Raw genomic sequence first — 115,343 nt, forward strand, 5'->3', positions numbered from 1 at the left:
TCGCCCGGCAGCCAGGCACGGTGGGCGGCGCCGGCGCGCTGCAGCATGTCGAGGCAATGGGCGCGCTGCGGACCGTCGCCCACGATCAGCAAGCGCATGCGCTGGTGGGCCGGGTGGGGCGAGGCGATCAGGCGCAGGAAGGCTTCGACCAGGGTTGGATAATCCTTCACTTCATCCATGCGGCCCACGCTGCCGATGACAAAGGCGTTGTCGTGCATGAAGCCGGCCGGCCCCACCGCCGCCGGCGGGCCCAGGCGCGGATGGAACTGCACGCTGTCCACGCCATTCGAAATATGCGACACGCGGCCCGGCTCGGCCCCCACGCTGTCGATCAGCCATTCTTCCAGATCGCTGCTGACGGCAATGAAGTGGCCGATCAGGGGGCGCAGCAGGCGGCGCAACAGGCGGTACTTGAGGCGCTTGCCGTGCAGGTCGCTCATGTCGCGCCCATGCTCGCCGTGCACGCGGCATTTGATGCCGGCCAGGGCCGCCACCAGCTGGCCTTCGATGCCATTGAGGTTGCGCGTGTGGATCAGGTCCGGCTGCAGTGCCCGCAGGGTGCGGAACATGCGCAGGTAGTGGCCGAAATCCTTGCCTTCACGCTTGTTCAGGCTGATGATTTCCACGCCGCGCGACTTGATGTGGGCGTGGTAGGTGGTGTAGTCCTTCAGGCACACGATGGCATGCCGGTACCGGTCAGCCGGCATGTGCCGGATCAGGTTGACAAGCCCATTTTCCATGCCGCCAACGTCGAGCTGCTGCACCAGGTGTACGACCAGGCGCGGCTGATCAAGTGAAACTGTCATGATGGTCACTCCGAGTGTAAACGGCGCCGCCCCGCGGCCGCGCCGGCAAAACCTGGTGTCAGCTTTTCTTGCCAGTGCCGGGCGCCGGCGCGAACGGCGGCAGCATGGCACTGGCGGCGGCGCGCTGGCGCGCGTGGTGCGCACCGCTCATGCCCGGCTGGGGCGGCGCATGGATACTGCCGGTGGTGGCGACGATGTGCGCGCGGCGCTGGCAGGGGCGGCGCAGGCAAGCGGCTGCGGCGACCAGCCGTGCCCGCGCTACTGCATGCCAGCGAGTGGGCCGGATACTGCGCGCGTGCATCGGCATCCGGCTGAACAAATACTCCATAGCGCGCTGGTCTCCGAGAGGTGGCAGGCGGCCTGCAAGGCCATTGATGAAATGATTATAGGACCCCGGAAACAATGAAATCCGGCTACTCACGGTCCCGTTGACGCCTGTCAAAAGCACCATGGCGGGGCCGGCGCCGTCCACGAACAATTTTCCCAAACCATTCTTTTTTGTTCCTGCGCAAGTTTCCGCCCGCTGCGGCTGGAACTTCGCTACTGATGGCCTTGTCTGACTTGCACGACAACCGATCATGCCGCTGCGGCATGACGCCAACCTGAAGGAAGACACCATGCTCAAGGAAGATCTGCCGATTGCTAGCTTTGCCTTGCCAGTTGGACTGCGTGATTTGTGTATCGGCGACCAGGGCATCGTGCCCGGTCCGGAACACGCGCTTGACGTCCAGGTATTCCACATCCGCCTGGCCAACTCGGCCGGCAGGCGCGAGGCGGCCAGCCTCCTGATCCGCAAGATGTATGGCTGGCGTGGCTATGCGGTGGACATCAACGACGTGCATGAGGCCAACAAGATCACCCTGTACGCGGAAACCAATGGCAAGGTGGTCGGCACCTTGAGCTTGTGCCTGGACAGCCCGGCCCACCTGCCGGCCGACGACAATTTCGGCGCGGAGCTCGATGCCTTGCGCGAGGGCGGAGCGCGCTTGTGCGAGCCGTCGCGCCTGGCCATCGACAAGGGCGTCACCAAGCGCGTGTTCGCCTCGCTCATTCACATCTCCTACATCTATGCCCACAACATCCATGGCTTCACTGATTACGTGATCGAAGTCAATCCGCGCCACGTCATGTTCTATAAGCGCATGCTCGGGTTCGACGATTTCGGTGCCGAACGCACCTGTACCCGCGTGGACGCACCCGCCGTCCTCTTGCGCCTGCCCCTGTCGGAGATGGGCAAACAGATCCGCAAGTGGGGCGGACTCATGGAGCAGCACGGCGAGGAGCGCTCCTTCTATCCGTATTTCTTTCCTGTCTGGGACGAGCCGGGCATCACGGCCCGCCTGAAGTCCGGCTATCTCGGCAAACACTAGGAGCGGCCATGCTCGATATCGTCGATGATGAATTGGAACAGTGCGCCGCACGCCGCTTGGCACTCCTGGCCGCCGTGCGCGCTGCGGTGGGCGCCGACCACGTGCAGACCGACGGCATGACGCTGGAACGCTATGGACGCAGTACGGCCGCGCGCAGCATGCGCCCGCTGGCCGTGGCACGGCCCGCCTCGCACGAGGAAGTGGTGGCACTGGTGACGGTGGCGGCCGCCCATGGCTGCCCCGTGTACCCGGTCAGTAGCGGCAAGAACTGGGGCTATGGCGATGCCTGCGCCGTGGGACCGGGGCAGCTGCTGATCGACCTGTCGCGCATGAACCGGATCGTGCATGTCGATGCCGAGCTGGCCTATGCCGTGATCGAACCGGGGGTGACACAGCAGCAGCTGTCGGCGCATCTGCGCGAGCGCGGGCTGGCCCTGTGGATGGACTGTACCGGGGCCGGCCCCGACACCAGCCTGATGGGCAATATCCTGGAGCGCGGCTTCGGCCATTCGCCCTATGGCAACCGGCTGCAGCACGTGTCGGGCATGCGGGTGGTGCTGGCCAACGGCGAGACGCTCCATACGGGCTTCGGGCACTACCAGGGCGCCCGCGCCACCCACCTGTTCCCGTATGGCGTGGGGCCGTTCCTGGATGGCTTGTTCACCCAGTCGAACCTGGGCATCGTGACCGAACTTGGCATGTGGCTGATGCCGGCGGCCGCCTGCGTCCAGCATTTCCTGTGCAGCGTGGAGGCGCCCGATGGCATCGGCGCCGTGGTCGATGCGCTGCGGCCGCTGCGCATGGATGGCACCCTGCGCAGCATCGTGCATATCGGTAACGACTTGCGGGTGATTTCAGGCGGCAGAGTGTTCCCGCGCGCGCTGGCCGGCGGCATGTCGCGCCTGCCCGAGGCCTTGCGCACGCAAATGCGCGAGGCCGCCGGCGCCGGCGCCTGGACCGTGTCCGGCGCCCTGTATGGCAGTGCTGCCCAGGTGGCGGCGGCGCGCGCGGCCGTGCGCCAGGCCCTGCGTCCCACGCGCGCGCGGGTACGCTTCCTGGACGAGCGCAAGCTGGCCCTGGCGGCGCTGGCCGGCCGCTTGCTGGGTGACTGCGGCCCGGGCCGCCGGCTGCGCGCCCAGGTGGCGCTGGGGGAAGCGCTGCTGGGGATGAACTGCGGGGTGCCCAATGGCCGCTTTCTGGCGGGGGCCTACTGGCGCCGCCGGGGCGCTCTGCCGCCCTCATTTCCTGACGGCGCCGATCCGGCGCGCGACCAGTGCGGCATGCTGTGGATCTCGCCCATCCTGCCCATGCGCGGCGCCGACGTGCTGGCCTTGCATGCACTGGCCGAGCCCCTGTTTCGCGAGCATGGCTTTGACCTGTTCGTCACCTTCAGCATGATCAACGAGCGCGCCCTGGGGGCGGTGCTGACCATCACCTTCGACAAGCAGGACGACGAGGAAACCCGGCGCGCCCAGGCCTGCTACCGCGCCGTGTTTGACGCCGTCATGGCCGCCGGCTACCTGCCTTACCGGGTGGGCAACCAGTCGATGGCGGCCCTCGATCCGCAGCAAGACAGTTACTGGAAGACGGTGGCGCGGATCCGCGGCGCCCTCGATCCGGCCGGCATCATCGCACCGGGGCGCTATGAACCGGCCGTGGCGCAGAACCTTTCGCTGCAGCTGCAGTCCAACGCTTTCGTGACAGGAACACGGTGACGAAACGGCGACTACAAGGTAACAAGCAGCTGTTGTGCCTCGGCACGCCGGTCGAACGGAGGCGGTGAGGCAAGCGCTTTCTCCAGGGCGCGGCGGGCGCCCTCGCGGTCGCCGCTCTGGATCAGCAGCGTGCCAAGGTGAAAATGCACTTCGCCAACGTGGGGGGCCAGGGTACAGGCTTTGAGCAGCAGGGGCAGGGCGCGCGCAAGTTCGCCTTGCTCCATCAGGATGCAGCCCAGCGTATCCATCACGGCCGGGTTGTCCGGGGCCAGGGCATGGGCGCGCTGGGCCAGGTGCAGGGCTTGCGGGTCGCCCAGGCGCTGGCAAGTCCAGGCCAGGTCGTTCAGTGCCGTCAGGTTGTCGGGGGCGTGGCGCAGCACGGCTGACAGTTCGGCCGCCGCTGCGCTCAGGTCGTGCCGGGCCAGGTGGCAGCAGGCCAGGTGCTGGCGCGCGTCCACGTCGCCGGGGTGGGACCCCAGCCAGGCCGCCATCACGGCATTGGCCTGTTCGTCCTTGCCCTGGTGGGACAGACTGCCATGGAGCTGCACCAGCAACTGGCTCGTGGGCGCGAGGGCGAAGGCTTGCTGGTACGCCAGGCAGGCCAGGTCATGCCGGGACTGGGCACTGTGGACATCGCCTTCGAGCTGGTGGGGCGCGGCGGCCTCAGGCTGGCGGCGCTGGGCGGACACGGCCGCGGCAAGGGCTTCATGATAGCGGCCATGGCGAATGAACAGGGCCACCAGATCGGCGCGGGCGGCAAACAGGTCTGGCTCAATGGCCAGGGCCGACTTCAGGGCGTGCAGGGCAGCGGCATCCTGGCCTTGGGCGATGTGGGCGGCGGCCAGGTGCCAGTGCGGCAGGCCGCTTGCCGGCGTCATTGCGGCCAGCCTGGTAAAGGCGGCGCAGGCAGCCCGGTAATCGCGCCGGGCCAGGCTGATCCTGCCCAGCAGGCAGGCGACGTCGCTGTTTGCGGGATGGCTGGCATCGAGCGCCTGGGCGAGCCGGTACGCTTCATCGTGCTGGCCAAGCTGGAGGTACAGGGCGCAGGCGCGCAGCGACAGCGGCAGCGCGTCCGGGCTGTGGGCGCAGGCACGCTCCATCCACGAGATGGCCTCTGCCGGATGCTGACGCGACAGGGCAAGCGAGGCCAGCGCTTCCATGGCGGCGCTGTTGCCCGGCGAGGCGGCCAGGGCAGCGAGGTAGCGGTTGCGCGTGTTTTCAAGCGGCCTGTGCTCGATCAAGTCGAGCTGTTGCAGTTTCTCCAGGGCAGGCAGAAATGCCGGATCGTGGCGCAGCGCCCTGGCAAAGCCCTGGCGGGCGCCGCGCAGGTCGTCCTGTTGCAGGGCGATGTCGCCCTTGAGCTGCTGTATCAGGGGGTTGTCGTCCTCCCGTTCCAGCGCGCACGCAAGCGCGAACGCTTCGGCATGCTGGCCGCCGCGCAGGCGCGACATGGCGTGCAGCAACGCGTGAGCCAGCGGTGCGGATGGCAGCGCCATGCTGCGTTCGAGCATGGCGACCTGGCGCAGGTAGTCACCGGTGCCCAGGCGGCTGTGCGCCAGGCCCTGCCACGGGCGGGTCAAGTCCTGGTCCATGTCGGCAGCCTGCGCAAACAAGGTGGCGGCCATGCTGAACTGGCGCGCGCGCAGATTGGCGGTCGCAGCCTGTATGAGCAGCCGGCAGTCACTACCATCCTTGGCCAGCAGAGGCGAGAGCAGCGCCAGTGCCGCCTGAGGATGCTGGGTCTCCAGGTGCAGCGCCACCATGAGCTGGCTGGCATGTACATGGCCCGGGTGGATGCGCAGGAAGCGCTGCAGCAATTGCTCAGCATGGCGATGGGCGCCCGCGGCCAGCGCCAAGGCCCCGGCCAGCAGCAGCGCGGGCGTGTGGGCCGGTGCGGCGCGCAGGATGCGGCCGGCCAGTTCGGCGGCCTGAGCGTCGTTGCCCTGCCGGTGTTGCAGCACGGCCTCGGCAAAGAGCACGGCCGGGACCGAACCGGCAACCTTGCGCGCCTGGCCAATGGCATGCTGGGCCCGGGAATACTGCGCGGCGTCCGTGCTCAGCTGGGCTACATCCAGCAGCGCCTGGGCATTACAGGGATGGCGTTCCAGGATGGCGCCATGGATTGCCAGGGCCTGCGTGAGCTGGCCGTCCGCATGCAGCATGTCGGCCTGCAAGCGCAGGCAGTCGAGGTCGGCGGGGCTCGCGGCCAGCGCGCGTTTCAGGCAGCTGCGCGCCTGCGCCCAGTGCTGGCGGTACAGCGCCATGCGTGCAAGGGCCAGCAGGGCTTGCGGTGCCTCGGTATGCAGGTGAAGCGAAGCGTGGGCCATGGCATCTGCCTGGGCCAGGTTGAGCAGGGCAAACAAGGCCTGGCTGTGCAAGCCCATGGCGGCGGCGCGCTGCGCCGGGCCGCCCACGGTGGCGATGGCGGCCAGCACCTGCTCGTGCTTGCCCTGCAGCAGCAGCACCCGTCCCAGCTGGGCCGAGCCAAGTGCATCCCCATGCAGCATGGCGCGCCGGAATGCATCGGCGGCCTCGTCCAGGTCGCCCTGGTCGACATACAGCTCGCCCAGCAGGAGATGGGCGGCGCCAAATCCGTCATGGGTGTCGATGAGTTGCCTGGCATGGGCGATGGCGGCCCGCAGGTCACCCTTGTCCCAGAATTCGCGCGCTTCAGCCAGCATCTGGTCGGGATCGCCGCTGCCGCAACCGCATACCTCTACCCCCATCGACAGGGCCAGGGCGGCGGCGACCGAGCGCGACCAGAGCGGCTGCTTGTGTGGGGTCATGGCGTTCTCCTGCAAGGCTTGATCCATCTCATTGACAGCTTAGGCATTGGCGCCGGCCGGCCTTTGATCTTGAACAATGATTGCTGACTCGCACTTGCGTCCGCAATCCGTGTACGGTTGCTCGATATCAAATGCCAGCGCATGCCGGTCCGTAAAATTTCATCAAGCCGTAGCTTGCGGCAACCTGGAGGTAGCGATGACGCAAAATTGTCCAGCCAGAGCGTGCCGGCGGTGCATGGCGAAGGGGCGCTGATGGCCGTAAATTCGCTGCCGGATGCTTACCGGCACCTGCTTGACGAGATCGGGGAGCGGCCTCGGCGCTGGCTCATTACCGGGGTGGCCGGCTTCGTCGGCTCCAATCTGCTGGAGACCTTGCTGCGCCACGGCCAGCATGTCACCGGACTCGATAACTTCATGACCGGATACCGGCACAACCTGGACGACGTGCAAGCCCGGCTGCCGGCGCAGGCATGGGATCGGTTTCGTTTTGTGGAAGGCGACATCCGCTGCCTGGCCACCTGCAAGCAGGTATGCGAAGGGGTGGAACTGGTCCTGCACCAGGCGGCGCTGGGGTCGGTCGGGCGTTCCATCGAAGACCCCATCCTGACCAGCGATATCAATATGATCGGTTTCTTGAACGTGCTGGTGGCCGCGCGCGACGCCGGGGTCAGCCGGCTCGTGTACGCCGCTTCCAGCGCCACTTACGGCGACCATCCGGACTTGCCCAAGGTGGAAGAACATATCGGCAAACCCTTGTCACCCTACGCCCTGACCAAGCATGTCAACGAGGTCTATGCCGAGATGTTCGCCCGCTGCTACCAGACGCAGGCTATAGGACTGCGCTACTTCAATGTGTTCGGTCCGCGCCAGGATCCCGACGGGCCTTACGCCGCAGTGATCCCCCAATGGTTCAGTGCGATGATCAACAACGAGCCGCTGCGTATCCATGGCGACGGCGACAGCAGCCGCGATTTCTGCTTTATCGACAATGTGGTGCAGGCCAACCTGCTCGCCAGCCTGACGAGCGGCGCCGCCGCCGTCAATCAGGTCTACAACGTGGCGGTCAATGCGCGCACGAGCTTGAACGAACTGTATACGCTCATGCATGAGATGCTGGCCGAACGGTTTCCCCATCTCCGGCAGTACAGGCCGCAATACTCGGAATTTCGCGTCGGCGACGTTCGCCATTCCCAGGCGGACATCTCCAAGGCTGCGCGGCTGCTTGGCTACACGCCCACACACAGGCTGGAAGAGGGTTTGCGCGCTTCGCTGGACTGGTATGTGTCCCGTCTGACGGCGCCATCCTAGGCGCAATCTCAGGTGCGATATTGGCGCTGGCTCGGCGCTGGCTCGGCGCGTCTCGGCGCGTCTCGGCGCAGGCGCGGCACAGGCGCGGCACAGGTGCGGCACAGGCGCGGCTCAGGTAAGGTTCGGCAAGGATCAGGAAAGGTTCGGCAAGGATCAGGAAAGGTTCGGCTAGGATCAGGAAAGGTTCGGCAAGGATCAGGCAAGGTTCAGGCAGGGCGCAGGCATAGAGCCGGCATGGAGCCGACATGGCGCGGGCGGCCCAGGCACGGTGCAGCCACGTGCAGGTACGGTGCAGGTGCGGTGCAGGTGCGGTGCAGGCGCGGGCCAGGCATGGCGCAAATACCGGCCGCGCAGCGTCGGGCGCTGCCAGTATGCAGGGGCGGCGCTGCCTCAGGCGTGTGCGAGCCTGCGCCCCCGCTGTCGTCACGCACGGCTGCAAGCCGCGTGCACCGGCCCCGCTGACCTGCCTACATCACGAATGCCGATCTGCTGGTCACCGAGCTTGGCGTGAGGTTGCCGGTGGTGGCAACTTGGTTCTTGATCCGGAACGCCAAGCCGGACTGACTCATCGGTCCTGGCGATTCACACCTGCTGTTTCACACTGGCGGCTTGCGCGACGGCAGCACACGTACGACGCCCCGAAAGTCCACCGTATGCAGGGACACCGGACGGCGCCACACCCGGGCGACATATTCCATGACCTGTTCGGCCTGTTCCAATGCCAGGCCGCGTCCGTCGTGCAGATAGTCGTGCTGGAGTTCGAGCGAGCCGTCCACGCCGAGCCGGGTAACACTGATGGCCGGCGCCCCATAATTGAAGCGGGGTGCCAGGATTGCTTCACGAATGGCGTGGATATCACGGTTGACGATTCTGGTTTCGCCGTCCCTGCGCGCCTCGTACACGAACAGGTCGAGCTTGTCGGCCAGTTCCTGGTCCAGGTAATTGCGTATAAAGCCAAAGTCATCTTCTTCCCTGCACACCTGGCGCGCCCGCGCCATGCCGAATTTGTCGATGATGTGCTCCCACATGGAAAACCCGAGGTGATAGGGATTGACCGACAGCGACAAGGCCTGGCCGCTGCCAAAAGGCCGCACCACGTCCGAGTGCGATTTGATGGCGTCGAGGTAGAGATCATGCGGCAGGAAGGTGGCTTCGCGCAGCAGGCGGGCATGCCAGTAGGATGCCCAGCCTTCATTCATGATCTGGCACGAGAACACCGGATGGAAGTAGAACGCTTCTTCGCGCACTGCAAGGAAGATGTCGCGCTCCCAATCCTCCAGCTCGGGCGCGTACTGGGCAATAAACCACAGCAGGTCCAGCTCGGGCCGGGGGGGAAGGGCGGCGCGCTGGGGCAGGGCAGCGCCTGCTGGCGGCGCGGCTTCCCCCGGCAGGCGCGCGAAACGGTCCTGGAACGGATCGCTGGCCGGCGCGGCACTTGGTGCGGTCGGGGTGGCATACCGCGGGCGGTCCAGGGGCAAGTTGGGGTCGATATGCGTTTCCAGTGCCAGTGCCGCGTCCAGGACTGCCTCCACCCGCGCCTGGCCGTGGGCTTGCAGGGCGTGTTCCAAACGCAGGGCGCGCGCTGCGCTTTGTTCCAGGATGTGGCCGCCCGCCATGGCGATAAAGCGTGTGAACAGCTGATTGTTCTTGGCAAAGTCCGCATGGCCAAGGACATGGGCCGTGACCAGCGTATTTTCTGCCAGCGAATTGTGCTCCTGCATGAAGGCGTGGCAGGGATCGCCCGGGAACATGACCTCGAAAATGTGCGAATGGCCCATGTGCTGGCGCACCAGCTGGTGAATGTAGCGCACACCGAAGGACCAGTGGCGCATGCGCACCGGCAGGCCGTACACGGCAATCTCCACCATGAAGCTGGCAGGGACCAGGTCGAAGCTGACCGGATAAAAATCCATGCCCAGTCGCAGCGCCAGCTCTTCGAACTGCGCCGTGTAGGCGGCCAGCCTGGCCTGGACTTCGCTCATGGCCGCCCCTCGGCCGTGTTGGCGTCGTGTTCCTTGCTGAAGAACTGGCGCAGGGCGCGCCAGACGTCGTCGGGCGAGGACAGCAGGCTGCTGCTGACGGGCAGGCCGCGCCGTTCCATGTCGTTGCACAGCCTGCGCATTTCCGTTTCCAGTGCCCGCGGCGAGCCTGGCAGCGTTTCGATGTAGCCAATATGGTTGAGTACTCCGGCCAGTTCGCCAAGCAACTGGGTGGCAGCGGCGCGGTCTTCGGTGAAATTTTCGCCATCGGAAGCGTAAAACATGTAGATATTGTCGCGGGCCGGATCGAGTTCCCGGTGCACGAGCTCGCGTACCAGGCGAAAGGCGCTGGAGGCAATGGTGCCACCCATGCCCGACACCTGGAAAAATTCTTGTTCGCTGAACTCCCACGCGTGCGTGGTATGCGCAATGAAGCGCGTGGCCACCTGGCGGTACTGACGCCGAATGCCATGCAGGGCAAAGAAAAAGAAGGACTTGGCCAGCTTGCGTTCCTGCTCGGTCATGCTGGCCGATACGTCGATGACGAACAGCACGGTCGCGCCCGTGCTCGGTATTATCCGTGTCGCCAGCTGGCGAAAGCGCAGATCCTCATTGGTAAATGGTGCCGCACCCGGCTGCACGGCGCGGCGTTTGATGGCTTCCTTGATGGTGCGGCGCCGGTCAAGACGGGAGCGGGCCCCGCGCTTGTCCCAGCCGGTACGCACGAGTTGGGCTTCGTCAATGCGTGCGCCCGGGCGCGGCTGCAGGTCGGGCAGCTTGAACGTTTCCCAGGCCCAGTCAATGACTTCGTCAATGGAAAACTCCAGCAGCAGCCGTACTTCGCCGGTGTCGTGGCCGGCACTGTCCTCCGGCCCCTGGCCGGCGGTCGCCTCCGGCTGGCCCGCCTGGAGCAGGTCGCCCGGTGCGCCTTCCCCCTGTCCGGCGCCGCTCTGGGTGCGTCCTTCGGCCAGCTTGAAGCGGGCATGCTCGAGCATGCGCACGGGCACCTGCACGCGGCGCTCCTGGGAACCGGTGATGAGGTCGGGGCCGGCGATAAGGTCTGGCAAATGCCCCTGGACAGCCTCGCGCACCTTGTCGTGATGGCGCAGCCAGTCCTGCGCCCCGCGCGAGAACAGCTCATACCATCCGGTGCTGATTGTTGCCGCCACATCGCCCCCGCTGTTGTCTGCCCGCCTGCCGATGTACCCCACTGCCCGGCCCTGCAAGTTGCCGCCAGCTATTCCTGCGCCAGCAGCGTCGTCACGTAATTGAGCGCCTCGCGCGCACTGTGGCTGTCATAGCCGTATTCGTCCACCAGCCGTTTCTCGACGGCCGAGATCTTGGTGCGAATGTCGTCGTCCGGGCGCTTGGAAGAGCTGACCAGGCGCAGCACGTCGCGCCGCTGCTCGAACAGGTATTGCTGCACGGCGTCGTTGAGCTGCAGATGGCTGTCCAGGCCAAACTTGATACCCCGCTTGTAGGCCCCCATGGCCTTGCGCACCACCTCCTGGCGAAACGATTGCTTGCCCGATTCCGATATATGGATTTTTTCTTCCACTGCGCGCAAGAAGCGCTCGTCGGGCCGCCGTTCTTCGCTCGTGATGGGGTCCTTGATGAGCCGGTTGTCGAGCATGGCTTCGACTTCGTCCAGATATTTGTTGAGCAAGTCCTGCGCTTCCTGTTCAAACGACACGAACAGCGCCTTGTGCACGTCTTCCTTGACCCAGCGGTTGTAGAAGTCCTTGCGGGTAAGCACGAGATAGTCGACCCAGCGCCGCTTCTTCTTGGGATCGATCCTGGCGTCGCTGTCGATGCCATCCTTTAAGGCCAGCAGCACATCCATGGTGGACAGGCTCTGGCGATTGGACTGGATGATGGCATTGGACAGGGCATTGATGACAAACCGTGGCGACACGCCGGCCAGCCCTTCGTCCGGCGCCTTGTCCTTTTCCTTGATGCGGCGTACATCGGCCCGGTTGACGCCGTCGACCTCTTCGTCCGCATGGATGCGGATTTTCTTGACCAGCTCCACATCCTTGTCGTCGCCCTCATGAATGCGGCTGAGAATGGCAAACACGGCGGCTGCATGCAGGGCGTGCGGGTCGAGATGAACGTCCCGAAACGCCGGCGCCGCCGACGAGATGAGCTTGTTGTAGATGCGCGCTTCTTCCTTGTAGCTGAGGGTGTAAGGCACCTGGATGATGACCATGCGGTCGAGCAGGGCTTCGTTTTCGCTCTCCTGCAGAAAACGGCGGAATTCGGCCAGATTGGTATGCGCGAGAATGGTTTCATCAAGATAGATCAGGGGAAAGCGCGACACCTTGACGTTCCGTTCCTGGGTCAGCGTGAGCAGCAGGTAGAGAAATTCCCGTTTGACCTTGAGAATTTCGATCATTTCAAGCACGCCACGGCTGGCCGCGTACACCGCACCCGACCACGACCACGCGCGCGGATCGCCCTCGTCGCCGTACTGCGCGACCTTGGACAGGTCGACCGAACCGACCAGGTCGGCCAGGTCGGCGGTGGTCGGGTCGTGCGGCGCATAAGTGCCAATGCCGCAGCGCCCGGACTCGGAGATGAAAAAGCGCTCCACCGGCATTTGCATGAAGTCGCCCGCATACTGGTCTTCCAGACGGGCGCGGCAGTGCGGGCAGAGCTCACCCGTGATATCGATGCCATACGTATTGCGGCAGCTGGCGCGCATGGTGTGCGGCACCAGGTGCAGGGGCGACTCGCGCACGGGACAGCCGGCAATGCCGTACATGGCGCCCTGGTCCGTATAGCTGTATTCCTCCAGCGCACGCTTGAGCAGGATGACCATGGTTGACTTGCCGCCCGAAGGCGGGCCGAGCAGCAACAGCAGCCGGCGCCCCACCTCCGAGCCGGCCGCGGCGGCCTTGAAATAGTCGATGACGCGTTCCAGCGCGTCGTCAATGCCGAACAGCTCGTCTTCAAACAGCCGGCAGCGCAGGCGGCCATCGTCAGTCTGCATGCAGGTGGCGCGGATCATGTCCCACAGATACTGGTGCGAGGTGCGCGCCACCAGATGCGGGGCGCGCGGCAGCACTTGCTGCATGAATTGCGCAAACGTGCCCGACCAGTGCCCGGCACGGTGCTGCTGGGTGAATTCGGTCAGGCTGTGCAGGAACTGGGCACGCTGGTGCGCCTCGGGCACCGCACTGCCATTGTCATTGCCGCTGATCGTCACATCGCCGCTGATCGTCACATTGCCTCCGATTATCGTGCGGGAATGCGTGATCGGCACCACCCGCCGCATCAGTATCAGCGCGTGCCGCTAGCGGCCAATGATTGGCCTCAATGTGCGCCGTTGAACCTTTTCGCTGGAAGCTGCTCGGCGCGCCCAGGCGGCGCCGCAAAGCAAAACGGCGTCCCGCAGGACGCCGTCAGCTGGTGCACGCCGATCGTTGATGCCAGGCGCCTGGACGCTTAGAACTTGGCGTTGAGGGTCACTCGCAGCGCGCGCGGCGAGCCAGGGGTGATGTTGTTGTTGCTGTGGGCCGAAGCGTAGTAGCGCTTGTTGAGCAGGTTCTCGATATTGGCCTGCAGCTGGTACTGGTTGTTGAACTTGTAGAACAGCGCAGTGTCTACACGGGTGTAACCAGGCAGCACGACCGGCCCGGTAATGCCCGCGTTGACAGCGCCGCGGTAGCTCAGGCCCAGGCCGGCGCCCCAGTTGGCGTCCAGATCGTAGCGGTTCCACAGCGACGCCATGTGCTTGGGCACGTGGGGCAGGTCGGCGCCATTGAGTACCGCGCTGTTGCCAACCTTGCTCAGCTGGGCGCTCTGGTAGGCGTAGCCGCCGAACACGCTCCAGGCCGGGGTGATTTTGCCGGCCACGCCAAGTTCCACGCCCTTGCTGGTCTGGGCGTCGCCCTCGATCAGGGTGCTTTCAAGCGGGGGCGGGAATGCGCTCAGCACCACGTTGCTGCGATCGAGCTGGTAGATGGCGGCCGTCAGCGACAGGTCGGGACGCACATCCCACTTGGCGCCGATTTCCATGTTGGTGAACTGTTCCGGTTCAAAGCTGGCCACGTTGGCATTGAGCGAGGCGAGCTGTTCGCCGGCGCGCGGCACGAAGGTTTCACTGTAGCTGCCGTACAGCGACAGTGCCTCGAACGGCTTGTACACCAGGCCCAGGCGCGGCGACAGCGGCGTATCCTTCACTTCAAAGCGCTCGTTGGTGGCGCGGTTGGTGAAGTCCACCGTGAAACGGTCGGCACGCAGGCCGGCCACGATTTGCCACTGCTCTGTCAGTTCAATCTGGTCCTGGATATAGACCGACAGCACATCGGCCGTGCCTTCATTGGTCGTCGATGGCGTGAATGTGATGGCGCCGCGATACACCGGATCGGCCAGGCGCACGCGGTTGGCCGGGATGGTGCCCGGCACGACCGGGAACACGCCGTTCTGGCGCAGGTTCTCGGTCTCCTGGCGGCCCAGTTCGAGTCCGGTGACGATCTTGTGCTGGATGCTGCCCGTGTTGAAATTGAAAAACAGGTCAGTCTGGTTGAAGATGTTCTTGCGCTGGGTATCATTGCTGTAGGCGCCCAGGTCCACATAACCATCCGGACGGGCGGCGCTGGACGGATAGATGTTCTGGTAAAACTTGTCATAGTCCGCTACGCGGGTGCGGTTGCGCAGGGTAAAACCATTGCCGAAATCGTGATCGAGCACGGCGCTAAAGGCGTGCGCCCGCGCTTCGGTCGGGCTCAGCGCCTGGTTGCCGAAAAAGGTCGAGTCATCGGTGTTGTACGGACGATTGCCCTGCGAGGTGATGCCCCGGTCGGCCACGCGCTCGTCATGGAAGTATTCGTAGCCGAGCACGGCGTTCGTGTGCTGGCCAAGGCGCACTGCCAAGGTCGGGTTGATGCCTTCGCGCTTGACGAACACGCCATCGCGGTAGCTGTCCGAGCGTTCGGTCATGGCATTGACGCGGAAGGCGGCATGGCTGCTCACTGCCTGGCCCACATCCACGGTGGCGCGGCGCAGGTTGAATTCGCCCAGGGTGAAGGAGGCCTGGCGTACCGGGGTCCAGCCTGGCTGCTTGGTGACGCGGTTGATGACGCCCCCCGAGCCGCCGCGGCCAAAGATCATGGCATTGGCACCCTTGACGGCTTCCACGCTGTCGATATTGTAGAAGTCGCGGAAGTACTGGACATCGTCACGGATGCCGTCGATAAAGAAGTCGCTGGTCGAGCTGTTGCCGCGGAACACGGCGGTATCGCGGTTGCCTTCGCCCTGGGCAATTTGCACGCCCGGCACGTAGCGCACCACGTCGCTCAGGTTTTGCATGCTGACGTCGCGCATCAATTCCTTGGTGACGACGGTAATTGCCTGTGGCGTGTCGCGCAGCAGCGTGTCGGTCTTGGTTGCGGTCGAGCTGGTCTTGACATCATATTGGGCCTCGCTGGCGCCAATGACGGTCACTTCCTTGAGCGTTGCGGTGGTGCTCTGCGCCATGGCAGCGCTGCCGGCGGCGGCAAAGACAGTGGCGGCAAAGACATGTACGGCGGCGGCAATCGGGGTCAGGCGGGTGAAAGATGAATGGCTGGACATGGATGTTTGGCTAGAATGAAAATGAGAATGACTCGCATTATGATTTAAGCTGGCCACTTTTGCAATGCACAATTGCTTTTCCGTAAGTTCGCCTGCGCACAGAGAAAATGCGGACTTGGCTCTAGCATGAAAGCCTTCGCAAACGCTCACAAGAAGGAAATCCATGTCTGCCTACGACCATTCCAGTCAGGTTGCCGAACTCAAATCGAAGATCAAATCCATTCGTTTCGCCATGTTCACGACCATTGACGAGCACGGCCACCTCATCAGCCGGCCGATGACCAATCAGGAAACGGATGCACAAGGCAATCTGTGGTTTTACACCTCCACCGAAACTGACCTGTGGGAAAACATCGTCGCCCATCCCGAGGTCAACCTGAGTTTTTCCGAGCCCGCCGACCATGTCTATGTGTCCATCAGCGGGCGGGCCGAGCGCGTGGTGGAGCGCGACAAAATCAAGGCCATGTGGAATTCCGCGGTGCAGGCATGGTATCCGCATGGTCCCGACGACCCTCACGTTGTGCTCATCAAGGTCGTGTCCGATACGGCCGAATACTGGGACTCCAACGCCAGCAGCATGGTGCAGTTGTTCAAGATGGCCAAGGCTGTACTGACCGGCACCACGCCCGATGAAGGCGAGCACGCCAGGATCAATCTGTAAGGAGCAGGGCGCTGAAGCCACTCGCACCGTCGCGCCAGGAAGCCGAGCAGCTGGCCCGGCTCTCACGCATGCGCGCCATTGCCACCGGGCTGCTGGTGCTCATGGCCGTGGTGTTCGTGTGCGCGCGCCTGCTGCGCGAACGCTATCCCTTCATGGCGTTCGTGGGCGCCTTTGCCGAGGCGGCCATGGTGGGCGCTATTGCCGACTGGTTTGCCGTCACGGCCCTGTTCCGCCATCCGCTGGGGCTGCGTATTCCCCATACCGCCATTATTCCCAGCAATAAGGAACGCATTGGCGACAATCTGGGCAACTTCCTCGAACACAATTTCATGAGTTACGAGGTGATCCATGGCGAATTGGCCCGGGTCGACTTTGCCGGCTCGGCCGCGCGCTGGCTGGACCAGCCGGACAATGCACGCGCAGTGGCGGCCCAGATCACGAGCGCCATCCCGGCCCTGCTGCGCATGGTCGAGGACAAGGATGCGGCCGCCTTCCTGCGCGACGCTCTGGCAGGTTCGCTCAAGGATGTGCGCCTGGCCCCTTTGCTCTCGCGCCTGCTGTCAGTACTGGTGGCGGGACGCCAGCACCATGCGCTGCTTGAAAAACTGCTGGAACTGATTGCCGGCGCGCTGGAACAGCACCGGCCCTACATTCGCCAGAAGGTCCACGATCACAGTCCGCGCTGGCTGCCCAAGGCGATCGATGAAAAGTTTTACGAGCGCCTCATGGCGGGCGTCCACAGTACCCTGGACGACATCAAGGGCGATGACAGCGAATGGCGCGAACGCTTTCAGCTGGCCACGGAAGAACTGATCGCCAACCTGGCCACCTCGCCCGAGTACGAAGCGAAGCTGCGCGCGCTGCTCGACAGCAGCCTGGGCCATCCCCTGTTTCGCAATTATGTGGGCCAGGTGTGGGACGATGTGCGTGCGCGCCTGCTGGCCGACACCAGCGCGCCCGACTCCAAAATTGCCGCCCATGTCGAGCAGGCCCTGCAGTCGTTCAGCAGCGCGCTCGGCCGCAACGAGACGGTGCAGCTCAAGCTCAATGACTGGCTGCGCACCTTTGCCGCCGAAACCATCGTGGCCAAGCGCGAAGTGATCGTCGACCTGGTGCGGCGCGTGATCCGCAGCTGGGACGCCGAGACCCTTTCCCGCAAGTTCGAGCTGCACGTCGGCCGCGACCTGCAGTACATCCGCATCAATGGCACCATCGTGGGCGGCCTGGTGGGCCTGCTGCTGCATTCGGTCGGGCTGCTGTTCTAGCGCTGGCCGCAGCCCGCCCGGCTGTGCTACAGGTCGAACTTGAGTTCGGCCACCAGCGTGCGCCGCGGGTAGGGATGGAATGCCCAATAGCGCTCGTTGTTGAGGTTGTCCACGCCCAGGGCCGCGCTCCAGTTGGCATTGAACCGGTAACGCATGCGGGCATCGAGCACCAGAAAGGTGCTAAACCCCATGTAGGTATCGGCATGGGTGTCGCTGTTGTCCAGCTGGCCAAACTGCCTGCCGCTGTAGCGGGCGCCCAGCGTATAGCTGAGCCGTTCCTGCGGCTGGTAAGACGCTACCAGAGCGGCGCGCCAGCGTGGCACGCGCGGCTGCCACTTGCCCACGCTGGCGGGATTGGCACGGTTGGCCGTGATGAGCGAGTGGGTGAAGGTCATGTGCGCGGCCAGCTCCAGGCCTGCAATACCCAGGTCCTGTGACTGCCATGCCAGCTCGGCACCGCGGGTGCGGATGGCATCCACGTTCTGCACCGCCGATACGGCCGGCGCCTGGGGCAGCGGCTGGGAATACAGTGCGTCGGCGGTGGACTCGGCGAACACGGTGGCGCGCAGTGTGCCGTCGTGGGCAGCGCGTTCGGCACTCAGTTCGCCCGTCCATGAACGTTCCGGCCGCAACAGTGGATTGCTGTTGACGATCTGGTCGCCCACGATACCGCCCTGGAACAATTCGGCAACGGTCGGCATGCGCACGCTGCGCCCGGCGGAGGCCTTGAGCACCCACGCCGGGCTCAGCTGCCTGAACAGTGCCAGCTTGGGCGACCAGTGGCGCTCGCTCCTGTCCACGTCGAAGGGCAGCACCTGCTCTGCATTGCCAAGTTCGCCATCAAAGGCGCGCCAGCGCTCGTGGCGCAGGCCTGCCATGGCTTTCCATGCATCGCTGATGGTCCAGGTATCCTGCACATAAACGCTATGCAGCGCCGTGTCGCCATTGAAGGCGGAAAAGCGCGCGGCGGGCGCCCCGCGGATCCAGTCTGCACCGCTGCCAACCACAGTGCGCAGGCGATAGTCATCGGTTTGCATGCCAAACTCCACCACATGGCTCCCGGCCCCGCGCCGCTGTCCAGCCGGGCGCCAGATCGCGCGCAGGTGCGCATTGCGCCAGCCGGTCCCGTCCATGTCGGTGATGCGCCCGGCGCCGCCGCCCGTGGCCAGAGGTAGTGCGGCGGTAGGCACGCGCAGCCGATCCTTGCGGTAGTCAAAGGTGCTCAGCGCCAGTTCCCAGTCGAACACCCCGCGCGTGCTGGATTTGAACGACAGGCCTTGCATAAGCTGGTCTTGCGCCTGCACGCTGGGCACAAACGCCGGCGCAGGGCGGTCCAGGCTGAACTGGCGCCCCTCGATGACCGCATGGCCGGAAAAGACCGCGCTGCCCGCCGCATCGCGCAGGTAGCTCGCTGCGTCGCCCGTGGTGGCATTTTGCCACCAGCCCAGGGTGTAATGGGCATGCAGGGTTGGACTCAGCTCATAGGCCAGCTTGAGCTTCGCATGCTCCTGCACGGTATGGTAGCGGGTGGCGTTGCCGATTACCCACCACGGCTGGCCTTTGGCATTTGCGCCGGGCACGGCGCCGCTGACGGGTACGCCGGCGGAGGTGACGCTCTGGCCATCGGCGGCCAGGCGCGTGGCAAACACCTGCGGCTGGCTCACACTGTCGAGGCGGTTGAGCGCCAGCCACCAGGCAAAACGGCCATGCCGATTGCCGCCGGCCAGGCTGGCCTGGCGCCCAATGGCGCTGGCGGCAGTGTCGCCCGCCTGGTAGCGATGACGCGCATAGCCATATTTGGCGTGCAGGCGCAGCTGGCGCGGCATGCGTGTGACATAGTCGACCACGGCGCCGGCTGAATTGCCAGGGTAGGCAGCGGAAAAGGGGCCGTACAGGACATCGACCCGTTCAATTTCTTCAGGCGCCACCAGCGCCCAGCGCGGGGCGAATGCGGCGCCATTGCCGAGCAGGTTGGACAGCAAGATGCCATCTGCGTACACCAGCGAGCGCGCGCTGTTGCCGGTGCCGGAGGCGCGGGTGGACAGCACTGCATGGTTGAAGTCGCCGATGAAGCGCTTGCGCACCAGCAGGCTGGGCAGATACTTGAGTGCATCCTCGCTGTCGGTGGCGTTGATGGCCTGTTCGATGCGGCGGGCATCGATGCCTTCGATCGTGGCCGGCAAGTGGAGCGGCAGCGAACTGGGACGCCGGCCGTTGATGGTAACGGTGTTGGCCACAGCATTGGCAACAGCGTTGGCAACTGCGCTGGCATCAGCGCTGACATCGGCGACGGGTGGCGCTGCGCCCTGCGCAGCAGCGGATAGCGAGCAGGCGGCCGCCAGGGTCACCGGCAGCCGGGGGGATAGGTACTTCATGAAATTGTCCTGAATGACTATAACGAAACAGGCCAGCACCCCTAGTGGGCGTGGCAGGAATGCCGCCCGCATCCATCCACGCGGCGGCGAAATACGTTACGTGTTCAGAACGGAGGCGCGCGCGACTGCCTGCAAGCCCACACTGCAAGCGGGCTGGGAGATTGATAGAAGAGCGTGGGGCGCGTGATGCCGCCCGCCGCACCGCCAGTCAACCGGTACTGCTCGGCACCTGTCGCGTCCAGGCCATGGGTGCAGAAGACACACTCGTTGCCATGGGCACCCTTGACGGTGACGCCTCCTGATCCGCCGGCCGGATCATCGGCAATCTGCACCACCATGATCCCGGCGGCGCTGCAGATTTCGGCCCAGGTGCCGGACGGGGAAGCGGCCACGGCGCGGGCGGCCGATGGCGCGAGCGTGGCGAACAGCATCGCGATACAGGCGATCCATGCAGCCAGGCGTCTTGTCGATTGATACATTCCCATAGGCACGAATTGTATCAGCGTACAAGCCTGCGTGCTGCATCCATGCTGCCTGCAAGAGGCCAACCGGGCCGCTGGCTGGCGCGACCGTCCGGGCTTTGCGCTACTTCAGGTTGCTGTAAGGATCGCTACTCTTGCGCATGACGTACTCGCGGTAGGCAGTGCTGCGCAAGTAGCTTTCACCCTTGGCAAACACGCGCGACTGGACAATGGGCTCGGACTTGTCCAGATCCACGACAGCCTTCGCCGCCGGTGGCGCTTCAGCCTTCTCGGCGGGCGCATCCGGCGGCAGCAGCACCAGCCACTCCGACTTCTTGCTGCTGCCGGAAGTTTTCACAACCGGGGCAGGCGCCGGCTTGCTGACGCGCTCCGTCACCGCGGGCACCGCGGCAATGCGCGCCGCAGCAGGCGGGGCAGCCGGCGGGGCAGCCGGTTTGGTGGCCACTGCGGGCTTTGCCGGGGCCACTGCCAGGCGCGGCGGCGCCACCGGCCTGGCGGCGCTCGCCGCGGGCTTGGCCCTTGCCTTGGCCAGCACAGGCGACGATGCCTCTGGCAAAGGGCGCACCTTGGCAGCGTTGCTTGCGCCCGGTTTGTCCGCCGCGCGCCGCGCCGGCTCAATCCGCGCAATCACGCGCGGGGGCTGTGCAGCACCCGCCTTGGGTCCCATCGGCACCGGCCGGAGGCGCGCCGCCAGCTCGTGCCGCGGGACAGCCTTGACGCTGGCCAGCGCCTTGGGCGCGGCAGAAGGCGCAGTTCTGGCGTCGGCTGCAACCTTGAACGTGCCAGGTGACGCGATCCTGCGGCGCGCAGAAGCCTTGGCCGCCGCAGCCACGGCGACCCGGTTCTTTGACGCAAGCTTCAGGGCTGACGGCTTGGTCGTGACCTTTGCCGGCGCGGCAGCCTTGGGCGCTGCCGGCTTCGCCACGGCTAGTGCGGCAAGCTTGGGCGCGGGCACTTGCGGCGCCGCTTTAACCCGGGCAATGACCTTGGGTTCAGGCTGCGCCACCACACGAACCTGTTTTGGCGGTAATGGCTCCCCGGCGAGCGCGCGGGCAGGCGTTGCGGCCTTCAGCGGTGCCCGGGCAGGGCGCGCCACGGCCGGAAGATCGGCCACGGGCACGTCTTGCGCGATGATGCGCGCCGGCAGCGGTGCGGGGACGGGCCTGGCGAACACGCGCGGCGCGGCCACCACGGGGCGCTCGTCATACGCCGGTTCGGGCGCCACCTCATCGAAGCGCCTTCCACGGTGCCCATCGGCGGGATAGTCAGGTAGTTCGCCATGCCCGGCATAGCGCGGGGCGCGGCGGCGCGGCCGGTCGGCATCTCCATAGCGGGGCGCGTAGCGCTCATCATCGTCAGCCCGTGCCGCACGCGCGTGGGCGGCGCCATCGCCACGGCAGCGGCGCCGCTCGATCAGTTCGCCTTCACTGCTGATGCGCTGCGTGACCTGGCAGTGGCCATCCCAGTAAATCCGCGGCGCACGCTCGTAGCGGTCGCCGCCGTCGTCGGTCCACTGCTGGGCCTGGGCCGCCAGCGGGGAGGCAAGGATGGCTGCGCGCAACAACAGAAGTGTGAGACGGGGCATGGTGATCTCCTTCCAGGTGAGATATTGAATGTACCGCCAATTCGCGCCGCGCGACATCCCGGCGCTGTATCACACGTAACGAATGGTTTCAGAACAGGGGGCTTTGTGTTTACCTGAACGCTTGACAGCGGCCATGTGCGGCTATCATGGACACTGCGAATACCGGGAGGTCTCCATGAAGATGGCAGTTTTCAGCGCGCAAGCGTACGACAAACGTTTCCTTGAGGAAGCGAATCGACAGCAACCGCTGGCAGGCGGCGTGGCGCTTCAATTCCATGTGGAAGCGCTGTCCCTGCAATCGGTCATGCTGGCCAAGGATTGCGATGCAGTGTGTGTGTTTGTTAATGACCAGCTTGGGGCCGAGGTGCTCGGCCAGCTACGGGAATTGGGTGTGCGCGCCGTCCTGCTGCGCTGCGCCGGGTTCAACCAGCTTGATGTGGCGGCAGCGGCGCGCCTGGGCCTGTTCGTGGCCCGGGTGCCTGCCTATTCGCCCGAAGCGGTGGCCGAGCATGCACTGGCCCTGGTGCTGACATTGAACCGCCATACGCACCGTGCCTATGCCCGGGTGCGGGAAGGCAATTTTGCGCTCGATGGATTGTTGGGCAGCAACCTGCACGGCAAGACGGTCGGCATTGTCGGGCTGGGCAAGATCGGCATGGCGGCGGTCCGCATCTTCGCCGGTTTCGGCTGCACCATCTTAGGGACCGATCCCTCGGTGCCGGCCGAGTTCGCCGCTGTCGGCCAGGCAGTGCCCTTGCCGGAGCTGCTCGCCGCCTCCGACATCGTGTCGCTGCACTGCCCCCTGCTGGAGCAGACCTATCACATGATCGACCGCGCGGCGCTGGCCGCCATGAAGCCCGGGGCCATGCTGGTCAATACCTCGCGCGGCGCCCTGATCGACACCTGCGCCATCATCGACGCTCTCAAAGCGCGCCAGCTCGGCGCGCTGGCCATTGATGTCTACGAGCAGGAGAGCGAGCTGTTTTTTCACGACCACTCGGCCGATATCATCAACGACGATGTGTTCCAGCGCCTGCTGACCTTTCCCAACGTACTGGTCACCGGGCACCAGGGCTTTTTCACCATCGAAGCCATGCGCGAAATTGCCCGCACCACCATGGACAACCTGGCCTGCCATGCGGCAGGGCGCAGTTGCCCGAATGCGGTGCCCGGAACCGGCGCGCGCGGCAACACGATTGAATGACAAGACGACACGCTGGCAGCGATCGCGCTACTATCAGTCTTCGGACACGACTGGCGCTCGATCATGGTGAATCTTGATAAAAATGGCAGCAATGGCACGGACAGCCGGCCGCCGCGGTTCCTGCTTGGCAGCCGCTTCTATGGCAAATCGCGCACCCGCGCGGCAGATTACATCCGCAGCAGGGACAAACTCACGGGGCTGATCGACACTGCCAGCGTCAAGGCCCACGGCAAAAAGAGCGGCCTGCGCAATGTCTGGACCTCGACCCTGGCGTTTTTCCGGCTGATCCGCGCCTACGTCAATGGCAGCTACCGTCAGGTGTCGCCGCAAGCCTTGCTGACCATTGTCGCGGCCATTGTGTATTTCGTCAGCCCCATCGACCTGATCCCCGATTTCATCATTGGCCTGGGCCTGATCGATGACGCCACCATCCTGGCCTGGACCATCAAGGCATGCGCCTCTGACCTGGCCTCTTTCATCGACTGGGAACGCAGCCAGGGGACAAGCAAGCAGTAGATGGCATGTGCAACAGCGCCTGTTGGCCGCGCATGCTATCCGAGGCGGTCGTCGGCGATGTGATAATGGGGATCTTCGAATTCGTTCGATTCCATCATCGCTTTTGCCTTGCCGAGCAGTTCCAGGCAGTCTGGACTGAGGTGCCGCAAGTGCAGGATCTTGTTGGCCTGCTGGTAACGGGTGGCCAGGGCGTCGATGGCTTCGATGCCCGAATGGTCAACCACCTTGGCTTTCCCGAATTCCACCACGACATGCTGGGGGTCGTCGGCCGGCGTGAACAGGTCGGCAAAGTTGGCGGCCGAGGCAAAGAACAGGCTGCCTTCGAGCTCGTAAATTTTCCACCCCTTGTCGTCAGTGCGGGTGCGCACCGTCATCTGGCGCGCGTGCTGCCATGCAAACACCAGCGCGGCAAACACGACCCCGCACAGCACCGCCACTGCCAGGTCGGTCAGTACGGTAATGACGGTGACGCCAATGACGATGATGGCGTCCTGGCGTGGAATGCGGCGCAGGGCTTGTACGCTGCTCCAGGCGAAGGTTTTCTGGCTGACCACGAACATCAGGCCAATGAGCGCTGCCACGGGAATCATCTCGATCCAGCGCGACAGGAAAAGAATAAAACCCAGTAAAAACAGTGCCGCGACAATGCCCGACAGGCGCAGGCGCGCGCCGTTGTTAATGTTGATCATGCTCTGGCCGATCATGGCGCAGCCACCCATGGTGGCAAAGAAGCCGGCGACCACGTTGGCCGCGCCCTGCGCCAGCGATTCCCTGTTGGGCTGGCCCCGGGTGCCGGTGATTTCATCGACCAGATTGAGCGTGAGCAATGATTCGATCAGGCCAATGGCCGCCAGCACCAGCGAATAGGGCAAGATAATGTACAGGGTTTCCAGCGTGAAGGGCACAGCCGGCACGTGGAACACCGGCCAGCCGCCCGCGATGGAGCCCATGTCGCCCACGGTTTTGGTATCGATGCCGGTCAGCCAGACCAGCGCGGCCACGATCAGGATGGCCGCCAGGGCGGAGGGAATGGCGGTGGTGAGCCGGGGCAGCAGGTAGATGATGGCCATGGTCAGGGCAATCAAGGCGCCCATGACCGTCCATTGCTGGCCCGTCATCCATTGCCCGTCCGTCTTGAAGTGGCCAAATTGGGCAATGAAGATGACGATTGCCAGCCCGTTGACAAAGCCCAGCATGACGGGAAAGGGCACCATGCGGATGAACTTGCCCAGCCTGAGGGCGCCGAACAGGAGCTGGAGCAGGCCCATCAGGATAACGCTGGCGAACAGGTATTCGGGGCCATGCTGCACAACAAGGCTGACCATGACCACGGCCAGGGCGCCCGTGGCGCCGGAGATCATGCCTGGCCGGCCGCCAAACACGGCGGTGATCAGGCAGATAAAGAAGGCAGCGTACAGACCTGTCAGGGGACTGACGTGGGCGATCAGCGCAAAGGCAATCGCTTCCGGCACCAGGGCCAGGGCGACGGTAAGGCCACTGAAAAAATCTGTCTTGAGGGCGGCGGCGTTGACGGGGTGTTGCAAGGGCGATTCTCCGGTAGGGGCCGTCATGGCCGGCAGGGGCAGTATTGTCGTACAGAATGCCTGTTTTGTCAGCAATTGGACGCTCTTCAGTTGTCGGCGACGAAAAAAAAAGGTTTCGTCCGGTGAAGGACGAAACCCAAAAAAGCCCATGAAGGCTCTGCTGAAAACTTGAAACGTGAAAAAGGCGGCAGCCCTTACAGGAAAAACAGCGCGGCCATGGCCACGGCGGTCGGTGCCAGGGCACCGAGCAGCAAGCCGCCCAGGCCAATGGACTCGTCAGCGAAACCATCGCGCAGCAGGGCCACGCCGGCCGGATTGGGCGCGTTGGCGATCACGGTCAGGCCGCCGCCGGCCACGGCACCGGCCACCAGCATGTACTTGGCCTGGTCGCTCATCCCGGCAATCAGGGAACCGAGGTAGGTGAGGGCGGCATTGTCGGTAATGGCGGTCAGGGCGGTGGCGCCAAAGAACAGGGCGGTCGGCTCCAGGCCCGAGACGATGGGCTGCAGCCACCACTGCTGCATGCCGCCCAGTACCACCAGGCCGGCCAGGAAGAAACCCACCAGCAAGCCTTCCTTGAGGATCAGCGGATTCTGGTATTCCTCGTAGGCCTTGGTAAAGCCGAGGAAGAACATGAAAAGACCCATGAAAATGACGGGATGGTGCGCAAAGCCCACCACCGAAGCGAGAAAGGCCATGTGGATCAGGCTGACCCACCAGGGAATGGCCTTGGTGACGGGCGCCCCGGCAGTGTCGTTACGGATGTAGCGGTTCATGACTGCGCAGACGACGGTGGCATTGATGAGCACGGCGATTGCCGCTTTCCAGCCAAAGTTGGCGGCCATGAAGGCGCTGTCCCAGTTCCAGGTGGCGGCCACCATCAGGACCGGGGGAGCGGCAAAGGAAGTCAGGGTGCCGCCAATGGAGACATTGACGAACAGCACGCCGAGGGCGCCATACTTGAGCCACTCCGGCATCCCCTGGTCCTGGCGGAAGATCTGGGGGCCGAGCATGAGCGCGGCCAGCGTCATGGCTGCCGGCTCGGTAATGAAGGAGCCAATCAGGGGCACCAGGGCCAGGCACAGCCATACCCGCACCAGGGCGGTCCGCCCGGGAATCACGCGCGCCAGCATGGCGATGCAGCCGCGGATCGATTCCAGCACGGGCTTGGAGGCGGCAACGACCATGATCACAAACACGAACAGCGGTTCTGTATAGGTCCGGGTTTCGGCGTAGCGGATGGCCTCGGCGCCGCCGGACACCATTGCCATGGCCACGATGAGCACGAGGGCCCACAGGCCAAAGACGACTTCCACTTCGCCAAAGAAATGAAACAGGCCGGCGTGGGCAGGGTAGCGGTCAGCCAGCTTTTCAAACGTCTTGGTGGCGAAGGTATGAATCAGTGCAAGTCCGAACAGGATTGCGGCTATCAGGTTTATATCAGTCATGAGGTAGGCGTCAGTTTAAAAATTCATGGGTCTGGCAGTGGGCGGCTTGGGTGAGGATGCGGACCACGCCGGAGGTGCCGTCCACTTCCACCAGCTGGCCATCGGTAAAGCGCGACAGCACATCGGCCACGCCGGCCACGCAGGGCTTGCCAAATTCACGTGCCACCACGGCTCCGTGCTGCAGGAGGCCCCCGACTTCCAGCACGATGCCGGCGGCATTGATGAACAGCGGCGTCCAGCCCGGATCGGTGGTGTAGGCCACCAGGATGTCGCCCCGTTCCACGGTCTTGTCGTGGGCGCTGCGCAGCACCTTGACCGGGCCCCTGGCCACGCCCGGCGACACGGCCATCGCGCGCTGCTCGCCGGGCCGTCCGGGACGCGGTGGCGGGCGCAGGATGCGGCCGCGCGAATCGATCACGGCGGGAAAGGTGCGCACGTGGCGCCGCAGGCGGGCACCAAAGGCGGTGCGCTGGGCACCGATTCTGCGCAAATCGCAGGCCGGGTCGCCTGCCGCCGCGCCGATGTCGGCAAGGGTCAGGTTCATGATCTGGTCGGCCCGGTCCAGCCGGCCCGCGGCGGCCAGGGCGCTGCCTTCGGCCAGCAGGCGGGCGCGCACGGCGTGCTGGTACATCAGCATGTGCTGCTTGGGCGTGTCGCGCGTGCCGCCAAAGCAATCGACCAGCGTGCAGGCACGCCTGAGCAGCGCACGCCGCCACCAGCCAAAGCGCCGGGACAGCTCCACGTAAGCGCGCTGCCGCTGGCCGGCCAGTTCGGCCTGCACGGCCGCCGGGTCGAATGCGGCGCCACTGCCCGCGGTAGCCGCCATCTGGCGCAGCACGATCATGGGGTCGTCAGCATAGTGCGCATTGGCCAGGTCCATCTCGCCCGGGCCACGGCAGCCATAGCGCGCCATGAAGTCATCCCAGGCCGCGAGGAAGGGCGGCGGCAGCTGCCGCTGCACGAGCCGGTCGCACAGCGCGGCCATGTCATCGAACGCGCCGGCCTCGAGCAGCTTGCTTATCTGATAGATGCGTACGCCCATGTCGACCACCAGGTTGCCGCCGATGCCCCGTCCAAGCTGCTCTGCCAGGGCCTGTTGTTCAGCATCGCCCTTGCGCACCAGGCGCTGCACCAGGGCCTGTGCCAGCACGCCCACGCCCAGGGCGGGCATGTCGACGTCGATGATATGGGCAAAGGCGGGCGCGCCGTAGCGCTGGCGAAATGCTGCCAAAGGCAGCGTATTGTCAAAGCCAGCCCGGTAGCGGCGCTCGAAGGCAGCGCTCTGGCGCTGGTACAGCCGGTGCGTGGACACGGGCGCGAGCACCGACCGCAAGGCGCGCCACACCGGGCGGCGCAGCTGCCACAGGACGGCGGGCAGCACGCGCAGGGCCGGCCAGATCCAGCGCGGCCGCTCTGACGCGCGATAGCCGGCCGCATCGATGCCGGCCAGGGTATCGGCCATGCGCTGGTCGGTTGGGGCATTGCTCCTGGCAAGCTGCGCGGGGCTGACAAACCACAGCAGGTTCGACAGGTTCATGTACATGCGTCCGCCGCCGAGGTAGATCAGACCCGCAGGCGAAGCCGTGTCCAGCCCCGCAGCGCCGGCGCCTTGGGCCAGCATGCGCATGTCGCCTGCCAGCCAGTCGAGGGCGATCGGCGAAATGGGGTCGTTGGTGGTCATGCCCTTGGACAGGGCGATATCCATGTACAGGGTGCGGCGGGCACCGGGCGCGCTTTGCATGGCCTCCGGGAGCGGCACCCAGGCCGTGACGGGACGCGCCTGGAGCAGGTACAGGCTGCCATCAAAAAACGCCCACTCCACGTCCACCGGATGGCCGAGGTGCGCTTCCATGGTGCAGATGGCGCTGCACAGCTGGCGTAACCGGCCGTCATCGAGACAGTATGCGTCGGGCCGCGACGGCGCAGCGGTGGCGGTGCCGCCGCCTTCGGCCAGCGTTACATAGAGCTGCTTGGCGCCGCGCTCGCGCGTGAGCACCGCGCCGCTGGTCTTGTCGACCGTATAGTGGTCGGGCGAAGCCATGCCGGCGACCACCGACTCCCCCAGGCCCCAGTTGGCCGCCATGGCGGCCGTGTCGAAGTCATTGCTGTGCGGGTCGATGGAAAAGCCGACACCGGCCACCTCGCTGTCGAGCTGGAGCTGCACGATCAGGGCCAGGCCCCCGGGCGCCATCGCATGCGCCTCCCGGTAGGCGGCCACACGGGGATCCAGGCTGGCGGCAAAACAGCGCCGTATGGCCGGCTCCAGCGCGTCGGCGCAAATGCCAAGCTCGGTGTGATAGACGCCGGCAAAGGACGCGCCCATGCCGTCTTCTTCGGGCGCCGACGAGCGCACCGCGTAGCGCTGGGCGGGGCCGGCAGCTGCCAGTTGCGCGAAAAGGTCGTCCAGTGCCAGGCGCTGGCGGGCGTCGAGCGGCAGTTCAGATGGCTGGGAAGGGGGCTGTGCGCCCCGGGCGACGGCGTCGAACCAGGGCTGGAAGAAATCGGTGGTGAGCACCCATGCAGGCGGCACGGGCAAGCCGGCGGCGCGAATCTCCTGCAGGGAACAGGCTTTGCCGCCGATCAGGTGGCGCGGATGGAATTCGCCGTGCTGGAGCGATACCAGCGCGGCCTTGCAGGGCAGATGCATAGGGGCGTCAGACTACCGCGTGGCGGCCCGACCGACGCTATCCCTGCTAAACACAATTGTATTCGCACCCGGCGTAATTATAACGCAACAGCAGGCAAGTTGCCAGGCCGGTCCCATTTTCACGGTGGCACCGGCCTGGCACCTGTCTTAGCCACCCGTCAAGAGGCGCAGCAGCTGGCCGGCGATCCAGCCGCCGTAAGTGCCCAGGGCATAGCCCAGCACCGCGAGCAGCACGCCCACCGGCGCCAGCGCGGGGTGGAAGGCGCTGGCCACCACCGGTGCGCTGGCGGCGCCGCCCACGTTGGCCTGGCTGCCCACGGCCATGTAGAACACGGGCGCCTTGATCAGCCAGGCCACGCCCAGCATCAGCGCGCCGTGGAAACTGATCCAGATGAGGCCCAGTGCAAACAATTCCGGGTCGGAGAAAATGGCGGCCAGGTTCATCTGCATGCCGATGGTCGCCACCAGAATGTAGATGGCCACCGAGCCCACCTTGGAGGCGCCCGCACCTTCGAGCTTCTTGGCACGGGTAAATGAAAGGATCAGGCCAAAGGTGGTGGCCAGCACGGTGACCCAGAAGAAGTTGGCCGTCAGGCTGTAGCGCTCCAGGTAGGGCGCATTTTCCTTAATGAAGGGCACGATGAAGCCGGTCAGCCAGTGCGCCAGGGCAGTCGCGCCCAGGCCGTAGGCGAGGATCATCTGCATATCGTAGGAACTGGCAATGCGGGCGCTGTCGAGCTGGACCTTTTCTACCCGGACGCGCAGCTCGTCCAGCGCGGTGGTGTCGGCGCCGCGCCAGGCGTCAATGCGCGCACTGCGCGCGGCCAGAAACAGCAGGAAGGCCATCCAGATGTTGGCGCAGATGACGTCAACGGCGACAAACTTGCCGAAGACGTCCGGGCCCACGGCATACACTTCCTTCATCGCCGCCTGGTTGGCGCCACCGCCAATCCAGGAGCCGGCCGTGGTGGTCATGCCGCGCCAGATGGCGTTCGGGCCGTCCGGATTCAGGACGGCCGGATCGAAGTAGCCCACGATGGCCAGGGCCAACGGCGCGCCCAGGACCACGCCCACGGTACCGGTCAGGAACAGGATGATGGCCTTCGGTCCGAGGCGCATGATGGCGCCCAGGTCGCACGCCAGCGTCAGCAGCACCAGCGCCATCGGCAGCAGGTAGTCGCGCGCCATCGGATACAGGCCCGAGGCCGCACCATCGATGACGCCGAACGTGTTGAGCAGGCCCGGGATGAAATAGCACAGCAGCAGGGCCGGAACGATGGAATAGAAGCGGCGCCAGAAAGGGTGGGCAGAGCGTTCACTGCTCAATACCAAAGCCAGGATGACGATCAGGATTCCCAGTATCACTGGGTCGGAGGTAATGAGAGCCGTGGAGGTATTCGCGGCCGGGCTGGGAGCTGCCATGGGTGTCGGGAGTAAAAGGAAAACGTGGATGTTACCCGATTAGCTCATCAGTGAGGATGAAACATGGAAGCGGGTATTGACAGGCCGCGCGGGAGGCGGTCCGCGTCCGCGGGCCCGGCAGCGCGGCCTTTTTAGCCCTTCACCACGCTGACGCGGGCAAAGCGCAGGTTCTCGACAACCTTGATGCGCCCCTTCAGCGGCCACCACCCGATGCGCGCCGCTTGCGCCAGTGGCAGCTGGCATGCCTGTGTGCCCGGCGATGGGCTGCCATTTGATGTACATCATGGACTGCCCCGTTCCCATGATCGTAACCTGTCCTTGCCGATCAAACGGGCCTGCCGAGGCGCTGTGGCAAGGCAGGGCATCGCCGGGGGGCCGGCGCTTTCACAGGAGACAAGCATGCTCGATTCATTGCAGGGCAAACGCGGCGTCGTGGTCGGCATCGCCAACGAGCACAGTATTGCGTGGGGCTGCGCCCGCCAGTTTCATCGCGCCGGCGCAGAGCTGGCCATCACCTGGCTCAACGACAAGGCGCGCGGCCATGTGGAGCCGCTGGCACGCCAGCTCGGCGCGCCCCTCATGCAGGCCCTCGATGTGGAACAGCCGGGCCAGCTCGAGGCGCTCTTCGATGCCATCGGCGAGCGCTGGGGCCGCCTTGATTTCGTCCTCCATTCCATTGCCTTCGCGCCCAAGAGCGATTTGCATGGGCGGGTGGTGGACTGTTCGCGCGAGGGGTTTGCCCGCGCCATGGATATTTCCTGCCATTCGTTCGCGCGCATGGCGCGCCTGGCTGAACCGTTAATGAAAGATGGCGGCAGCCTCATGACCATGAGCTATGTCGGCGCCGAGGAAGTGGTGCCCGATTACGGCGTGATGGGGCCGGTGAAAGCGGCGCTGGAAGCCTGCGTGCGCTATCTGGCAGCCGAACTCGGCCCGGCCGGGATCCGGGTCAATGCGGTCTCCCCGGGCCCCTTGGCCACGCGGGCCGCGTCGGGCATCCCCCATTTCGAGGCCCTGCTCGCGGCCGCTGCCCAGCGCGCGCCGTTGCGGCGCCTGGTGGGCATCGAGGAAGTCGGCGCCCTGTGTGCTTTCCTGGCCGGCGACGGCGCGCGCGCCATGACAGGCAACACCCTCTATGTCGATGCCGGCTATCACATCCTCGGCTGAGGCCAAGTGCCTGGCCGCCTGTGGCCGCGCACTGTCAGCGCCGCCTGGCCTGCCGTGGCCGGCACGCAGTCCGTTCACCAGCGAAAGGCTGACATGAATAAACGTATCTTGCTGATCCAGGGTCATCCCGACGCCGCCCACCAGCACTTGTGCGTTGCACTGGAGCAGGCCTACCGGGAAGGGGCACTGCAGCAGGGCCACCAGGTGCGGCGCATCCACATCGCCGCGCTGGACTTCCCGCTGCTCACAAGCCAGGAAGAATGGGAGCATGGCCCCTTGCCTGCCAGCCTGCACACGGCCCAGGACGATATCGTCTGGGCCGAGCACCTGGTGTTCTTTTTCCCGCTCTGGCTGGGCGACATGCCTGCCCTGGTCAAGGGCTTCCTCGAGCAAATCGCCCGGCCCGGGTTTGCATTCGCGGCCGGGGAGGGGCAGATGGCCATGCGCAAGAAGGCATTGTCGGGCCGTTCGGCGCGCATCATCATCACCATGGGCATGCCGGGTTTTGTCTATCGCTGGTATTTTCTGGCACACAGCCTCAAGTCCATGAAGCGCAATATACTGGGCTTTGTGGGCATTGGCCCGGTGCGCGATACCATCGTCGGCCTGGCCGGCAAGCTGAGCGCCGACCAGGCGCAGCGCTGGCTGGCCCGCATGGCCGCCCTCGGCCGGGCTGCCGCGTAAGTCCTTGCCGCAGGCCCTAGACGGCCGGGCAGGGCGCCTGGCCGGTGGCGCGCAGCCAGGCGAGTTCCACCGGCGCCTCGCTCACCAGCGGCAGCACAGTGCGCACGGTGATGGCCGGGACGGCGCCCATGCTGCGCTCGGCGCACAGGGCCAGCAGATAGCCGGGCGCAGGCTGCGCCTGCCAGAAGCACCAGCGCTGCGGTTCGCCATCGTCGCAGCCCTGGTCAAAGAAAGGCTGCACGGCACCTGGCCGCGACAGGTCAAAACCGAACCGGTCCAGCGGCAGCGACAGTCCCATGCCGCGGGCCTTGATGTAGGCTTCCTTGAAGGTCCAGTACTCAAAAAAGCGCGACTGCTGCTGCGCGGCCGGCAAGGCGGCCAGGGCGGCCACTTCGCGGGGCGAAAAAAAATGCTCTGCAATGCCGGCCGCGACGCTGCGGGCGGCCAGGTATTCCACGTCCACGCCCAGCTCGCGCCCGGTCGACACGGCCAGGACGATCAGGCCGCGGGTATGGGAAATATTAAAGCGCAGGGCGGCGGCGCCATGATGCGCGGCCAATTCCGGCCGTCCATAGGCATTGGCAACGAACTCCCATGCCGCGGGGGCGACCGCGGCATAGCGTGACAGCACCGTGCGCACCATGGCCCGCGTGACCAGGTAGCGCAGGCGGTCGTCGGCAAAGTGAAAGCGCACTTCTTGCGCACGTTCTGCCTCGTTGAGCAACAGCCGCATGGCTGCCTGCAACGAAGGTGAGTGGGCGTCGTCATACCAGGTCAGCCAGAGATCAATCCCGCGCGCGCCGCACGCGAGCATGGACGGGCCGGTGCCGCGCACACTCATCGCGCGCGGCGCCTGGACTGCATGAACTGCATGAACTGCATGGGCGGTATGGACTGCATGGCAGTACGCTCCTGGTTCGTCTGATTTTGAAGCGCAATTCTATCCCACTGTGCCCATGCAGGTAATGCCGGCCATGCGTGGCCCAAGCCCGCCTGTGGGGACGCTGGCGCCGCACCCGGGCCGGTTCGCTGCCCGTCCTTGCCGCAGCAACAGCCACGCATGCACCGCTTGTCAAGCGGCCGGGTGGCGCGCACAATAAGCAGCGTTGATTTGGGGTCGAAGCCAACATGCCAGGATTGAATCAGGCGCCTGCATCCGCGCAGGATGCAGCGCAGCCCACCATCGATGTACTTGGTGACGCGCTGGCACTCATCGACGAGTCCGGTGTCATCATGCAGGTCAACCGTGCATGGCGCGAGTTTCCCGTGAGCCAAGGCGCTCCAGCAATCCCGTCACTGCCCGGCACCAGTTATCTGGAAGCATGCGACCGTGCGGGCAGCCAGGGCGCAGTCCATGCCGGCCAGGTGGCAGCGATGGCCAGGTCTGTCCTCAGTGGCCAGAACCCGCGCGCCGAGATGCATTATGCGTGCGAGCGCTTGGGCCTGACCCAGTGGTACAAGCTGCGCATCGCGCCCGCGATGCTGGCAGGTGCGCCGCGCTGGCTCGTGGTGCAGGAGGCGGTGGCCGAACCGTTGGCGGCCGAGCGCCAGCTGCGCCTGCACGAACGGATGCTGGCGTCGGTGGAACAGGCCGTCATCGTCACCGATCTGTCGGGCGCCATCCTGTTCTGGAACCAGGCAGCCGAGCGCCAGTACGGATGGGCCGCCAGCGAGGTGCTGGGGCGCGACATCGTCAGCGTGGTGCCGGCCACCACCTCGCAGGCCCAGGCGACCCAAATCATGGAGCGGCTGCAGCAGGGCGAGAGCTGGTCCGGCGAGTTCCTGGTTCGGCACCGCAGCGGCCGCCAAATGCCGGTGCATGTCACCGACGCCCCCATGCGCGACGAGCGGGGCAGGCTGATGGGCGTGATCGGCATTTCCACCGATATGACCGAGCAGAAAAAGACTGAAAAGGCCCTGCAGCTGTCCAACATGGTCTATCAGGCCATTGGCGAGGCCATCATGGTGCTCGATATGGCAGGCCTCGTGGTCGCCATCAATCCGGCGTTTACTGCGTTGACCGGGTTTTCCGAGGCGGAGCTGCTGGGAGTGTCGGCCGATGTGCTGGTCAGTGCGGCCAATGGCCACTTCATCGGCCCCGACGCCGAGCCGGTACTGTCGCGCACCGGCCACTGGTCCGGGTCGGTGCGCACGCGCAGCAAGAGCGGCGACGATTGCCACCTGTGGCTGACGATCGACACCATCTTTGATGCAAATGATCGGGGTAAGCTGCGCATCTGCATGTTTTCCGCCATCACGGACCAAAAGCGGGCCAAGGAAACCATCTGGCTGCAGGCCAATTACGATGTACTGACCGGCCTGCCCAATCGCAGCATGTTCCGTGACCGGCTCGAACACGAGATCGGCAAGGCCGGACGCAGCCGCCAGCAACTGGCGCTGCTGTTCATCGACCTGGATCAGTTCAAGGAGGTCAACGATACGCTCGGCCACCACGTTGGCGACGAGTTGCTCAAGGAGGTGGCGGGCCGCCTGGTGTCGTGCGTGCGCGAAGTCGATACGGTGGCGCGCATCGGCGGCGACGAATTTACCGTCATCATTGGCGAACTGGCCGACCGCGCCAGCGTGGAACGGATCGCTGGCTGCATCGTGCATGCCATGGCGCAGCCGTTTCACGTCGGCGGCAATCGTCTCCACGTGTCGGCCAGCGTGGGTATCACCCTGTATCCGGCCGATGCGCGCGACGCGGCGACCCTGATCAAGAATGCGGACCAGGCCATGTACGCCGCCAAAAACCATGGGCGCAACCAGTTCCATTACTTTACCGAGCGCATGCAGCTTGAAGCGCAGCGCCGCATGCACTTGACCAATGACCTGCGCGGCGCATTGGGCAGGCAGGAACTGGAGCTCGCCTACCAGCCCATTATCGCCCTCGCCACTGGCGCGCTGCACAAGGCAGAAGCCTTGCTGCGCTGGCGCCATCCAGGGCGCGGCCTGGTCAGCCCGGCGCAATTCATTCCCGTGGCCGAGCAAAGCGGGATAATCACCAGCATAGGCGAATGGGTGTATCAACGTGCCACCGATCAGGCGCGCCTGTGGCGAGAACAGCGCGATCCCCTGTTCCAGGTCAGCATCAACCTGTCGCCGGCCCAGCTGCGCCACCGCGGCGGCAGCGCAGCGGCGTTTGTGCGCCACGCCGCCCAGCTGGCGGACCTGGCGGGCACGCGCGGTGGCTGTGCCATCGTCGAGATTACCGAAGGCTTGCTGCTCGAATCAAACCAGGCCCTGCTCAAGGAGCTGCAAGCCTTGCGCGACGCCGGCATCCAGCTGGCCATTGACGACTTTGGCACCGGCTACTCGGCGCTGTCATATCTGCGCACTTTTCGCGTCGACTTCCTCAAGATCGACCAGACCTTTGTCACCAATCTCCACCGCGGCTCCGCCGACCTGGCCATGTGCGAGGCCATCATTGCCCTGGCCCACAGGCTCGGTATCAAGGTCATTGCCGAAGGCATCGAACGACAGGAACAATGTGATTTGCTGACCCTGGCCGGCTGCGACTATGGCCAGGGCTACCTGTTTGCGCGGCCCCTCACGGCCACGGCCATGGGGGAAATGCTCGACAGCGCAGCAGACATCGCTGGCCAGGCCTGATCCGGTCCGCTGCCCGGGCGCCTGCGCGCCGCGTATCTGATCCGGGTGGCATCGCGCGCACGAGCGGCGTATGCTGTTGCCTGAAGGGCTGGCGCTGTGCGCCGATGCGGCCCTGGCCATGCGTCAGTGCGCCTGGCACCGACTGCTAATGAGGAGCTGATTATGAGACACCATGTTGACTCTGCCGCCCCAGCGGGCTGGCCGGACGTGCGCCAATGGGTTGCAGCGGCCGCCTTCCTGCTGCTGGCGGCCTACCTGTGGTTCGCGCACGAAGCTTACCTGTTTGCCTTGCTGCCGCTGGCACTGGGGCTGGTCTGTCCGCTGGTCCATTTGTTTCATCGCGGCCACGGCAGCCGCGAGGGCGGTAGACAGCCGTAGCAGCGCCCGTGCGCAGGGATGGGCGCGGGTCAGGACCGCCAGCTGGCCGCAGCGGAGCAGGCCGCCAGCCGCGCGCAAGATGGGGGCACAGGTGCCAGGAGCTAGTGTGCCATCCAGAGCGCCACCGGCGCCCGTTTGAGCGCCGTGCGGGTAACACCGCCGAGCACCCATTCGCGCAGCCGGGAGCGCCCAAAGGCGCCCATGACGATGAGGTCGGACTGGGTGCGTGTGGCGTACGACAGCAGCTCGGCACCATTGTCGGTGGTGCCACGGCGCGCCTCGAGGTCGACCTTGACGCCGTGGCGTGCCAGGTACAGTGCCATGTCGCCACCGGGCTGCTCGCCGTGGGTGGCGCCGTTATCGTCATTGACCAGCACCAGCAGGTGCACGCGCACGGCGCGCCGCAGCAGCGCAATGGCAGACGTGATGGCGCGCACCGCCTGCGCACTGCCGTTCCAGGCCACCGTCACCGTCCGGCCCACCTCGCCGGTGGCGGCCGGGGGCAGCACCAGCACCGGCCGGGCGCTGTTCAGGACGAGGTAGGGGACGTCACGCGCATCCTGACCAACGACCAGCAGGTCGGCATAGCGGGCTTGCAGGCACAGCCCGGTTTCAGTGTCGTCATCGAGGCGGCGCCGCTCGTACGAGGCCAGGCCAAGCGCGCGCACCCACTCTTCAAAGCGGTCGAGCGCGCGGTCGGCATGGGCATGCAGCTCTTCAGTGGGAACCACGACCGGCGGCGCCCCCGCATCCATGGGGGAAAGCGGCAAGTGGTAGGCTGCCAGGCCAGTCAGGGCGCTGCCCACCAAGTGGGCCTCTTGCGCCAGCGCCAGGCGGGCCGCCACTTCCACCCGGTTTTGGGCGTGGGCACTGCCGTCCACATGGACGAGAATGGTTTTGTACATGGTCCGCTCCTGGTGGGTGGTCAATGCTGCTACTGTACGCCTCAACCATATTGAAAAAGTTTGATTTGCATCAAAATCACCGAATTTTGCCACGCGGCGCCCCGTACCGTACGGCCGGATTGCCTGCGCAATTTCGCGCAATTCTTTTCGGTGTCACCGGGCCGTCTGGCGGCAGCGGCGCTGCAACACCCAGGCGCTTGCCCGCGCTGCGACGCTGACCGCCGTGCAGCGCTTGTTGGCCTGTCGGCCGTCCCGGCGATGTCAGGGCGTTGGCGAGGCTCGGCACCTGCGCGCGATTGATGCACCGCATAAGTGGTGACAGTCACGCGCCTAAGATCGTCGGCTAGAGGGCCGGCCGCGGGGCGGCAGGCGCCATTGTTGCAACCTTCCATCAGGAGACCCATCATGGCAGGCAGCTTACAGCGGTTTGATCCGCAGGGAAATGTTTCACACTTTGACCCAATGCGGGGTCTTGGCAGCATGTTCGACCTTTTCGATTTCATGCGTCCCGGTCGCATGTCCGGCATGGACCAGCTACGCATTGATGTCAACGAAACCGACGAAGCTTATCTGGTCAAGGCAGAGATGCCCGGTTTTAAGAAGGAGGACATTAAGGTTGCCATCAATGGCGACCAGGTGTCCATCAGCGGCGAGCGCAGTACCGACCAGGAGCGCAAGGAAGGCAATGTGGTGTGCCGCGAGCGCTACCAGGGCAGCCAGTACCGTAGTTTTACTTTGCCGCAGCTTGTTGACGAGGAGAAGGCCAGTGCCACCTGCACCGACGGCGTGCTCGAACTCACCCTGCCCAAGAAGGCCGGTAGCGGTGCGAGGCAACTGCCCGTGCAGTAGGTGCCACAGCACGGAAAAGGCGGCTGCCTGCTTATGGCGGCCGTCCACCGGCCAGGCCATATCTGCTTACAAAGCGCCTCCAGCCGGGCCGCGCACCGCTACCCGGCGGGATAGATCAAACTGTCGACTGGCGATGATGCGACCCCTTCTATATAAGGTTGAAGTTACCCCTTGGACTGGTGGCGCACCCATGTTCCCCACACGGGCCCGGATCGTGCAGCATTTTGCGCGCCCTCAATTCTTCTCTGGGTCGCGGCATGCGCAAATGCTGCAGCGAGCTCTCCTTTCCTGACCTGGAGCGCAGCGTAGCACCCATCGACGTTGATGCCGCACTGAACAGGGTAGGCAGCGTGCTCCTAGAGTGTGCTGGTAGGGCCGGCTTTTCGCCGGTTCCACTTTTGCACATCGGATGAAGGAGCAAAAATGAATACCAACAATAAAAAGCGCGCGCGCCAAGCCTTGACCGGGCGCAGCGTGCTCGCCTGCATGGGCTGCATGCTCGCCGCCTGCGGCGGCGGGTCCGGTGTGCCCGCCGCTGACGGCCCGGCGGGAAAGGCGCCGCTTGCGGCGGCAGCGGCCCCTGCCAGCGTTCCTGGCTGGCCTGATGGCACCGCGGTCACCGACATCGGTTTTGCCGCCTCGCACCAGCCCCGGCCAGCAGTGGCCGCCGTTGTTGCCGGCTCCGCCGTGCAAGCCATGCATGCGGCCGGCGCGCCAAGGTATGCCATCATCAACCTCGGGCCCGGTCTGTACGCCGGCTTGACCGATATTAATAACAAGGACCAGGTGGTGATGTCGCTCGAAAATGCAGCCGGCTATCGCTCCTATTTTTTCAATGGCCAGACGGTACGCGATATCGGGACCCTGGGCGGACCCTACGCATTCGCCTCCTCACTCAATGACGCCGGCCAGGTGACGGGCTCGGCTTCGTATGCCGGTGCCGAATTTTCCCGCGCCTTCCTGTGGAGCGAAACGGCCGGCATGCGCGACCTGGGGGTGATCGGGGGTAGCTCCTCCTACGGCAGCGACATCAACGAATACGGCCTGGTGGCGGGTTACTCCACTACCCAAGCCGGTGACCAGTTCACGCGCCACGCATTCGGCTGGCGCGCCGCCGGCGGCATGCGCGACCTGGGCGTGCTGCCCGGTGCCGCCACCTCCACCGGTCTGGCCGTCAACGACAGCGGCATGGTGGTGGGTTACTCCGACAGCACCGCCTTTGCCTGGACCAGCGCCACCGGCATGCAGGCCATCGGGCCCGATGCCGAGGCCACGCTGGTCAACGACCAGGGCCAGGTGGCCGGTGCAATGGCCCTGTCTCAGACGACCGGCCGGCGTGCCTTTGTCTGGAACCGCGACACGGGCCTGCTGGATATCGGCACCCTCGGTGGCGCCCAGACCGAGGTGGCGGCAATGAACGCCGGCGGCCAGGTAGTGGGGTTCTCGTTCACGGGCGATCCCGGCGGCGGCGCCATTCACGCCATGTCCTGGACCAGGTCCGGCGGCATGCGCGACCTGGGCACGCTGGGGGGCGGCTTTTCGACGGCCCAGGCCGTCAACGACAACGGCATCGTGGTGGGGCAGTCGCTCTACCGCAACGACATCGAGCAGGAGCACGCCTTTGTCTGGAGCCCGGCCGCTGGCATGCTGGACCTGAACCGGCACCTGGTGCGCGCCCCCGCCGGCCTCGAACTGTACGGCGCGCTGGCCATCTCCAACCTGGGCGCCATTGTCGCCAATTCCAACGCCGGCCTGGTGCTGCTCAAGCCCGGTCTGGTCGGCACCAGCGCCCCAGTCATCGGCCCGATCACCAGCAGCGAGCCGGTGCGGCCTGGCCGCGCGGTGACTTTCGCCGCCAGCTTCACCGACCACAATACCAGCGAGCACCACCGCGCTACCTGGTACTGGGGCGGCGGCTGCAGGTCCGGACCGGGCACGATCACGCAAGCGAACGGCAGCGGCCGGGTAACCGGCGTCCATGTCTGGTGCCGGGCCGGTACCTACTGGGTGACCCTGACCGTCACCGACAGCGGCGGGCGCCGCAGTACGGTGGCACGCAAGGTGACGGTGGGCGCCGCGGCCAAGGTGCGGCACCATTGACCCGGGCGAGGTGGCGGCCAATGGTCCATCATCAAGTCGCTAGCACTGCCTATTCTTCGCCGTTTTGATTTGCGCCGGTTCATTGATATTGCCGATACACACTGTGCAGAAGGCCTGCGATCAAACTGCAGTTTCTTGGCGCGACGGGCACCGTGACAGGATCGAAGTGCCTGTTGGCGCAGGCGCACTTCCAACGCGCGCAGGGGCGCACCTTCATCACCCTTGGCGCGCCGGCCGCGGCCGCGGCGCTGCGGCGCCGTATCGCCGCAGAGCCCGGCTGGGCATGCGAGGTATCGGACTGTCTCGACGAGGTGCAGTGGGCCGGCCACGCTGCGCATGCGGCGCCTGGGCATTGATACTTGCCGGGAACCGGTGGCCTATCTGCGCGCCGACAGCGAAGTGTGCCGCTCGGAAGGCTTTGGCGCCCGCGCCCGCATTGCCCTGAACCGCGGTAGGCGCCAGGTTGTCGCCACCGTCAATGTGGTGGCCGCGCCGCTCCTGGAGGAGCATGAGATCGGTTTGTCCGAGGCGGCCTGGCACGCGCTGGAAGGCGAGCCGGGCGCTGCCGTACTGGTGGCCCATCCTGCACCCTTGCAATCGTTTGCCGCCGTGCGCGCCAAGATTTACGGCCGTCCCTTTTCCGCCGCCGCGCTGGGGCGCGATTTTGATGTGGATCAAGGATCAGCGCCCGCGCGCAGTCCTATCATGGCCCATGAGCGGACCCTGCGCCGCGCGCTTGCCCAGCAAAGGACAGCCATGCCCATGCTTCAATCCCATCAGCTCCTGGTCATCAATGCCGGGTCCTCGAGCATCAAGTTTGCCCTGTACGCGGCGCCGCAGGGGGCGCGGCCACTGTGGCGCGGCGCCATTACCGACATTGGCGGCAGCGCCAGCACGCTGGCGGTGGAAGGCCCGCCGGGCTTGTCCTGCAGCCGCCGCTTTCCCATTCCCGAATCCGTCACGGCCGCCCAGGTACTGCGCGACTGGCTGCTCGACCACCTGGCGCCGCCGGCGCTGCAGGCAATTGCCTACCGCGTCGTCTACGGCGGCCCGGCCTGCTGCGCCGTGCGCGCCATCGACAGCGCGCTGCTGGCAGAGCTGTACCAGGGCGCCTCGTGCCAGCCCGAGCACCTGCCGCAGGAACTGCACCTGATTGAAATGCTCCGGCGCGACTTTCCGGCGGCGGCGCACCTGGCCTGCTTCGACAGCAGCTTTCATGCCACCATGCCGCTGCGCGCGGCCATGCTGCCGATCCCGCGCCACTACCATGCGCGCGGAGTGCGCCGCTACGGCTTCCATGGCCTCTCGTGCGCCTGGCTGATGCGCGAACTGGCGCGCGTGGCTGGGCCGCAGGCGGCCAGCGGCAAGACCGTGATCGCCCACCTGGGCGGCGGCGCCAGCGTCACGGCGGTGCAAGACGGGCGCAGCTGCGATACCACCATGGGCCTCACGCCCGCCGGGGGCATCATGAGCGGCACCCGTTCCGGCGACCTCGACCCGGGCCTGGGCTGGTACCTGTCCAGGCGCGAGCAGATGACCGTGGCCGGGTTCCAGCGCATGGTCAACCAGGAGTCCGGCCTGCTCGGCATTTCCGGCACCAGCGGCAACCTGCGTACGCTGCTCGCGCTGCAAGAGAGCGACAGCCGCGCGGACGAGGCGGTGGACATGTTCTGCTACCAGGTGCGCAAGGCGATCTGGGCCATGGCCGGGGCCATGGATGGCATCGATACCCTGATTTTTTCCGGCGGCATCGGCGCCCACGCCGGCCCCGTGCGCGAGCGCATCTGCGCCGGCCTGGGCAGCTTGGGCGTGACCCTGGCGGCGCCAGGGCAGCCCGGCGGCGAGCTGGTGTCGGCGGCCACCAGCGCCGTGGCCGTGTGGGTCATGGAAAGCAACGAAGAAGCCATCATCGCCGAACAGGCACACGCGTGGCTGGGCCTGCCAGCGGCGCAAGGGGAGCCATCACATGCGTGAGCCATCGCCCGCCGGCGCCCACGAGCTGGCCGCGCTGCACGCCTGGTGGCGCGCTGCCAATTACCTGTCGGTGGGCCAGATCTACCTGCTCGACAACCCGCTGCTGCGCCGGCCACTGACGCTGGCCGACATCAAGCCGCGCCTGCTGGGGCACTGGGGCACCACGCCGGGCCTCACTTTCATCTATGCCCACCTGAACCGCGCCATCCTGGCCCACGGCGTGTCGGTGCTGTACGTGGCCGGGCCGGGCCACGGCGGGCCGGGCATGGTGGCCGGCGCCTATCTCGACGGCACCTACAGCGAGGTGTATCCGGACATCGGCCAGGATGAGGACGGTCTGCGCCGGCTGTTCCGCCAGTTTTCCTTTCCCGGCGGCATCCCCAGCCATGTGGCACCGGAAACACCGGGTTCCATCCATGAAGGTGGCGAGCTTGGCTATTCGCTGGCGCATGCCTTTGGCGCCGCGTTTGACAATCCGGACCTGGTGGTGGCGTGCGTGGTGGGCGATGGTGAAGCCGAAACCGGGCCCCTGGCGACCAGCTGGCATTCCAACAAGTTTCTCAATCCCGTGCATGACGGCGCCGTGCTGCCCATCTTGCACTTGAACGGCTACAAGATTGCCGGACCCACAGTACTGGCGCGCCTGCCGCGCGCCGAGCTGGCCGCGCTCATGACCGGCTACGGCTACGAGCCGCTGTTCGTCGAAGGTGACGACCCGCAAGCCATGCACCGCCTGATGGCGGACACGCTCGACCGGGCGCTGGCGCGCATTGGCGCCATCTGGCGCGAGGCGCGCAGCCACGGTTTTTCCAGCCGCCCGCGCTGGCCCATGATCGTGCTCAAGACACCCAAGGGCTGGACCGGCCCGGCCGAAGTGGACGGCAAGGTGGTGGAAGGCAGCTGGCGCGCGCACCAGGTGCCGCTGGCCAATCTCGCGCGCGAAGACCACCTTGCCCTGCTCGAACACTGGCTGCGCAGCTATTGTCCCGACGAGCTGTTCGATGGGGCCGGGCGCCTGCGCCCGCAGCTGCAGGCGCTGGCGCCGCGCGGCGAGCATCGCATGAGCGCCAATCCCAGCGCCAATGGCGGCGCCGTGCTGCGCGAGCTGGTGCTGCCCGATCCCGCCGCCTTTGCCCTGGCCTTACCGGCCCCGGGCGCCGTGCGGGCCGAATCGACCCGGGTGCAGGGCCAGTACCTGCGCGACGTCATGCGCGCCAATATGCACAACTTCCGCCTGTTCAGTCCCGATGAAACCACCTCCAACCGCTGGGATGCCGTGCTCGAGGTGACCGACCGCTGCTCGGTGGCGCTCATTGACGACGGCGACGAGCACGTGGCGCCGGACGGGCGTGTCATGGAAATGCTGAGCGAACACCAGTGCCAGGGCTGGCTCGAAGGCTACCTGCTCAGTGGGCGGCATGGCATGTTCTCGTGCTACGAAGCCTTTATCCATATTGTCGACTCCATGTTCAACCAGCATGCCAAGTGGCTCAAGTCGGCGCGCCAGATTGCCTGGCGCGCACCGATTGCCTCGCTCAACTACCTGCTGTCCTCGCACGTGTGGCGCCAGGACCACAATGGATCGAGCCACCAGGATCCCGGCTTCATCGACCATGTGCTCAACAAGAAGGCCGACATCGTGCGCGTCTACCTGCCGCCCGACGCCAATACCCTGCTGGCGGTGACGGATCGCTGCCTGCGCAGCCGCAACCTGGTCAATGTCATCGTGGCCGGCAAGCAGCCGGCCGAGCAGTGGCTGGACATGGCGCAGGCTGCGGCGCATTGCCGGCGCGGCCTGGGCGTATGGGACTGGGCCAGCAGCGCCGGCGACAATGACGACGATGTCGATGCCGTGCTGGCCTGCGCCGGCGACGTGCCCACGCTCGAGGCGCTGGCGGCGGCCCAGCTGCTGTACCAGTATGCGCCCGCGCTCAGGCTGCGCTTTATCAATGTCGTCGACCTGATGGCCCTGCAGCCGCCGCACGCCCATCCGCATGGCCTGTCCGATCCCGCCTTCGATGCCTTGTTTACCGCTTCCCGGCCGGTGGTGTTTGCCTACCATGGCTACCCGACCCTGATCCACCGCCTGACTTACCGCCGCACCAATCACGACAATCTGCATGTGCATGGATTTCGCGAGGAGGGCACCACCACCACCCCCTTCGACATGGTGGTGCTCAATCAGCTTGACCGCTTCAGCCTGTTCAATGCGGTGGTGCAGCGGGTACCGGCCCTGGCCGGCATGCGAGAACAGGCGCACGCCTTCGTCGCCGCCAGGCTGGCGGCGCACCGGCGCTACATCGAAGAGCACGGCATTGACCTGCCCGAGATCATCGACTGGCGCTGGGCCGGCGTGCCGGGGCGCGCCAACGCATGACGGCCCCTCCCGCCATGGCGCCGCCGGCCGCGCCAGCGTGGCACGCGCTGGCGGCTGATCAGGCTTTGGCGCAGCTGGGGGCCACGGCGGCAGGCCTCACATCGGACGAGGTGGCGGCACGGGCGCGCATCCATGGCGACAACTGCCTGCCGCCGCCGCCGCGGCCACACCCGCTGGCCGCCTTCCTGCGCCAGTTCCACAATGCCCTCATCTACGTCTTGCTGGCCTGCGTCCTGATTACCGCGCTGCTGGGCCATTTTCTCGACAGTGGCGTGATCCTGGCCGTGGTGCTGGTCAACGCCCTGATCGGCTTCATCCAGGAAGGCAAGACGGAAAAGGCCATGGAGGCGATCCGGCGCATGCTCGCGCCCACGGCCACGGTCTTGCGCGATGGGCGCCGCATGACCGTGCCGGGCGCGGCGCTGGTGCCCGGTGACATCGTGCTGCTCGAAGCTGGCGACAAGGTGCCGGCCGATGTGCGCCTGCTGTCGGCGCACGCGGTATCGGCCCAGGAAGCGGTGCTGACGGGCGAATCGGCGACGGTTGGCAAGCAGGTGGCCGCGGTGGCGGCCGGCGCCGCCCTGGGCGACCAGAGCTGCATGCTGTTTTCCGGCACCATTGTCGCCACCGGCCAGGGCCACGGCGTGGTGGTTGCCACGGGCAGCGCCACCCGCTTCGGGCAGATCAGCGCCATGATGGTCACGGTCGAGGCGACCAGCACCCCGCTGGTGGAGCAGATGGCAGTGCTGTCGCGCTGGCTGACGGTACTGATCCTGCTCATTGCCGTCTTGCTGCTGGCGTACGGCTATTTCGTGGGCCACCAGCCCTTCGGCACCATCTTCATGGCCGTGGTGGGACTGTCGGTGGCGGCCATTCCGGAGGCGCTGCCGGCCGTGCTGACCGTGACCCTGGCCATTGGCGTGCAAGCCATGGCGCGCCGCAATGCCATTGTGCGGCGCCTGCCTGCCATTGAAACGATCGGCTCGGTATCGGTGATCTGCACCGACAAGACCGGCACCCTGACGCGCAACGAGATGGTGGTGGCGTCAGTGCTGACCGCCGCCCATGCCTTCACGCTCGACGGGGACGGTTACGGACCGCAAGGGGTGGTGCGGCTGGACCGGGCCGTGGTCGCCCGCGGCGAACATGCGGTGCTCGACGAGCTGGCCCTGGCAGCGGCCCTGTGCAATGATGCCGAGCTGCAGCTGCGCGAGGGGTGCTGGACGGTGGAGGGCGATCCGATGGAAGGGGCGCTGCTGGCCCTGGCCGGCAAACTCGGGATCGACGCCGCCACCGCGCGCCGCGCCTGGAGCCGCAGCGACGCCATTGCCTTCGATGCGCGCCACCGCTTCATGGCGACCCTGCACCACGACCATGAGCACCACGCGGTGGTGTACGTCAAGGGAGCGCCGGAACAGCTGCTGCTCATGTGCCGTGACCAGCGCAGCGGCGATGGCGGCCAGGCCGCCCTCGATCGCTCAGCGTGGGAGCGCCGGGCAGAAGAGCTGGCCGACTGTGGCCAGCGCCTGCTGGCCTTTGCCATGCTCAACATCGACGATGGGCGAACGGTGCTCGAACACAGCGACCTGGCCGGCTCGCTCACGCTGCTGGGCATGGCCGGCATGATCGATCCGCCGCGCGCCGAAGCCATTGCCGCCATTGCCGAATGCCGCGGGGCCGGCATTGGCGTCAAGATGATTACCGGCGACCATGCGCGCACGGCGGCCGCCATCGCGCACCAGGTGGGGCTGGTGCACCAGAAGGTGCTCACCGGCGCCGCGCTCGAGGCCATGGATGATGCCGCCCTGCGCTGTGCCGTGCGCGACTGCGATGTGTTCGCCCGCACCAGCCCCGAACACAAGCTGCGCCTGGTCATGGCCCTGCAGGCCCAGGGCATGACGGTGGCCATGACGGGCGACGGGGTCAACGATGCCCCCGCCCTCAAGCGGGCCGATGTCGGCATCGCCATGGGCCGCAAGGGCAGCGAGGCGGCCAAGGAAGCGGCCAGGATGGTGCTGGCGGACGACAATTTCGCGTCGATCGTGGAAGCGGTGCGCCAGGGCCGTACGGTGTACGACAATATCAAGAAGGTCATCAGCTGGACCCTGCCCACCAACGCCGGCGAAGCGGCCACCATCGTCGCCGCGCTCCTGTTCGGCATGGCTTTGCCGATTACACCCATCCAGATCCTGTGGGTCAACCTCGTCACTGCCTCCACCCTGGGCTTTGCCCTCGCGTTCGAGCCTACCGAGGCCAGCACCATGCGGCGCGCGCCGCGCCAGCGCAGCGAAGCGCTGATCGGCCCCTTGCTGGGCTGGCACATTGGCCTGGTGGCGCTGCTGATCCTGGCCGGGGTGTTTGGCATCTATAGCTACGCCAGCGGGCGCGGCTATCCGCCGGAGCTGGCGCGTACCATGGCCGTCAATACACTCGTGGTGATGGAAGTCTTCCATCTGTTTTTTATCCGGAATATTTACGGCACCTCGCTGACCTGGCAGGCCGTGCGCGGCACCCCGGCCGTGTGGGCGGCCGTGGCCGCCGTCAGCGCCGCCCAGCTCAGCCTGACGTATCTGCCGCCGTTGCAGGCGCTGTTTGGCACCCGCGCCGTGGGCTTCGGCGACGGCCTGCTGATCATCGGCGTTGGCGTGGCCCTGTTCGCCTTGCTGGAAACGGAGAAACAGATCCGCCTGCGCCTGGCGCGGCCAGCGCTCCCGCCGCAGGCCTTACCATTGTGATGGCCGGCTTAAGGAGAAGGGGGCGCTGCGGCCGCCGGCACGGCCTGCAAGGCCTCGCTGATGGCGCGATGCGGGCCCCGTGCGGCCAGCGAGCGCAGCAGCGCGGCGTCGCGCCGGTAGATATCCTCGGCAAACAGGGCGCGGCCCTGGCGGTCGGTGGCGGCGGTGGCATAAAACAGCACCACTGGAATGACATCGTCCAGCGTCACGCGCCGCATGGGGCCTGGGGCCATGGCTGCCGCGATGCTTGCAGCGTCCCATGGCGCCTGGCCGTCCAGCACGAACTGCGCCAGCTCGGCCGGGCGCTCGAGCCGGATGCAGCCATGGCTGAGGTCGCGCCGCGTCTTGCCGAACAATTCGCGCGCCGACGTGGAATGGAGATAGATATTCATGGGGTTCGGCATGGCAAATTTGACCGCGCCCAGCACATTGTGGGCACCGGGGCGCTGGCGCACGCGCAGCGTGCCCGCGCGCAGGGCGGCGGCGGCGCCGGGGCCGGCGCTGCGCTGCACCTGGCCTGAGGCGCTCACCAGTTCCATCTGCTGGCGAACCAGATAGCCCGGGTCGCGTGCCAGTTTGGGCGCAATTTCTGCCCGGGCAATGCTCGGTGGCACATTCCAGTAAGGATTAAATTCCAGGTAGCGCATCTGGCCAATGAATAAGGGGGTCTGGGTGCGCGCGGCCTTGCCCACGATGACCTTCATCTCCAGTGGCGCGGCGGCCGGCGCGGTGGTATTGAAGGCCCACAGGCGGTAGGCGGCGACGTTGACGACGATGATGCGGCCCGGCCGCAGCGGCGGCATCCAGCGCAGCCGCTCCAGTGTGAGCGCGAGCTGGCGCACCCGGTGGCCGAGCGGGACTGCGAGCGCGCCCAGGGTGTCGCGGTCGAGCCGGCCATTTTCAGCCAGGCCGTGGCGGGCCTGGAAGCGCGCCAGCGCCGCTGCCAGCTCGTTGGGAGAGGCCGCTTCAGGGTCCAGGTCGCCCAGCAGCACCAGGCGCTCGCGCAGCGCTGCCAGGGCAGCCGGCGGGCTGGCGGTCAGCGCCCCGCCCGGCGCCAGGCCGGCCGGCGTGGGCCAGGGCGGTGCATCCCGGGCCAGCGTGCGGTAATGGCGCAGGCTGGCGCGCACGCGCTGGTACAGGGGATTGCGCGGTGCCGCGGCCTCTACCGCCGCGCCGGGATCCTGGCGCTGCATTGCCATGAGCAGCTGCCCGGCCGGGTCGAAGCGCGCCACGGCGCCATCACGGGCGGGCAGGCGCAGGTCGGGCGCCACCCGGCCTTCGTGCAAGTCAGACAGCAAATGCAGAATGGCCAGGCTCAATGCGCGGTCAACGCCGTAGTCGCCCTGCGACAGCGCGAAGCGCGCAGCGAGCTCGTCGGCCGCGTAGTCGCCGGGATCGAGGCCATGCTCGGCCGCCTGGCCCAGCAGGGCCAGCGCCGCGGCGGCCGTACCCGGCTCGTGCCACAGCAAGGCTGGTGCGCCGGGCGGGTAGAGGCGCTGCATCATCTCGGCAGTGGCGGCCGGGTCGGGCGCGGCAGCGGCTGCGGGCGCGTTCGCCAGCGCGGCGGCCAGCATCAGGGCGGAAAGGCATCGGGCAATCATGGGCAGGGAGAGTCAAGCGCTTGGGCGCGTAAAAAAAGTGGCGGAAAGCCATGCTAGGGGGCGCGGCGTCAAAAAAGATTGATGCACATCAAAACAGCCCAGGTTCGTCCCGGCCAATCCACATGTAGCCGCCGTGGTGGGCAAGGCGCTGTCCTGTCCTTAGTGGCGCCGCGCCACACTGCGCACCTTGACCCTGGCGCCGTCGTGCACCCCGGATGCCGGATAGACGATCACTTGCTGGCCCGGCGCCAGCCCATCGAGCACCCACGCCTCCATGTCGTTGCGCCCGCCAAGCCGGACCGGCGTCAGGCTGGCCCGGCCATCGCGCACCCGGTATACCGCCATGGCGCCGTCGGCGTCCGCTCGGCCCGGCAGCGGAAACAGGGCCGCTACCGGCACCTTGACCACCTGCTCGCGGCGCTCGGTCATGATGCGCACAGTGACGCGGTAGCCCACGCCCATGGCCGTGGCGGCGCCGTCCGGGTCATCGAGCGTGATCACGACCCGTACCCGCTGCTCTTCCACGCCGAGGGCGGAAATCTTGGTGAAGGCGGCCGGCTCGATCCGGCGCACGCGCCCGCCCAGCGGCGGGCCGCCCCAGCGCGCAATGCGTACCGCCGCGCCGGGCCGGGCCAGTACGGCGTCAGTGGTCAAGAGCTCGGCCACCACTTCCAGCCGGCCCGGGTCGCCCAGTTCCAGCAGCGGGGCCCCCGGCGCCACCGCCACTTCGCTTGGCGCGAGCACGCGCAGCACGCGCCCGGCGACCGGCGCGCGTACCGGAAACATGGCGCTGGCCTGGCCCAGGCTGCTGCTGGCGGCCAGGGCGGCGCGTGCCTGCTCGGCTTCGTGCCGGGCAATCTGGCGCTGCGCCCGTGCGGCGTCGAGCTCGCGTTCGGCCGCTGCCAGTGCCAGCTGCTCGCCTTCGACGCGGCTGGCGGCGACAAAGCCGGCGTCGCCCAGGCGAGCGCTGCGCTGATAGTCATGGCGGGCGCGCTCCTGCAGCACAGCGGCGCGCGCCACGCCTGCCTCGGCGGCGCGAACCTGGGCCAGGGCCGCGTCCAGGCGCGCCTGCTGCTGGCGCACGGTGCGCGCGTCAAGCAGCGGGGGCTGCGTCGGGCGCAGCTGCGCGACCACGGCGCCCGCGGCCACGGCATCGCCTTCGCGCAGGCCAATGCGTGCCAGCTGACCGGCCAGCGGCGCCGCCACCACATACTGGTCCACCAGGCGCGTCTTGCCGTCATCTTCAATGGCGCTCTCGAACGTGCCGCTGGTCACCGTGGCCACTTCCACTTCCAGCGGGCGCGGCGCAAAGGCCCAGGCCAGCGCTGCGGCCAGCGACAGCGCCGCGCCTCCCCAATACAGGTATCGGCGTGTGTTCATATCACTCCCGTGTCTTGAGCACTTCGACCAGGTTCAGACGGTCGATGTGGCGCCGCACCACCAGGGCGCTGGCCAGCCCGGCGCCGAGCACGGCCAGCGCGGCCCATGCGTAGGTGGGAGCCCGGATCACGACTGGAAAGTGCAGCTGGTCTGACTTCATGAGTTCGGCAATCAGGCCCACCAGGGCCCGTCCCATCAGCATGCCGGCCGGCAGCGCCACGGCAAGCACGATGGCCATCTCGCCCAGGAGCATGGCCGACACTTCGGCCCGGGTAAAGCCCAGCACGCGCAGGCTGGCCAGTTCCCAGGCCCGCTCGGACAGGGCAATGCGGGCATTGTTGTACACGACGCCAACGGCAATCACGGCGGCAAAAGTAGTGAGGATGGCACTCATGATGCGCACGTTGCGGGCCGTGATGTCTTCCATGTTGCGCAGCATGGTGTGCTTGCTCCAGGCGCCGGCCACGCGCGGCATGGCCTTGCTTGCTGCGAGCACGCGCGCCTCGGTTCCCGGTTCGACCGACAGCACGAAGCCGGTGCTCAGATCGCCATCGGCCAGCAGCCGGTTCAGGGCCGTGCGCTCCATGTAGGCATTCAGGCCAAACATTTCATCGACCGTCGCCCGCAGCGGCACCATGAGGGTGCGCTGGCGGCCTTCCAGCACCTCGATGCGCACCAGCTCGCCGATTTCCAGGCCCAGCTTGTCGGCCAGGCGGTCCGTCAGCACCAGGCCGCGCCCGTCAAGCAAGGTTTCGCGCTGGGCCATGTCGATCACCCGGTACAGTTCCGGGCGGCCCGCATAGCCGCGCAAGATGGTGCGCTCCTGGCGCTGGGCATGGCCTACATTGACAGTGACAAAGCGCAGCGACTCCACATGGCGTACCCCGGGCAGGCGCCGCAATTCGTGGCGCACGCTGTCATTGACCGGATCGGTGGTCCACATGCTGATGTCGCCGCGCAGGCCCAGGGTGAACTGATTGTCGACCACGACATCAATGGCATCGCGGAAGAAATTTCCCATGATGACAATGGCCACTGCGGCCGCGACCCCGGCGATGGCCAGGCTGGTGCGCGCCGGGCGCCGCTCCATGTTGCGCACCGTCATGCGCAGGGCCGGGCCGGCTGCCTGGATGCCCAGCCGCTCGAGCAGGGTGGGGCCAAAGCGGGGCGGGGCCGGTGGGCGCATGGCTTCGGCCGGTGCCAGGCGCGCGCTGGCCGCAATCGCGTGCACGGTCCCGGCGATGGCTGTGCCGGCCGTGATGGCGGCCCCGATAAGCAGCAGGGCAGGGCTGATGCGGTGCTCGAACGTGGGAAAATGAAACGTTTCGGCGTACAGGCGCGTGAGCAGATAGCCCAGTTCCTTGCCCAGTCCGACCCCCAGCACCAGACCGGCGCCGACAATGAGCAGCACGAATTGCAGGTAGTGGGCGCCAATGGCGGCGTTGGCGTAGCCAAGCGCCTTGAGCGTGGCGATCTGCTCGCGCTGGGTGGACACCATGCGCGCCACCACCACATTGAGCAGGAATGCGGCCACGCCCAGGAAAATGGCAGGCAAGATGGTTCCCATCACGCGCTGCTGCCTGACCTCGTTGTCGAGCATGGCGTGCGATACCTGCTGGCTGCGGTCAAACACTTCGCGCCCGCCATAGGCCTTGACCATGGCCGCGATGGCGGCGATCGCCGGTTCCACGCGCGCTCCCGGCGCCAGTTTGAAGGCGGCGCGGTTGAAGGCGCCTTCCATATTGTAGGCTGCGGCCAGCACCTCGCGGTCGATCCAGAAGATGCCGAAGCCGCGCGCGTCGGGCATGCCCCACAGCCCGGCGAAAATGAATTCAGGACTGAGCGCCACCCCGACCACGAGCAAGGTGCGCTGCTTGCCGTTGATCAGGGCCCGCAGGCGCGAGCCCGGTCCCAGGCCGCGCGCCCGGGCAAAGGCTTGCGAGACCAGCGTCTCGATATCATGGTCGGCGCGCGCCGGTCCCCCGCGCAGGCCGCGCCCGGCCGCCACCGTGACCAGGTTCATGCGGTGCGGATGCAACTGGTCGATGCCGATCAGCTGCCCGATGACCGGCTCGGGCACGCCGGGAATCTCCACCCGCACCACCTGCTCGAGCGTGGTCTGGACGTCGGCCACGCCCGGTGCTTCGCGCAGGCGCGACGCCAGCGACAGCGGCGCGTTCTTGACCCCGGCGAACAGGTCGGCAAAGCGGCCGCTGGCGTAAAAGCCGTCGCGTGCACCTTCGAGCGACTCGACCGCCGACAGGCTGGTCAAAAAGCCACCGACGCCGCACGCCACCACCAGGGCAATGGTCAGCGCCTGGCTCCACATGCGGCGCAGGTCGCGCCACAGCTTGCGCGTGAGGGTCCGCATTGGCCTACCGTGACTGGCCTACCATGACAGCTCTGCCGGCGACAGCTTGTGCTCATTGGCCTGTTCGCTCTGGATGCGCCCGTCGCCCAGGCGGATGACCCGGTCGGCCATGCCGGCAATGGCCGCGTTGTGGGTGATGACGATGGCCGTCGTGCCCAGGGTGCTGTTAATGCGGGCAATGACGTCGAGCACCAGCTTGCCCGTGGCATAGTCGAGGGCACCCGTTGGCTCGTCGCACAGCAGTACGTCGGGGCGCTTGACGATGGCGCGCGCAATGGCCACGCGCTGCTGTTCGCCGCCGGAGAGCTGGGCCGGGAAATGGTGGCTGCGCGCGGCCAGCCCCACCAGGGCGACGGCCTCGTCCACCGGCATGGGGTCGGCAGCAATGTCCGTCACCAGCGCCACGTTTTCGTGCACGGTCAGGCTGGGAATGAGATTGTAGAACTGGAACACGAAGCCGACATGGCGGCGCCGGTAGGCGGTCAGGTCGGCCTCGCCGGCGGCGGACAGATCGCGCCCGCGAAACAGCACCTGGCCGCTGCTGCCGGTATCGAGGCCGCCCAGGATGTTGAGCAGGGTTGATTTGCCACTGCCAGACGGCCCCAGCAGCACCACGAACTGGCCCCGTCCGATGTCAAGGTTGACGTCGCGCAGGGCGTGCACGGCCACTTCGCCGGCGCCATAGGTCTTGCTCAGGTGGCGGATGCGAAATACCGGTGCCGGCGCCGGGGCGGTGCCGGCCGCTAATGAGCCATCCATAGGGGAATGGGGGAATGGGCCAGCAGATGACGCGTCATGCCGCCCAATAAAAGCTCGCGGAAGCGGGTGTGGCCGTAGGCGCCCATGACGATCAGGTCGGCCTGTTTTTCGCGCGCGAAGTCCAGCAGGGCCTGCCCATCGTCGTGGCCGCCGGCGCGCACGCTGACCTCGGTCGGCACGCCATGGCGGGCCAGGTACAGCGCCATGTCGGCACCGGCCTGCTCGCCGTGCGTGCCCGGACGCGCCTCTGGCTCCAGCACCACCACGTCCACTGCCGCCGCGCGCTGCAACAGGGGCAGCGCGCTGGCAATGGCGTGCACGGCCTCCGGGCTGCCATTCCAGGCCACCGTGACGCGCTTGCCCAGCGCGGGGCCGGCCCCGCCCACGGGCAGCACCAGCACCGGGCGCGGAGCGTTAAGCACCACGTAGTCAGGAAAGTCGGAGCGCAGGCGCGGGCGGAATTCGTCAGGCGCGCTCTGGCTCACAATGACCAGGTCGCTGTAGCGTGCCTGCATGCTGATGCCGATGCCCGCTTCATCATCGATGCAGCGTTGTTCCAGCGAGAGCACGCCGGCGCGGGACGCGGCAGCCTCGAAGCCGGCCAGCGCTTGGCGCGCGTCGGTGCGCAGATTGTCGATGGGCAGCGCCGCCATCCCGAGGCCCACGCCGTAAGCGCTCACCGGCAACAACTCGGTCTGCAGTCCGGTCATGGCCGCGCCGACCAGATGCGCCTCGTAGTCCAATGCCAGTGCGATGCCGGCAGCGGTACGGTGGGCCGAGCGGGCGCTTTCATCAACGTGGACCAGGATGGTTTTGTACATGGCGGTTGTCCGTAGTGGGAGGGCGGACTGTCAATGTACGCCGACCGCCCCGGCGCCGTATTTGACCTGCATCAAAAATTGATCGCTAATGCCGGGAAGCTGGGAGCAGGGTTCGGCTTTGCCGGGAGACGGTTATGCCTCTTCGCAGCCACGCCATACCGACGCGCGGCTACAGCTGGGAGCTGATCAGCCCGGCGCCGGCATCGAGCAGCTTGTCGAGCGCGCCGCGCGATTCCCATTCCGCAAGCGTGACCCGGCGCGAGCGGCGCAGGTCTTGTTCGAAAATGGCGTGTTGGTCGGCCGCGAACTGACGGTCATAAATGTTAAGGTTTGCTTCATCGTTGATGGCAAACGAACGCGCATCGAAGTTGGTGGAGCCAACCGATACCCACAAGTCATCGACAATCATTACCTTGGCATGGTACATGCTCGGCACGTACTCGTGGATCTCGACGCCGGCGCGCAGCAGCGGCCCCCAGGTCGCGCGCGAGGCACGGCGCACGATTTCCCAGTCCAGATGTTCGCCAGGGAGAATGATCTGGACCTTGACCCCGCGCCGCACGGCCGCCACCAGGGCATTCACGGCCACGGTGTCCGGCACGAAGTACGCGGCCGACATGCGAATCACCTTGGCGGCACTGGTGATCGACAGCAGATACATGAGCTGCATGCTTTCCGCACCGCCGCCCGGTGAACTGGTGAACACCTGAGCCTTCTGGCTGCCAGCAGCTTGCAGCGGCGGCAGGTAAGCGTCGCCGTGAAGGACTTCTCCCGTTGCCTGCAGCCAGTTGTCGATGAAGGCGGCCTGCATGTGGCCCACCACCGGTCCCTGGACCTGGAAATGGGTATCGCGCCACTGCGTCGGATGCTGCCCATTGCCGCGCCACAGGTCGGCAATGCCCACACCGCCGGTAAAGCCAATCTGCCCGTCCACCACGAGCAGCTTGCGGTGGGTACGGTTATTGAGCAGGTGCAGGTTATACCAGTGCGGCGTGTTATAGCGGCGCACATGGACCCCATTGTTTTGCAGGTGCCTGAGCTGCGCGTCATCGAGTTGCCCGCCGATCCAGTCGAGCAGGACATGGACGCGTACCCCGGCACGCGCGCGCTCGGTCAGCGCGTCGACAAATTCCTGGCCGATCCTGCCTGACCAGAAGATATAGGTTTCAAACGTGATGCTGTGGCGCGCGCTGCGGATGGCGCCCAGCATGGCCGGGAAAATCTGTTCGCCATTGAGCAGTGGCTGAACCTTGTTTCCCGGCGCCAGATCGGGACCGAGAATGACGCCCATGGTCCGTTCAAACTGCGGATCGGCAATGGTGTAAATGCGTTGGAAGCGCTGGTCGATCTGCTTATCGCCAATGCTCAGGTTCAGCACCAGCAGCGCCGCCACGATAGTTGCTGCGACGGCCAGTGCGACAGGGCGCAGGCGCTTAGTCCGCATGGTTTTGCATTGGTGAGGGAAAACAGTGTTTATATGGCACCATCATAGCGGAGTGGGCGGATCGGTGGCGCGCAGCTGGAACTGGCGGCGCGATCGACAGTCAAACAAGCCATGCCGGCTGCTTTCTGGCTGGCCCTACGCCTTGACGGAGAAAACCATGGACCGTGCCAATTCTTTTAAAGCGCTATGTGTTGCCCTGCTGGTTCTGGCAGGGTGTGCTACCGATGGAAGCGATCGCAGGATCGGCGTGGCGATCAGCGATACGGCCATCAGCGCCCGGGTCAAGGCAGCACTGGCTGCCGATCCTGACGTCAAGGCCCGGGACGTGCAAGTGGAAACTTTTCGCGGCACTGTCCAGCTCAGTGGCTTTGTCGATTCGCCCGACAACATCCGCCGCGCGCTCGATGTGGCGCGCGGGGTAGACGGGGTGCGCGAAGTTCGGAATGCCCTGATCGTCAAATAAGCGGCCGAACTCGGGCAAGCCCGCGCCGGCCATGTGATCTGCCCGGGGTTGGCCGCATGTCATGGACAGTGGAACCGGGGCAGCCAAGCCAGATGCTGGCCGAGGGGCGAGGCTCCGGCCTGCAATGGCGGGATCGCTGCGCGCCTCTCACGGGTACTTGCCCGACGATGCGTGGGACACCGTGGTTTCCCGCGACGGCGGCCAGCCTTCACGCTGGCGGGCACGGTCGCCGTCGGTGTCTTCGGTCTGGTCATGAAGCAGGATCTGGTGGGTCGGATAGGGCAGGTCGATGCCATTGCGCGTCAATTCGGCCTTGACGGCGCTTAGCACCTGATCGCGAATGTCGAGCGCATCAGCGCGTCGCGGCGGCTTGATCCACCAGCGAATGCGGATGGTGACGCCGGAATCGGCATATTCAATCACGAGGGCGTCTGGGGCCGGCTCTGCCTCGATGCCGGGCAGCCGATCAAGGACGCCCAGCATGATGTCCTTGGCCTTGAGGATATCGTCGCCATTGCCAATGGTCACGTCGTATTCCAGCCGGCGCGTGGGAAAGGCTGTATTCACAATGAATGAACCCTTGAACAACTCCGCATTGGGAATGACGACCAGGCGCCCGTCATAGGTGCGGATCATCGTGGCGCGCGTTTCAATGGTCTCCACAGTACCTTCGAAGGCGCCAAAAATGATCTGGTCGTCGATGCGAAACGGCTCGGTTATCAGGATCAGAATACCCGCCAGGAAATTCTCGAAAATATCCTTGAATGCAAATCCAATCGCAATACCCGTGATGCCCAGGGCGCTGATCAGATTGGCCGGCGTGAAGGAAGGAAACGCAATGGTGATGGCCAATAGCAGGCCGACGAGAATAATGCCCCACTGCGCCATGCGGCCGAGCACCGTCACGAGGTTATGGTGAAAGCGCCGCTCGTTGACATGCTGCACCAGCCGTCGCGTCCAGCGGGCCACAAACAGGAACAGGATGAAAATGACGATGGCAATGCCAATGCCGGGCAGAAGGCGCAGCGCTTCGTGGCCTAGTTGTTCCAGACGCTCATATGCGATAGATAGTTGTATGTTCATTGTCAGGGTGGAGCGGCGCTTTTCCTGCGGCAAGACGGCGGGAATTGCCCCGATTGCACAAGCTGTTCAGGCGAACGATAAACGAAAACAGGCAGGGCATGGCGCCCAATTCGTCCGCGATGCGGGCCGGGACGCCGTCGTGACTGCCATGGTGAAGCAGACGAACGCTGCGCCCAGGCTATCCGGTGCCAGCAAACCTTGAGCAAGATTCGGTCAGGACGGCCCTGGCGAGCCCTTACAGGTTCGGGTCTTCCGGATCGCGGTGGCGAATCGATTCACTACGTTTTTCCGCTGCATCGCTTTTGCCCATGGCAGACTTGATGGCGCGGTGCAGTTGACCCGCTGCAGAGCTGACGGCCTGGTCGATTGTCGGCGCGCGGCTTTCGACGGCCAGCGGTTGCGATCCCTTGATGCGCGCTTCCAGCATGCAGCGCTTGTCGTCGTCACCACCCTTGGCGCCATTGACATCGTTCAGATGGACCTCGACCCGGGTGATCACGTTGGCCACGTGCTTGAGTTCCTGTTCCAGGTCTGCCTGCACCCGTGCCAATAGTTCCGGCGTGCCGACAATACGGTTATCGCTGTTGAGTTGGATCTGCATGGTATGCCCTCTGTATCGATTGAAGAAACATCAGTCTAGCAGTGATGGCTTTTTGATGACGCCGGGGTGGCGCCAGCGAACCGCATGTGCGCCAGCGCGCTGCTGCGCAATCAGTGCGTCATGCGCGCCGATGCCGGGCCAAGCGCGCGGTCGCTGATCGCTGGCAGGGACGGCATGGCGGCGCGGCACGCCTGCGGCTCTTTCCACCAGATCAGCACACCTGTCACGCTCAGCAGCGCCACGGCCAGCCCGGACAGGGTGATCACGATGCGAAACGGTATGCCCCAGATCGACGCCATATGCAGCGTGGTGATCCAGCTGGTGATGGTGTCGCCCGCTGCCTGTCCCGTCGGCAGCCGGTAGCCGAGCAAGCGGCCCGTCCGGGCATCGATATAGATGGAACTGTGGCCGTACCGGTCATTGATATCACGGTCGGTGCGCACGGCCAGGCGAAAGGTTCCCTGTCTGGGGTCGAACATCAGGCGGTCTTCATTGATCACCTGCAAATTCTCGCGCGTGGCGACAGCGGCCAGCGCGCGCCGCGCCGCCGCCAGCGAAGCGGGCCAGCCCAGCTGCGGCTGGGCCATGGGCGCTTCGCGCTGCGGCTCCCGACCAGGCGCGCGACACACTTCCTGGCAGCTCGTGGTCCAGGGCGACGCGCGTACGGGCACGCTCAGCCATTTGTGCTGTCGACGAAAGTATTCCAATTGTCACTGTACTTTCATGGTTCGATGATTATAGAATCATGGAACTATTATTTGATCCGAGGTCTTCCCATGAACGTCCTGTTTCTCTGCACCGGTAACTCCTGCCGCTCCATACTCGGTGAGGCCACCTTCAATCACCTGGCTCCTGAAGGGTGGACGGCCATGAGTGCCGGCAGCAGGCCGGCTGGCTATGTCCATCCGCGGTCGCTTGCACTCCTGGCGCGCGAAGGGATTTCCACTGCAGGTTATGTCAGCAAATCATGGGATGCACTGCCGGCCACGCCGGACATCGTGATCACGGTGTGCGCCAGCGCTGCCGGTGAGACCTGCCCGGCTTACCTGGGACCCGTGCTGCGCACGCACTGGGGCGTGGAAGATCCAGCCCATGCCACAGGCTCGGAAGAAGAGATCGATGCTGCCTTCATGACCGCCTATCGCATCCTGCGCGCCCGCATCGAGGCATTCCTGGCGCTTCCGCTGGACGCAATGCAGGCGGACCGGGCGCGCATGAAGTCTGAGCTTGACCGCATTGGCACCGTGCTTGCCTGAGCCGGCGGGGGGGCGGGCAGGCTTCGCGGACCGGCGCACGTGGCACTGGGAGGCATGCGCAGCCTCCGGTGCCACGCGTGTGAAGGGCTATGCCGAACGCGGCATATGCGGCATCAGCTTGTCGAGCGTGACGGGATACTCGCGCACCCGCACGCCGGTGGCGTTGTAGACCGCGTTGGAAATGGCCGCTGCGACACCGCAGATGCCCAGTTCGGCAATGCCCTTCGCTTTCATGGGTGAGGACATCGGATCGGTCTCGTCAAGGAAAATGACCTCCTGGTGCGGAATATCCGCGTGCACCGGGATTTCGTACGATGCCAGGTCGTGATTGACGAAATACCCGAGCCGCTTGTCTACAGCCAGCTCTTCCATGAGCGCGGCGCCCACGCCCATCGTCATGGCCCCGATGACCTGGCTGCGCGCCGTCTTGGGATTGAGGATGCGCCCGGCGGCGCATACCGCCAGCATGCGCCGTACCCGCACCTCGCAGGTGACGGCATGAACGCCGACCTCCACGAAATGGGCGCCAAAGGTTGATTGCTGGAAGCGGTCCTTGATGTCGCCGTACTCAATGAAGTCTTCTGCCACCAGTTCGCGTTCCGTCACGGCCTGGCCCAGCGGCACGCTGCGTTCGCCGGCGGCGACCATGCCGGCAGCAAAGATGGCGCGCTGCGGGTCCAGCCCGGCGCCCTTGGCCACCATGTCGCGCAGCTTCATGCAGGCCGCGTACACGCCGGCCGTGGAATTGTTGCCACCCCATTGCCCGCCCGAACCGCACGAGGCGGGAAAGCTTGAATCACCCAGGCGCACCTTGATCCGCTCCAGCGCAATGCCCATCACTTCGCTGGCCGTCTGCGCGATGATGGTATAGCTGCCGGTGCCGATATCGGTCATGTCCGTTTCCACCGTCAGATAGCCGCGCCGGTCCAGGCGCACGCGGGCGGCCGACTTGGTCAGCATATTGTCGCGGAAGGCCGAAGCCATGCCCATGCCGACCAGCCACTGGCCGTCGCGCACCTGGCCTGGCTTGGCCGAGCGCCTGGCCCAGCCAAAATGCCTGGCGCCCGTTTCCAGGCACTGCACGAACTGGCGCTTTGAAAAGGGGGGATGGGGATTGTAGGGCGCCTTTTCCTCCGGCTTCTTGGACTGGGGATCGGTCGAACTGTCCTTGCGCGGATTGTCGGGCACCACCTGGGTGTCGTTGAGGATGCGAAATTGCACCGGGTCGATGCCCAGTTTTTCGGCCATTTCGTCCATGGCAACTTCCAGTACGGCCATGCCGGGCGCTTCGCCTGGCGCGCGCATGGCGTTCGCTTCCGGCAAATCCATGACGGCAACACGGTTGGCCGTCATGCGGTGTTCGCCCGCGTACAGCGAGCGCGTCTGCGTGGCGCCGTTTTCCGGGCTGCCATCCGGCAAGTTGCCCGAGGCACTGTCGTGGGCAATGGCGGTGATCTTGCCATCGCGCGTGGCACCAATCCTGACGCGCTGCAGGGTGGCCGAGCGGTGCGTCGTGTTATTCGGTATCAGGGCCCGCTGCAGCGTCACCCGGACCGGGCGTCGCGCCGCCTTCGCGCCCAGCGCGGCGAGCACGGCGTCCGCGCGCAGAAACAGCTTGGCGCCAAAACCGCCGCCAATATAGGGCGACATGACATGGACCTTGGCCTTGGGAATGCCCAGCGTTTTGGCCAGGTCGCCCACGCTCCAGGCAATCATCTGGTTCGATGTCCACAAGGTCAGCTCGTCGCCATCCCACGCGGCGATGCTGGCATGCGGCTCCATCATCGAGTGACTTTCGTGGGCCGTGGCGTACTCGCCATCATGGCGCACCGGTGCCGAGGCGAACGCACCGGCGAAGTTGCCAACCTTGGTTTCGGCGGTACTGTCCTTTTTGGGCGCCGCCGCCTTGCTGCGCACGGCGTGCAGGTCGAATGTGCCGGGCTCGCGCTCATACCTGATGCGCACCAGGTGGGCTGCGGCGCGCGCCTGCTCGAACGTTTCCGCCACGACCAGCGCAACGGCCTGGTGATAGTGCTCAATGCGCGGACCGCCCAGCAGCATGGCCGTATTGAAGTTGCCCTTGTTGAGTTTGCCGGCATTTTGCGCGTTGACGATGGCAATCACGCCCGGGGCGGCCTTGGCAGCGGACAAATCCATCGACACAATTCGCCCCTTTGGGATGGCCGAACCGATGATGTAACCGTGCGCCTGGCCCGGCACCACATCATGCCGGTCCATGGCATACGGCGCCGTGCCGGTGGTCTTGAGGGGGCCGTCGACGCGGTCGACGGGCTGGCCGACCACCTTCAGCTGGTCAATCGGGTTGGTCGTTGCGGGTTCATTGAATTTCATGGCTTACCCTTTAGCGTCAGCAATGATGGCGGCCAGCGTGCGTTCCACCAGCGGCACCTTGAAGGCATTGTCGTCGGTGGTGCGGGCGCCGGCCAGGAGGGCGGTGGCCACGGCCCGGGCGCCTTGCGGTGCTGCGCGTTCGGCCGCCTCCACCCGCCAAGGCTTGTGCGCCACGCCGCCCAGGGCAAAGCGGCCACTGCCATCCTTTTGCATGATGGCCGCCACCGAGACCAGCGCAAAAGCATAGGACGCGCGGTCGCGTACCTTTTGATAGGTGTGCATCCCGCCTGCGGGGGAGGGAAGCGTGACGGCCGTGATCAGTTCGCCCGGCGCCAGGCTGTGGTCGATATGGGGCGTGCTGCCAGGGAGCCGATGCAAGTCGGCGATGGGAATGACGCGCGTACTGCCGCTCGGTGCGATGGTCTCCACCTGCGCATCAAGCACCCGCATTGCCACGGCCATGTCGCTGGGATGGGTCGCAATGCAAGCTTCGCTGGTGCCGACGATGGCGTGCAAACGGCTGAAGCCGCCGATAGCGCTGCAGCCGCTGCCGGGCCGGCGCTTGTTGCACGGCTGGTTGGTATCGTAAAAATAAGGGCAGCGCGTGCGCTGGAGCAAGTTGCCGGCGGTGGTGGCCTGGTTGCGCAGCTGGCCCGATGCGCCGGCGACAAGCGCGCGCGTCAAGACAGCGTAATCGCGGCGCACCCGGGCATCGGCCGCCAGGTCGCTGTTGCGTACCAGGGCGCCGATGCGCAGCCCGCCGCTGGCGGTGGTGTCGATGCGGTCCAGCGCCAGGTCGTTGACGTCGATGAGGTGGGCCGGCGTTTCAATTTGCAGCTTCATGAGGTCGAGCAGGTTGGTTCCCCCGGCGATGAAGCGCGCATTGGGAATGCGGGCCGCGGCGGCAGCGGCCTCGGCAGGCGTCCTGGCCCGTTCGTAGGTGAAGGATCTCATCGTTTCACTCCCGCCACTTCGGCAATGGCTTCCTGGATATTCGAGTAGGCACCGCAGCGGCACAGGTTGCCGCTCATGCGCTCGCGAAATTCGAGGGGACTGGCCTGCACGGCGGCATTGAGGTCGCCCGTGACGTGGCTGGGCGCGCCCTCGCGCAGCTCTTGCAGCATGCCAACGGCCGAGCAGATCTGGCCCGGCGTGCAAAAGCCGCACTGGAAACCGTCGTGCTTGACGAATGCTGCCTGCAGAGGATGCAGGCTGGTTGGCGTGCCCAGCCCTTCAATGGTCGTGATGTCATGGCCTTCCTGCATGACCGCCAGCGTCAGGCAGGAAGTCACGCGGCGGCCGTCAATAAGCACGGTACAGGCGCCGCACTGGCCCTGGTCGCAGCCCTTCTTGCTGCCAGTTAAGTGCAGCCGGTCGCGCAGCGCGTCAAGCAGGGTAGTGCGTGGGTCGACCATGAGCTGGTGCTCCGCGCCATTGACGCGTAGCAGAATGCTCATCAGTACCGGCGTGGCCGGAATCGCAGGCTGGGCCACCGCGGCAGCTTCGGCAGTTTGCATCAGCCCGGCGGCGGCCGCCACGCCCCCGACGGCAACGGTGGATGCCTTGAGCAATTGCCGGCGGTTTGGGTCAAAGTCGGACATGAAAATCCTTTCCTGATAAAGGGCGTGGCACTGGTGTTGGTGGTGGCGTGGCAGGTCGGGCCGTGGGAGGTTTCTGTATGGCTCCGATGCCGCGCTGCGATCGATACGAGAAAGATAACGTGATTACGGTTTTCCCGGCGTTCACTATGCCGGATCCATGTCTGGTGCGACGCCCAAGCACGGCTCATACTACGCAGCCCCGGGCCGTGGTACGGGTCTTGTCACCCGGTCCCTGTGGGATCACACTTGCTCGCAATCCTACTGAATTACAATAGCGAGCAAGAGCGAGTCGCCTGTACGCGACTCAGGAACGGGCCGGGCCCGTCATATACGCCAGGAAGGATCAACGTGAAAATACTGCCCCGGGCTGCCGCAGCCCTTGTAGTGCTGACGAGTATTGCCCTGGGACTTAGCGGCTGCAAGCGAAGCGGGGATGCCCCAGCCGATGCGGTCGCCCCGCAACCGGCCGCTTCCGTCTCACAGGTTCCTGGCGCCCCGGCCAGCCCGCCAGTGCCGGCACCGGCTTCCGAACCGACTGCTGCCGCAGAAGCAAACAGCGGTCAGCCACCTCCCACGGTTGCCCAAACGCGTGGCCAGGCAACTGTGACAGCCGGCAGGCCGAAGGTGTTGCGCGCGGTGCGCACTGGCGCGCAGCCCGGCGCGGATCGTATCGTGTTCCAGTTCGATGGCCCGGGTGTTCCCGCATGGCAGATCGGGTATGTCGAGCGGCCCGTGCGCGATTGCGGAAGCGGCGACGAAATGCCCGTTGCAGGTGAGGCATTGCTGCAGATCCGCTTCACTGGCGCGCAGGCTCACACCGACACGGGCGTGGCGACCACCGGCCCGCGCCGCCGTCCGCTTGCATTGGCCAACTTTAAGGAGCTGGTGCGCACTTGCGATTTTGAAGGGGAAGTCAGCTGGGCAATCGGCGTGGCCAGTCCCAAAGCCTACACGTCGCGTATCCTGTCGTCGCCGTCGCGCCTGGTGATTGATGTGGCGCATTGACCGGCTGCTAGCCCCGGGCCCGTGTCTTAACGTTTGGCGGCCACCGCCAGCCCGAAATCGGCGCGGCATTTCACGCCGGGAGGTAAAGATTTACTTCACCGACTCATGAAGTAAGTCTGTAACTCGTCGGAAGGTTTGTTTGCAGCGATCGAGTGTCGGTGGTACGACATTGCTTGCCTGTGGCCAATGGTCAGGCACATAGCCATGAGCCGAGGCAATGGTGCTCCATCGATCGCGATGCGCAATATTGCTGTAAATCTGTTCCAGCTGCCCTACGGCGAGCACACTCTCACGATCGACAAGCCACTCAGCTGCAGCTCAACATTATCTCCGTCCCATGAACGTAATTGCTTTTTGGGGGGCAGCCGCATGTGCCTGTGGTGCTGCGTGCGCGACGCCGGCAACCACCGGTGCGCCCGCCGCGCGGGCATACCGGGTGGCGAAGAAACCATAATCCAAAGAACAAGCTGCGATTGTGGCCGGCCCGAGCACAGCGCCCGACATGTTCGATATCTTGGCGGCGGCCGCAATCCGCTGGAAGTGGCCAAGACCAAGTATTCCGATGACCCTGGATATATTGCCTATTGCCGTACCGATCCGGGATGGAGCCACCTGGGGCCGCCAGCGGTGCCGTCGAGCGGTAGGCGGAGTGGCTTTTCGATGACGATGTCCGTCGGCTCCCGCTGAAACGCGCTTTTGCGCATGTGCGAGATATCGTGCGACAGGTCAAGCCGTCGATGCTTCCACCGGGTACACTCGATTTTTTTGGCTATGGGCTTCTTACCCCGACATGGGCGCCGACAATCCTCCCGACCAAACGGACGCACCGTCATCCGTCGCCGAAGTCATCGCGGAGGCATGGCATTCGAATTTTGCCCTGAGCCTGGGTAGAGAGGACGCTGCCTTTCTGGCCGGGATACACGCCTATCTGCTCGATGCGCCCGAACCGGGCCTGGGTGAGGAAACGCTGCGCCGCGTCTTTGCTCCCGTGTATGAACTGGCACAGTCAGGGGCTGACAGCGAAGCCCAGCGGGCGACGCTTACGATAGGGCGCTTGAGGGGGCAGGGGATCCTCTTGCGCACGGACTTTGGCGGCCTGGCCAGCGAGGGCGAATTTATCCTCTCGCCGCTCGGTCTTGCACTGGCCAAGTCGATGGAGAAGGAGCGAGAGCTCACCAAGCGCAACCTGTCCTTCTTGTTGATGCATATGCGAACGGTCCTGGCCGACGTTCTTCGTGCAGCTCCAAACGCGGACTCGACACAGGAATGGGAAAGCCAGGTTGTATGGCCGTTGCGCGACATCGTCGTCGAGCTGATCCGGATGGTCGACCAACGTCAGCGTGGCCTAGACGCAGCGCACAAAGTCCTTCGCAAGGAAATCACCGAACTCGTCGACAGCGAATGGGCCGATGCGATCGACAGTTGCATTGCAATGATACGGCGCGTCGACAGGACACTGCGCGAGTTGAACGAGGTATTGAGCGAGCATGTCGAACATCTTGACCGTCAGCTGTTCGATCTGGCCCTGTATGGCGCCAAGCACCCAGAACTGCCAGTTCTGCTCGATCGCACTCGCAACCAGCTGTTACGGCTTCAATCCTGGGGTGCGCGACGTTACGAGGAATGGCATGGCTACTACCGGAATGTGCAGGTGTTTATCCGCGATGTTGTTCAGACCGACCCAAGCAACCTGTTGCGTAGTCGATTGACCGAGCAGATCCGCCAGTTCCACGCTAGGCCATATGGTCTGTTGGGAGTGTGCCCCGAGCCCTTCCTGCACTTGCGCGACGTAAGCCGTCCGGCGCCCTCGGCGCCGCTTATGGTGCCGGACGAGCTCCTCGTTCATGGCACGGTTACCGACTATGCAGAGCCGCCGCCGGACAAGATCGAACTTGCGGTCGTGGCCCTCGTGGCACGTCTCAAGGAAGAAGGGGAGATTGCCATCGTGGACGCCGTTCGGGACGTCGCCCCCGGTTTCTCCGATAGTGCGCTTTTCCGCTTGCTCATGCGCGCCACCCCCGTGTTGCTCAGGCACGGCATGACGACACAGTGGGTTTTTGAACAGACTTGGTCCAAGCTGTCCGAACGCCTGCATGCGCAGTCGCTAGACTTACTCGCACGCGATAGAGCCGGCGATCCGGCGGCAACGCAGCTTCCGGCGCCTTCTGATGAACGAGCACAGCAATGACCTATCAGTCCCTGGAGCAAGTAATTGCCGATCCGCTGTTTGTGCGCGCCGACCTCGATTTGCGGCGCGGCAGGCATATCGGCGCCGATTACGATCCCTTCCTGTTCGACTTCCTCACCGCCGCTAAGCCCTTCCTCGACAGCTTCTACGGACGCTACGAGGCCAGCCTCCTAGCGCGGGAGGAAGGCTATTTCTATCTGCTTCCGGACCGGTTGGCAATACCGCCACCGCTGGGTCAGCGCAAACTCACCGCCATGGACATGCTGGTCGGCCAATCCCTGGCACTGATGCGGATCGATCCGAAGTGGCTCGAAACGAACCTGCGCATACCGGATATGGCGGTAATCGGGCTGCTGGAACAGATTCTTGGGGAAGAGGGCCTGCTGCGCTTCATTCCACGCCGGCGCGGCAGGGACGTCGACCAGGATGCGCGAAAGCTGCGTGAAGCTTTCGCCGTCTCGGTGCGCTCACTCGAACGGCAGTGCTTCATCAAGCGTGAGGGGCGCGGCGAGACGGCCGTGATCCGGCCGCTTGCCGCCATCATGCGTTTCGCCGATCCCGTACGTACATCCGGCGAGCTTGACGTGGCGTTGCAAAGCTTGATTGCCGACGGGCAGATCGCGGAGGGAAGCGACGACCCGGATGCGGAATCCGACGCCTGAATGGAGCCCAGATGACACTGTTTCGCGCCTACGCAAAGCGCCTCGTGCTTGCCAATTGGAAGGGCATCATCTTCCACAGCTTCGACCTGGATCGTCATGTGACCGGTCTGGAAGGCCAGAACGGCTCCGGCAAGACGACGGTGATGGCTGCCTACGTCACCGCCATCCTGCCGAACCAGCGACTGCTTTCATTCAAGAACATCAACAGCGGCGCGCCTGCTGCGCGGGGCGATGGCGGCGTGTGGGGACGTCTCGGCGGCGAGGGCATCAGCTATACGCTGATCGAATGGATCACCCCGCGCGGCCAGAGCCTTTGGGCCGGCGTCGCGATGACGCGCGGGGCCATGCCTTCGATCGACATCAAGCCCATCACCATCCATGACCTGTCACCTGATGCCAGCCCGTATGACATCCTGTTGCTGCGGGAGAAGACGGGCGCCGTTGTGCCGACCTTGCCGCAGTTGCGCGAGCACATCGCCATGCACGGTGGTCGTTTGACCTTACACAAGTCCTTGGCCGACTACATGAAGTTGCTGTTCGAGCACGGCATCACGCCAATGCCGATGACCACTCATGAGGAGCAAGAGCGCTTCTACCGGGTCTTGTCCACGTCGATGGAAGGATCGGCGCTGGCGACGCTGATCAAGACCGGTCTGCGCGACTACCTCCTTTCGCAGGATGCGTCGCTTGAGCGGCGCGTGTCGCTAATGCGCGAGAGCCTGGAGCAATGCCGGCAGAGCAAACGCGAGCTGGAGCGCGCGCAGGCGGCACAGCTCGAGATCAGCGGGCTGTTCGACGCTGCGTGGAAGATGTCCTCGTATGCCTACTTTGGCGCACGGGGCCGTTACGAGCACGAGACCAGGCTTTGGAAGGACCAGGTTCTCGCAACCAAGCACATGAAAAGGCAACACCTTGCCGACCAGACCAAGGTGGCACAGCTTCTTCAGCGGACGGAGGAGCTGAAGCGGGAACTCAGTGCGGCCCAGGTCGCCGCAGATAACCGCAAGCTGGAACTCCAAAATGTCGAGAAAGCGCGGTTGTTGAAAACCGAGCTCGAGCGCGCACTAGAGGCGCATGGAACGATCCAGCAGTGCGCCGACGAGGCGTGCGGACGATGCGGCCGCGCCGAGGAAGCCGAACAGCACGCGGCACGGGCGCTACAGCACGCCCAGGACGAACACGCCCGCATCGCCGGAGAGCTCGCCGACACCCAGAAGGCAGTGGAGGGCCTGATCCGGCGCGTCACCGAGCTTCACGTTGCGCGCACGCTGCTGGCCGATGCGCAGGACGCGTTGAAACCGTCCCGGCTGGACCGAAACAATGCGGCAGCCATGAAGCTGCAGGTCGATCGGCAGTATGAGGAGAAAACGCACCGCCAGACAGAGGCGCAGGCGGAACTGGACGCGCTCACTTATCATATACGACGATTCGACGACCTGCTCGAGAAACTGCAATGTCTTGCGCGTTTGGAGAAATGCGAGCAACCAAGCGCTGCGAGCGCCTACGGGCAGGCGCTTGCGCTCGAGACGAAACTCCGAGAGCAAGGCATGCAAGCCGAGCGCATCGACAGTCTCCAGAGCGAACTGGCGCATGCAAGGGACGCGGCCAGGCAGCAGGCTGAAGCAAGGAGTCTGGCCGGGGAATTGGGGATTGACAGCAGCGCGGCGCTGTCCGAGAGCTTAGCCGCGGCGGATACCAGGCTCGGGCAGCTGGAGGGTGAACAGGCCGACGCAGAAAGAGAAATGTCCGAAGCCCAAGATGCGCTTGTCGAAGCCAAGGGGAGACTCCCATCGCTGGAGGATCTGGCGCGCCGCTACGGCGATGCGCACAAATGTCGTGAGGGACTCGCTGCGCTGTCACCGGAGTGGTCGGCCGCAATGGAGCTGGTCAGCCTGCTTGCAGCGGTCGAGGTGGGGCGGCAAGACCTGTCCAGTACTGAAGAACGACGCCGGATTGCCGAATTTACCTTACGCGAAACATCGGATCACATCACCAGCCTGGAGCACTACACAGGGTTGCTCGACGTGCGCCTCGGTACCGTAGCCGCGCACGTCGACGGTCAACTGTTGGCTTCCCGCTTTGACGACCTACCTGCAGAAGACGCCGCGCAGACCGAAGCGCGGCTGGGTATGTGGACTCAGGCGATCGTGGTGGCGGCGCCCGAGTATGCCGCCCGCCAGGCGTCCGAACTGTGCGATCGCCCCGATAACCTGCTTTTCGTATCGGAGCAGGCGATGGTTGCGATTGGGGAAGTGGCCAGCCTCGAGGACAGTGTCGTCGTTGCGGAAACGGTGCACGGAGTGCACGCCGCGCGCCTGACCCGCAAGCCGCAATATCCGGTTCTTGGACGACATGCACGCGAAAAGGAAATCGCACGTCTACGGACGGCCCGAGACTATCTCGAAAGCGAGCTCGGCGAGCTGCGTGAGAAATCGCGGATCCTGAGAGAGTCGCTGCGGCTGGCGGAAAGACTGCTCGCACTCGGCCCTGCGGCCTGGTTGCCGGATCCCCGTCCAGCGCTCCTCGCAGAACAGGTGAATGTACGTGGCTTGACGCAAGCGATCAGCGAATGTCAGACCCGGATCTCCGGGATGCGAGAGAGCACCGCTACCTTGCGCCGGCGTCGTCAACGCATGGCGTGCCTCGATTCACGGCGCAGCCTGCTGGACCCGCCGGGCCACGCGGAGCGCGTTGCGCAGGTTGAGCTACAGCTCGAGAACGCACGCGCCGCGCAGGCCTGGCTCGGGCGACACGCCGCGGGCGTGCGGCAGATTCTGGACGGCCTGCCGATCCTTGCCAAGGTCGTGGAAACAGAGCAACGAGAGCGACTGGAACAAGATCTAAACGACTACCGGCGCGCACGCGACCGCCTGGCATACCAGCGCGAGGCGCTGACCAGGCTGTTAAGTGTCATCGAACATCTCGATCGCGACGGAGAAGAGCGGACCTACTACGAAAAGAATAGCGTCATCACAGCGCTCCAGGAGAAGCTTGAGCCGGCCCGGGCGCGGATGAAAGCCGCCGAGGCCAAGCTGCATACACGGCGCGGCGAGTTTGACGCAGCGCGCACCGCCCATTCGCAGGCGTCGGCTGCGCTGATGCAGGCAAGCGAAAAATGCAAGGCGCTTGATAGCGAACTAGTCCTGACCGGTGTCCTCGGTACTGATGAAGAAGTCGCACTTGCCCGACAAGCGTATAGCGCCGCCAGTGCCAGCTCCTCGCGGCTCGCCGCCGAGTGCGAAGAAACCAATAACTCGTTCATTGAGCAACGCACTTGCTTGAAATCACTGGACGAAAAGTTACGGGAACAAACCCAAGCCGCCGCCCACCAACTCTCGGCCGTTCGCAACGAGCGCCGTGCGCAGCGGGAACTGGATCGGGTCGTTGAGCAGCTGGAGCTGGGCGGAAAGATCGATTCCGATCTCAACCGGCAGCAGCACTTCCCGACGGGCAGTCAGATCAATGCTTTCCAGTTGTCGCAGAGCCAGCAGGTGCGGCTACTCGATCGGCTGCGACCATGGCCTGAAGTATTACTGGACCTGAAGCGGATAGACGGTTTCGATGAACCATCCGGAGAACGGCGTGCGGTCCAGACGTTGCGCGCCTGGGACCGGATACGCCGCCATATCGAGCAACGTATTCCCCGCAATCTGGCCAGCGCGGACGATCCGCAAATAGCGCTGGCACAGATGTCCGAGAAGATGAGCGAGTTGCAGCGCACGCTTGCGGCCCAGGAGGAAGACATGCGTTCGCGCTCATCGGGTCTGGCGGACGGAATTGCCGCCCGCCAACGCTCGGCCAGGTCGCTGGTCATGCGTCTCAATCGGGAGCTGGAACAGGTGTATTTCGGGTCTATCCGAGGCTTGCAGATCACCCTGAGCTATCCGGACGACATGGCAAAGATGCTCGCATGTCTGAGGAAGGACAGCAGCCTGTCGTTGTTCGATTCCGGCCTACCGCTCGAGGAAACGCTGGCCCAGCTGTACCAACGCGAAACCAGTGGCACAATCCGCGGTGCGCTCCTGTTTGATTACCGAAACTATCTGCAGCTGCGGCTCGAAGTGAAACGCATCAACGGCAAATGGGAAGCCACCAGCGAGGTGTCGACCGGTGAAGCGATAGGCGCAGGGGCCGCGGTCCTGGTGATGATCCTGCGCGCCTGGAACGAAGAGGCCAACAGGATCTCCGGATCTGCCGGATATGCGATGCAGCAGATCTTGCTCGACGAAGCCAATCGGTTGGACGAGCAGGCGCTCGATACCCTGACCGAGTTTTGCCAACGTATGGACGTCCAGGCACTGGTAGCAGCTCCTGGGCTGGACAAGCCTCGCCGTTCGACCGTATTTCAGCTGAGTCGTGCTCTACGGGGCCAGGATGAGTTTGTAACTATACGCGGCACCAGGATCAGCGCGTGAACTGGGATAGCGATGAGTTGCGCGCGGCTGCCCTGAAACTCCTGTTGTTGGCAACGCTCCGTGAAACGAAAGTCGCGGCGCCATTGCTGGCGGAACTGGAAGAACTCGGTATGGTCGCGCCCGGCACGCGCAAGGGGGAGTTCCGTCTGCTGGCGCAGCAGGAGGACAAGTTCCGCCGGTACCTCAGTGTACGCTGGCCGGAATTTGCTGAAACGGAGCAGGCGTTTTCCGCGCGGCCGACACTGATTTCGGCTATTGCGCTGAGGGCGCTGCGACGGGCGCCGCTGAAGCTGCCGGCAGGCATAACGCAGCTCAACCGGAAGACGTGGTCCGCGTGGGCCGGGGCGCATTCGAAGTCGGGATGCGCTACGCCGCCGCCGGGCATTCTCTTGACCAGCGACGAAAATCTGAGACTGCGCCCCAATGCGGGCTTGCAGATCATTGGGGAACAGGGCGGGACGCTAGACGCCGACGTCTGTCGGGCACTGTTCGGAGAACTTATCGTGCCCGAACGGGGTTTCTCACGCAACTGGCATGTCACAGGCGTATTGCCCTGGCTTGTCCTGACCGTAGAAAACATCGGCGCCTACATCGACATTACCATACCACCCTGGCTACTCCTCGTGCACGCGCCCGGCAGAAATACTCTTCTGGCTACCCGTTTTATCGATCGCTTGCCGGCTACTGTCCCTTGGGTGCATTTCGGAGACCTGGATCCCGCCGGCCTCGACATTGCTCTGTCCATGCGTGGTCCGCAGACAGGGCGAACGCCTGTACCCTGGATTCCACATATCGCCTTCGAACTGCTGGAGACGCATTCATTACCGCTTAGTTCGCCGTGGCCGACACAGCATCTGCCGCAGAAGCTGTTGGAGCATCCGGTATTGGCCTGGTTGATCGCGCACCAGCGCTGGCTGGAACATGAGTCGATCGTTGTACTATCGGGCTTGGTCGAAGACGTTACGAAGCTGGCAGAGATGCTCCGGGAAAGATGAGTGGACCAGCCCGAATCTTGTACATGCTCCATCGTTGAGAACCAACCACTGCGCTTGCGGTCAACCTCAGAAGGGAATTTTTCATTAAAAACATTTCGTGTGCGCCGCTTCGAATAGCCGGTGCTGAAATGGACACATTTAGGTGCCCGCACGATCGGACCGTTGGACGAAGTAAAAGTCGGACTGCATGCAACGAGGTGGTAACGGGCGTAGCAGTCGCATTTGACGAAAGCAGTCTAACATTTACCTCGCAAAGTGATGACGCAAATTTCGGACTATACAAAATCTCATGCTGGCGTCGCCACTAATGTGGCGTCTCGGATTCCCGCACGGCTGGCTCTCCCAGTGCTTGCATAATTCCGCAGTCTTTTATGGTCTCCGTCGACTGGCACTGGCCCCGTAATGTCCGAAGTTGGCCTATCAGTGCCGGTCCAGCAAAGGGCGTATAGCCACCTCGTCAGACGGAAAGCGATTAGCGGTTCCGTGAATTCGACATATCCGTAGGAAGTGCGAATTTCCGTCGCGTGCTGCCAGCGCTGCTCTCCAGTGCTGTAGACGCTCGTCTTGTGCAGAGCCTCGATGCGCAGCTGCTTGGCCAATGTCCGCAGTACGGGCGTCGGTACCACGAGCGGGTCTTCGAGAAATGTGCCCAAATAGCGCACTGTCACTAGCTGAACCGCGAAACCAAGTCGGTTGTGTGGTACCGCGTTTTTGTGCGATCAGCGCGTGGTCTGTGTCGTCCAGGTGAAAATACCGGGCCAGGTCATGTGGCGATGGCGGGCCGCCATAGCGCCCATAATTTTCGCGTTGTTCTATCGACAGAAAGCTGACTGGCATTTTATTATCGTAGGAAGTAGGAAGAGACGATTATGGCGTGCAAACAGAAGCTAGGTTTCCTGCCGGCCTCACCAAGCGGTCTTTCCTACGTCCAATAAGCGATATCCAAAGCGCCTTTTAATTAGCCTAATGCGGCCCTGCACCTCATTTCTCATCGCGCATTAGATCATTGGATGCTTACGGTGTACTGCGCAGTTGATCGTAAGCGGCCAGCCCGCCCACCTATGATTTCTCAATTCAATTAGCGACACTGCATTCCTCGAACTTTGGAGGACAGTGTGAACAACGTCGAACGCGAGCAGGTATGGAAGGAGCGGGTAGCGCAATGGCAGGCAAGCGGCCTGTCGCAACGCGCGTACGCAATTGAACAAGGTTTGCCGGTACGCCAGGTTGGGTATTGGGTTCGGCGCTTGACGAGCGCGCAGGTGCCAGCGCTATTGCCGGTACGGGTGGCCAGCGTGGCTGCGGCGGTGCCGACGATCAGCCTGCGCAATGAGCGCGGCTGGACCTTGTTGCTGCCTGGCGATGTGCCCGCCAGCTGGCTGGCCGAAGTGATGCGGGCCCTCTGATGCAGCTGTCGGCCGATGCGATCTGGCTAGCGACGGCGGCGGTGGACATGCGCACCGGCATCGACGGGCTGTCCTTGCATGTGCAGCAGGCGCTGGGGCGGCCGCCTTGCGATGGCACGGCGTATGTGTTCGCCAACCGGCGCCGCACCCGCCTGAAGATGGTCTGTTGGGATGGCACTGGCGTCTGGATGTGCCTGCGGCGCCTGCACCGTGGTCAGTTTGTCTGGCCCCAGGTCGACGACGCCTGCTGGCAAATGAGCGCCGAGCAATGGCAATGGCTGGTCGCCGGGGTGGATTGGCAGCGCCTGTCGGCACAGGCCCCGGCGCAGTGGCAACTGTGAGGACCTAGACTGTTTCGCTTGTAAACATCGTCCATGCTCTGTAAACTACTGAGCCATGAACCTGCCTGCCGAACTTGCCGATCTGGATATCGCCCCTGCCGCAATGGCGAGAGTGCAGGCGCTGTTGGCGCAGCGCGATGCAGTGCTGGCCGAGAAGAACTTCAAGATCACCGCGCTGACGCACGAACTGGCGTACTACAAGCGGGTTCGCTTCGGCAAGGCCAGCGAAGCATTGGTCGGGGAGCAGCGCCTGCTGTTCGAGGAAACGGTCGATACGGATCTGGCAGCCATCAACGAGGAACTGGAAGTGCAGGCACCGGTGAAACGGCAGCGCAAGCGCGCTGGTCGCCAGCCCTTGCCAGCGCACCTGGAGCGCATCGAACACCACCATGAGCCTGAGTCGTGCCAGTGCGGCCAGTGTGGCGCCGACCTGGTCAAGATCGGCGAAGACGTCAGCGAACAGCTGGACGTGGAACCTGCGCGCTTCTTCGTGCATCGCCACATCCGCCCGCAGTATGCGTGCCGGCCATGCGAGACGGTGACGGCGGCGCCGATCCCGCCAGCGGTCATTGACGGCGGCATGGCCGCTGTTGGGTTGCTGGCCTGGATCGCGGTGTGCAAGTACCTTGATCATTTGCCGCTGTACCGCATCGAGCAGATCGCGGCGCGCGACGGTGTGCCGCTGGCACGCTCCACGCTGGGCGAGTGGATCGGACGCATCGGCGTGGCCTTGCAGCCGCTGGCTGACCGGCTGGCCGAACTGCTCAGGGAACGAAGTTGCCTGCATGCCGACGAAACACCGGTGCGCCAGCTCGATCCCGGCAGCGGCAAGACCAAACACGCCTATCTGTGGGCCTACCGCTCCAATGCGCTCGACGATGGACCTTCAATGGTCGTGTTCGATTACCAGGCCAGCCGGGCTGGCGCCCATGCCCGCGCCTTCCTGCAGGACTGGCGCGGGCATCTGATGGTGGACGACTACGTCGGCTATAAAGCGCTGTTTACGGCAGGCCCCACCGAACTCGCTTGCCTGGCTCACATTCGACGAAAATTCTTCGACATGCACGCCGCCAGCGGCAGCCCGGTTGCCGAGGAGGCGCTGCGGCGCATTGGGCTGCTGTACGCTATCGAGCAACAAGCGGCGGGCATGACGCCGCAACAGCGGGCCGCATTGCGTGAGCAGCACGCCCTCCCGGCCCTGGCCGACCTGCACGCGTGGCTGCTGGCGTCCCAGCGCAGCGTTGCTGTCGGCAGCGGCACGGCCAAGGCCATCGAGCACGCCCTCAAGCGCTGGCCAGCGCTGCAGCGCTATGCCAGCTCGGGCAGCCTGCCGATCGACAATAACCCGGTCGAGAACGCGATACGTCCCATCGCCATCGGCAAGAAGAACTGGCTGTTTGCTGGCTCCGAGCGAGCGGGCCGCCGCGCCGCCGCCATCCAAAGCCTGTTCGCTACCGCCAAACTCAATGGTCTCGATCCTGCACGCTGGCTAGCCGACACTCTCGAAAAACTTCCCACCTGCCCCAACAGCAAGATCGATTCGCTGCTACCGTTCGCAAACTCTACACAGCGCTAGGCGCCAATGGAAGGTGGGCGCGTTGGCCGCTTACAGTTGATCGATTTTATGTTCCAAGGTAGCGGCTGAAAGTTCCCCCATGTGCCGGGTGGCCAGGCGCCCTTTTGCATCATAAAACAGGGTAGTAGGGTACCCGGAAGAACCCGTACGAGCACTGAACTGCTTGGCGGGATCGATGACTACGTTTCGCATCTGTAATCCCTGATTTGCGAGGTAGCGCTCCACGGTCTCCGCTGACTCACCTTGGTTCACAAACACAAATTCGATTTCCGGATGTGCCTGCTGCGCAGATTTCAAAACGGGCATCTCCCTGCGGCATGGCGGACACCATGTAGCCCACAGATTGACGACCATCGGACGACCGACGAAACTACTAAGTAATAGCGTAGATCCGTCAAGCCGACGAACTTCTACCGGCGGAATAGGTGCCTCTGCAGGCGTAAGCGCTTGATTTATTATCCCTCCCCCGAAGAAGACCCAGGACCCAAGCAATGTTGCAATTGTCAGTGGCCTACGCAGCATTCGGTTCCGCCGGGTCAATTCCGCCCCTACAACAAGTGCAGCGGCAAAACCGGCTAAGCCGTCAAATCCCCCGTCGCGGAAATCGATAATCGACACGAAATCATTGAAGTAGACGTCGTTATGGCGCAACACGAATATAAGCCTGGCCACGGCAAAGCCGATCAGTGTCATCTTCCACAAGATGGGTCCACTATCAAGATCGCGGGACCGATGAAACCAGGCAGCAACTGCATTTGCGAGCAGTACACCCGCGACCAGTAAGGCTACTTGAATGGGCACGACAAGCGGCCCTAACTGAACTGCATCCAAAAAATACTCCAGAAAAATCATCGGCGAGGCCGAGTAGCGATATGCGTGAGCAGTTCTGAAAACACTCGTCGCCCCGCTCACAATTGTTTATCCAGCCAAGGCGCCCACTGACTTTACGACCATGCCTACAGAGACCACAGCGCAGATGACTGCAAACGAAAGTTTCAGACTTTTCTGCGAGAGGCGTGTCGAGAGCATTGCCCCTGCGCCCATCCCGACTGCACCACCGGCGGCGAATGGCAGTGCCACTGCAAGATTTAGCTGCCCTGTTGCGATGCTGCTACCAACCCCAGCGAGCGAGACAAGGGCGATAACGGCCAAAGAAGTAGCGACCACGGATCGTGTCGACAGATCGGTGTAGCGTTGTAGGGCGGGTACCATGACGAAACCGCCGCCGACGCCTAGTAGCCCGGAAAGAAAGCCTGCAATTGCGCCCGAGAGCGCCAGGACTCGAGCACATCTGGATGTCCAAATGAATCTGCCTCCCTGCGCGTCCCTCAGGCACGGAGGCGCCAGGGTATTTTTCTGGCTAGCTTCGTCCAGGGCACTTGCTTCCTTCAATGTTTTGTAAGCCACCCATGCCAGTACAGCGGCAAAGAGCACACCCAGTACGCTTGTGTTGAGTCGTTGGGCCAGCCACACCCCAAGCGGCGCCAACAAAATCCCGGTACCGGCGATGAGTAGGGCCGCCCGATAACGAACAATGCCGTTTTTTAAGCCAATGACGGCGCCGAGTGCGGCCGAAATCCCGACGGCGAGAAGACCGATAGGCCCGGCCTGGGCAACGGACAACTGCAAGCAAAAGACTAGCAGAGGGACCGCCAGGATGCCGCCTCCGGCTCCGGTCAACCCCATGATGATGCCAACCACCACGCCTAAAACCAGACTGATTACCATCGCATCCCCTGTTCCCTATGCTGGCTTGGACTTGTGCTCACCCTTGGACCGCTCGATCAGTTCGAACAATGCCATACCTCCTAGCATCGCAATAACGAACACCCATGGTTTGGCACCGCCCTGCACAAGCGATGCCAGAGCCGGCCCAGGGCAATAGCCCGCAAGGCCCCAGCCAACCCCAAACGTCAACCCACCCACAACGAGACGACGGTCAATCTTCGTGGTCGTCGGCAAGCGCATGCGGCTTCCTAGAATCGTTTTTTCTTGTTTGGTTGCGAATGGGAACACCAGCGAACCGATGAGAATTGCACCACCCATCACGAACGCAAGTGAAGGGTCCCACTTCCCGGCCAAGTCTAAAAAACCAAGCACTTTGGCCGGGTCACTCATTCCGGACACGATGAGACCAAGTCCGAACAGCAAGCCTGACAGCAGGGCAAATACGATTGACATAGCTAATCCTTTCAGACAAGAAGGTGGCGTGCGACAAAGACAGTTGCAAACCCGGCAAACATGAAGGCGACAGTTGCTACGAGAGAGCGCGGAGAACGCCTGGACAGACCACAGACACCGTGGCCGCTGGTACAGCCGGACCCGTACCGTGTACCGATGCCTACCAACAGGCCTGCAATAATCAACATCGGGTAGCCAGCGGCTATCTCTGTATCCGGCAACGGTCTGACTGCACTAAAGAGTAGCGGCGCGCTCACGATCCCCACGACAAACGCGACGCGCCAAAGAACATCACCGCGCATCGGGCGCAGCAGGCCTCCAACGATGCCGCTGATACCGGCAATTCTGCCGTTAAAGAGCAAAAACAGTGCCGACGCGAGCCCAATCATCAGGCCACCCGCTAGCGAGGCCCAGGGAGTGAAGTTGTTCCAGTCGATAGTCATGAGCGCCTCCTAGTCTTGTGGGCAGTAGAGCTGGTAAAGCACCTGCAGCACCGCTAACGCTTCTTTGCTAGCAATGGTGTAAAAAATCTGTTTGCCATCGCGCCGCGTAGTTACCAGAAGCTCATCTCGCAGCACGGTGAGTTGCTGCGAAAGCGTCGGCTGCACTATCCCGGTCATGAGTTCAAGCTCGCGCACGGAAAACTCGCCTTGAGTCATTTGACATAGCAAGAGCAAGCGATCCGGGTTGGACAGCACTTTCAGAAGCTTGCCCGCTTCAGCGGCAGCAGCTTCAAGCTTCAGTAAGTCAGGTTGCGTAGTCGTATTCATCAGGCCGGGTTTAGTAAAGTCACGCATACACTATATCACACAATAATATGTAATGTGGTATATTGTACCTATTACGCATCCACAGCGACTTTGAGATGGAGAGATCATGATTTTTAAGCAATTGCATGAACCGTTGTCGAACACCTATACCTATCTGCTCGGCGATCAAGACTCGGGGTTGGCGATACTCATTGATCCCGTCATCGCATCGATGGATCGCGACTTGGCAGAGGTCCATAAGCTAGGGCTGAGACTCGCCTATACAGTTGACACACATATCCATGCCGACCATATCACTGCCGCACTGGAAATGAAGCGTGCTGTTGGCAGCAAAATCGCTGCCCCAGCCCATGACCAACTCCCCTGCACGGATGTGGGCATCGAAGAAGGCATACCGCTGCGGGTCGGTAGCGTTGTGCTGCACCCGCTACACACCCCTGGGCATACAGACGGTCATTTTGCCTACCTGTCCGGTGACCGCGTTTTTACGGGGGATGCTCTGCTTATAGAAGGCTGTGGCAGGACCGATTTCCAGAATGGTGACGCCGATGCGCTGTACAGAAGCGTGCACAGCAAGTTATTCACATTGCCTGATGAGACGCTGGTCTATCCGGCGCACGACTATAAGGAGCGTTTTGTCTCATCAATCGCCCAGGAAAAACGCCGGAATCCTCGGCTGGGCAACGGCAAAACGCTTGAAGAATTTGAATCGATCATGGGCAATCTGAACTTGCCATATCCGAAATTCATCGATTACGCCGTCCCCGGTAACCGGCAATGTGGGGTGTGTCCTTCACACCTACCGGAGGACCTGGCGCAATACTGCAAGCAAATGACCGAGAGCCCGCAGGGCTAACTGACAAAGAAAAGGAAGACCATGGCAACCTTTAAACAGATTGATGAACAAATTTTTCTTGGCTCTCAACCTGCTCAGCAGGATCTGAAGGAGGCAAAGGCGCTGGGTATTCAAACGGTGATAGATCTGCGCATGCCAGCGGAGAGCCACACATCGAATGAAGAAATGACAAGCAGCAACGATCTTGGGTACGTCAACATTCCGGTTAACAAATCAGCGTTAGCTGCTCGGCAAATCGATGAATTAGAACACGCGATATCGGGCACACCGGGGCCATACCTGGTGCACTGCGCAACCGGGGCAAGGGCGGCCTTACTCCTCATGCTAAGCCGGGCCAGGCAGAACAAATGGACGGCTGAGCAAACCTTCACGGAGGCGCGGCGCATCGGATACAACCTCGAAGACTCCGACAATTTTTCCGGCTTCGTCAGGGAAGTCACGGCGTCATAAGCGCAAGGGCGCAGGAGCCTGACGCTATTGCAGGTTCCTGCGGGTAGGTCATGGCACCGTTTGACCTGCCAAAAACTGCATCAACTCCTGGCATCCTTTGGTTTGCCGCCCTTCGGCCAGTCTTTCTGTTTGCCAGAATATACTGGGCGAGGCTAATGGGTGAAAAATTCAGACACATCGATTGCCTCCTGATCACTTAGCGTACCGCCTCGGCCAAGTGGCATGTTGTGCTTCACAAAGGCCGCAGCTGTGAAGGTCCTGGCCATGCCGGCGCCGTCGTTGAACGAGTCTTTGCCCCAGACGGGTGGGAACGCATACCGTCGTGATCGGTTGGGTGCTTTCCTCGACGGCACTGACACTACTGTTGCTCCCGCTGATGTACCGGCTCGCCCATCGCAGAGGGGCGACTTAGTTTACATGCGTCTATGCCTAGTCCCGGGATAGACGCAGGACCGGGTTATTTTTCTTCGAGCGGCCGGCCCGGAAAAAGGGGCGGTCGTACGCGATTATTGCGGCGAAGGGTCCGCATGAAGTTGAAACGAAATCGCAAATAGGTGAAACGGTATTTGGAATTTGCGTTACGATAGATGCTAATTTCGATTCAGCATCCAAAAAAACCGTTTCATTATGTCTTTCCCTCATCTTTCAGAAGTCCTCAAAATCCTTGATGGCGCGCTAAAATCGAACGCGACCATGTCGACTAACTACGCCGGGCTTCTGGCCGACAAGCTCGAGCAGGATGGTGAGCGCGAGACGGCAACACGAATCCGGGAAAGATTAGCGCGGGCGCCCGCAGCAGTGGCCCATACGCAGGATGCATCAAGAGCATTCGCCAGCTTGCCAATTGATACTGAAAGCCGACTCGACACGATCGATGCGAGCGCGCCAGCAAAAGGGTCTATTGCATTACATCTACCTGGGGGAACAGCGAATCGGATCGCCGAATTCCTGCAGACAGTACGCAACTATGATCGCCTAAGGATGGCCAAGGCTGCGGCACCGCTCAGGTTGCTTCTCTAGGGGCGAATAGGGAAAACGGAAAAAATCAGGCGCTAAGCATCTGATGCGACCTAGGCTCTCCGGTAAGGGTGCAGACTAGGCCTTATGACAGCCAGGTGCGGGATATCGCAGTTCAGATCGAATGCTGACCAAGCCGTCGTCTGCGGCGCGTGGCAGGGGCGACCGGCGTTCTCGCCAGAGGGATCATAGTTGTTGGGCAGCAGCTATTCGAATCTGATCAGTATCCTGGTTAGAGCTGACTCCATTTGCCAATAAGGCATCCTCGATTGCTGATTGCATCGAGACGAGCAAGGCGGTGATTGCTTTGCTATCGCCGACAGGCGGGAAGTAACCCAGATTGGAAAATAAGCCGGCATAAGTGGCGCTTTCATTGGTCGCTGGGTCGGTGCGCCGAACTTGCCATGATGACTCGCTTATTTTATAGGAAGCACTCGAGCCGGCGAGGACACTCACAGCGACTCTCAGGGAAACAGTCGACTGCTCAGACAACGCGTCGGTAAAATCCATGGCCGTAAAAACGGTGCAATGCTGGACTTCATCGCAAGAGGTATATAGCGTAATGTGAACTGGCCCGCTAGACGGTCGATGTGCCAAAATTGCTTTTACATCGTGTTGCGACACCGAAGATGTCACTGCTCTCATCAACACAGGATCGAGCTTTTCTAATTGAGGAGATGTTGGATACCATTTCGTGGCCCCGGCACCGAGTGCGAGCAGTCCAATACCGACCAGAGTAAGCAAAACGGGGCGTGCACCAGCACGCTTGACGCCACTAAAAGCTACCCATGTCTCCATGCGACAGGCTCCAAATTTGCGTGTGGACGGTTGCCAGAAACCATAAATGACGGATGCGTCGGCCGACTTCAAGCCCCAACAGTGCTACAGCAGTGCTGTCACGAGCGTATGAACACTATTGTCATGTAATTTCATTTCCGGTGCGTGACGACACGGTAGACATAGATCACAAATATTGTTGCTACGATTGCCTTTGACGTTGGATCTATGTACTTGCCAACGGTTGTGTAGTTCTTTTCCAACAGATAGCCGGCCCAAGCCAACACACCCGTCCATGCCAGGGAGCCGGCTGTTGTATATGCTAAAAAAATCGACAATTTCATCTCGACGATTCCGGCGGGTACAGAAATGAGTGTGCGCACTGCTGGAATGAGTCGGCCGAATAAAACGGCATTCTTCCCGTGGCGATTGAATGCATCGACAGATTTCCGAATTTCTTCCGGCGAAACGGTAAGCCAGCGTCCGTGGTTTTTTGCAAGTCGTTCCAACCTCTCCTTGCCCAGCCACTTCCCGGCGAAGTACCACGGCAACGCCCCAGCAACGGAACCGGCAGTTCCAGCCAACAGTACGATGGCGAAGTTTAACTCCCCCTTAGACACCACGAAGCCTGCGAAGGGCATGATAATTTCGGAGGGTATGGGAGGGAAAATATTCTCGACAGCTATCAGCAGGAAAACGCCGAAGTAGCCGATTCGTGAAATGAGATCGATAACAAAATTAAACATCAAGGTCCCGTGGATGAAGTGATCTTAATCTCAGCGCTGGCGGTACGTGGCCAGCTCGCGTCGTGGCCAGCGATCGAGGCAGGTAGTTATAAGGAAAACGATCAACAGTGTGATCCATGTAGACCACAACGTGTGGGTAAGGAAATGCGCTCCGCGCAGCTGCTGCATCCACCCAACACCGACTCCCAAAGATAGTAGAAGTACCAGCACGATTGTTGCGTGAAGCAAGCGATGCGGAATGAACAGGACAGTTAGCGAGACCATCCACAACGCGCTCGATGCGTGGCCAGCTGGCATGCAGTGTCCTGGGCTTACGCCAGCCGGCAAAAGTTCAAACAACTTAATGTAAGGCTCAGATCCTCCGTACCGCTGCAGGTCCCATGGGCAGTGTGAAGCGCTGACCTGCTTGAGGAGACTGATCGTTGTCGGTACCAGCAAGGCGGATAAAGCAATGACGCGGAGTTGGAATCGCCGCAGCCAACTCCAAGTGCGTGGCGAACAGAGGTCCCAGGAAACGGCAAACAGTATCAATAGAGCCAGGACAGTGAATGCTTGCTTGAGGATCAGATGATTAAACGTAGTGGTGATCCATGCATCGCGAAGAGGGAACCTTCCAGCTTTGCTGTCAAAGGCACTGTCTGCCAGCATAACGTCCACATCAGTCCACAACGTAATTGCGATCAGAGAAAATGCCGCAAGCAGCAGAAGCACTGCGACTGTTGCATTGGCACGGGCCCAACGTTCACGCTGTCGCGACGTTGCAGCGGAGTTGGCCATGAGACGGGAGGCATAGGAGCACTGCCTTCGTTGTAGTCGATCACGGTGCATGGCGGCACGCATTGAAGATGTCCAGTCTAGGGTTATACACAGCCGTGCTAACGTTGAGCATTCCCAGTGTCGAGTGGAAAAGGTTGTCATGACTGAAGGGCTGATCGACCCGCGCAGCCAGGCAGCGTTGGTCTATTTTGAACCGTTCGCGGAATCCAGCTGAGAGCCAAAGCATAAAGGGCACGGCGCGTTGTTCTGGAGGGGAAATCACGTATGGAGCACCGTGGAGGTAGAAGTTGTTTTCGCCCAGCGATTCGCCGTGATCGGAAAAATACATGAGAGCGGTGTCTACGTCGTCATCGCGCGCCGCTTGCGCGAGCAAATCAATTGCTTGCTTCAAGACGTGATCCGTATATCGGATGGTGTTGTCATACGCGTCAACAATAGATTGCCGAGTGCATTTTCCGAGCTCGATCGTATTGCATACAGGTCCGAAGACACTAAATTGCTGCGGATAGCGCTTCGAGTAAGCTGGGCCATGACTTCCTTTTTGGTGTAGCACGATCACCATGTCACCTGTGCCGTCTTGGATCTGTTGGGGAAGGTCACGGAGCAGTCGCTCGTCGAAACATTCTTCGTTATTGCAAAAGGGGTCGCCGGCGATGGGTTGCGACACGTCTTCATAGGGAATCCGGTCGCAAACGCCTTTGCAACCAGAATTATTATCGCGCCACAGCAGTTTGAAACCGGCGTGCTGCAAAACGTCGAGCAGCCCCTCTTGGGACTGCGCCCTGGTCGCACTGTAATTCTCGCGTCCAAGGGGCGAAAAGAGACATGGGAGGGAAATCCCGGTGGCAGTGCCACAGGACTGCATATTCTTGAAATTAACTAAATCGGGCACTTGAGACAGTTCCGGATTGGTGAGCCGGCTATAACCGTTCAAGGAAAAGTTAGCCGCGCGGGCCGTCTCGCCCACGACGACGACGGTAACCGTGCGGCGAGTATTGCCGCGCCAAAGAACGCCTTTCGTCGCGTCTTTGCCCAACGGTGCTATCACCACAGGTACACTCCACTTGCGTTTGAAATATCCGTTTACGGCTTGAATGTAGTTGGTTGGGGTCAGCAAAAACCTTAGTTCACGGTGTTCGCGCAGTGCCGGTGCAAGGATCTTGAACATCAGCATCAGCAAAATGCCAGCGCCGACTACAGCGATGCCGGCGGTCGCCAAATTGACGCCTAGTTGACGCCGGCCCGGCTGAAAACGCGGCTTTAGCCACGCGATGATTGCAGCTGGGATGACCCCTGTTATCAGAAAGGAAAAGGCCAGCCCAACGTTGAATAATTCAATGCTTTCGCGAGAGTCGGTCTCAGCAATGTTCTGAACCATTGACCAGTCGATCGCAACACCGTAGTGGTTCATGAAGTAGCTCGCCAGCGATGTGACCAAGAATAATCCGATCAGCAGGGGCTTAATACTGAAACGAAAATTCAACGTTGCCAGCGACGCTGTAAAGGTCAACACGAGCATCAGGAACATCCCTGCCTGAACTGGGAACGCTGCAAGCGTTAGACCGCCAGTCGCGCTTGAAAAGCTTTTCCAGAATGCCTGGTTATAGACAATAACAATAAATGCCGACGCCAGTAAGGGGAGCAATGCCGCATTCGGCCGCTTGAACGAATCTAGTTTCACCATCGGGTACCTATCGTCGCAGGCAGCGCAACGACGGTTGTCGCTCCACTCCTATATCGTGCCGGTAGGCTACATGCGGCGATAAGACGCCGACGTTAGGGGCGTGTGAAGGAAATGTTAAAGTCCCGGAAAAATAACAGTGACAGTGGTTCCTCCGCTCGGCGGCGTGGCCAAATCAAGCGTGGCGCCGAGTTGCCGGCAGATCCGTTTAACTAGCGCCAGGCCCAGGCCGGTACCGTCCGAACCTTTCAGCGGCGCACCCACGGTCTCGTTCGAAAGCATGGCAAGAACGGCCGCGGGCAGGCCCCGTCCGCTATCGCAAACCACGATGCTGCGATTGGTCAGCCGTACGGTGACTGCCCCATGGTCCGTGTACAGGCAGGCATTTCGAATCAAATTGCCGATGATCGCCGAAACAAGGCGCGGCTGCGCCCGCACGACGAAGTCACTGCCGCCGGTAAATTCCAGCCGTACGGGTTTAGTTGCCACCAAGGACTGGTGGCGTCGTACCTCTTCCTGGACCATCGGTTCGATAGGAAACAATTCGTATTCAATCAGTTCCGGTGCCCGTGCCAGCTGGAGCAAGGTGTCGACGCTTTCAGCGGCCTCACGCGCGGCGCGGCTGATTCGCTCGCTCGCAGCGCGCGAGGCGGGACTGGCGTGCTCATCAAGCTCCAGTAGTTCGGCCGCTCCTGAAATGACAGTTAGTGCAGTGCGCAATTCATGACTAACATCGCCAGTAAAAGCTCGCTCACGTTCAAGAAAAACTTTCTGCTCACCCGTGTGTTCAGCAAACGCGCGCGCAAGTATTCCCAACTCATCCCGACTGTCCAGGTGCGGCCATTCATCCTTGCGCTCGAGAACAGCCCTCGACAATTCCACGATGGGATCAACGAACCGTCGTGCCATGTAACGTCCAAGGAGAACGGACATGCCCAGGAAACCCATCAGACTCAGCAAGAGCATTGAGTACACGAGCCGCTCGACGCTTTCGTAATCGCTTTGGTGATCGACCACAACGTAAGGCCCACCGCTGTCGCGCCCACTAAATACGTGCAGGCCGATCCCGTCGGCTTCGACATCGTTGATCCCGGCTGGAAGGTTGCGCAGAGATTGCGGTATATCGTCGCCATGGTGGAAGCTAATACTTGTAGGCATCTCAACGGGTAGGCCGCCCGCATGGCGCGGCGAAGCCCAAGTCGCGACCTCTTCAAGACGACGTTCCACCATGTGCATCTCGATACCTTCGACGACTACGATTGCCACCGTCATGAAGAACATCGAAAAGGACAAGGCAAACAGCAAGTAGGCCTTGACGATACGCTTCCCTATCGATTCAAAGCGCATCATGAGGAGTCACCAACTGAAAGCCTATGCCTGGCACAGTGCGAAGCATGGGGTAACTCTCGTCTTTATCGAGTGTCTGGCGCAACGAATGAATGTGGGTGCGCAGGGCGTCGCTATCAGGGCGGTCATCACCCCAGATCTCATGCTCTAGCGTCTCGCGTGTAGCAACATGCGGGGCGTGCTGCATGAGCACCTTCAACAAAACGAAACCCGTTTTGGTCAGATTTAGACTACGGCCGCCGCGCGCCGCGCGATAGGTGGCCGTGTTGAACACCAACTCCCCCACACGCATTGTTGTGCTCGACAAAACGTTGTTGCGCGAGCGCCGGACCAGCGCCTGCAATCGCACATCCAGTTCGGCTAGGGAGAACGGCTTTACAAGGTAGTCATCGGCGCCGCTGTCGAATCCCGTGAGCTTGTCTTGCAGCGTGTCGCGCGCTGTCAGCATCAACACCGGTGTCGAATTGAGCAACTCGTTGCGCAGTTTTCTACACATCTCCATCCCATTCATGCCGGGCATCATAATGTCCAACACAATCACATCGTAGGACTGGGCGCCCGCCAACGCCAACCCTGCATAGGCGTTGGCAGCGGAGTCCAGTTGATGCCCGCGCGGTTCCAGGTAACCGTACAGGTTGGCGACGATGTCGGCATTGTCTTCAATTACCAGAATCCGCATCGTGAGTGGTGCGTGGGCAGTATTAGAATTTGGGACAGTCATGAAAACCGATCATAGCGTGACAAAAACTTGTTTGTTCATGGGGGCAGTCTGTATCGCTGCTCGCGATACAGCAAGGACGGTAGTATCACATGAGCCATTGCACGGTCGACCTGCGTCGACGTTGGCGCGGCCGCTCCGAACCGCAAATTGCCGCTCCCCGCGTCATATTCCCCGAGAAGTGCTGGCTGGCCTGGCCGCAGAATGACGGCTCCGCCATCATCAACCCAAGCGAAGTAGTTGTCGAATTGCAGAAGCGCGCGCCCCGGACTGCTGCTGTCGGATGCAAGGTCTCGGCCAATCATCGGGTGTTCGCTGGTTACCCCCATCAGCGAAAGCAGCGTCGGCCCGAGATCGATCTGACTCGCAATGGTGGTAATCCTTTGTTGCTTCATGTCCGCGCCCAGAATCAGACCCGGAATATGAAATTTCTTTATCGGCACCAGCGAGTCGCCGTAGACCCGATTGTCATGGTCCGCTACGATCAAGAACAGCGTGTCGTTCCAGTAAGCCTGCTTTTTCGCGGCCTGGATGAATTTTCCCAAGGCATAGTCAGCATATTTCACCGCATTGTTTACCGTTTGCTTGTTCGGTTCGTGCAATGTGATTTTGCCATCAGGGAACTCGAACGGCTCATGGTTGGAGGAGGTAAAAATCAGACTGAAAAACGGTTTGCCCTGGGTGTGTAAATGTTGAAGTCGTTCCAGAGATTTATCAAACAGGTCTTCGTCCGAAGCGCCCCAGCTTCCTTCAAAACGGGGACGCATGTCGCGCCGGTCAACGACTTTCTGAAATCCATTGCCGGTGAAAAAGCTACGCATGTTATCGAAATGCGCTTCGCCGCCATAAACGAATTCGGTGTGGTATCCCTGTTTCCCCAGTCCTAACGCCAAGGTGTAAAAGTTTTGCTGGGCGAGCGATAGCTTAACAACACTGCGCGCCGGCGTGGGCGGGTATCCGGCGATTACCGCTTCAATGCCGCGCACAGACCTGGTGCCAGTCGCATACAGGTTCTCGAACCACCAGCCGTACTGCTTGAGCTTTTCCAGTTCCGGAGTTACTGGCACACCGCCCAGCGATTCGACGAACGTGGCACCCATGCTCTCTTCCAGTACGATCACCAGATTGAGTGGCCGCGTGCGCTGTCGCGCAGGGGTCTGCCTGTGCAGTGTCGGCAGCTCGCTCGAGAGGAATTGGTACGATTTGAGCCACGGCGCTGCTTTAACCTGGGCGAACACCTGATTGTGCGGAAATTTGCCGTAGATTTCAGACGAGTTTGCCTCTTTGCGTAGTGAATGCACCGCATCAAGTACTGACCAGGGCGAATTGATAATCAGCGAGTTGACCAAGGCGTCACCGCTGAGAGCGAACATCGCTGGGTTGGCTGGCCGGTGCGCCATCGTGGAACGTATTTGAAAAGCTACTAACAACACGACCAGCGGCCAGCTGAGCAGCAGGCGTTTAGCTGGCCAACGCGTCGCATATGCGGACGAGACCACGAATACCCGGTGAAACGTCAATCCCAGTACTACTGTTCCGAACAGACTCAATAGCGTTGCCAGACGAAAGCCGTTCCACAAGGTCGCGAACACCTCGGCGGGGTAAGACAAGTATTCAATGAAAAGGCGATTTGGCCGCACGTCAAATTGCATGATGAATTGAGGGCTAGCCAGCTCCATGAACACTATAAAGATCAAGGCAAAGCTGGCCCACCATGCAACCCCAAGATGCCACCACTTTTCCAGCTTCCGAAACGCTGACAGTGGCGCGAATGCCAAAGGAATGACCAGGAGATACCCCAGCAAAATCAGGTCGGCGCGTACGCCTTGGACGAAAGTGCTGACGAGGATCCCCGCCGCCGATACGCGGTCCCATTGCCATATCACGAGCCCAAGTCGGGAAGCGGATAGGACCACTAGGCCTGCCAGAAGAAGGTGAAACAGAGGCAGATACTGCCCCGTCCAACTAAAGCGTTGCGCAAACCATTTTGCGTAGGTATCGATCACTCCGGACTTAGTAAATCTTGTCATATTCAAGTCTGATAGATATTTTGTCCGGACCTCTGGACAGTGAAGGTAGCCGACGAGGTTACGTGACGAGGCGTTAAGCCTTCGTTAAGATCTCGTTAAAATTACGTTAAACATAGAGAGTCGCTGCCCAGCAGGTACTACTACAGTGCAGCATTCGGTGCGTGTCAAGGTAGTTGTCGCATAAAGCAGTCGTAAAGTTGGTGCCTCCTTTGGTTATGCAGCACGCTGCTGGTCAAGCTTAGACGGCGGGTTGAGCCACACTTTGTCAGGCGCCAGCCAAGCCCTCGGCTGTCGTTTCCAACGCAAAGGATGGCGTGCGCACGCTTCGGCGTAGATAGCTTGCCGCTTCGTCAGAATGGCATTCGCAAGACCGCTGTGCCGCTGCTCTGGCGTGACATAGGACAGCCCGCTATGCAGATGCTCGCCGTTGTACCAAGTGACGAATTTGAGCACCCACTGGCGCGCCAGTTCAATGTCAGCAAATCCATGCGGCGGATAGCCAGGGCTGTACTTGCAGGTGCGAAACCAGGCTTCGATATGGGCGTTGTCGTCCGATACGCCAGGGCGGCTATGCGATGGGGTAATGCCCAGCGTCTCCAGCTTGGACTTAAGCGTATGCGCCTTTTGTGCCGAGCCGTTGTCGGCATGCAGCACCAACGGCTTATCACCCCGCCGGTGTTCGCGCCAGCAGGCCCGTTCAATCAACGCAGCGGCCTCGTCGCCACCTTCACATGCATGCACCTCCCAGGCCACCAGCTTTCGGCTAAACAGGTCGATGACAGCGTACAGATAGAAGAACATGCCGCGGACCTGACTGGGCAGATACGTCACATCCCAGCTCCACACTTCATTGGGACCATGGGCAACGTGGCGCTGCGGTTCAGTCTTCGACGCTGCTTTGGCTCGGCCGCGGTGATGCTGCTCTTGCGCCGCCCTCAGCACCCGGTAGAACGAGGACTCGGAGGCGACGTATACGCCCTCGTCTGCGAGGCGCGGCACAATTTGCGCTGGCGGCAGGTCTGTGAAACGCGGCTCGTGGCAAATGGCCAGTACCTGTTCGCGTTCCTGCTCGCTCAGCTTGTGCGCCGGCTCCGGCCGGACCGCTCCGGGCCTGCCGTCGGCACGTACCGCACCGTCCCGCTGCCACCGTTCATAGGTGCGTGCAGTCAGCCCAAGCTCGGCGCAGGCGGTTTTCAAACGTGCCCCGGCCTGGCGGGCCTGCTCAATATCGGCGACCATCTCTTCGCGCTGTGGCAACGCAATCATGCGTCCTCGCCGTCCGTCCACAGCGCTTCGTACTTTCGGGACAGCACGAGCAGCGCTGCCGTCTCCGCCAACGCCTTCTCCTTGCGCCGCAAGTCCTTCTCCAGCTCGCGAATGCGCTTCTTGTCTGTAGCGCGCTCGGTCGTGGCCGCGCCGCCCTGGCCACCCGCGAGCACTGCGTGCACCTCGGCACGCCAGCGTTCCAGCTGCTCCACCAGCAGTCCCTTGCGACGGCAGTACGCGCCTAATTCTGCTTCGTTCAGTGGTGCCGCCTCCAACACGACAGCGAACTTGTCAGCAGCACTCCACTGTTCCGGATTCTGGCCGTCGCCGGGCACAGCACGACCTTGCTCACGGGCCTGTTTTCGCCACAAATACAGCGTGCCCTCAGGTATTCCAGTCAGCTGCGCTACGTCTGCTACAGGTTTGTTGTGCGGCGCCGCCATCAGGCTCAGCGCATGCTCTTTTTTCTCTTGGGTATATCGTGTCATCGTCAATTCCGTCGCCCCTTGGCGAATTAGAACTCCAAATCAATGGAGGCGACAACTATTTTGACAGAGGGGGCATTAGGAACAGCTTATCAACTGGACCGATCAGATAAGTTACCTCTTGGTAAGAACGAGTAAGCCTGCCACGATCAGACCAGCGCCGGCGACCATTCGTAGAGTAATCACTTCTCGCAGCAACAGCCAGGCCAGCAGCATGGCGATGATCACACTACCCTTATCGATCAGCGCGACTGTCGCGACGTCGCCCTCCTTAAGTGCCTTGTAATAAAAAATCCAAGATAACGCAGTCGATAGGCCCGAGATCCCTAGCCATAGGAGATTGCGCGAGTTGACGCTGGCGAGGTGCTGAACTGGAACGGCCCAGGCGCCAAACATGAGTACGAAGCCACAAACAAACAAAGTTCTTATCGTCAGACCGAGTTCCGCCGATATCCCGGTGAGCCCCATCTTTGCGATTACTGATGTAAATCCTGCAAAAAACATCGAGATAAAGGCGTAAGTCATCCACTTTTCCATAGAGTTCCCTTCCATTTGGTCGCGGAAAAAATGCCATGTGCTGCATGCATGATGCCCCGCAGAACTCGAAAAATACATGCCAATGCGTTCAAAATCAATTGGGGGGAATGAAAGAATCGACCGTTAGGACAAATCAGGCTAGTTTGACCCGCGTGCGCAATAGACTGCCGGCCGCGTTGTCCTCGAACCGGCTTGCCTCTTAGATGTAGCCCTGCACAGTGCCGTCATGGTGCCAGCCTCCTTGCTTCTTGATGTCGCGAAAGTCGGCGCCGGCACGGTGCGCGCTCGTGGCCATACCGCGCCGTAGGCTGTGGCTAGACAGGTCCGGCGCGTAGTCCAGACCCGCCAGCGCTGCGCACGCCGCGAGGACATCATTGACCGATCCCTCGCCCAGGGCGGTGTCGGCCACCACGCCCCCCTTGCTGATTGGCCGAAACACCGGCCCGGCCGTGATGCCGCCGGCGCTAAGCCATGCGCGCAGCGCCGTGGCCGGGCAGAAGGGGCCGCCGCTGTACGGGATCGCCCTGATAATCCCTTCGCCCAGCTGGTCGGTCTTCGAGCGAGGTAACATAATCTCTATGCCTTCCGGCACCCAGCCTAAGTGCTCGACCAGGATCGCAACCAGCTCGCTCCTACGCATGCCCCCGAAAAAACCGATCTGCAGGAGCGCGTTATCACGCGCAGCCTTGAGAGTGCCGGCGCTGCCCAACTGCGCCACGATCCGCTCCAGGTCCTCGATCGGCAGCGCCTTGGCCTTCTTCTTCGGGCGCCCATGCTTACGCGCGATCCCGGTCAGGGTCTTGCGCACGGTCGGCGTCGACGCGGGATCGGGGAAGCCCTGGTGGACGTGCCACTGCGATAGCGCCGTGACGCGCAGGGCCCGGGTGCGCGGATTGAGGGCATTCGAGTAGGCGAGCAGGTAGCGGAGCATCGCCCCTTCGTCCGCCGGCAGCACGCCGCCCCAAGCCAGGTAATGGTTGCCGGCGGACCGGTAGGCGCGCCGCGTGTTGTCGGCCGTGGCGGCGGCCAGCACGGCACGGTGCTGAGCCGCGAGCGCTGATGTAACGCCGCCGGTATGGATCACCGGCGCCGGGTGCGCATCGATGATATCAGGGCAGATGTCGGCGGGTGCGGGTATGGCCATGGCGGTGTCGCTCAATCTCGGGCTGTAATTGGGATTACGGCAGGGTATCAAAAAGAGGCCCGCCGCAGCCAATCCGAAAACACGGAAGAGCTGCGCAAGCCCCAGGAGGAGAAAATAATCTAGACGAGGGATGATTCGGTTTCCGGCGGCATGAATCGATTCGCTAGACCCTCAATATCGGTCAAATTGACCTTAGCGCCCGATTTTTGCCGTTTTCCCTATCCTCCCCCGATGCGATGGGCGAGCCGGTACATCAGTGGGCGCAACAGTAGTGTCAGTGCCGTCGAGGAACGCACTCCACCGATCACGACGGTAGCCAGTGGACGTTGAACCTCCACCCCCGTCCCTGTTGCAATTGCCATAGGCACGAACCCTAGCGATGCGACGAGCGCCGTCATCAATACCGGCCGCAACCGCCTGAGCGCGCCTTCTCGCACTGCCTGATCAAGTGGAAAGCCCCTGCTTCCGCAGGGAACGGATGAACGAAAGCATGACGAGGCCATTTAGTACGGCTACACTTGAGAGTGCGATAAACCCACCGACAGCGGAAATGGACAATGGGATATCCCGGGTCCACAGGGCCAGGATCCCCCAGTGAGGGCAAACGGAATGCCAGCTTGGGATTTGTATAGTCCGAAATTTGCATCATCACTTTGCGAGATAAATGTTTGACTGCTTTCGTAAAACGCGCCCCCTACGCCCGTCACCACCTGGTTGCGTGCAGTCCGACTTTTACTTCGTCCGACGGCAGACCACAATGACAACCGCCCCGATACAGCCAACCACCCGCCGGGACTTCGCCGCGCTGCCGCGCCAGGAACTCACGTTCGCCGCATGCGATGCGCTCGCCGCCCGCAGCCGCAAGCCGAGCGTCTCCCTAGTTCGCGAGACGACCCTCGAGATAGCCGGCGTAAAAAAAGGCAGCGACGGCGATGTGCAGGAAGACATCCGTCTGTGGTATGAGGCGCTGTTTGCCCTCAAGCGAGCCGCGGGGGCCGATGGGGTGCCAGACCGGATGACGGCAATGTTTCACACCCTGTGGCGCGCGGCCGTCGAACAGGCGGACGAGCGGCTTGTCGCTGAACGCGAGAAGCTTGCCCGCGATCGTGAGGTTCTGCAGGACGACTTGAAGCGGGCGGATCAGCGCAGCGACGCCTTGCGCTATGAACTTGACACCGCTCAGGCAGCGCTGGAGGCGCGTGACGAGACAATTGCCAGGCTGGACCAGCTGGTGAGCGGGATCCGTGCTGAGGAGCAGTCGCTGCACGCGGTCATCCTAGCCAAGGACGAGCGCATCGAGGCACTGACAGCGGAACTGGCCAGGAAGGCGGCCGACCAGGCTGCGGCACTGGTGGAACTGGACGGCGCCCGCAAATATGCGCTGGTGCAGATTGACCAAGCGCGGGGTGAAGCAAGGCACTGGAAGGAGCAATGGGACCGCAGCGACCAAGACGCGCGAGGTGCGCGTGCTGCGGCCGATACCTACCGCAGCAAGGCGAGTAACCTGGAGAGTTCCCTCGCCGGTGCAATGGGCCGCATGGGCCAGCTTCAAGAAACGCTGAATGACGAGAAGGCGCGCGCTGCAGGATTGAGTGGTCGGCTCGACGAGGAACAGGCGTTTGCCCGCAAAGTTCAGGTAGAACTCGCGGATTTGAGGGTCGAGGTCGAAGCTTTGCGAACGCGCCATGATGCGGCAAAGCGCGAGGTGCGTGCGGCGAAGGACTTGGCGGCAGCTGCAACGCAACGTGAAACGGAGGTCGTCGCTGAGCTTGATCTCCTGCGCGCTTCGTCAGCCCGCCCCGGGCTGCCATCGGAGCCCTAACTTTGTTAGTGCTTACAAGGTCGAGTGCCGCCTATTGACGGGACAACAAATATACCACCCGGCTGCATCCCACCAGGCCGATGACCAGGCTGACAAGTTGCAGCGTAGCAGGTGGCCGTTCGCTCAGGCTGTCAAATTTAGTGATTAGAATTGCCAGACCGGCTAGGATACACACGGCGTAGAAGGCGACAAAAGCCTTTCGCTGGGTGTCTGGCTCCTGTTGTGGTTCTGTCACCAGCTCCATCCCTGGGTCCTCGCTGTTTTTTGATAGGCCATGAGATTCATCGTTAGCGGAGAGGCGAAGGTGGACGAACACCACTACCAACGGCACAACAATGAAGGAAATCATAATTGACCAAAGAACCCAGCTAGGCATCAATGAAAGTTCATAGGGCCCAAATTGACTCATTTCTTCTCCTGCGCTGTTGCGCCTTGACCTCTGTGTTTTCGCAAGCGAAAGTCTTCTCGTAAGCGCGGCTGGTCGTACGCATCAACCTTGCTTTGAGATATTTTTTCCAGAAATGCATGATGCCTCCTGGCAAATATTTTTGAGTTGAGGAGGCTCGTTAACACGGCCGCTGCACCAAGTCCTGTGGTGAACAAGGGGAGAATAGGGAAAACGGAAAAAATCGGGCGCTAAGCCCTGTTACCGATTCTTGAAGTCCGCAGCGGCCGATATTTTTCTCATCAACCTTCTTGCTCTTCCTTCAAATGTAATATCCGGTCCCGTAGATGTGCTCCCAGGCCAACGAGGACACGAAACTGCAGCATACTGGCGTCGGGGTGCTGCCAGGACCGCGCGCAACCTGTGTCGCCCGCTCCAGAAACACCGCATGCCAAAGAACGATGGCGCCCGTCACCAGGTTTAAGCCGCGGTCGCACATATCACCTAAGCGATGAATCAAGACCGCTCTGGCAAGCGCATTGCGCGACTGCTTGCCAAGCGTATCAGACTGTAACTTTCTGCAATACCACCAAGTTTCTCGTATTAAAAAAATACAGATCCTCGATTTCTAACGGTAGCCGCTAATCGGGCAGTGCTTCAAACGATGCCGAGCATTTTTATCAGGAAAAAACTGATGACTGCCAACGCCAGCAGCGACAACACGACAACTGCGGCGACCCGGCAACCGGCCCGCATGACTGAGCGCGCATCGACGCCGAGTCCGAGTGCGGCCATCGACATAATGGTGAGGAAATTCGCCGTCACGTGCATCGGCGCAATTGCCGCCTCTGGAATGGCGCCGAACGAGCGCAAGGTCAGCAGTAGCAAAAAGCCGACGATGAACCACGGGACCATATGCGACAGCGCAGGACGACGACCACCTTCGCGCCGACCAATCAGCGACAGTACCAGCACGACTGGGCCCAGCATCAGCACCCGCACCAGTTTCACCAGGGTGCCGATGTGGACGCTGCTAAGCGATATCGATGAGGTCGCGGCCAGCACCTGGGGCACCGCGTAGACGGTCAGCCCGGCAAAGACACCGAACTGCGTTGGTGAAAACGACAACAGTGACACCATTAGCGGCAGCACCAGCACCACGACAACGCCAAGCACGGCAGTGAAGGCGATCGCCGCAGCGACGTCCTTTCCATCCGCATCGATAACCGGGGCCACCGCGGCAATGGCAGAGTTACCGCAAATCGAATTGCCGCAGGCAATCAAGATGGCCATCTTGCGCGGCAGACCAAAAGCACGGCCAAGGGCAAAGCTGAGCGCAATCGCGATGGCGACCACTGCCGCGATGCCGCTCATCAGACCGATGCCGTTTTCGAGCAGCGCACCGGCGCTGACCGAAGCGCCCAGCAGCACGACCGCGATTTCCAGCAATAATTTCGCACCGACTTGGATGCCGTCTTCGAAGCGAGTATCGAGCCGATGCACCGTCCGCACGGCGGTGCCTAGAAGAATGGCCAGCACCAGGCTTTCGAGCCATGCGTGGCCAAATAAAGCGCTTTCGATGTTTTCCATTGCGTAAGCTATCGCAGTAACCACAGCGCAAAGTGCCAAGCCTGGCAGCGCGTTGCGAACGAGTTTTAGTGGTTGCTTGACCATTTGCCGCTCCTGATTCTCGAATTCAATAGAACGATTATCAAGTCGACAGATTGTTATGTCCATCTTACAATATCGAATATATCGTTCAATAGAATTGAACAATCAGATGACACTAGAACAATTGCGGATTTTTGTTGAAGTCGCCGAGCGACAGCATTTGACCCAGGCCGCCGCAGTGTTGGCGCTCACCCCTTCAGCGGTAAGTGCTTCGATCAAGGTGCTGGAAGAACGCTATGGTACTGCCCTATTCAATCGCGTCGGCCGCGGCATCGAGATCAGCGAAGCGGGCCGTATTTTCCTGATAGAAGCACGCCGCACGATCGCCAGCGCGCGCGCCGCCGAACTGACATTGGCCGAGCTGGGTGGAATGAAACGTGGCACGCTGACCATTCATGCGAGTCAGACTATCGCCAGCTATTGGCTACCCGAGTACCTCGTGCAATTTCGCCAAGCGCATCCGGCGATCGCACTGAGCGTGACCATCGATAACACCCATAATGTCGCCCAAGCAGTGCTTCAGGGGGGCGCCGACCTTGGCTTTGTCGAGGGCGCCATCGACGAGCCGACACTATCGGTCGATGCCATCGCATCCGACCAGATCGTCGCTGTAGTCGCAGCGCACCATCCATGGGCTTCAGGGAGGAGGCTGCTGCACGCGGATCTTCTTGAGGCACAGTGGATCTTGCGCGAAAAGGGGTCCGGCACGCGCTCGGCGCTCGAGTGCGCACTTCAGGCGATGCATGTCGACTTCGATGCACTCGATATCGCACTCACATTGCCGTCCAACGAAGCGGTCCGCTCCGCTGTGATGGCCGGCAAGTTCGCCACCGCCATGTCGGAACTGGTAGTAGCCTCGCATCTGCGGGCAGGTTTGCTGGCGAAAGCAAACATCGACTTGCCGGAGCGCGCGTTCTACATGTTGCGCCATCCCGAACGGTACAAGACAAAGGCATCTCTGGCGCTGGAAGCGATGATCCGCCTCTCCCAAATAGCGCGCGACGAAACGCCTGCGAAAATTAATTTGAAATAGATGGAATAAATCATCCGCAGATCCGTTCACCTCGATAACACCGGTTTTTTCCGTCCGACTGACCCAACCAGGGAGAATTTCATGAAACAAGCGATCTTCGCCGTCATCCTCGCTATTGCTTCGATCGGCAGCGCTGTCGCCAGCCCGATGAGCGATGCCGCGCAGATTCACTTTAGCGCCATTGGCGCCGGTGACACGTCCGTCATCATGCGTGGCTATGCCGACAACGCCCAGCTGACATGGGTCGGCGGGCCGCTTGACGGCATGTACGCCGGTTCCGATGCCATTCGCGCCACCTGGGAAAAGTTCGGCAAGGCTGTCGGGCCGGCGCGCGTGACTGTGCTTGCTCTGGAGGAATCGGCGAACCCAAAGGGTGCGACGATCGTCGCCAAGGTGCAGTTCGAAGGCAAGGCACAGGTCAATGTGCGCTATGTGCTGACCTACCGCGATGGCAAGCTGGTCAACGAAACCTGGCAGATCGATCCGAAACTGACCGCAGCAGCTTATTGATTAATCGACCGATACTCCAGTGACATCCATGCCCAATTCGCGCGACCAGCTGCTGGCCTGCATTCCCCGTCTGCGCCGCTATGCGCGGGCATTGGTCGGCGATCGGGCCGGCGCCGACGACCTGGTGCAGGACACGGTCGAGCGCGGATGGGGGAGACTGGCGTCATGGGAGGGTGGTAGCGATATGCGCGCATGGTTGTTCAGCATCATGCACAACGTGCGTATCGACCAGGCGCGGCGGCCTTCAGTGCCGACGGAAGCGCTCAACGAGGAGACATCGATGGCACTAGCACCTGGCAGTCCTTCAAGCGGACTCGAACTGCGCGACATGGAAACGGCCTTGCGTGCGCTGCCAGAGGAACAGCGTGAAATCCTGCTGCTGGTGGCCTTGGAAGAAATGAGTTACGACGACGTCGCGCAAACGCTCAAGATTCCCATCGGTACGGTCATGTCGCGCCTGTCGCGCGCGCGTGAAAAAATGCGCGCGAATATGGAAGGGAGAGCGTACATCGCACCCTTGAAGGTGGTCAAATGAATACCCTACCCATCACGGAAGCCGACTTGCACGCCTTCGTCGACGGCAAGCTGCCTGCCGCGCGCCGACTCGAGGTCGACGCCTATCTGGCGCAGCGCCCGGAAGAGGCGGAGCGACTGCGCGCCTATACAGCGCAAAACGATGAACTGCGCGCGCTTTTCAATCCCGTGCTCGACGAAGCGGTGCCGGAGCGCTTAAGCGCAGCGCGACCGCGCCAGTGGCAATGGCAGCGGCTGGTAGCCGGTCTTGCCATCGCCCTGTTCAGCGGCACGACAGGGTGGCTGCTGCATGGCCAGCAGGCAGGCGAGATTCAGTACGCCCAAGGTGATTCCATGCAGGCCAGGCCGGCGCTGTACGTTGCCGGCTTGGCCCATCAGGCCGCAATCGCCCACGTTGTCTATAGCCCGGATGTCAAGCGGCCGGTGGAAATCGGGGCTGACCAGGAAGAGCAGCTAGTGGCATGGCTGTCCAAACGCCTCGGCACGGCAATTCGGCCACCCCGGCTGGGCAAACTCGGCTACGAGCTGATCGGTGGTCGCCTGCTCCCTGGCGCCCAAGGCGCGGTGGCGCAGTTCATGTACCACGACGCGACCGGGCAGCGCCTCACCTTGTACGTGTCGACCGACCAGGCGCACAACAAGGACACAGGTTTTCGCTTCGCCCAGGAGGGACCGGTGAATGTGTTTTATTGGATCGACGGCAAATTCGGCTATGCGCTGTCGGCTGGAATTAACAAGGCCGAACTGGCGCGCGTTGCCACCGCCGTGTACGACCAACTGGAGAAACCGTCATGACCTTAATGAACCGTCCCTTGTACCTTCGACGCTTGGCCACGTTCGCCGTTGCCGCCCTGATTGGCGCTAGTGCTCTCGGACAGGCCATGGCCCACCATCATGGCCAGTCGCCAGCGGCAAAGCCCCCCGTATTTATCGCCAGCACGGCCAAGCCGTTTGCCGCGCTGACGGACGATGCCATGGCCGTCATGGATGACGGCATGAAGCGCGCGCCAATGAATGGCGTTGCGGAACATGATTTCGTGACGATGATGATTCCGCACCACCAGGGCGCCATCGACATGGCGAAAGCGCTCCTGCTCACCACCAAGGATCCTGAATTGCGCAACGTCGCCCAAGGCATCATCACGGAACAGCAAAACGAAATCAACATTATGCAGGCCTGGTTGCAGCGCTACCAATCGGCTCAGGCAAAAGTTGCTCCCACTTCGATCACCAAGAAAGAATAAATCATGCAACTCCGTCACTGCGTTTTCTCGTTGACCGTCAGCAGCCTGCTCACCGCCTCCGCGTTTGCCGCTCCTGGCGCGCAAGACCGCGTCTACACCGCTGACCAGAATACCAATACCGTTTCAGTGATCAACCCGGCGACCAATTTGCTGCTCGGCCAGATCAAACTGGGCAACCAGCGTCCCGACGTGTTGTCGCCGCTATACAAGGGCGAGATCAATGTGCACGGCCTGGGCTTTTCGCCCGACCACAAGACCCTGATTGCCATTTCAAACGGCTCTAACTCGGTGGCATTCATCGACACGGCGACCAACAAGGTCAAAGGAATCACCTATATCGGTCGCTCGCCCCATGAAGGGTTTTTCACTGCCGACGGCCGCGAAGTCTGGGCGGTGGTGCGCGGCGAAGACTACATCTCGGTGATCGACCCGGTCACCTTCAAGGAGAAAAAGCGGATCGAGACGACCGCCGGCCCCGGCATGGTGCAGTTCCTGCCGAACGGCAAGCTGGCGTTCGTCGTCTCCAGCTTCAATCCCGTGGTCGACGTGATCGACATGAAGTCGCACAAGGTCATCAAGCACATTAAGGTCGTCAGCCCGTTCTCGCCGTTCCTTCAGTTCACCCCTGATTTCAAGGAAATGTGGATGACGCACAAGGATGCCGGCAAAGTGACGCGCATCGATACTGCCAGCCTGGAAGTAAAGGGCGTCATCGATACCGGCTTCATTACCAACCACTTGGCGTTCGCGAAGACTGCGGCTGGCACCCGTGCTTACGTAACGATCGGCGGTGAGAATGTCGTCAAGGTGTACACCACCGACGCCACGCCGACGCTGGTTGCGACGATCCCTACCGGCGCGTTGCCCCACGGCATCTGGACCTCCGACGACGGCACACGTCTGTATGTGGGACTTGAAAACGGCGACGCGGTCGATGTCATCGACAGCGCCACCAACAAGGTGATTGCGCGCGCACCGGTCGGCCAGGCGCCGCAGGCACTGGTGTACGTTTCGAACGCCGTGCCGCACGGCGACGGCATGACCAACCTGGTCCCGCGCGCCAACAGCGAGCCAATCAACATTGCGCTTAAACCCGCTGCCGGCGAGGCCAAGGGATTCGTTGTGGCCCGTAACCTGGGCGTGGTGGACGCGCTGGAAGTGTCGCTGTTCAAACTCAAGCCGCAGACCGCGTACAGCGTGTACGTCACCGGCCAGGCCGCGCCGGTGGCCAGTTTCAAGACGAATCCGATGGGGATGGCGAACGGCACTGCGATCGGACCGATGCGCGCCGTGAGCAACAGCCTCAACGACAAGGCCGCGACGGCGAGTCGCATCCTGGTGATGGAAGGGGACGTGGCCGTCGATCCACAAAAAGCCGTATTGAGTAGCGTGCAGTAAGCAAATCACGACAATACTGTGGCAGTATCGAGCTAACCGATTTCACAATAATAACGGAGACCAGTATGGCGAAGAACTCGTTGATATTGACGGCGGAGGCGTTGCGGCGCCGTTCCTTTATGAGGCAGGCCGGCACGCTCGGTGCCGCCGGCGTGTTCGGCAGTCCGGTATTGAGCGCGCTCGCGGCGGAGGCAGGCCACGTCACGCTGCCGTTTGAAAACGGCGAGCGCGAACTGGTCGTGTATCCTCAAAAGCGGCCGCTGATCCTGCTGACCGCCCGTCCGCCGCAGCTGGAAACTCCGTTCAGTGTGTTCAACGAATCGGTGATTACGCCGAACGATGCGTTTTTCGTCCGATATCACTGGAGCGGCATTCCCACCGCGATCGATGCGCAAACATACCGTCTCAAAGTCGGCGGCAATGTTAATACGCCGCTGGAGCTCTCGCTCGCCGACCTCAAGCAAATGGCTGACGCCACCGAACTGGTTGCCGTGAACCAGTGTTCCGGTAACAGCCGCGGCCACCTGTCGCCGCGCGCCAACGGCGGCCAGCTATCGAATGGTGCCATGGGCAACGCACGCTGGACTGGCGTGCCGCTACGCAAGGTGCTGGAAAAGGCCGGCGTCAAGGCCGGGTCGGTACAGGTCTCGTTCAACGGCCTTGACACGCCGCCCGTTGGCGACGGGCCCGATTTCATGAAGGCGCTCAATATCGACCATGCGCTCGACGGCGAAGTCATGTTGGCCTGGCAAATGAACGGTGCCGATCTGCCGATGTTGAATGGCTACCCACTGCGCCTGGTGGTGCCCGGCTACTACGGCACCTATTGGGTCAAGCATCTGTCCGACATTACCGTGACCGACAAGGTATTCGACGGATTTTGGATGAGCACGGCCTATCGCATCCCCGACAATCAGTGCGCCTGTACCGAGCCGGGAAAGGCGCCGACCAAGACCGTCCCGATCAATCGCCTCAACGTGCGCTCGTTCGTGACCAGCCTGACCGACGGCATGCACGTCAAGGTCGGGCGCCAGACGGTGGTGCGCGGGATTGCGTTCGACGGCGGCTACGGCGTGAATGAGGTGGCGTTTTCATCCGACGGTGGCAAGAACTGGCAAGCCGCACAACTGGGCAAGGACCTGGGGCGCTACTCTTTTCGAGAGTGGAGCGCGGCGTTCACGCCGAAACAAAAAGGAAACCACGAACTGCTGGTTCGGGCGGGCAACCGGATCGGTCAAGGCCAACCCGCGAGCGCCCTGTGGAACCCTGCCGGCTACATGCGCAATGTGGTCGAATCGACGCGCGTCGTCGCGGTATAAGGGGAACCACATTGAAACATCCACTGATTTGCTCTCTGTTCACCATCAGTCTGATGGCTGCGGCCCCAGCTTTCGCCCTCGACATTCAGCTTCCGCCTGAAACTGCTGTCTTCAAACCCAGCGAGTTGCCGGGATATGCGCTGGCCCAGCGCAACTGCATGACATGTCACTCGGTCCATTACATCCAGTCGCAGCCCACGACATCGCCGCGCGGCTACTGGGATGCCACCGTGAGAAAGATGAAGAAACCGTTCGGTGCGCAATTCTCAGACGCGGATATCCCGGACATGGTCGATTACCTGGTCAAGACCTACGGTGCCGAACGCAGTAACGCAGTGCCGATTGCGAACGCGGCGATAAAGCCAGCTGCAGTTGCACCGAAGGCCGGCGCCACCGCAGCAATCGATACGAAAGCGTTGCTTGCCGCAAATGCTTGCATGGGATGTCATTCGATCGACAAAAAGGTCGTCGGGCCGGCATTCAAGGAAGTGGTGGCAAAGTACAAGGGCAAGGCAGACGCGGTATCACTGGTGGCGAGGAATATTCGAGCGGGCGGCGCTGGCAAATGGGGGCCTGTACCGATGCCAGCTTTCTCCCAACTGAGCGAGGGCGAAGCGATGGCCTTGGCGCATTATGTCCTGGCGCAATGAATTTGATGCCATCCCCTTCCTGTAGACGCCTTTACTGAGCATGCCCGCCGGGGACGTGCTTCGCGCCATGCCGTCGCTCGCCCCGGCACAGCCGGGGGCCGGCCGGTGCTGCTTTTCAACAACGGGCAAGCGGGCGCTGAGACAAATCAGGCCGGTTTGACCCGCTTACGCAACAGACTGCCGGCCGCGTTATCCTCGAACCGGCTGGCCTCCTCAATGTAGCCATGGACCGTGCCGTCGTGGCGCCAGCCTCCTTGCTTCTTGATGTCGCGGAAGTCGGCGCCGGCGCGGTGCGCGCTGGTGGCCATGCCACGCCGCAGACTGTGACTAGACAGGTCTAGCACGTAGTCGAGTTTGACCAGTGTCGCGCAATCCTCCAGGATCGTATTCACGCTGCCCACGCCCAGAGCGGCGCTGGCCACCGTCCCCCACTTGCTGATAGACCGAAACACCGGTCCGGCCATGATGTCGGCGGCGTCGAGCCAGGCGCGCAACGCCGCCGCCGGGCAGCAAGGGCCGTCGCTGTACGGGATCGCCTTGATGATCCCTTCGCCCAGTTGGTCAGTCTTCGAGCGCGGCAGCATGATCTCGATGCCCTCGGGTGTCCAGCCAATATGTCCGACCTCGATGGCGACCAGCTCGCTGCGCCGCAATCCGCCGAAAAAACCGATCTGCAAAAGTGCGTTGTCGCGCGTCGCCTTCAACGTGCCGGCGCTGACCAGCTGCACCACGATACGTTCCAGGTCCTCGATTGGAAGGGCCTTGGCCCTCTTCTTCGGGCGGCCGTGCGTGCGTGCGATCCCCGTCAGTGTCTTGCGCACGGTCGGTGTCGAAGCCGGATTGGGGAAGCCCAGGTGGACGTGCCACTGCGACAGTGCCGTCAGGCGCAACGCCAAGGTGCGGGGATTGAGGGTCGGCGCGTAGGTGAGCAGGTATCGGATGATCGCCGCTTCGTCGGCCGGCAACACGCCGCCCCACGCCAGGTAGTGGTTTACGGCGGACCGGTACGCCCGGCGCGTGTTGTCGGCCGTGGCGGCGGCCAGGACGGCGCGGTGCTGGGCTGCGAGCACGGCGTCCACAGCTGTAACGGCAGAGTGCAGCGCCGACGCTGGGTGTGCATCGTTATTTTCGGCGCCGTTGTCGGCGGGTTCGGGGGTGGCCATGGCTGTGTTGCTCGCGGTCGGGCTTGTAACGGGGGTTACGGCAGGATAGCACGCTGCGGATCGACATCGGTGTCGATAATCTACATTATCGAGCCTAATTATTCACTCATTTCGGATCGATTTTATATCGTAATATAACGTACCATTACGTATTACACCGCACGTTATCTTATCCAAGGAGCGATCATGGCCAGAGCCGGTATCCTGTACTCCCACGTCGCCAAGGCGGCCGCCCAGCTGACCGCCGCCGGCAAGAACGCCACCGTCGACACCGTGCGCGAGGCCTTGGGCGGCACCGGCAGCAAGAGCACGATCGCGCCAATGCTTAAACAATGGAAGGCGCAGCACGAAGGCGAGGTCGCGGCGGCGGGCGCGGGCGTGCCGGCCGATCTGCTGGAGGCGATCAAGGGCGTCTACGACCGGGTGCAGGTAGGCGCGCAGGTTCAGGTCGAGCAGCTGCGCATTGAGCACCAGCTGGCGGCACATAAAGTCGCACAAGCGGCGGAGGCGCTGCGCGAAGAGGTGCGCCAGCTTGGCATAGAGCGCGAAGCCCTGAAAGCCGAACTGCACAGCGTAATGGCGGCGTTCGCGCGCGAGCAGGCTGCCCGGCATCAAGATGCGGTGGCGATCGCCGCCCTGGAATCAGAAAAGGCGGGGCAGGCCCAGCGCCTGGCCGACCGCACGGCCGAGGTCCGGGAGCTGGCGGACCAGCTGGCGCAGGCGCGGCGCCAGTTCGAGCACTTCCAGGAGGCGAGCGCGGCCCAGCGGCAGGATGACAAGCACGCCTACGAAACGCGGATTGCCCGCGCCGAACAGGAGGCGGCCACGCTGCGCGCCAACTTCCAGGACGGCCGCGAGGCGCTGGCCGTGCTGCGGAGCGAGAAGGCCCAGCTGGAACACACATTGCACGAGCAGCGAGACGCGGCCAGGGAGCAAGCCCGCAAGCTGTACGAGGCCACGGAAGGACTGACGGCGACGCGCGAGTTAGCTAGCAGCAGGCAGTTTGAACTGGAAATGGTGGTGGAACGCCTGGAGCATGCCCACCAGGCGAATGAGCGGCTGGAGGCTCGCGTTAGCGAGCTGGAGGGCGAGAACGCGGATTTGAAAAAGAAACCCGCCGCAGCCAGTCCGAAAACACGGAAGACAAAAACGTAAAGCGCTTTACCTTTTTAAATTTAATGGGTTCGAATGATGCGAACCATTGTCAGGGCGATCCTTCTACCGGCGCACCACACAAACCTTTCAGCGAAGGATCGGACCGAATGCCACGCCGCTCACTGCTGTCCGATACCGAACGCGACAGCTTATTGGTATTGCCACAAAGTCAGGATGATTTGATTCAGCAATACAGCTTCACGGATGCCGACCTGGCGTTGATCCGGCAGCGGCGCGGGGCAGCGAATCGCCTTGGGTTTGCGGTCCAGATGTGCCTGTTGCGCTATCCCGGCTACGCGCTTGCCAGCGACACCGCGCTGCCGGATTCGGTGTTGCACTGGATCGCCAAGCAGGTGCGCAGCGACGCCGGCGCCTGGCCGGAATACGGCGAGCGGGAGAAGACGCGCAACGAACACCTGCACGAGCTGCGCGCCTACCTGGGACTGTCAGTCTTCGGCCTGCCGGACTTCCGCAAGCTGGTGGACAGCCTGGCCGACCTCGCTATGCAGACCGACAAGGCGATGGTCATCGCCGCGCATTCCCTTGAAACGCTGCGCCAGAAGCGCATCATCCTGCCGGCGCTCCCTGTCATCGAGCGGGCCTGCGCCGAGGCCGTGACGCGGGCCAACCGGCGCATTTACCGCGCGCTGATCGATCCGCTGGAGCGGCACCACAAGCGCTCGCTTGACAACCTGCTCAACGTGGCGCCTGACATGAGCATCACCTGGCTTGTGTGGCTGCGCCAGTCTCCGCTCAAGCCCAATTCCCGCTACATGCGCGAACACATCGAAAGGCTCAAGGTGTTTCAGTCTCTGGCACTGCCGGAGGGGCTTGGCCGCCAGATCCACCAGAATCGCCTGCTGAAGATGGCGCGCGAGGGTGCGCAGATGACGCCGCGCGACCTGGCGAAGTTCGAGGATGAGCGGCGCTATGCGACACTGGCGGCGCTGGCCATCGAAGGCATGGCCACCGTGACGGACGAACTGGTCGACCTGCACGACCGCATCATGATCAAGCTGTTCAGCGCGGCCAAGAACAAGCATCAGCAGGACTTCCAGAAGCAGGGCAAGGCCATCAACGACAAGGTGCGCCTGTACAGCCGAATCGGGCGCGCGCTGGTCGAGGCCAAGGAATCCGGCATGGACCCGTATGCCGCGATCGAGGCCGTGCTGCCGTGGACAGACTTCACGCAAAGCGTGACCGAGGCGGCAGAACTGGCCCAGCCCGAGACGTTCGACCACCTGCACCTGGTGGGAGAGCAGTACAGCACCCTGCGGCGCTATACGCCTGAGTTCCTCGATGTGCTTCGGCTTAAAGCTGCGCCGGCGGCGCAAGCGGTGCTGGACGCGATCGACGTCCTGCGCGAGATGAACATGACCGGGGCGCGCAAGGTGCCGGACGATGCGCCGATCGCGTTCGTGAAGGCGCGGTGGAAGCCCCTGGTCATCACCGACGACGGTCTTGACCGCCGCTTCTACGAGATTTGCGTCTTGTCGGAGCTGAAGAATTCGTTGCGGTCGGGCGACATCTGGGTGCAGGGTTCGCGCCAGTTCCGGGACTTCGAGGAATACCTGCTACCCACGGAAAAGTTCGGGGCGATGAAATCAGCGCGCGAGCTGCCGATCGCGGTCAACCAGGACTGCGACCAGTACCTGCACGACCGCTTGCTCTTGCTCGAACAGCAACTGGCCACCGCCAACCGGCTCGCGCTGACGAACGAACTGCCCAATGCGATCATTACTGAGACAGGACTGAGGATCATCCCACAGGACGCCGTGGTGCCGGACGAGGCCCAGGCGCTGATTGACTTCGCCAGCGGCATGCTTCCCCGGATCAAGATCACCGAACTGCTGATGGACGTGGACGACTGGACAGGTTTCACGCGCCACTTTGTCCATCTTAAGAGCGGGGAGCAGGCCAAGGACCGGACGTTCCTCATGTCCGCGATCCTGGCCGACGCCATCAACCTCGGCCTGACCAAGATGGCGGAATCGAGTCCCGGCGCCACTTACGCGAAACTGTCCTGGTTGCAGGCCTGGCACATCCGGGACGAAACCTATTCGGCCGGCCTGGCTGAACTGGTCAACGCCCAGTTCAAGCACGCCTTCGCTGCGCACTGGGGCGACGGCACAACGTCGTCGTCGGACGGCCAGCGCTTCCGCGCGGGCGGCCGGGCCGAGAGCACGGGCCACATCAACCCCAAGTACGGCGCCGAGCCCGGCAAGCTGTTCTACACCCATATTTCCGATCAGTACGCGCCGTTCAGCACCAGAGTGGTCAACGTCGGCGTGCGCGACTCGACCTATGTGCTCGACGGCCTGCTGTACCACGAATCGGACCTTCGCATTGAGGAGCACTATACCGACACCGCCGGCTTCACCGACCACGTGTTCGCGCTAATGCACCTGCTGGGTTTCCGCTTCGCGCCGCGCATCCGCGATGTGGGAGACACCAAGCTGTACGTGCCGGCCAAAGTGGGCGATCACCCCGCCTTGCGCTCGATGATCGGCGGCAGCCTGAACGTCAAGCATCTGCGCGCACACTGGGACGACGTGCTGCGCTTGGCCGCCTCGATCAAGCACGGCACCGTCACAGCGTCGCTCATGCTGCGCAAGTTAAGCAGCTACCCGCGCCAGAACGGCCTGGCGATCGCGCTGCGCGAGCTGGGGCGGATCGAGCGCACGCTGTTTATCCTGGACTGGCTCCAGAACGTCGAGCTGCGCCGACGCGTACACGCCGGTTTGAACAAAGGCGAAGCGCGCAATGCGCTGGCCAGGGCGGTATTCATCCACCGGCTGGGCGAGATCCGCGACAGGTCGTTTGAGCAGCAGCGGTACCGCGCCAGCGGCCTGAATTTGGTGACGGCCGCAATCGTACTGTGGAACACGGTCTACCTGGAGCGGGCGACGCAGGCCTTACGTGAGAAAGGCAAGTTGCCAGACGACGGTATGCTGCAATTTTTGTCACCGCTGGGCTGGGAGCACATCAACCTGACCGGGGACTATGTGTGGCGCCAGCAGCGTATAGCCGAAGGCGGGTTCAGGGAGCTGCGCAAGCCCCAAGAGTAGGAAATATTCTAGAAAAGGGAAGATTCAGTTCGCGGCTGCGTGAATCGATTCCCCCGCCCCTCACGCAAGATTCTTAGCTTCTCTAAATAAACCAAGCCCTGCCAGCCTGGTGTGGCCAGATTGAGCCCTGGGTATTGCCGGCGGCAGTTTTCCAGGGCAGGCGACTGAGCATTGCGTTCTTCGTCACGCAGCGTATCCGAGGCGCCTCTGATAATTCGTGCAGCTTCCTCGCGCTCTCGCTGTTCTTCTTGTCTAGCGCGTAAATCCAGTGCTCGGGCATGCTCCAGTTGAAGCCGCTGTACCTCCAGCATGGCAATGAAGCGTTCAGTGTTTTCGGCTAGTAGCTGACGCTCGGCGTCGGTAAGAAGCTGGCCAGCGCTTGATCCATAAACGGGCACCGCCCCGGTGTCATAGGAGCCGTATAGGAGCTTGAAGCACTCGGAGCCGAGGACGGTGAACCGCCCATTCTCCCGCACGATGTGGATGCGTTTGTACACGCTGTGGCGACAGCCGTCGCGCTGACAAATTATCCGATCTCCTTTGTCTACCTCGACTACTGCCATCAGCTGCGCGTTCGACATCTTTTATTTTTCCAAGCAAAGACCGCCCCCGGTCATAAATGTCGACTATACAGTATAGGGTCAGGGCGTTTGCAAGTCGACTGCGCGGAATGGTTTGCGGGCGATATGCTCGGCCAAATCGCCTTAGCGCCCGATTTTTTCCGTTTTCCCTATTCGCCCCCTCTATGGTGCACCGGGGACTGGCAAGACGCAGACTGCACGATGGATCGCAGCCGAGCTCGAATTACCTTTGCTAACGGTACGATGCGATACCTTGATCAGTAGCCTGCTTGGTCAGACCAGCAAGAACCTGCGTCGGGTGTTCGACTACGTGGAGCAGCGGCCGTGCGTGCTCTTCCTCGATGAGTTCGACGCGCTGGCGTCGGCGCGCGGCAATGAGCGCGATGTGGGCGAGCTGCAGCGCGTAGTGATCGCACTGCTCCAGAACATTGATGCGTTATCCGAGAACACTATTGTCTTGGCGGCGTCCAACCACGAACGCCTGCTTGATCCGGCGGTATGGCGCCGGTTCCCATTCCAACTTCCACTGCCGCTACCGGATGAAGAGTTGCGCGAGAAGATGTGGAAGGAAATGCTCAGCTCCTTCGTCCCCGATGGCCTCGATATGGCGCCGCTGATTGCCAAGTCCGAAGGCGCATCAGGCGCGCTGATAGAGCTTGTGGTCATGGACGCCAAGAGGCACGCCATCCTTGCGGGAAAAACTCAGGTCGATTCGGCTGAGTTGTTTCGCCGCTTGGCCCTGGCCATGGCCCTGTCGCAAGGTGAGACACTGGCTTCGGTGGGCGATGAGGTCGCCTGGTTGCGTGAATGGGATGCAAAAATATTTTCGATACGGGAACTGTCTCGGCTATATTCTGTTTCGACCAGGCAAATAACCTATCTCGTCCAAGGCAAACATGGCATCCCAGGCAAATCCACCCGCAAGAGGTAACTTCAAGACTGGCAATCCCATTGCCCATGTCGCTTATCAGTCGAGGGACTTGTCCGGTGTCGTCACACCCGGCAGGGGAGGAACAGAACTCGTTCCCGTTACTCCTGAGCTACGCTACGCATTGCAGCTATCAATGGGCCAAGCTGCCGCCGCGATCGCGGCCGAAGCGTCTGTACCAGATGTTCCAGGAGTCATGGTTATACGGATGCGTGACCAGGCAGTAGCAAAAACCCATCGCCCCATGGAAGTGATAAAGGCGGCGAACATTCAATCAGCAGGTCACGCAGAGATTAACGAAATGCTTGTCGCGGTCAACGCCGCGAGCCTGGCTCAGCTCAGCAGCGTGATTGGTCAGCGCGACAGCAAGAACATCCGGGCCAATCTCTCTGCCATTGATGGCTTTGAAGCGTGGAATGCCCAGCGGCGACTCCCTAAGGCATATCGTGGCATGCCGATCGAACAGGTACTAGACAGCTTGCGCGCCCTCGAAAGGCGGCTGCTGATTAAACTGTTCGCGCATCAGACAGCGGCGACTACGCAAGTGGTCGTGGACCGGTTCAAGCAGTTGCTCGCGTTCTACAAGCTGGAATTTGCCGCCATCGATCAACGGGTTGGCCCTCCCTTGTTTTTGGTGTCGATCACGGATGCGATGACGCAGGCGGCGATGACTGCGATTTTGCAGTACCAGGGCGTGCGCAGTTTGCGGCCCGAGCCTAAGATATTGCCGGCAGCGGCGGTGTTGCCGCCGGCTCCTGTCGTTCCACTGTTCACGACAATTCCACCGCCGCCAGGGCTGCCTGTGGTGGCAGTTTTTGACTCTGGTGTCGACCCTGACGGCGTTGCGATTGGGCCCTGGGTTACCAGCCGCGATATCTACCTCTTGCCGCCCGACACCGACTATGTTCACGGTACAGCGGTTGCGTCGCTGATCGTTGACAGTGCTGGCTTAAACGGGAATCACCCTTACTTTCCGCGCGCGGCTTGTCGGGTTCACGACGTGTGCGCTCTCGAGGCAAACGGCGCATTTGAGACTGATCTGATTTTGCGCCTGCGCGAAGCGCTGGCGAAGCGGCCCGACATCAAAGTATGGAATCTTTCCTTGGGCGGGGTGCAGGTTGGCGACGACGAGTTTAGTGACTTTGGTCGCGAACTCGATGCGCTGAGCGATGCCTTTGGCGTCCTCTTTGTTATCGCAGCCGGCAACTACCTGCATTTGCCCCGCCGCGGCTGGCCAGCGGCGGACGACCCACTGACTGACCGCATCACGAGTCCCGCCGATTCTGTGCGTGGGCTGACCGTAGGCGCGATAACGCACCGAGACGATCATGCCAGTCTAGTCCGCGCCGATGAGCCTGCGCCTTATTCGCGACGGGGACCGGGCCCGGTTTACACGCCAAAGCCCGATATCGTTCACGTTGGCGGCAACGCAGATGCCAATATGCAGTCAGCTAACATCGGACTGAATGTGCTGATACCAGGGGTTGGGTTTTCATGCGGTGCCGGAACCAGTTATGCCGCACCGATCGCAGCTGCCATGGCAGCCCGTACGTGGCACAGTTTGGCCTTGCCGGGGCGTCCTTACGAAATTACTGCCTCGCCCGCGATGGTGAAGGCACTGATGATCCATAGTGCCCAGCTGTCAAGACCCGCTTGGTTATATACGCGTTTTAGGAACAGATCAGGCTTTTCTTGCTGCCATTTCTTAAGTGCCTGAATCGGCGTCTGGTGCTTTAATGCGCGTTGAGGAATGTTGTGGTTGTAAATTTTCACATAGTTTCGCAGGGCTGATTCGAGCTCGGCTGCGGAACCAAAGCGAGTCTGGTTGACGATCTCGCTGATGCGGCCGTTGAAGCGCTCCACCATGCCGTTGGTTTGCGGGCGGCGTGGCGGAATGAGTCGGTGCTCAATCTTGAGCTGCTTGCACAGGACATCGAACACATGCTTGCCACTGGGTATTCGGTTGCCGTCGGGGTCCTTTTTCTTGCTGGTAAAACGGTCTGTAAATTGACTGCCGTTATCGGTGAGCAGCTTGACGATTTTGATCGGACAGGCGGCCTTCACCTTGGACAGGAAATCGACGCTGCTACTATCGGACTGGTCGGCGTAGATGTCCATGTAGACCCAGCGGGTTGCGCGGTCGATGGCGACGAACAAATAGCGGCGCGCATCTTCGTCCGGCATCTGCGGCAAGTACTTGATGTCTATGTGCAGGTAGCCAGGTTCATAGTCCTTGAACGTCTTCGCGGCGGGCGGTTTGTCGCCTTCCTGCACGGCGACCAGATTGCGCAGGTCCGACACGCCATGGCGGCGCAGGCAACGCCCCAAGCCAGCGCGGGAGACGGCCGGGTTGATGAACTCACGTGTAACGGCCAGCAGGTCGTCAGTGGGCAGCAGAAGCGTCGTGCGCAATTCCACCACGATGAGCTCCTGCGCCGGTGTGAGCGTGGTATTCAACGTGAGGGGACAATGCGAGCCATCGAGCGGACTTTCTCGGTCCTGCCATTTGCGAATTGTCTGCCGGCTGACGTTGTAGAGTCGCGCCAGTGCCGCCTGGGACAAAGTGGACGTTCGAATTTCCTCACGTATCAGGTGGGTCGTACGGGCTTGGCTGTGCAGGGCTTGGGTCATGAAATCGGCAGTCGGTTATCGTTGGCGAACAGTGTACGCAAAACGTGCCTGGCTTTAAACAGCGGCCAGCTACGGATTGGTACATGATCCCACGAGTCGTCACACCCAGCTCAACTCTCCGGAACGCGGCATCACCGAGCGGCGATATTTTGGTGCCGGGCTGCCAGGCGACCCCGGCGCCGTCCTATACGATTCCGATTCCAGCTTCACTATGCTGTTTGAGCTGAGCATTTCGGACGCGATGAAGTGGCGTAAAGCGCCGTATCCCATCCCCGCATCTCTTTTGCACGAGGGTAAATTTCGTGGCGAAATCATCGTCACAGCGGTGTATGCGCCGCGTGTGGACGCTTCAGCAGGTGCGGAGTACGTGCGGTTTAATGTCGATGTTGGGTTTGGCACCTTCACGCCCAATCCGGAGGGCGAACCACACTTCAGGACATGCGTACCCGCACTTGGCGAAATCGGCACCACCGGATTGGAAAAAGCGCAGGTCGAGCACGGAGGAAAATGGTCACCGGTCAAAATCTACCGGCGCCGCTATCCGAAGGGCATGGCTGGCGATGTATGGGGCCTGCAGGCGACGATACTGCGCCGAGCGGGTGAGCCAGCCCTCGTCGATCCGCTATCGGTGGTTATCGCTGTGACGCTGCGTGCCCTGGATGACAACCCTAACGTCTACTCAGAGGGGCGACGGCTTCTCGCGGCGAGCAACTGGATTAGCCAAGACCTGTCGCAGCGCGTTGACGTTCCCGTGCGCACCTGATAGTTATTTTGTTCTCCAAGCCGTCTTGAACATGTCGCCTACGAACCTCAGACGGCAAAGCTGATTGAGACAGGGCGCAGCATCCAATCGTGCGCCGTCACTGCACCGTTAGCATAATCTCTAACTTCTGATCGGCGAAAATCGGTGAGGTTGCTATGTGTGCTGCGCCCCGCTTCACGGAACCCACCTATAACAGGCGGCCGTACGGCTGCCACCGCTACGATGTCTTTTCGCCCAAGCTTCAACGCCGCGTCACACTTTTTGGCAAACAGTCTCTCGGCTTATGGACCACGCTGGAAGCGAGCTCACAGGTACTGAGCTACTGTGAGCGGCCACAGCTCGTGCCGGACGCCAAGCCAATACGCGCGTTCGATTTCTGGGTGAAGCGCAAGGACGGCGAAGAATTCCTTCTCCTGTTACGGCCGGGGGAGAAAGCCAACGCGACGGGTGTTGCATTGCTGGCTGACTCTGTTGTTCTGGGTGCGCTGGTGCGATGCGTCGATCCAGATGACCTAGCCGAGCATGCGATCGCATTGAACAACTGGGGCGTGATAATCCGGGATCTCGGTGCGTTCGAGCGCTTCATTCCGCTGCAGCTCAGCCAGGCCATTAAGTCTAACCTGGGCGCCGGTAAGTCAATCATGCAGCTGCAGAAAGAACACGGCGACAGTGACAGTTCTCTCGTCAAACTGGCGATCTATTCCTTGCTGCATAAAGGTCTGGCGCGCTCGCCCCAACTGGGTACGGAAGTTCTTGGGCCCGCTCATCTGATTGAGCCGGCATGAGCCGGGACGCTACAGAGCGTTTTGATCACCATAGCCTTTGCCAAAGCGCGCCAGTCGTTGCACTATGGCCGGGCGCCGACGCATCGCATCTAGCCGCAGGTGATAGGCTTGCCTTTGACTCATTATCTGCGGCCCTTGCCGACCTTTTTGGCAACCATGACCTCAGTGTCACCGCCATTTTGGCGAAGCATCAGGTCAGCAGAGGAAAGCTTTATCACACCGCTCCTCGCTGCCTGAAAAAACACCCGGACGGGCGGATCTACGGCTTTCGCGCCGCACTGCCGTACATGCATATCAAAGAATATGAGCGCCAGGCGCCTGCGATTGTACAGCCCTACGAGCAAGCCGGCTGTGCAGGAATCTTCGGCCAGCTCCTGCGCCAATATCCATCGCTAGAGAAGCTAATACGCGGCCTGGTTCGTCGCCGATCCAAGCGGGTGGTCGTGGGAGGGCAGGTGCGCCAGCCAATCAGCGACATACACGTCCAGTTCATCGAAAAATGCCGCCAACTAGGCATCGCCGAGACCAGTTATCCGTTCAACGTTAAACGGCTCGCCTTCCGTGCCCTGCAAGCGTTCGTCCACGACCTTTCACTTGAGGATTTCGACATGTCAGTCGCACATGCAGGAGGGACCAAATCCGGTGCCGCTGCACATTGGGAGGAGCAGGCCCCCGCGGCTACGCGGGCATTTGAAGTTGTAGAGTTTGACGGACACAAGATGGACCTGAGGCTGACGGTCACTTTGATAGATCCTTTCGGGATGGAGCGGACACTTGAGCTCCATCGAATCTGGATCCTCGTCTTGCTTGATGTTTTTAGCAGAGCTGTCATCGGGTACCACATCGCTCTGGGCAAAGAATATAACAAGGACGACGTCGCCGCTGCGTTGCAGTGCGCCTTGACTCCTGCCGTTGCACGGACCTACCAAATCCCCGACATGTGCGTGAAGGAGGGGGGAGGTTTCCCGTCTCAGCATATTGTCGAAACCGAGTTCGCTTGCTGGGACTGGTTCAGGATGGACGGCGCTAAATCGCATCTTGCTGAAGATACTTTGTCCCGGCTGAACCAAATTGTAGGGTGCTGGACCGACAACGGACCTCCTGCATCCCCCAACGCGCGGCCCTACATC

Annotated in this window: 94 protein-coding genes and 4 pseudogenes (2 of these 98 only partly in view); 46 read left to right on the forward strand and 52 right to left on the reverse strand. The window is 62.8% G+C overall.

From position 1 onward, the window contains the following. A protein-coding gene (locus KY495_RS19970; protein WP_219881070.1) for a TIGR03088 family PEP-CTERM/XrtA system glycosyltransferase crosses the window boundary here: on the reverse strand, positions 1–806 show its 5' portion. Its footprint begins 385 nt before the window's first position; 806 of the gene's 1,191 nt are visible here — the first part of the coding sequence; its start codon is at positions 804–806; the stop codon falls past the left edge of the window. A 58-nt stretch (positions 807–864) separates the two neighbouring features. Then, positions 865–1,134 (reverse strand): hypothetical protein, encoded by a 270-nt coding sequence (locus KY495_RS19975; RefSeq protein WP_219881071.1) that lies wholly within the window; start codon positions 1,132–1,134, stop codon positions 865–867. Between the two features lie 250 nt (positions 1,135–1,384). On the opposite strand from KY495_RS19975, the gene KY495_RS19980 reads away from it, so the two are divergent. Next, positions 1,385–2,176 (forward strand): long-chain N-acyl amino acid synthase, encoded by a 792-nt coding sequence (locus tag KY495_RS19980; protein ID WP_229518384.1) that lies wholly within the window; start codon positions 1,385–1,387, stop codon positions 2,174–2,176. 8 nt (positions 2,177–2,184) lie between these two features. Then, positions 2,185–3,891, forward strand: a complete 1,707-nt coding sequence (locus KY495_RS19985; protein WP_219881072.1) for an FAD-binding oxidoreductase — start codon at positions 2,185–2,187, stop codon at positions 3,889–3,891. An 11-nt stretch (positions 3,892–3,902) separates the two neighbouring features. On the opposite strand, the gene prsT is transcribed toward KY495_RS19985, so the two are convergent. Continuing rightward, positions 3,903–6,677: an XrtA/PEP-CTERM system TPR-repeat protein PrsT gene (gene prsT / locus KY495_RS19990; protein ID WP_219881073.1), complete on the reverse strand. Its 2,775-nt coding sequence runs from the start codon at positions 6,675–6,677 to the stop codon at positions 3,903–3,905. A 252-nt stretch (positions 6,678–6,929) separates the two neighbouring features. Here prsT and KY495_RS19995 point away from each other — a divergent pair, with 252 nt between their 5' ends. Beyond that, positions 6,930–7,985, forward strand: a complete 1,056-nt coding sequence (locus KY495_RS19995; RefSeq protein ID WP_219884346.1) for an SDR family oxidoreductase — start codon at positions 6,930–6,932, stop codon at positions 7,983–7,985. A gap of 596 nt (positions 7,986–8,581) precedes the next feature. On the opposite strand, the gene KY495_RS20000 is transcribed toward KY495_RS19995, so the two are convergent. The 4 genes from KY495_RS20000 to KY495_RS20015 form a co-directional block, all read right to left on the reverse strand. Further along, positions 8,582–9,967, reverse strand: a complete 1,386-nt coding sequence (locus KY495_RS20000) for a SpoVR family protein (protein WP_219881074.1) — start codon at positions 9,965–9,967, stop codon at positions 8,582–8,584. Next, the gene (locus KY495_RS20005) at positions 9,964–11,133 is read right to left on the reverse strand and encodes a DUF444 family protein (protein ID WP_229518385.1); all 1,170 of its coding nucleotides are present in this window, start codon (positions 11,131–11,133) and stop codon (positions 9,964–9,966) included. The genes KY495_RS20000 and KY495_RS20005 overlap by 4 nt, the downstream gene beginning before the upstream one ends. A gap of 68 nt (positions 11,134–11,201) precedes the next feature. After that, a complete protein-coding gene (locus tag KY495_RS20010; protein WP_229518386.1) occupies positions 11,202–13,190 on the reverse strand; it encodes a serine protein kinase in 1,989 nt (662 codons plus the stop codon). Between the two features lie 221 nt (positions 13,191–13,411). Then, positions 13,412–15,541 (reverse strand): TonB-dependent siderophore receptor, encoded by a 2,130-nt coding sequence (locus KY495_RS20015; RefSeq protein WP_219881076.1) that lies wholly within the window; start codon positions 15,539–15,541, stop codon positions 13,412–13,414. A 163-nt stretch (positions 15,542–15,704) separates the two neighbouring features. Here KY495_RS20015 and KY495_RS20020 point away from each other — a divergent pair, with 163 nt between their 5' ends. Both KY495_RS20020 and KY495_RS20025 read left to right on the forward strand, forming a co-directional pair. After that, positions 15,705–16,202 (forward strand): pyridoxamine 5'-phosphate oxidase family protein, encoded by a 498-nt coding sequence (locus tag KY495_RS20020; RefSeq protein WP_219881077.1) that lies wholly within the window; start codon positions 15,705–15,707, stop codon positions 16,200–16,202. Between the two features lie 68 nt (positions 16,203–16,270). Continuing rightward, entirely contained in the window at positions 16,271–17,467 is a 1,197-nt protein-coding gene (locus KY495_RS20025; protein WP_219881078.1) for a DUF445 domain-containing protein, read from the forward strand. 26 nt (positions 17,468–17,493) lie between these two features. On the opposite strand, the gene KY495_RS20030 is transcribed toward KY495_RS20025, so the two are convergent. The 3 genes from KY495_RS20030 to KY495_RS20040 form a co-directional block, all read right to left on the reverse strand. Next, on the reverse strand, positions 17,494–19,842 hold the full coding sequence (locus KY495_RS20030; RefSeq protein ID WP_219881079.1) for a TonB-dependent receptor: 2,349 nt from the start codon (positions 19,840–19,842) through the stop codon (positions 17,494–17,496). Between the two features lie 104 nt (positions 19,843–19,946). After that, a complete protein-coding gene (locus KY495_RS20035) occupies positions 19,947–20,327 on the reverse strand; it encodes a DUF2946 domain-containing protein (RefSeq protein WP_229518648.1) in 381 nt (126 codons plus the stop codon). 100 nt (positions 20,328–20,427) lie between these two features. Continuing rightward, entirely contained in the window at positions 20,428–21,909 is a 1,482-nt protein-coding gene (locus KY495_RS20040; RefSeq protein ID WP_219881080.1) for a hypothetical protein, read from the reverse strand. Positions 21,910–22,084: 175 nt separating this feature from the next. Here KY495_RS20040 and KY495_RS20045 point away from each other — a divergent pair, with 175 nt between their 5' ends. Together KY495_RS20045 and KY495_RS20050 are read left to right on the forward strand one after the other, a co-directional pair. Continuing rightward, positions 22,085–23,113, forward strand: coding sequence for a 2-hydroxyacid dehydrogenase (locus KY495_RS20045; RefSeq protein WP_219881081.1), 1,029 nt, complete (start codon positions 22,085–22,087; stop codon positions 23,111–23,113). 63 nt (positions 23,114–23,176) lie between these two features. After that, positions 23,177–23,629, forward strand: a complete 453-nt coding sequence (locus KY495_RS20050; protein WP_219881082.1) for a YkvA family protein — start codon at positions 23,177–23,179, stop codon at positions 23,627–23,629. A 35-nt stretch (positions 23,630–23,664) separates the two neighbouring features. Here KY495_RS20050 and KY495_RS20055 read toward each other — a convergent pair whose 3' ends face one another. The 4 genes from KY495_RS20055 to KY495_RS20070 all read right to left on the reverse strand — a co-directional run bounded on the left by KY495_RS20055 (position 23,665) and on the right by KY495_RS20070 (position 30,690). Next, positions 23,665–25,200, reverse strand: a complete 1,536-nt coding sequence (locus tag KY495_RS20055; protein WP_219881083.1) for a SulP family inorganic anion transporter — start codon at positions 25,198–25,200, stop codon at positions 23,665–23,667. Positions 25,201–25,367: 167 nt separating this feature from the next. Beyond that, positions 25,368–26,621 carry a putative Na+/H+ antiporter gene (locus KY495_RS20060; RefSeq protein ID WP_219881084.1) on the reverse strand — a complete coding sequence of 418 codons (1,254 nt, stop codon included), beginning with the start codon at positions 26,619–26,621 and terminating at the stop codon, positions 25,368–25,370. Between the two features lie 10 nt (positions 26,622–26,631). Beyond that, positions 26,632–29,268, reverse strand: a complete 2,637-nt coding sequence (locus KY495_RS20065) for a PEP/pyruvate-binding domain-containing protein (RefSeq protein WP_219881085.1) — start codon at positions 29,266–29,268, stop codon at positions 26,632–26,634. Positions 29,269–29,415: 147 nt separating this feature from the next. Then, complete coding sequence (locus tag KY495_RS20070) at positions 29,416–30,690, reverse strand: DUF819 domain-containing protein (protein WP_219881086.1); 1,275 nt, start codon at positions 30,688–30,690, stop codon at positions 29,416–29,418. A gap of 399 nt (positions 30,691–31,089) precedes the next feature. Between KY495_RS20070 and fabI the strand changes: the two genes are divergently transcribed. Both fabI and KY495_RS20080 read left to right on the forward strand, forming a co-directional pair. Then, entirely contained in the window at positions 31,090–31,857 is a 768-nt protein-coding gene (fabI, locus tag KY495_RS20075) for an enoyl-ACP reductase FabI (RefSeq protein WP_219881087.1), read from the forward strand. A gap of 93 nt (positions 31,858–31,950) precedes the next feature. Beyond that, positions 31,951–32,541, forward strand: coding sequence for an NAD(P)H-dependent oxidoreductase (locus KY495_RS20080; protein WP_219881088.1), 591 nt, complete (start codon positions 31,951–31,953; stop codon positions 32,539–32,541). A 16-nt stretch (positions 32,542–32,557) separates the two neighbouring features. Here the strand turns inward: KY495_RS20080 and KY495_RS20085 are convergent, their stop codons facing one another. Next, the gene (locus KY495_RS20085; RefSeq protein WP_219881089.1) at positions 32,558–33,382 is read right to left on the reverse strand and encodes a 4'-phosphopantetheinyl transferase superfamily protein; all 825 of its coding nucleotides are present in this window, start codon (positions 33,380–33,382) and stop codon (positions 32,558–32,560) included. 287 nt (positions 33,383–33,669) lie between these two features. Here KY495_RS20085 and KY495_RS20090 point away from each other — a divergent pair, with 287 nt between their 5' ends. Both KY495_RS20090 and KY495_RS20095 read left to right on the forward strand, forming a co-directional pair. Continuing rightward, positions 33,670–36,153: a bifunctional diguanylate cyclase/phosphodiesterase gene (locus KY495_RS20090; RefSeq protein ID WP_219881090.1), complete on the forward strand. Its 2,484-nt coding sequence runs from the start codon at positions 33,670–33,672 to the stop codon at positions 36,151–36,153. A 162-nt stretch (positions 36,154–36,315) separates the two neighbouring features. After that, the gene (locus tag KY495_RS20095; RefSeq protein ID WP_219881091.1) at positions 36,316–36,531 is read left to right on the forward strand and encodes a DUF2933 domain-containing protein; all 216 of its coding nucleotides are present in this window, start codon (positions 36,316–36,318) and stop codon (positions 36,529–36,531) included. A 101-nt stretch (positions 36,532–36,632) separates the two neighbouring features. Here the strand turns inward: KY495_RS20095 and KY495_RS20100 are convergent, their stop codons facing one another. After that, positions 36,633–37,436 (reverse strand): universal stress protein, encoded by an 804-nt coding sequence (locus KY495_RS20100; RefSeq protein WP_219881092.1) that lies wholly within the window; start codon positions 37,434–37,436, stop codon positions 36,633–36,635. 405 nt (positions 37,437–37,841) lie between these two features. On the opposite strand from KY495_RS20100, the gene KY495_RS20105 reads away from it, so the two are divergent. The 6 genes from KY495_RS20105 to KY495_RS20130 all read left to right on the forward strand — a co-directional run bounded on the left by KY495_RS20105 (position 37,842) and on the right by KY495_RS20130 (position 47,471). After that, positions 37,842–38,285 carry an Hsp20/alpha crystallin family protein gene (locus tag KY495_RS20105; protein ID WP_219881093.1) on the forward strand — a complete coding sequence of 148 codons (444 nt, stop codon included), beginning with the start codon at positions 37,842–37,844 and terminating at the stop codon, positions 38,283–38,285. A 423-nt stretch (positions 38,286–38,708) separates the two neighbouring features. Further along, positions 38,709–40,385, forward strand: coding sequence for a PKD domain-containing protein (locus KY495_RS20110; RefSeq protein ID WP_219881094.1), 1,677 nt, complete (start codon positions 38,709–38,711; stop codon positions 40,383–40,385). A gap of 152 nt (positions 40,386–40,537) precedes the next feature. Further along, positions 40,538–40,741: a hypothetical protein gene (locus KY495_RS20115; protein WP_219881095.1), complete on the forward strand. Its 204-nt coding sequence runs from the start codon at positions 40,538–40,540 to the stop codon at positions 40,739–40,741. Continuing rightward, positions 40,722–42,359 (forward strand): hypothetical protein, encoded by a 1,638-nt coding sequence (locus tag KY495_RS20120; RefSeq protein ID WP_219881096.1) that lies wholly within the window; start codon positions 40,722–40,724, stop codon positions 42,357–42,359. Before KY495_RS20115 ends, KY495_RS20120 begins: the two co-directional genes overlap by 20 nt. Continuing rightward, a complete protein-coding gene (locus KY495_RS20125) occupies positions 42,352–44,736 on the forward strand; it encodes a phosphoketolase (RefSeq protein ID WP_219881097.1) in 2,385 nt (794 codons plus the stop codon). The genes KY495_RS20120 and KY495_RS20125 overlap by 8 nt, the downstream gene beginning before the upstream one ends. Next, positions 44,733–47,471: an HAD-IC family P-type ATPase gene (locus tag KY495_RS20130; RefSeq protein ID WP_229518388.1), complete on the forward strand. Its 2,739-nt coding sequence runs from the start codon at positions 44,733–44,735 to the stop codon at positions 47,469–47,471. Before KY495_RS20125 ends, KY495_RS20130 begins: the two co-directional genes overlap by 4 nt. 8 nt (positions 47,472–47,479) lie before the next feature. Here KY495_RS20130 and KY495_RS20135 read toward each other — a convergent pair whose 3' ends face one another. From KY495_RS20135 to KY495_RS20160, 6 genes are all read right to left on the reverse strand, one after another. Next, complete coding sequence (locus KY495_RS20135) at positions 47,480–49,072, reverse strand: murein L,D-transpeptidase (RefSeq protein WP_219881098.1); 1,593 nt, start codon at positions 49,070–49,072, stop codon at positions 47,480–47,482. A gap of 159 nt (positions 49,073–49,231) precedes the next feature. Then, entirely contained in the window at positions 49,232–50,452 is a 1,221-nt protein-coding gene (locus KY495_RS20140) for an efflux RND transporter periplasmic adaptor subunit (protein ID WP_219881099.1), read from the reverse strand. Position 50,453: 1 nt separating this feature from the next. Next, the gene (locus KY495_RS20145; RefSeq protein ID WP_219881100.1) at positions 50,454–52,823 is read right to left on the reverse strand and encodes an ABC transporter permease; all 2,370 of its coding nucleotides are present in this window, start codon (positions 52,821–52,823) and stop codon (positions 50,454–50,456) included. Positions 52,824–52,841: 18 nt separating this feature from the next. Next, on the reverse strand, positions 52,842–53,582 hold the full coding sequence (locus tag KY495_RS20150) for an ABC transporter ATP-binding protein (protein ID WP_219881101.1): 741 nt from the start codon (positions 53,580–53,582) through the stop codon (positions 52,842–52,844). Then, positions 53,567–54,403 (reverse strand): universal stress protein, encoded by an 837-nt coding sequence (locus KY495_RS20155; RefSeq protein ID WP_219881102.1) that lies wholly within the window; start codon positions 54,401–54,403, stop codon positions 53,567–53,569. Before KY495_RS20155 ends, KY495_RS20150 begins: the two co-directional genes overlap by 16 nt. A 169-nt stretch (positions 54,404–54,572) precedes the next feature. Beyond that, positions 54,573–55,847: a phosphatidylserine/phosphatidylglycerophosphate/cardiolipin synthase family protein gene (locus tag KY495_RS20160; RefSeq protein WP_219881103.1), complete on the reverse strand. Its 1,275-nt coding sequence runs from the start codon at positions 55,845–55,847 to the stop codon at positions 54,573–54,575. A 247-nt stretch (positions 55,848–56,094) separates the two neighbouring features. Between KY495_RS20160 and KY495_RS20165 the strand changes: the two genes are divergently transcribed. Then, on the forward strand, positions 56,095–56,310 hold the full coding sequence (locus KY495_RS20165) for a BON domain-containing protein (protein WP_229518389.1): 216 nt from the start codon (positions 56,095–56,097) through the stop codon (positions 56,308–56,310). Positions 56,311–56,457: 147 nt separating this feature from the next. On the opposite strand, the gene KY495_RS20170 is transcribed toward KY495_RS20165, so the two are convergent. From KY495_RS20170 to KY495_RS20180, 3 genes are all read right to left on the reverse strand, one after another. Continuing rightward, the gene (locus KY495_RS20170; protein ID WP_219881105.1) at positions 56,458–57,393 is read right to left on the reverse strand and encodes a mechanosensitive ion channel family protein; all 936 of its coding nucleotides are present in this window, start codon (positions 57,391–57,393) and stop codon (positions 56,458–56,460) included. Between the two features lie 235 nt (positions 57,394–57,628). Then, entirely contained in the window at positions 57,629–57,994 is a 366-nt protein-coding gene (locus KY495_RS20175) for an HPF/RaiA family ribosome-associated protein (protein WP_219881106.1), read from the reverse strand. 110 nt (positions 57,995–58,104) lie between these two features. Next, entirely contained in the window at positions 58,105–58,581 is a 477-nt protein-coding gene (locus tag KY495_RS20180) for a PepSY-associated TM helix domain-containing protein (RefSeq protein ID WP_219881107.1), read from the reverse strand. A 189-nt stretch (positions 58,582–58,770) separates the two neighbouring features. Between KY495_RS20180 and KY495_RS20185 the strand changes: the two genes are divergently transcribed. Next, entirely contained in the window at positions 58,771–59,250 is a 480-nt protein-coding gene (locus KY495_RS20185) for an arsenate reductase ArsC (protein WP_219881108.1), read from the forward strand. An 87-nt stretch (positions 59,251–59,337) separates the two neighbouring features. On the opposite strand, the gene KY495_RS20190 is transcribed toward KY495_RS20185, so the two are convergent. Genes KY495_RS20190 through paoA form a run of 3 tightly spaced genes read right to left on the reverse strand, consistent with a single transcriptional unit; the run spans position 59,338 to position 63,203 of the window. Then, complete coding sequence (locus KY495_RS20190) at positions 59,338–61,602, reverse strand: xanthine dehydrogenase family protein molybdopterin-binding subunit (RefSeq protein WP_219881109.1); 2,265 nt, start codon at positions 61,600–61,602, stop codon at positions 59,338–59,340. 3 nt (positions 61,603–61,605) lie between these two features. Continuing rightward, positions 61,606–62,556 carry a xanthine dehydrogenase family protein subunit M gene (locus KY495_RS20195; protein ID WP_219881110.1) on the reverse strand — a complete coding sequence of 317 codons (951 nt, stop codon included), beginning with the start codon at positions 62,554–62,556 and terminating at the stop codon, positions 61,606–61,608. Further along, positions 62,553–63,203: an aldehyde dehydrogenase iron-sulfur subunit PaoA gene (paoA, locus tag KY495_RS20200; RefSeq protein ID WP_219881111.1), complete on the reverse strand. Its 651-nt coding sequence runs from the start codon at positions 63,201–63,203 to the stop codon at positions 62,553–62,555. The genes KY495_RS20195 and paoA overlap by 4 nt, the downstream gene beginning before the upstream one ends. A 672-nt stretch (positions 63,204–63,875) precedes the next feature. Between paoA and KY495_RS20205 the strand changes: the two genes are divergently transcribed. The 5 genes from KY495_RS20205 (at position 63,876) to KY495_RS20225 (ending at position 72,468) form a co-directional block, all read left to right on the forward strand. Further along, entirely contained in the window at positions 63,876–64,208 is a 333-nt protein-coding gene (locus KY495_RS20205; RefSeq protein ID WP_219881112.1) for a hypothetical protein, read from the forward strand. Between the two features lie 790 nt (positions 64,209–64,998). Next, positions 64,999–66,396: a hypothetical protein gene (locus KY495_RS20210; protein ID WP_219881113.1), complete on the forward strand. Its 1,398-nt coding sequence runs from the start codon at positions 64,999–65,001 to the stop codon at positions 66,394–66,396. Beyond that, on the forward strand, positions 66,393–67,058 hold the full coding sequence (locus KY495_RS20215; RefSeq protein ID WP_219881114.1) for a chromosome partition protein MukE: 666 nt from the start codon (positions 66,393–66,395) through the stop codon (positions 67,056–67,058). Before KY495_RS20210 ends, KY495_RS20215 begins: the two co-directional genes overlap by 4 nt. An 11-nt stretch (positions 67,059–67,069) precedes the next feature. After that, positions 67,070–71,473 (forward strand): ATP-binding protein, encoded by a 4,404-nt coding sequence (locus KY495_RS20220; RefSeq protein WP_219881115.1) that lies wholly within the window; start codon positions 67,070–67,072, stop codon positions 71,471–71,473. Further along, entirely contained in the window at positions 71,470–72,468 is a 999-nt protein-coding gene (locus KY495_RS20225) for a hypothetical protein (protein ID WP_219881116.1), read from the forward strand. The genes KY495_RS20220 and KY495_RS20225 overlap by 4 nt, the downstream gene beginning before the upstream one ends. A 407-nt stretch (positions 72,469–72,875) precedes the next feature. Here KY495_RS20225 and KY495_RS20230 read toward each other — a convergent pair. Continuing rightward, positions 72,876–73,305, reverse strand: a pseudogene (locus tag KY495_RS20230) (DUF4158 domain-containing protein); the annotation flags it as partial. Positions 73,306–73,583: 278 nt separating this feature from the next. On the opposite strand from KY495_RS20230, the gene KY495_RS20235 reads away from it, so the two are divergent. Genes KY495_RS20235 through KY495_RS20245 form a run of 3 tightly spaced genes read left to right on the forward strand, consistent with a single transcriptional unit; the run spans position 73,584 to position 75,791 of the window. Continuing rightward, the gene (locus KY495_RS20235) at positions 73,584–73,874 is read left to right on the forward strand and encodes a hypothetical protein (protein WP_219881118.1); all 291 of its coding nucleotides are present in this window, start codon (positions 73,584–73,586) and stop codon (positions 73,872–73,874) included. Next, positions 73,874–74,215, forward strand: a complete 342-nt coding sequence (gene tnpB / locus KY495_RS20240; protein ID WP_219881119.1) for an IS66 family insertion sequence element accessory protein TnpB — start codon at positions 73,874–73,876, stop codon at positions 74,213–74,215. Before KY495_RS20235 ends, tnpB begins: the two co-directional genes overlap by 1 nt. Positions 74,216–74,270: 55 nt before the next feature. Further along, positions 74,271–75,791 (forward strand): IS66 family transposase, encoded by a 1,521-nt coding sequence (locus KY495_RS20245; RefSeq protein ID WP_219881120.1) that lies wholly within the window; start codon positions 74,271–74,273, stop codon positions 75,789–75,791. A gap of 30 nt (positions 75,792–75,821) precedes the next feature. On the opposite strand, the gene KY495_RS20250 is transcribed toward KY495_RS20245, so the two are convergent. The 5 genes from KY495_RS20250 to KY495_RS20270 all read right to left on the reverse strand — a co-directional run bounded on the left by KY495_RS20250 (position 75,822) and on the right by KY495_RS20270 (position 78,769). Then, positions 75,822–76,643 (reverse strand): TlpA disulfide reductase family protein, encoded by an 822-nt coding sequence (locus KY495_RS20250; RefSeq protein WP_229518390.1) that lies wholly within the window; start codon positions 76,641–76,643, stop codon positions 75,822–75,824. A 66-nt stretch (positions 76,644–76,709) separates the two neighbouring features. Continuing rightward, on the reverse strand, positions 76,710–77,519 hold the full coding sequence (locus KY495_RS20255) for a sulfite exporter TauE/SafE family protein (RefSeq protein ID WP_219881121.1): 810 nt from the start codon (positions 77,517–77,519) through the stop codon (positions 76,710–76,712). Positions 77,520–77,534: 15 nt separating this feature from the next. After that, on the reverse strand, positions 77,535–77,972 hold the full coding sequence (locus KY495_RS20260; protein ID WP_219881122.1) for a YeeE/YedE family protein: 438 nt from the start codon (positions 77,970–77,972) through the stop codon (positions 77,535–77,537). Positions 77,973–77,983: 11 nt separating this feature from the next. Continuing rightward, a complete protein-coding gene (locus tag KY495_RS20265; RefSeq protein WP_219881123.1) occupies positions 77,984–78,415 on the reverse strand; it encodes a YeeE/YedE family protein in 432 nt (143 codons plus the stop codon). Between the two features lie 9 nt (positions 78,416–78,424). After that, positions 78,425–78,769 (reverse strand): metalloregulator ArsR/SmtB family transcription factor, encoded by a 345-nt coding sequence (locus KY495_RS20270; RefSeq protein WP_374040966.1) that lies wholly within the window; start codon positions 78,767–78,769, stop codon positions 78,425–78,427. 79 nt (positions 78,770–78,848) lie between these two features. Here KY495_RS20270 and KY495_RS20275 point away from each other — a divergent pair, with 79 nt between their 5' ends. Continuing rightward, on the forward strand, positions 78,849–79,598 hold the full coding sequence (locus KY495_RS20275) for an MBL fold metallo-hydrolase (RefSeq protein ID WP_219881124.1): 750 nt from the start codon (positions 78,849–78,851) through the stop codon (positions 79,596–79,598). 21 nt (positions 79,599–79,619) lie between these two features. Further along, positions 79,620–80,048, forward strand: coding sequence for a beta-lactamase hydrolase domain-containing protein (locus KY495_RS20280; RefSeq protein ID WP_219881125.1), 429 nt, complete (start codon positions 79,620–79,622; stop codon positions 80,046–80,048). Positions 80,049–80,128: 80 nt separating this feature from the next. On the opposite strand, the pseudogene KY495_RS24135 reads toward KY495_RS20280, so the two are convergent. Then, positions 80,129–80,368 (reverse strand): annotated as a pseudogene (locus tag KY495_RS24135) (c-type cytochrome); the annotation flags it as partial. A 373-nt stretch (positions 80,369–80,741) separates the two neighbouring features. Between KY495_RS24135 and KY495_RS20285 the strand changes: the two are divergent. Next, positions 80,742–81,068 carry a hypothetical protein gene (locus KY495_RS20285; protein ID WP_219881126.1) on the forward strand — a complete coding sequence of 109 codons (327 nt, stop codon included), beginning with the start codon at positions 80,742–80,744 and terminating at the stop codon, positions 81,066–81,068. A gap of 183 nt (positions 81,069–81,251) precedes the next feature. On the opposite strand, the gene KY495_RS20290 is transcribed toward KY495_RS20285, so the two are convergent. From KY495_RS20290 to KY495_RS20340, 11 genes and pseudogenes are all read right to left on the reverse strand, one after another. Further along, the gene (locus KY495_RS20290) at positions 81,252–81,863 is read right to left on the reverse strand and encodes a hypothetical protein (RefSeq protein WP_219881127.1); all 612 of its coding nucleotides are present in this window, start codon (positions 81,861–81,863) and stop codon (positions 81,252–81,254) included. Positions 81,864–81,994: 131 nt separating this feature from the next. Further along, positions 81,995–82,588 carry a DedA family protein gene (locus tag KY495_RS20295; protein WP_219881128.1) on the reverse strand — a complete coding sequence of 198 codons (594 nt, stop codon included), beginning with the start codon at positions 82,586–82,588 and terminating at the stop codon, positions 81,995–81,997. A 30-nt stretch (positions 82,589–82,618) separates the two neighbouring features. Next, on the reverse strand, positions 82,619–83,506 hold the full coding sequence (locus KY495_RS20300) for a phosphatase PAP2 family protein (protein WP_307728210.1): 888 nt from the start codon (positions 83,504–83,506) through the stop codon (positions 82,619–82,621). Next, a complete protein-coding gene (locus tag KY495_RS20305) occupies positions 83,406–85,049 on the reverse strand; it encodes a phosphoethanolamine transferase (protein ID WP_219881129.1) in 1,644 nt (547 codons plus the stop codon). The genes KY495_RS20300 and KY495_RS20305 overlap by 101 nt, the downstream gene beginning before the upstream one ends. A gap of 114 nt (positions 85,050–85,163) precedes the next feature. Beyond that, positions 85,164–86,396: a HAMP domain-containing sensor histidine kinase gene (locus KY495_RS20310; RefSeq protein WP_219881130.1), complete on the reverse strand. Its 1,233-nt coding sequence runs from the start codon at positions 86,394–86,396 to the stop codon at positions 85,164–85,166. Then, positions 86,383–87,072 (reverse strand): response regulator transcription factor, encoded by a 690-nt coding sequence (locus KY495_RS20315; protein WP_219881131.1) that lies wholly within the window; start codon positions 87,070–87,072, stop codon positions 86,383–86,385. Before KY495_RS20315 ends, KY495_RS20310 begins: the two co-directional genes overlap by 14 nt. A 77-nt stretch (positions 87,073–87,149) precedes the next feature. Then, on the reverse strand, positions 87,150–89,117 hold the full coding sequence (locus tag KY495_RS20320; RefSeq protein ID WP_229518391.1) for an LTA synthase family protein: 1,968 nt from the start codon (positions 89,115–89,117) through the stop codon (positions 87,150–87,152). Positions 89,118–89,354: 237 nt separating this feature from the next. Further along, a protein-coding gene (locus KY495_RS20325) for an IS3 family transposase (protein WP_374040953.1) occupies positions 89,355–90,895 on the reverse strand; the annotation gives its coding sequence in 2 pieces (ribosomal slippage) (positions 89,355–90,439 and positions 90,439–90,895; 1,542 coding nt in all). Between the two features lie 111 nt (positions 90,896–91,006). Continuing rightward, positions 91,007–91,417: an EamA family transporter gene (locus tag KY495_RS20330; RefSeq protein WP_229518392.1), complete on the reverse strand. Its 411-nt coding sequence runs from the start codon at positions 91,415–91,417 to the stop codon at positions 91,007–91,009. Positions 91,418–91,628: 211 nt separating this feature from the next. After that, the gene (locus tag KY495_RS20335; RefSeq protein ID WP_229518393.1) at positions 91,629–92,588 is read right to left on the reverse strand and encodes a tyrosine-type recombinase/integrase; all 960 of its coding nucleotides are present in this window, start codon (positions 92,586–92,588) and stop codon (positions 91,629–91,631) included. Between the two features lie 203 nt (positions 92,589–92,791). Then, positions 92,792–93,187, reverse strand: a pseudogene (locus KY495_RS20340) (efflux RND transporter permease subunit); the annotation flags it as partial. 143 nt (positions 93,188–93,330) lie between these two features. Here KY495_RS20340 and KY495_RS20345 point away from each other — a divergent pair. Next, a complete protein-coding gene (locus tag KY495_RS20345) occupies positions 93,331–94,395 on the forward strand; it encodes a DNA-binding protein (protein ID WP_219881134.1) in 1,065 nt (354 codons plus the stop codon). 31 nt (positions 94,396–94,426) lie between these two features. Here KY495_RS20345 and KY495_RS20350 read toward each other — a convergent pair whose 3' ends face one another. From KY495_RS20350 to KY495_RS20360, 3 genes are all read right to left on the reverse strand, one after another. Then, positions 94,427–94,804, reverse strand: a complete 378-nt coding sequence (locus tag KY495_RS20350) for a hypothetical protein (protein WP_219881135.1) — start codon at positions 94,802–94,804, stop codon at positions 94,427–94,429. Between the two features lie 298 nt (positions 94,805–95,102). Next, positions 95,103–95,279 carry a Tn3 family transposase gene (locus tag KY495_RS24410; protein WP_371873468.1) on the reverse strand — a complete coding sequence of 59 codons (177 nt, stop codon included), beginning with the start codon at positions 95,277–95,279 and terminating at the stop codon, positions 95,103–95,105. Between the two features lie 158 nt (positions 95,280–95,437). Further along, on the reverse strand, positions 95,438–96,454 hold the full coding sequence (locus tag KY495_RS20360) for a YeiH family protein (protein ID WP_075791083.1): 1,017 nt from the start codon (positions 96,452–96,454) through the stop codon (positions 95,438–95,440). A gap of 55 nt (positions 96,455–96,509) precedes the next feature. Between KY495_RS20360 and KY495_RS20365 the strand changes: the two genes are divergently transcribed. The 8 genes from KY495_RS20365 (at position 96,510) to KY495_RS20400 (ending at position 103,139) form a co-directional block, all read left to right on the forward strand. Further along, on the forward strand, positions 96,510–97,484 hold the full coding sequence (locus KY495_RS20365; protein WP_228892619.1) for a LysR family transcriptional regulator: 975 nt from the start codon (positions 96,510–96,512) through the stop codon (positions 97,482–97,484). Positions 97,485–97,565: 81 nt separating this feature from the next. After that, positions 97,566–97,994, forward strand: a complete 429-nt coding sequence (locus KY495_RS20370; protein WP_075791082.1) for a nuclear transport factor 2 family protein — start codon at positions 97,566–97,568, stop codon at positions 97,992–97,994. A 28-nt stretch (positions 97,995–98,022) separates the two neighbouring features. Next, on the forward strand, positions 98,023–98,529 hold the full coding sequence (locus KY495_RS20375; RefSeq protein ID WP_027868096.1) for an RNA polymerase sigma factor: 507 nt from the start codon (positions 98,023–98,025) through the stop codon (positions 98,527–98,529). Then, on the forward strand, positions 98,526–99,323 hold the full coding sequence (locus KY495_RS20380) for an anti-sigma factor (protein ID WP_075791080.1): 798 nt from the start codon (positions 98,526–98,528) through the stop codon (positions 99,321–99,323). The genes KY495_RS20375 and KY495_RS20380 overlap by 4 nt, the downstream gene beginning before the upstream one ends. A gap of 5 nt (positions 99,324–99,328) precedes the next feature. Next, positions 99,329–99,772: a DUF305 domain-containing protein gene (locus KY495_RS20385; protein ID WP_051306793.1), complete on the forward strand. Its 444-nt coding sequence runs from the start codon at positions 99,329–99,331 to the stop codon at positions 99,770–99,772. A 3-nt stretch (positions 99,773–99,775) separates the two neighbouring features. Next, positions 99,776–101,170 (forward strand): beta-propeller fold lactonase family protein, encoded by a 1,395-nt coding sequence (locus KY495_RS20390; protein WP_091874567.1) that lies wholly within the window; start codon positions 99,776–99,778, stop codon positions 101,168–101,170. Positions 101,171–101,289: 119 nt separating this feature from the next. Then, complete coding sequence (locus KY495_RS20395; protein ID WP_370660048.1) at positions 101,290–102,489, forward strand: molybdopterin-dependent oxidoreductase; 1,200 nt, start codon at positions 101,290–101,292, stop codon at positions 102,487–102,489. 11 nt (positions 102,490–102,500) lie between these two features. Then, complete coding sequence (locus KY495_RS20400; RefSeq protein ID WP_228892616.1) at positions 102,501–103,139, forward strand: c-type cytochrome; 639 nt, start codon at positions 102,501–102,503, stop codon at positions 103,137–103,139. Positions 103,140–103,285: 146 nt separating this feature from the next. Here KY495_RS20400 and KY495_RS20405 read toward each other — a convergent pair whose 3' ends face one another. Continuing rightward, entirely contained in the window at positions 103,286–104,302 is a 1,017-nt protein-coding gene (locus tag KY495_RS20405; RefSeq protein WP_083684450.1) for a tyrosine-type recombinase/integrase, read from the reverse strand. Between the two features lie 186 nt (positions 104,303–104,488). Here KY495_RS20405 and KY495_RS20410 point away from each other — a divergent pair, with 186 nt between their 5' ends. Together KY495_RS20410 and KY495_RS20415 are read left to right on the forward strand one after the other, a co-directional pair. Further along, positions 104,489–105,457: a DNA-binding protein gene (locus KY495_RS20410; RefSeq protein ID WP_219881137.1), complete on the forward strand. Its 969-nt coding sequence runs from the start codon at positions 104,489–104,491 to the stop codon at positions 105,455–105,457. Positions 105,458–105,564: 107 nt separating this feature from the next. Next, on the forward strand, positions 105,565–108,525 hold the full coding sequence (locus KY495_RS20415) for a Tn3 family transposase (protein WP_219881138.1): 2,961 nt from the start codon (positions 105,565–105,567) through the stop codon (positions 108,523–108,525). Positions 108,526–108,533: 8 nt separating this feature from the next. Here the strand turns inward: KY495_RS20415 and KY495_RS20420 are convergent, their stop codons facing one another. After that, complete coding sequence (locus KY495_RS20420) at positions 108,534–109,106, reverse strand: hypothetical protein (RefSeq protein WP_219881139.1); 573 nt, start codon at positions 109,104–109,106, stop codon at positions 108,534–108,536. Between the two features lie 151 nt (positions 109,107–109,257). On the opposite strand from KY495_RS20420, the gene KY495_RS20425 reads away from it, so the two are divergent. Both KY495_RS20425 and KY495_RS24140 read left to right on the forward strand, forming a co-directional pair. After that, the gene (locus tag KY495_RS20425) at positions 109,258–110,037 is read left to right on the forward strand and encodes an AAA family ATPase (RefSeq protein ID WP_374041013.1); all 780 of its coding nucleotides are present in this window, start codon (positions 109,258–109,260) and stop codon (positions 110,035–110,037) included. A 664-nt stretch (positions 110,038–110,701) separates the two neighbouring features. Continuing rightward, positions 110,702–111,616, forward strand: a pseudogene (locus KY495_RS24140) (S8 family peptidase); the annotation flags it as partial. On the opposite strand, the gene KY495_RS20430 reads toward KY495_RS24140, so the two are convergent. Continuing rightward, positions 111,616–112,665 carry an IS481 family transposase gene (locus KY495_RS20430; protein ID WP_219881140.1) on the reverse strand — a complete coding sequence of 350 codons (1,050 nt, stop codon included), beginning with the start codon at positions 112,663–112,665 and terminating at the stop codon, positions 111,616–111,618. The pseudogene KY495_RS24140 and the gene KY495_RS20430 sit on opposite strands and share 1 nt — an antisense overlap. Positions 112,666–112,876: 211 nt before the next feature. On the opposite strand from KY495_RS20430, the gene KY495_RS20435 reads away from it, so the two are divergent. The 3 genes from KY495_RS20435 to KY495_RS20445 all read left to right on the forward strand — a co-directional run. Beyond that, positions 112,877–113,428, forward strand: coding sequence for a hypothetical protein (locus tag KY495_RS20435; protein ID WP_219881141.1), 552 nt, complete (start codon positions 112,877–112,879; stop codon positions 113,426–113,428). A 155-nt stretch (positions 113,429–113,583) separates the two neighbouring features. Further along, a complete protein-coding gene (locus KY495_RS20440; protein ID WP_219881142.1) occupies positions 113,584–114,213 on the forward strand; it encodes a hypothetical protein in 630 nt (209 codons plus the stop codon). Further along, positions 114,210–115,343, forward strand: the 5' portion of a protein-coding gene (locus KY495_RS20445) for a transposase family protein (RefSeq protein ID WP_219881143.1). Its footprint extends 852 nt past the window's final position; the window shows 1,134 of its 1,986 coding nt (coding positions 1–1,134); the start codon lies at positions 114,210–114,212; its stop codon lies off the right edge, out of view. The genes KY495_RS20440 and KY495_RS20445 overlap by 4 nt, the downstream gene beginning before the upstream one ends.

The sequence above is a fragment of the Massilia sp. PAMC28688 genome (assembly GCF_019443445.1).
GTDB lineage: Bacteria > Pseudomonadota > Gammaproteobacteria > Burkholderiales > Burkholderiaceae_D > Telluria_A.

Bases quoted from the DNA above. Each gene is read 5' to 3' on its own strand.
- KY495_RS20220 (WP_219881115.1), top strand. From the start codon at position 67,070: ATGACACTGTTTCGCGCCTACGCAAAGCGCCTCGTGCTTGCCAATTGG.
- KY495_RS20030 (WP_219881079.1), bottom strand. From the start codon at position 19,842: ATGAAGTACCTATCCCCCCGGCTGCCGGTGACCCTGGCGGCCGCCTGC.
- KY495_RS20430 (WP_219881140.1), bottom strand. From the start codon at position 112,665: ATGACCCAAGCCCTGCACAGCCAAGCCCGTACGACCCACCTGATACGT.
- KY495_RS20315 (WP_219881131.1), bottom strand. From the start codon at position 87,072: ATGCGGATTCTGGTAATTGAAGACAATGCCGACATCGTCGCCAACCTG.
- KY495_RS20015 (WP_219881076.1), bottom strand. From the start codon at position 15,541: ATGTCCAGCCATTCATCTTTCACCCGCCTGACCCCGATTGCCGCCGCC.
- KY495_RS20405 (WP_083684450.1), bottom strand. From the start codon at position 104,302: ATGGCCACCCCCGAACCCGCCGACAACGGCGCCGAAAATAACGATGCA.
- KY495_RS20120 (WP_219881096.1), top strand. From the start codon at position 40,722: ATGCGGCGCCTGGGCATTGATACTTGCCGGGAACCGGTGGCCTATCTG.
- KY495_RS20290 (WP_219881127.1), bottom strand. From the start codon at position 81,863: ATGGAGACATGGGTAGCTTTTAGTGGCGTCAAGCGTGCTGGTGCACGC.
- KY495_RS20305 (WP_219881129.1), bottom strand. From the start codon at position 85,049: ATGGTGAAACTAGATTCGTTCAAGCGGCCGAATGCGGCATTGCTCCCC.
- KY495_RS20375 (WP_027868096.1), top strand. From the start codon at position 98,023: ATGCCCAATTCGCGCGACCAGCTGCTGGCCTGCATTCCCCGTCTGCGC.
- KY495_RS20195 (WP_219881110.1), bottom strand. From the start codon at position 62,556: ATGAGATCCTTCACCTACGAACGGGCCAGGACGCCTGCCGAGGCCGCT.
- KY495_RS20135 (WP_219881098.1), bottom strand. From the start codon at position 49,072: ATGATTGCCCGATGCCTTTCCGCCCTGATGCTGGCCGCCGCGCTGGCG.
- KY495_RS20020 (WP_219881077.1), top strand. From the start codon at position 15,705: ATGTCTGCCTACGACCATTCCAGTCAGGTTGCCGAACTCAAATCGAAG.
- KY495_RS20245 (WP_219881120.1), top strand. From the start codon at position 74,271: ATGAACCTGCCTGCCGAACTTGCCGATCTGGATATCGCCCCTGCCGCA.
- KY495_RS20160 (WP_219881103.1), bottom strand. From the start codon at position 55,847: ATGCGGACTAAGCGCCTGCGCCCTGTCGCACTGGCCGTCGCAGCAACT.
- KY495_RS20170 (WP_219881105.1), bottom strand. From the start codon at position 57,393: ATGAACATACAACTATCTATCGCATATGAGCGTCTGGAACAACTAGGC.
- KY495_RS20270 (WP_374040966.1), bottom strand. From the start codon at position 78,769: ATGCGTGACTTTACTAAACCCGGCCTGATGAATACGACTACGCAACCT.
- KY495_RS20365 (WP_228892619.1), top strand. From the start codon at position 96,510: ATGTCCATCTTACAATATCGAATATATCGTTCAATAGAATTGAACAAT.
- KY495_RS20215 (WP_219881114.1), top strand. From the start codon at position 66,393: ATGACCTATCAGTCCCTGGAGCAAGTAATTGCCGATCCGCTGTTTGTG.
- KY495_RS24410 (WP_371873468.1), bottom strand. From the start codon at position 95,279: ATGTGCGACCGCGGCTTAAACCTGGTGACGGGCGCCATCGTTCTTTGG.
- KY495_RS20390 (WP_091874567.1), top strand. From the start codon at position 99,776: ATGCAACTCCGTCACTGCGTTTTCTCGTTGACCGTCAGCAGCCTGCTC.
- KY495_RS20150 (WP_219881101.1), bottom strand. From the start codon at position 53,582: ATGGATGGCTCATTAGCGGCCGGCACCGCCCCGGCGCCGGCACCGGTA.
- KY495_RS20035 (WP_229518648.1), bottom strand. From the start codon at position 20,327: ATGGGAATGTATCAATCGACAAGACGCCTGGCTGCATGGATCGCCTGT.
- KY495_RS20025 (WP_219881078.1), top strand. From the start codon at position 16,271: ATGCGCGCCATTGCCACCGGGCTGCTGGTGCTCATGGCCGTGGTGTTC.
- KY495_RS20175 (WP_219881106.1), bottom strand. From the start codon at position 57,994: ATGCAGATCCAACTCAACAGCGATAACCGTATTGTCGGCACGCCGGAA.
- KY495_RS20100 (WP_219881092.1), bottom strand. From the start codon at position 37,436: ATGTACAAAACCATTCTCGTCCATGTGGACGGCAGTGCCCACGCCCAA.
- fabI (WP_219881087.1), top strand. From the start codon at position 31,090: ATGCTCGATTCATTGCAGGGCAAACGCGGCGTCGTGGTCGGCATCGCC.
- KY495_RS20060 (WP_219881084.1), bottom strand. From the start codon at position 26,621: ATGACTGATATAAACCTGATAGCCGCAATCCTGTTCGGACTTGCACTG.
- KY495_RS19980 (WP_229518384.1), top strand. From the start codon at position 1,385: ATGCCGCTGCGGCATGACGCCAACCTGAAGGAAGACACCATGCTCAAG.
- KY495_RS20360 (WP_075791083.1), bottom strand. From the start codon at position 96,454: ATGGTCAAGCAACCACTAAAACTCGTTCGCAACGCGCTGCCAGGCTTG.
- KY495_RS20260 (WP_219881122.1), bottom strand. From the start codon at position 77,972: ATGTCAATCGTATTTGCCCTGCTGTCAGGCTTGCTGTTCGGACTTGGT.
- KY495_RS20310 (WP_219881130.1), bottom strand. From the start codon at position 86,396: ATGATGCGCTTTGAATCGATAGGGAAGCGTATCGTCAAGGCCTACTTG.
- KY495_RS20185 (WP_219881108.1), top strand. From the start codon at position 58,771: ATGAACGTCCTGTTTCTCTGCACCGGTAACTCCTGCCGCTCCATACTC.
- prsT (WP_219881073.1), bottom strand. From the start codon at position 6,677: ATGACCCCACACAAGCAGCCGCTCTGGTCGCGCTCGGTCGCCGCCGCC.
- KY495_RS20145 (WP_219881100.1), bottom strand. From the start codon at position 52,823: ATGCGGACCCTCACGCGCAAGCTGTGGCGCGACCTGCGCCGCATGTGG.
- KY495_RS20300 (WP_307728210.1), bottom strand. From the start codon at position 83,506: ATGACAACCTTTTCCACTCGACACTGGGAATGCTCAACGTTAGCACGG.
- tnpB (WP_219881119.1), top strand. From the start codon at position 73,874: ATGCAGCTGTCGGCCGATGCGATCTGGCTAGCGACGGCGGCGGTGGAC.
- KY495_RS20280 (WP_219881125.1), top strand. From the start codon at position 79,620: ATGGCAACCTTTAAACAGATTGATGAACAAATTTTTCTTGGCTCTCAA.
- KY495_RS20285 (WP_219881126.1), top strand. From the start codon at position 80,742: ATGTCGACTAACTACGCCGGGCTTCTGGCCGACAAGCTCGAGCAGGAT.
- KY495_RS20440 (WP_219881142.1), top strand. From the start codon at position 113,584: ATGTGTGCTGCGCCCCGCTTCACGGAACCCACCTATAACAGGCGGCCG.
- KY495_RS19995 (WP_219884346.1), top strand. From the start codon at position 6,930: ATGGCCGTAAATTCGCTGCCGGATGCTTACCGGCACCTGCTTGACGAG.
- KY495_RS20155 (WP_219881102.1), bottom strand. From the start codon at position 54,403: ATGTACAAAACCATCCTGGTCCACGTTGATGAAAGCGCCCGCTCGGCC.
- KY495_RS20250 (WP_229518390.1), bottom strand. From the start codon at position 76,643: ATGATTTTTCTGGAGTATTTTTTGGATGCAGTTCAGTTAGGGCCGCTT.
- KY495_RS20395 (WP_370660048.1), top strand. From the start codon at position 101,290: ATGAGGCAGGCCGGCACGCTCGGTGCCGCCGGCGTGTTCGGCAGTCCG.
- KY495_RS20125 (WP_219881097.1), top strand. From the start codon at position 42,352: ATGCGTGAGCCATCGCCCGCCGGCGCCCACGAGCTGGCCGCGCTGCAC.
- KY495_RS20095 (WP_219881091.1), top strand. From the start codon at position 36,316: ATGAGACACCATGTTGACTCTGCCGCCCCAGCGGGCTGGCCGGACGTG.
- KY495_RS20180 (WP_219881107.1), bottom strand. From the start codon at position 58,581: ATGGCCCAGCCGCAGCTGGGCTGGCCCGCTTCGCTGGCGGCGGCGCGG.
- KY495_RS20085 (WP_219881089.1), bottom strand. From the start codon at position 33,382: ATGAGTGTGCGCGGCACCGGCCCGTCCATGCTCGCGTGCGGCGCGCGC.
- KY495_RS20050 (WP_219881082.1), top strand. From the start codon at position 23,177: ATGGTGAATCTTGATAAAAATGGCAGCAATGGCACGGACAGCCGGCCG.
- KY495_RS20210 (WP_219881113.1), top strand. From the start codon at position 64,999: ATGGGCGCCGACAATCCTCCCGACCAAACGGACGCACCGTCATCCGTC.
- KY495_RS20345 (WP_219881134.1), top strand. From the start codon at position 93,331: ATGACAACCGCCCCGATACAGCCAACCACCCGCCGGGACTTCGCCGCG.
- KY495_RS20370 (WP_075791082.1), top strand. From the start codon at position 97,566: ATGAAACAAGCGATCTTCGCCGTCATCCTCGCTATTGCTTCGATCGGC.
- KY495_RS20255 (WP_219881121.1), bottom strand. From the start codon at position 77,519: ATGGTAATCAGTCTGGTTTTAGGCGTGGTGGTTGGCATCATCATGGGG.
- KY495_RS20410 (WP_219881137.1), top strand. From the start codon at position 104,489: ATGGCCAGAGCCGGTATCCTGTACTCCCACGTCGCCAAGGCGGCCGCC.
- KY495_RS20380 (WP_075791080.1), top strand. From the start codon at position 98,526: ATGAATACCCTACCCATCACGGAAGCCGACTTGCACGCCTTCGTCGAC.
- KY495_RS20110 (WP_219881094.1), top strand. From the start codon at position 38,709: ATGAATACCAACAATAAAAAGCGCGCGCGCCAAGCCTTGACCGGGCGC.
- KY495_RS20415 (WP_219881138.1), top strand. From the start codon at position 105,565: ATGCCACGCCGCTCACTGCTGTCCGATACCGAACGCGACAGCTTATTG.
- KY495_RS20045 (WP_219881081.1), top strand. From the start codon at position 22,085: ATGAAGATGGCAGTTTTCAGCGCGCAAGCGTACGACAAACGTTTCCTT.
- KY495_RS20435 (WP_219881141.1), top strand. From the start codon at position 112,877: ATGCTGTTTGAGCTGAGCATTTCGGACGCGATGAAGTGGCGTAAAGCG.
- paoA (WP_219881111.1), bottom strand. From the start codon at position 63,203: ATGTCCGACTTTGACCCAAACCGCCGGCAATTGCTCAAGGCATCCACC.
- KY495_RS20065 (WP_219881085.1), bottom strand. From the start codon at position 29,268: ATGCATCTGCCCTGCAAGGCCGCGCTGGTATCGCTCCAGCACGGCGAA.
- KY495_RS20265 (WP_219881123.1), bottom strand. From the start codon at position 78,415: ATGACTATCGACTGGAACAACTTCACTCCCTGGGCCTCGCTAGCGGGT.
- KY495_RS20295 (WP_219881128.1), bottom strand. From the start codon at position 82,588: ATGTTTAATTTTGTTATCGATCTCATTTCACGAATCGGCTACTTCGGC.
- KY495_RS20070 (WP_219881086.1), bottom strand. From the start codon at position 30,690: ATGGCAGCTCCCAGCCCGGCCGCGAATACCTCCACGGCTCTCATTACC.
- KY495_RS19975 (WP_219881071.1), bottom strand. From the start codon at position 1,134: ATGGAGTATTTGTTCAGCCGGATGCCGATGCACGCGCGCAGTATCCGG.
- KY495_RS20130 (WP_229518388.1), top strand. From the start codon at position 44,733: ATGACGGCCCCTCCCGCCATGGCGCCGCCGGCCGCGCCAGCGTGGCAC.
- KY495_RS20275 (WP_219881124.1), top strand. From the start codon at position 78,849: ATGATTTTTAAGCAATTGCATGAACCGTTGTCGAACACCTATACCTAT.
- KY495_RS20000 (WP_219881074.1), bottom strand. From the start codon at position 9,967: ATGAGCGAAGTCCAGGCCAGGCTGGCCGCCTACACGGCGCAGTTCGAA.
- KY495_RS20330 (WP_229518392.1), bottom strand. From the start codon at position 91,417: ATGACTTACGCCTTTATCTCGATGTTTTTTGCAGGATTTACATCAGTA.
- KY495_RS20350 (WP_219881135.1), bottom strand. From the start codon at position 94,804: ATGAGTCAATTTGGGCCCTATGAACTTTCATTGATGCCTAGCTGGGTT.
- KY495_RS20420 (WP_219881139.1), bottom strand. From the start codon at position 109,106: ATGTCGAACGCGCAGCTGATGGCAGTAGTCGAGGTAGACAAAGGAGAT.
- KY495_RS20080 (WP_219881088.1), top strand. From the start codon at position 31,951: ATGAATAAACGTATCTTGCTGATCCAGGGTCATCCCGACGCCGCCCAC.
- KY495_RS20055 (WP_219881083.1), bottom strand. From the start codon at position 25,200: ATGACGGCCCCTACCGGAGAATCGCCCTTGCAACACCCCGTCAACGCC.
- KY495_RS19985 (WP_219881072.1), top strand. From the start codon at position 2,185: ATGCTCGATATCGTCGATGATGAATTGGAACAGTGCGCCGCACGCCGC.
- KY495_RS20090 (WP_219881090.1), top strand. From the start codon at position 33,670: ATGCCAGGATTGAATCAGGCGCCTGCATCCGCGCAGGATGCAGCGCAG.
- KY495_RS20140 (WP_219881099.1), bottom strand. From the start codon at position 50,452: ATGAACACACGCCGATACCTGTATTGGGGAGGCGCGGCGCTGTCGCTG.
- KY495_RS20190 (WP_219881109.1), bottom strand. From the start codon at position 61,602: ATGAAATTCAATGAACCCGCAACGACCAACCCGATTGACCAGCTGAAG.
- KY495_RS20105 (WP_219881093.1), top strand. From the start codon at position 37,842: ATGGCAGGCAGCTTACAGCGGTTTGATCCGCAGGGAAATGTTTCACAC.
- KY495_RS20040 (WP_219881080.1), bottom strand. From the start codon at position 21,909: ATGCCCCGTCTCACACTTCTGTTGTTGCGCGCAGCCATCCTTGCCTCC.
- KY495_RS20385 (WP_051306793.1), top strand. From the start codon at position 99,329: ATGAACCGTCCCTTGTACCTTCGACGCTTGGCCACGTTCGCCGTTGCC.